This window comes from Paraburkholderia dipogonis (genome assembly GCF_046027395.1).
GTDB lineage: Bacteria > Pseudomonadota > Gammaproteobacteria > Burkholderiales > Burkholderiaceae > Paraburkholderia > Paraburkholderia dipogonis_A.
On record NZ_JAQQEG010000004.1, the window covers coordinates 115,343 to 230,685 of the forward strand.

Below are 115,343 nucleotides of genomic sequence, written 5' to 3' on the forward strand. Positions count from 1 at the left end.
AGGTCGGCGGCAAGCTCGCGCAGATCGGCTCGCGGCTCGTCGACGGCGCGGCGCGTAAAATCGCAGGCGAATTCTTCAAGCGCTTCGGCGCCCAGCTGGGCGGCGACGTCGAGAGCGCAGCCGCCCCGGACGGCGCGGAGAATGCAGCCGATGACGCGGTGCCGCACAATACAGCATCGAATGAGGCCGCGGACGGCGAGTCCGGCGGCGACGCAACGAAAAGGAAGAAATCATGGACAGCGTGGATCTCGAAGTCCTGAAGTCCAGCGCACGCTGGCTGGAAGAAGGACATCGCGCGCTACTGGTGACGGTGGTGAAGACATGGGGCTCGTCGCCGCGTCCCGAGGGCGCGATGCTCGCGGTGCGCGACGATGGACTCGTGGTGGGCTCGGTATCGGGCGGCTGCATCGAAGACGATCTGATCGACCGCGTGCGGCAACGCGGTATCGAGCAGACGCGGCCGGAAGCGGTCAAGTACGGCATTACGGCGGAGGAAGCGCATCGCTTCGGTCTGCCGTGCGGCGGCACGATCCAGTTGGTGCTCGAACCGCTGACGCCGCAAAGCGGGATTGCCGAACTGTGCGACGCGGTGGAGAACGGACGCCTCGTGGCTCGAGAGGTGAATATGACGACGGGCGCGACGCAGCTCGAAAACGCGCAGGCAACCGACGGCGTGCATTTCGACGGCGAACGTCTGCTGACGATTCACGGCCCGCGTTACCGCATGCTGGTGATTGGCGCGGGGCAGTTGTCGCGCTATCTGTGCCATATCGCGGTCGGGCTCGATTATCAGGTCACCGTGTGCGATCCGCGCGAGGAGTACACCGAGGAATGGAATATTCCCGGCACGAAGATCGTGCGGACCATGCCCGACGACACCGTGATCGAGATGAAACTCGACGAGCGCTGCGCGGTGATCGCGCTGACGCACGACCCGAAGCTCGACGATCTCGCGCTAATGGAAGCGTTGAAAACGCCGGCGTTTTATGTCGGCGCGTTGGGTTCGCGAAGGAATAATCAGGCGCGGCGCGAACGTCTCAAGGAGTTCGATCTGAACGATACCGAGTTGGCCCGCTTGCATGGACCGGTCGGGATTTATATCGGCAGCCGCACGCCACCTGAAATCGCGGTGTCGATTCTCGCCGAGGTGACGGCGGCCAAGAACGGCGTTTCGCTGCCGACCTTGCTTCAGGTCGAAGGCGCAAAGGCGGCACGTGAGATCGCGGCCTCGGGCGGAACCGCTTGCAGCGTTTGAAGATTTGTTCAATCGCAACGCGCGGCATCCGCTTGACATCTGGGCGGCGCAAACCGACTCTAGCTGGCGATCCCGTCAACGTTACGTTCGGATACCAGCCTGCCATGCGCCTCTCTTTTCTGATCTGTCTTGCCTCTTTCGGCTGGCTTGCCGGCATCCACGGCGCGGGCGCGAGCGTTCCCGCCAAACTGGACGATCCCTACACCAACGAAGGCGAGACACAGACCTTCACCGTCAACGCCGACGGCTCCTTCTCGAAGCTCGATTCGATGACGCTGCACGTGAATAACGAAGCCGGCGTCGCGCGAGTCGCGCAGCAATACGTCTGGTTCAACCGCAACATGGCGGACGTGCAGATCCTCGAGGCCTACACGACCACCGTGGACGGCGTGCGTCACGACGTGCAGCCCGAGCAGATCCGCGACGTCCAGGAAGCGCGCTCGTTCGATGCGCCGATGTTCCAGGACATCCAGGAAAAGGTGATTGTGTTCCCCGCCGTCGAGCCGGGCGCGCGCGTGCATCTCACCTATCGCAAGACGCAGAAGCAGCCGATCGTGCCGGGCGAATTCAGCGACTTCACGCCGCCCGATCTCGCGCCGACGCACAACTTCCGCCTGATCTACGATCTGCCCGCCGACAAGCCGCTTTATGCCGACGCGCGCGGTTTCACCGCTCTGCAACCCGTGACGCGCGACGGCCGCACGCGTTACGAATATCGCTACGACAAGGCTCATTTCAGCCGACTGGAGCGCGGCTCCGTTGCCTACGTGTCGTATGGCGACCGGCTGATGGTCTCGACCTTCCCCGACTACGCCGCGTTCGCCGCGACCTACCGCGACTCCGCGGCGGACCCGAGCGCGCACGACGCCGCCGTCACGCGTCTCGCGCAACAACTCACCGCGCACGACCGCACGCCGCGCGACAAGGCCAAGACGCTGTACGACTGGGTACGTCGCAATGTGCGCTACGTGGCGATCAATGTCGGACGCGGCGCGGTGGTGCCGCACAGCGCAAGCGCGGTGCTCGCGAACCGCTACGGCGATTGCAAGGATCACGTTGCGCTGTACGGCGCACTGCTCGACGCGGCCGGCGTGCGCAACGAGCCGGCCTTGATCAGCAGCGGCACGATCTACACCTTGCCGAGCGTGCCGGGCTATGGTGTCATCAATCACATCATCACGTGGCTGCCGGATTTGCAGCAATACGCGGATTCGACCGCCTCGAATGTCGAATTCGGTTTTCTGCCGTCGTCCGATATGAACCGGCCGACCGTGCTCGTCGGCGAGGGCGTGCTCTCGCGCACGCCGGCAAGCGCGTTCATGACGCGTAGCACCGATCTGTCGATCAAGGTCGAACCGGATGGCTCGGCGAGTTTCACATACCGGCTGGAAGCGGCCGGCGCTTCGGCTGAACAGGCGCGCGCGATGTTGCGCACGCAGACGCCAGCGCAACGCGAGGAGTCGATTCAGGCCGAATTGCGCAGCGCCAACCTGCGTGGCACCGCCACGCTCTCCACGAACGACCTCAACGTCGCCGACGGCCCGCTCGCCATCACCATGAAAGGCACACTGGAAAGTCTCGTGGTGCCGGGCGCGGCGGCCTCGATTCCGGCATTGACGAGTCTGGCCGGCGGCTTCGAGGCCGACACACGCTACTGGCTCGGCGAGCGCCAGCGCACGCAGCCGTTCGTCTGCCATAACCTGGCGCTGCACGAACGCGCGCGCATCGAGTTGCCGGCCAATTTCCGCGTGCTCAACATGCCGGAGGCGAAACGAACCCAGGATCGCTTCGTCGATTTCCAGTCGCAATACACGTTCGATCCGCTCAGCAACGTCGTCACGATGACGCGAGACGGCGCCACGCATTTCGATAGCGACGTCTGCTCGCCCGACGACTTCGCGCAGATGCGTCCCGCGATCGAAGCGATCGGGCGCGACGTGCGTGCGGAAGTAATCGTCAGATCGACGCTGGTGGAGTCGTCGAGTGTTGCTTCGCAGGCGCCGTGAGCGCCTGCTTCAGATGCGCTCAAACGGGCCAGAGCGGGCCTTCCTGCATCGCGCCGAGCTGCTCGCGCAACTCGAGGATGCGGTCTTCCCAGTAACGCTGCGTGTTGAACCACGGAAACGCCGCGGGGAATGCCGGATCGTCCCAGCGACGTGCAAGCCACGCCTGATAGTGAATCAGCCGCAGCGTACGCAGCGCTTCGACCAGATAGAGTTCGCGCGGCTCGAAGTCGCAGAAGTCTTCGTAACCCGCGAGCAGATCCGCCAGCGCGCGCGACGCTTCGACGCGCTCGCCCGGCAGCAGCAGCCACAAATCCTGCACCGCGGGTCCCATGCGACTGTCGTCGAAGTCGACGAAATGCGGCCCGGCGTCGGTCCACAACACATTGCTCGGATGGCAGTCGCCATGCATGCGCAACATGCGGACGTCGCCGGCGCGTTCGAACGCGCGCTCCACGCCTTGGAGCGCGAGGTTCACCACGGTTTCCCACGCGGTACGCACATCGTCCGGCACGAAACGGTGCGCGAGCAGAAAGTCGCGCGGTTCGTAGCCGAAGGTGTGGATGTCGAGCGTGGGACGTTCGGCGTAATTCTGTGTCTGGCCGACCGCATGGATTCGGCCGATGAATCGTCCGAGCCATTCGAGCGTGTCGCGCCGGTCGAGATCCGGCGCGCGGCCGCCGCGACGCTCGAAGATGGAGAAGCGAAAACCGTCGAAGGTATGCAGCGTGCGGCCTTCGAGCTCGCGCGCGGGGACCGCCGGAATCTCGCGCGCGGCGAGATCGGCAACGAACGCATGTTCTTCAAGGATGGCGGCGTCGCTCCAACGCTCAGGACGGTAGAACTTCGCAACCACGGGCGGCCCATCTTCCACGCCGACCTGGTACACGCGGTTCTCGTAGCTATTGAGCGGCAGCATGCGACCGTCGGTGCGCACGCCGACCGTGCCGAGCACGCTGTCGAGCGCGTCGAGCACGATTTCCGGCTTGAGCCGGGCGAAAGGCACAGCGCTGTTTGCGCTGTCCTGTGGATCGAGGATGTCGTCGTTCATGCCCGCATTGTGCGCCGCGCCGCCGTCAAAGACGAGGGCGACGGTTCACAACGCGGTGCAAACCGCGGCTTACAACTCGCACACGGCTTGTACTCAAACTGCCTTCAATGCATCTGCGCGCTTGACGGTCGCACTTGCTCGCCCGTATCGATCAGGTCTTCAAGGAAAAAGGGTTCAGTATTCAGGTGCGGCGAAGCGCCGGGCTCGCCGGCATACCACGCCACCATGGCCATGTCGCCGAGAATGCGCATGACGATCCCGCGCGCGCCTTGCGGCACGGCGATATGCACCGATCGGACAATGGAACCGATTTGCATGATGTTTCCCCGTTTCTCCCATAGCCGGCTTTATGATTTCCACGCCGGTCAAGGTGATGATAAAAGCGTCGCTCCGCCGATAACGTTGCGTACGCACCCAATCTGCTGCGCGTGATACGCGTGAGAGGTTCGAGTCATTGTTCCCGTTTTGCGGGGCCGAGGAAAGCGCGAACTCGAGGCTCTTTACCCCTTGTTTCGCCCTATTCCCATTACGGCGCGGTGGACCGATGATTCGGAGCGTAACGCATCGCAACGAGACCATCATAAACCCTGCTGGGGTGAGATATCAAAAACGTGCACCAACTAGACCATTTGCTCGACCTGCCCGCCACGCCGGCCTTTGCGCGCTGCTGCGGCGCGCGTCCCGCCGCTCACGTTCGCCGCGTCTGTGGCGCCGCCTTGCGCGGCCTTGAGCGGCTCGACTAGTCATGTGGATCGTTCGTCTCGCGCTGCGGCGCCCGTATACGTTCGTCGTCCTGGCCCTGCTATTGATGATCGTCGGACCATTGACGATCTTGCGCACGCCCACCGACATCTTCCCCAATATCGACATTCCGGTGCTCTCGGTCATCTGGTCATATAACGGCCTGCCCGCCGACGAGATGGAAAAACGCATCGTGCTCAACTACGAGCGCGGGCTGTCGACGGCGGTCAACGATATCGAGCACACCGAGTCGACCTCGCTGAACGGCATCGCGGTGGTCAAGATCTTTTTCCAGCCGCACGCGAATATCGATGAAGCGCTCGCCGAGGTCACCGCACTCTCACAAACGCAATTGCGCTCGCTGCCGCCGGGCATCACGCCGCCGAATATCCTGCGCTACAACGCCTCGACGGTGCCGATCCTGCGGCTCGCGCTGTCGTCCGCCTCGCTCACCGAGCAGGAGCTATTCGACTTCGGCAACAACTTCCTGAAGACGCAGCTCGCGACCGTGCCCGGCGCCTCCGCACCGCTGCCGTACGGCGGCAAGCAGCGCCAGATCATGGTCGATATCGATTCGCGCAAACTGCAGGAGCGCAATCTTTCGCCGATGGACGTCGTCAACGCCGTCACCGCGCAGAACCTGATCCTGCCCTCGGGCACCGCAAAAATCGGCTCGACCGAATACTCGGTGGAAATGAACGGCAGCCCGGATTCGCTGGCAGGCCTGAATAATATTCCGATCAAATCCACCGCCAACGGCACCGTTTATATCCGCGATGTCGCTCACGTCCGCGACGGCTTCCAGCCGCAAACCAATATCGTGCGCGTGAACGGCCAACGCGCGGCGCTGCTGACCATCAACAAGAGCGGCAACACGTCCACGCTCGAAATCGTCGACCGCATCAAGAAGATGATGCCGACGCTGCGCAATCTCGTGCCCGCCTCGCTGAATATCGACCCCGTCGCCGATCAGTCGCTGTTCGTGCGTGCTTCCGTGCAAGGCGTGCTACGCGAGGCGCTGATCGCGGCATGCCTCACCGGTCTGATGATTCTGCTGTTTCTCGGCAATTGGCGCGCCACGTTGATCATCGCCGTGTCGATTCCGCTGTCGATGATCACGTCGATCATCGCGCTCTCGCTGCTCGGCGAAACCATCAACATCATGACGCTCGGCGGCCTCGCGCTCGCTGTCGGCATTCTGGTGGACGACGCGACCGTGGCGATCGAAAACATCAGCCATCAACTCGAGCAGGGCAAGACGCTCGAGCAGGCGATTCTCGACGGCGCGCATCAGATTGCCATTCCGACGCTGGTGTCGACCTTGTCCATCTGCATCGTGTTCGTGCCGATGTTTCTGCTCACAGGCGTCGCGCACTATCTGTTCATTCCGCTTGCCGAGGCGGTGGTGTTCGCGATGCTGGCGTCCTACTTCTTCTCGCGGACGCTCGTGCCGACGCTCGCGAAATACCTGCTGCGTTATCACCATAAGCCGGCGGATCTGCATCACGCGCCAGCGCAAACGCGCAATCCGTTCATGCGTGTGCACTACGCATTCGAAGGCGGCTTCGCGCGTTTGCGCGACCGCTATCGCGTGTTTCTCGAAGCGCGCGTCGCGCGGCCGGGCCTGTTCGTGACGCTGTTTCTGGTCTGCTGTGGCGCGTCGATGTTGCTGATGCCGTTTCTCGGCCGCGACTTTTTTCCGGCCGTCGACGCCGGCACGATCGCGCTGCATCTGCGCGCGAAAACCGGCATGCGGGTGGAGGAAACGGCGGTCGTGACGGATCGTGTGGATACGCGCATCCGCCAATTGATACCGCCTGGCGAGTTGCATTCGATCATCGACAACATCGGCTTGCCTGTCTCGGGCATCAACCTCTCGTACAGCAACACCGGCACGATCGGCACCTCGGATGCAGACGTGCTGATCACGCTCAATCCCGATCATCATCCGAGCGCCGACTATGTGCGCACGCTGCGGCGCACGCTCACCGACGAATTCCCCGGCGTGCAGTTCGCCTTCCTGCCCGCGGATATCGTCAGTCAAACACTCAACTTCGGCATGCCGTCGCCGATCGATATCCAGATTGTCGGCCGTGACGTGGCCGGCAATCGCGTGTTCGCCGCGAAGTTGCTGAATCGTCTGCGCACGGTGCCCGGTCTCGTCGACGCACGCATCCAGCAGCCCGCGGATTTGCCGCGCATCTTTATCGATGTGGATCGCACGCGCGCGCAGCAAGCCGGCTTCTCGCAACGCGACATCGCGAGCAATCTGCTGATCACGCTGTCCGGCAGCCAGCAAACCACGCCAACGTTCTGGCTCAATCCGCGCAACGGCGTGAGCTACAACGTGATCACGGAAGCGCCGCAATACACGATCGATTCGCTGCAATCGCTCGCCAACATTCCGCTCAACGCGAACGGCCACAGCAATATTCTCGGCTCGCTCGCCAGCATGAGGCGTGAAGCGGGCAACGCGACGCTCACGCACTACAACGCGCAGACCACCATCGATATTTTCGGCACCGCCGACGGCCGCGATCTGGGCGGCGTGTCCGACGATATCCGCAAGATCATCGACGACGCCAAGGCCGATCTGCCCAAAACCTCGACCATCGAAGTACGCGGCCAGGTGCAGACCATGAACGACTCGTTCTCGGGGCTGTTCGCGGGCCTCGTGTTCGCGATTCTGCTGGTGTATCTGCTGATCGTGGTGAATTTCCAGTCTTGGCTCGATCCGTTCATCATCATCACCGCGCTGCCGGGCGCGCTCGCCGGCATCGTGTGGATGCTGTTTCTCACGCACACCACGCTGTCGATTCCCGCGCTCACCGGCGCGATCATGTGTATCGGCATCGCCACCGCCAACTCGATTCTCGTGATCAGCTTCGCGCGCGAGCAGTTGCTCGAACACGGCGATGCGACGCGCGCGGCGATCGAAGCGGGCTTCACGCGCTTTCGTCCGGTGCTGATGACGGCGCTCGCGATGGTGATCGGCATGGTGCCGATGGCGATCGGTCTCGGCGAAGGCGGCGAGCAGAATGCGCCGCTCGGGCGCGCGGTGATCGGCGGCCTGACGATCGGCACGCTGGCCACGTTGATTTTCGTGCCGGTGGTGTTTTCGATGATCTACCGGCGACTCGCGGCACGTCGCTTGCGCGCGGCTGAACACGTGGTGGGGAAGCCATGATGCGGAGCGCCGTCGCGATCGTGTCAGCAATAGCAGGCAACACAAGAGGCAGCTTCGACTGCCCATGCATCTTCACAGGGGAAGTTTGATGGAAGGACAACGTCCAGACGGTTCCAGCGCCGCGCGCGATCCTGCAAAGGCGAAACGCACACGCTGGATCGGGATCGCGGTTGCCGTGGCGGTCATCGCATTGGCGGCGCAAGGTATCTGGTCGCGCCACGATGCACACGCGGCGCTCGAACGCGATGCCGAGCATACGAGCCAGACGAGCGTCGAAGTCGTGCGGCCGCAGAAGTCGACGGCCGGACTCGATCTCGTGCTGCCCGGCAATGTGCAGGCTTTTCTCGACACGCCGATCTACGCGCGCACTAACGGCTATCTGAAGAAGTGGTATGCCGACATCGGCGCCCACGTGAAAAACGGCCAGTTGCTGGCGGAGATCGATACGCCGGAAGTCGACGATCAACTGCGCGCCGCCCGCGCCGATCTCGCGAACGCCAACGCCAACTATGCGCTCGCGAAAAGCACCGCCGACCGCTGGACCGACATGCTGAAAAGCAAATCGGTCTCGAAGCAGGAAACTGACGAGAAGGTCGGCGACATGCTCGCGAAGAAAGCCTCGCTCGACGCAGCGCGTTTCAACGTGGCGCGGCTCGAGAAGACGCAGTCGTTCCAGAAGGTGTACGCGCCGTTCGACGGCATCGTGACGGCGCGCAATGTCGATGTCGGCGCGCTGATCGACGCGGGTAGTTCGGGCGGTCCAGCCAAGGAGCTGTTTCATGTCGCGCAGGCGGATCGGCTGCGCGTTTATGTGAACGTGCCGCAGGCTTACGCGCAGCAGGTTCGCGCGCAGCAGAACGCGTTTCTGACGCTGACCGAGACGCCATCGAAACATTATCCGGGCACCGTGGCGCGCACTGCGGGCGCCGTCGATCCGCAACAGCGCACGATGCTGGTCGAAGTCGATGTCGATAACCGCAATGGCGATTTGCTGCCGGGCGCGTATGCGCAAGTGCACTTCGCGTTGGGCACGGGCGCCGCGCCGTTCACGTTGCCTGGCAACGCGCTGCTGTTTCGCCCTGACGGCGTGACAGTGGCGACCGTCGACGCGCAGCACAAGGTGAAGCTCGTGCCCGTGTCGTTGGGAACGGACTTCGGCACGCGTGTGGCGGTCGTGTCCGGCTTGCAAGGCGGTGAGCAGGTGATCCTGAATCCGCAGGACTCGATCGTCGATGGCGCACCGGTGCGGATCGTGGCAGCGAAAGCGGGTGCGGCGACGGGCGCGTCTGGTGCGGCGGCGGGTAGTGAAGGAGCTGCGGGCGCGTCAGGGGCGGCAGCGAGCAGCGGCGGAGCTGCGGGCGCGTCGGGAGCAGCAGCGAGCAGCGGCGGAGCTGCAGGCGCTTCGGGGGCAGCAGCGAGCAGCGGCGGAGCTGCGGGCGTGTCGGCGGCGGCAGCGAGCAGCGGCGGAACTGCGGGCGCATCCGGCGCAGCGGCACGCGGCGACGGAGTGGCGGTCGGCTCCGGCGCAGTTGCGAGCAGCGCCGCCCTAGACGTCGTGCCCGGGACAGCGGCACGCGGTCAACGGGCGACGCGCGCATCCGGCGCAATAGCGGAAAACTCGCCGACAGCTCATGTCACCACATTGCCGTTCGCGAGGGCGTCGTCATGAACGCGCCGGGATCCCGTCGCCGGTTCGTCGCGCCACCGCTGCGATACGTCTCGCTGCGCGCGTCCACTTTGGCACTGGCAAGCGCATGCGCACTCAGCGCGTGCACCGTCGGCCCAGACTATGTGAAGCCATCCGCCTCCACCGCCGCAACCTACAAGGAACTCGACGGAACCGGCTGGAAGCCCGCGCAACCCGCCGACACGCTCACACGCGGCGCGTGGTGGAGCGTCTACGCAGACCCGTCGCTCGACGCACTCGAACAACAGGTCGCGAGCGCGAACCAGAACGTGCAGGCCGCCGAAGCACGCTTTCGCGCCGCTCGCGCAACCGTGGCGCAATATCGTTCGAGCTTCTTCCCGGTCGTTACCGCGAACGGCGCCTATTCGCGCGCGCGTTCGTCGGAGAACGTGCTGCACAAATCGACCGCCGGCCTCACGCTGAACGACTATCTCGTGCAAGCCGACGCTTCGTGGGAGCCCGATCTGTGGGGCCGCGTGTCGCGCAGTGTCGAAGGCGCGAAAGCCGAAGCGCAGGCCAGCGCCGCCGATGCACAAGCCGTACTCCTGTCGATGCAGGCCGAACTCGCCACCGACTACTTCGAGCTGCGCGGGCTCGACCAGGAGCACCAACTGCTCGACGATACCATCGAGGCCTACAAGCAAGCCCTGGATCTGACGCAGCACCGCTACACCGGCGGCATCGCCACGGATGCCGATGTCGCGCAGGCGCAGACGCAACTGAAAACCACCCAGGCGCAGGCACTCGACCTCGGTGTGCAGCGCGCGCAACTCGAACACGCGATCGCGATTCTGATCGGCCAGCCGCCGTCCACTTTTTCGCTGCCGGTTGCGCCACTCAGTGCGGTGCCGGTGGTAGCGACGGCGGGCGTGCCGTCCGCGTTGCTCGAACGCCGACCGGACATTGCGGCGGCGGAACGGCACGTCGCCGATATGAATGCGCAGATCGGTGTGGCGACGGCGGCGTTTTTCCCGAACCTCATCTTGTCGGTGACGGGTGGCCTCGAAGCCACCAACTACAGTCAATGGTTGCTGGCGCCGAGCCGGCTGTGGTCGCTCGGGCCGACGTTGGCGGGCACGCTGCTCGACTTCGGCGGACGCGCTTCCGTGAAGGAACAGGCCCGCGCGCATTACGACGAGAGCGTCGCGCAATACCGGCAGACGGTGTTGAGCGCCTTCGGCCAGGTCGAGGACAATCTCGCCGCCTTGCGCGTGCTCGAACAGGAAGCGACCGCGCAGGACGATGCGGTGGCGGCCGCGCAGCGTGCGCTGGCAGTCGTATCGAATCGCTACATGAACGGCGCGATTACGTATCTCGACGTGGTGGTCGCGCAAACCACCGCGCTCACCAACGAGCGTGACGCCGTCTCGATCGCGCGTCGGCGGATGGCCGCGAGCGTGGCGTTGATCAAGGCACTGGGCGGTGGCTGGGACGCGTCCGCACTGCCGACGGACGAGCAGATCGTGCATCCTTCCGCACCGGCTAGCGATGCCGCAGCGCACGGGTAGTCATCGTTTTTCGATGCTGCGCAGAGGGCGCAGGGTGCGCCGGGAGGTCGCGTCGCAGTGGCGGCTAACTGCGCTCCGCACCGGCTCGCACGCTCTTTTCAGCGTATCCTTAACTCCTTTGTGTCCTTTGCATCCCTGAGGAGATTTTTTCGTGACCCCGCCGCCGGACTCCCACCGGACTGCTACTTTGGCTGCTCCTGCTTCAATCGCTTCTTCGACCGCTTCCGCCGTGCCCGACATCCCTTACCTCGAACGCGGCACACGCGCGTACTGGCGCGCCAGCATCGCGCTGCTGTTCGCCGGCTACGCGACGTTCTCGCTTCTCTATTGCGTGCAGCCCTTGCTGCCGTCGTTTTCAACGGCGTTCAACGTGACGCCGGCACAAAGCAGCCTGTCGCTCTCGCTGACCACGGCCGCGCTCGCGCTTGCCGTGTTCGTCGCAGGCTTCGTCTCGGAAGGCTGGAGCCGTCACAAGCTGATGACGCTGTCGCTCACCGTTTCCGCGCTGCTGACCATCGGTGTGTCGATCGCACCGCAGTGGGATCAACTGCTCGTGCTGCGCACCCTCGAAGGTCTCGCACTTGGCGGCGTGCCCGCCGTCGCGATGGCTTATCTTGCGGAAGAAGTGCATCCCGACGGCCTCGGCCTCGCGATGGGACTCTATGTCGGCGGCACGGCGATCGGCGGCATGGCCGGACGCGTGATCACCGGCGTCGTCGCGGATCTGTTTTCGTGGCGCATCGCGATCGGCACGATCGGCGTGCTCGGCATTCTGTCGATGCTCGCGTTTCGCGCGCTGCTGCCACCGTCTCGCCATTTCGTGCCGCGGCGCGGACTCGGCTTTACGCATCACCGCACTGCCCTGCTCAGGCAATTCACGCGACCCGGACTGTCTCTGCTGTTTCTGCTCGGCTTCGTGCTAATGGGCAGCTTCGTCACGCTGTACAACTACATCGGCTACCGGTTGCTCGCGCCGCCTTATCAGTTGAATCAGACGGAGATCGGCGCGATCTTCGTCGTGTATCTGACGGGCGTGGTCGCCTCGCCGTGGTCGGGACGCATGGCCGATAACTTCGGCCGCGCTCGCGTGCTCACCGCCAGCTTGCTGTTGATGGCGTTCGGTCTCGCGCTCACCATGCTGCAGCCGCTGGCGGCGATCGCGGCCGGCATCGCGTGCGTGACGTTCGGTTTCTTCGCCGGACATTCGGTGGCGAGCAGCTGGGTCGGCCGCCTCGCCAAGGATGCCAAAGGTCAGGCCGCCGCGCTATATCTGCTCGCGTATTACATCGGCTCGAGCGTGGTCGGCTCGTACGGCGGTCACGTGTGGGCCGGTTTCGGATGGAACGGTGTGGCGGGGCTGGTTGGCGTGCTGCTTGTCATCGGCCTGGCTGCAACGATGCGCTTGCGCGGATGTGAGCAACCTCGCATCTGATGCTCGCGTGAAGACCCAGCGCGCATTGAATGACGCTAAAACGTAAGGCCGACGTAAGCGAACGCTTCATTTTTCGCCTCGCATTTGCTGCGTCGCGACAATCGCGGCGGCCCTTGCCGCGTCGGGTTCAGCGGCTTGCGAATAGCCGCTGCAGCGCCGCAAAGCGTCGTTATATCGACCTGACTTGTCTCCTATACTCAAATCGAGCGTGGGTGGTGCATGACTCCATAAATCGAGCCGCCGCCTTCGCCCGAATACATAAGGAGACGAGAATGACGACCTACTTCACGATCGGCGATTTCATCCTGGTCATTCCGATGGCGTTGGCCGGGGCTTTGTTTGTCGGCGCGCTTCCCTGCAAGACTGAATTCCGGCACAACGCGTTGCGCGTGCTTGGCGCGCTGATCGGCGTAGTGTTCGCGGTCGTGCTGGTCGAAGGTTTGCCGGCGCTCGTCTAGAAGAAAAAAGCCGCCCCGTGGGCGGCTTTCTATTGTTATGGCGTGAAAGGCCAAGGCGCGGGGATCAGATCGCCTGATCCGTCGAGGGCTTTTCCCACAGGTTGATGCCACCTTCGGTCGCGTAGCGGTCGATCTCGGCCAGTTCGTCCTTCGAGAACGCGAGATTCTTCAGCGCGCCGACGTTCTCGCGCACCTGCTCCGCACGGCTTGCGCCGATGAGCACGGACGTCACGCGCGGATCGCGCAGCGCCCAGGCGAGCGCCATCTGCGCCAGGCTCTGGCCGCGACGTTGCGCGATGTCATTCAGCTTGCGCACATGCTCGATGTTCTGCGCGCTCAAATGCTCCTGCTTCAACGAACCGCCGCCCGGCTTGTTGACGCGTGCATCGTCCGGCACGCCGTTCAGGTATTTGCCGGTGAGCAGACCCTGAGCCAGCGGCGTGAATGCGATCGCGCCCGCGCCGACCTTCTCCAGCGTATCCAGCAGCTCCTGCTCGATCCAGCGATTGAGCATGTTGTACGCGGGCTGATGAATCAGCAGCGGCACCTTGTACTCGGCGAGCAGTTTCGCCATTTCGAGCGTTTTGGTTGCCGAGTACGACGAAATCCCGATGTACAGCGCCTTGCCCTGCTGCACGGCGCTCGCCAACGCACCCGCGGTTTCTTCGAGTGGCGTATCGGCGTCGAAACGATGCGAATAGAAAATATCGACGTAGTCGAGGCCCATGCGTTGCAGGCTCTGATCGAGACTCGCGAGCACGTATTTGCGCGAGCCGCCGCCTTGACCGTACGGCCCCGGCCACATGTCCCAACCGGCCTTCGACGAAATCAGCAGTTCATCGCGATACGGCTTGAAGTCGTCCTTGAAGAGTCGGCCGAAATTGGTTTCGGCGCTGCCATACGGCGGCCCGTAGTTGTTGGCGAGGTCGAAGTGCGTGATGCCCAGGTCGAAGGCCGTGCGCAGGATGTCGCGCTGCGTGGAGATCGGCGTGGTGTCGCCGAAGTTGTGCCACAGGCCGAGCGACAGCGCCGGCAGTTTGAGACCCGACTTGCCGCAGACGCGGTACTGCATGTCCGAATAGCGTTCTGAAGCTGCTTCGTAAGCCATTGCTAGTGTCCTTGATGGTGAAGGCGCCCGACCAGTGCGGGCATGGGCAATTGCATGCTGCGGGAGGCGTGCTGCTTTATTTTTGTAGGTAGGGAAGACGGCCAGACCGCTATGGTAGCGAATCGACGTGATGCATGCAGACACCCAGTATGCGGGATGGACGATCGCTTGCGGCTCCCCTACACTTTGCCCGACTCAAGATTATGGGAGAGGTCAATGACGAAGGCGATTTCCATCGCGTTGATTGTCGGCGGTATTGTGCTGCTGTATTTCGGCGGGCAGGCGTTCAATTCGGTGAGCAGCGACGTCTCGCGCGTCTTTACCGGTTCGCCGACCAACAAGGCGATCATGCTGATTGTGGGCGGCGTCGTGGCCACGATCGCAGGCCTGACTGGAATGGCTTTGTCGGGACGCAAGCGGTAACGGCGTGCGCGACGCGCGGCGCTCGGATTCTCAGCGTGTGAACCCGAAGCGCCGCCGCGAGAGATTGAAAAAACCTAGAACGCCACCTCGGGCTTCGCAGCCGAACGGGTTCCCGGCAATGGCACGTTGCTCGCGCCGTGATAGGTGTACACCAGCGAAAACTTCACCTGATCGCTGATGTTCTTGCCGGCCGAATGCAGCGTATTGCAGTGAAAGAACACCACGTCGCCGGCCTTCAGTTCAGGTGACACCGCAGTGCGAATCCATTCCTGATTCTCTTCCAGATCGGAGCGGAAGAATTTGGCCTGATCGAACCGGTCGGACGTGAACACGGCGCTGTGCGACTTCGGCACGAGCCACAGCGCGCCGTTATCCACCGTCTCCGCGCCGACCGCAAGCCACACCGAAACCAGATCGTCCCGCTCGAACGACCAATACCGCACGTCGCGATGCCAGCCGGTCAAGCTGCCGTACGCCGGATGCTTGGTCATCATGCAGTTATGATGCGCGCGTGACAGACGCGGCTCCTCACCGAAATACAGCTCCATCCAGCCGCGAATTTCCGGCGCGGTCGCCCATTGCGCGAAACTCGGATGACGTGCGTACGCATCCAGCAACCGCCGCACCGTGTGACCACCCGGCGCCTGTTTGGAAGTCGGCGCGCCGGGATATTGCAGATCCGCTTCGAACTCGATCGGCGCGGCCGCTTCCTGCAACTGCCGCTGCGCAACCTGCTTCAATTCATCGCAACGCTCGGGCGAGACCAATCCGGGCACCACGACAAAACCCTGCTCCCGCAACGTCTGGATCTGCTCTTTCTTGGAATGAAGTGACATGGTGTTCCGTTACTGTCGACAAGCTGATGCTCGATTGTAAAACGGGCGCGATCGCACAGTGTGCTGTTTCACGGGCGGGAAACCGGACTTTACGCACTGCTTCATGCGCCGTGCTCGATTTCATGGCACTTCAGATGGGCAAGCACGCACGAAAATCGACCGCAAAGGGCGCGACCCCGCGGCCGCAAATCGCGATCTACCCCGTAAAAACCCGTATTTGCAGGGTAAAAACGGACTTTATGACGTCACGAATCGCGTGTAACCTGCGCTGCATGTTGATCGCCACTCCCGCACTTTCGCGCCGCGCACAGGCCACCCAGGCCGACTCCGCTGTACTCCGTGCATTTTCCAGTCGAATTCCAGGCTTACGCGCCGTCCATCGCGACACCGCCATTGGCACATTTGGTGCTTTTCATGGCGTACATTCCGTCGCGCGACACGTTGCCTACTTGTGAAGCCATGCATACTCTCCTGAGCACCCGTCTTACCCGAGCCGCACTGAAAGCGGCGCGTCCTGCGCGCCGCCATGTCGTGCGCGCGCTGCGCCATCACGCCACCCGCACCCGCGCGCTCGGCGAGCAATGGCGCGATGCCAAAGCCGTCGACGGCATTCGCACCTGGTTCAACACGTTCTTCTCCGCCTTGCGTCTGCAAGGCAGCTCGCGCCGTTTTTCGCTGCGCACGCTGCTGCGCAAACCGACGCCGCTGCGCCTCACCGTGCAACGCGCGCCGGTCGCCGTGCCACAGAACACGAGCCGCCGCCCGCGTCGCATGTCGACGAATGGCAGCACCGGCTGGTTCGCGTTTGCGTTCGCGAGCCGTTAAGGCGATTACAGAAACACGCTGTCAGATCGGCTGCTGCGTCGCGCTAACCCGAAAAGCACATCGCGGCCGCTGAAGCCGCCAGTCCGCTGCGCAGCAAAGTGACCGACACAAATGAAAAACCCCGCCCGGCTCTCACGCCGGCGGGGTTTTTTGCTGAAACGGACAACTCGCGCTTATTCGGCCAGCGCGGCAACCGGTTCCGTACCGGCGGCTTCGGCGAGCGCCAATGCCTTGTCCGTGGATTCCCACGTGAATTCCGGCTCTTCGCGGCCGAAGTGACCGTAGGCCGCGCTCTTCTCGTAGATCGGGCGCAGCAGGTCGAGCATCTGGATGATGCCCTTCGGACGCAGGTCGAAATGCTCCTGCACCAGACGCGTGATGGTCGCATCCGACACGCGGCCCGTGCCGAACGTATTCACCATCACCGATGTCGGCTGGGCGACGCCGATAGCGTACGACACCTGAATCAGGCAACGCGAAGCGAGGCCCGCGGCCACGATGTTCTTCGCCACGTAACGGCCGGCGTAGGCAGCCGAACGGTCGACCTTCGACGGATCCTTACCCGAGAACGCGCCGCCGCCGTGCGGTGCGGCACCGCCGTACGTATCGACGATGATCTTGCGGCCGGTCAAACCGCAATCGCCTTGCGGACCGCCGATCACGAAACGACCCGTCGGGTTCACCAGGAACTTGATGTCGCCCTTGATGAGCTCGGCCGGCAGCGTCGGCTTGATGACTTCTTCGATCACGGCTTCGCGCAGCGTGTCCAGATCGATGTCCGGCGAATGCTGCGTGGACAGCACCACGGTGTCGATTGCATGCGGCTTGCCGTCGACATAACGCACGGTGACTTGCGACTTCGCATCCGGACGCAGCCAGGGCAGACGCCCATCACGGCGCAGATTCGCCTGACGCTCCACCAGACGGTGCGACAGGTGGATCGGCAGCGGCATCAGTTCCGGCGTTTCTTCGCACGCGTAACCGAACATCAGGCCCTGGTCGCCGGCGCCTTGATCGAGGTTGTTGTCGTGCGCGCGGTCCACGCCCTGGGCGATGTCCGGCGATTGCTTGTCGTACGCGACGAGCACCGCGCAGCCGCGGTAGTCGATGCCGTAGTCGGTGTTGTCGTAGCCGATGCGCTTGATCGTGTTGCGCGCGACCTGGATGTAATCGACGTTCGCGGTGGTGGTGATTTCACCGGCCAGCACGACGAGACCCGTGTTGCACAGCGTTTCCGCGGCGACACGCGAGTATTTGTCTTGAGCCAGAATGGCGTCGAGAATGGCGTCTGAAATCTGATCCGCGACTTTGTCGGGATGGCCTTCGGAGACGGATTCGGAAGTGAAGAGATAGTCGTTTGCCACGTTGCAGACTCCTGTTGTGTGGTTACGGTTGAGTTTCACGTAGCCAGCTTCGGGAGCCTTGAAGCGGCGACGCTTTAGCGGATTACCTTACCGGGAGGCGCAAATCACATGGTTTGCAGCCACCGGCTTCGCCCCGCAAGTTGTCTATTAACTCGGCGAAGCCCTTATTATAGCGACTTCTTATGATTGTCACAGAGTGTCCAAGAGTGCGGTATTACGTCAATTTTTCCGCTTTCCTGAATTCCGTCACGCACGGCGCCTTTTTTCAGGAGGCGGCATGCTGAGCCGCTATGGCGCAAAGCTCGCGATCGGGCTGCTGAAACTGTTTGCACTGTTGCCTTATGGTCTCGTCGCCCGTCTCGGCGACGGCCTTGGCTGGTTGCTTTATCAGATCCCGAGCCGGCGCAAACGCATCGTCCATATCAATCTCAAACTGTGCTTCCCCGAATGGAGCGACGAGCGCCGTGAAGACGTCGCGCAGAAGCATTTCCGCCATGCGATCCGCAGCTACCTCGAACGCAGCGTGCAGTGGTTCGGCTCGGCGAAAAAGCTCGAAAAGCTGATCCAGGTCGACAGCGAAATCGATCTGACCGACCCGAATATGCCGCCCACGCTGCTCCTCGGCCTTCATTTCGTCGGCATCGAAGCCGGTGCGATCTTCATCAACTACGCGCTCAAGCGCCAATGCGGCTCGCTGTATCAGCCAATGTCGAACCCGGAACTGGAAGAAGTCGCCAAAGCGGCGCGCGGACGTTTCGGCGCGGACATGGCGAGCCGCGCGGACAGCGCGCGCATCGTGCTGCGCTGGCTGCGCGATGGCAAGCCGGTGATGCTCGGCGCCGACATGGACTACGGCGCGCGCAACTCCACCTTCGTGCCGTTCTTCGGCGTGCCAACCTGCACGCTGACCGCGGTCGGACGTCTCGCCAAGGTCGGCCACGCGCAAGTGGTGCCGTTCATCGGGGAGGTGCTGCCGAACTACAAAGGCTACCGGCTCAAGGTGTTCAAGCCGTGGGAAAACTACCCGACCGGCGACGACGACGCGGACGCCCGTCGCATGAATGCCTTCCTGGAAGAGCAGATTCCGTTGATGCCCGAGCAGTACTACTGGGTCCACAAGCGCTTCAAGACCCGGCCGCCGGGTCAACCGAGCGTGTATTGAACGGCCGCCTTCGCGGTGCGCGAAGAAAACGCCCGAACACGGAAATAACGCGGCGTTCGGGTGCACCTGTGGGCGCGTCACTTACAATAGCGTGATGAAACTGAAATTCACCAAAATGCACGGCGCGGGCAACGACTTCGTCGTGCTCGACGGCTACACCCAACCGGTCAAGCTGACGCCGGCGCAGGTGCGCGCGCTCGCGGACCGGCATTTCGGCGTCGGCGCCGACCAGTTGCTGCTGGTCGAAAAGCCCACGGTGGCCGGCGTCGATTTCAGATATCGCATCTTCAATTGCGACGGCGGCGAAGTCGAGCATTGCGGCAACGGCGCGCGCTGCTTCGTCAAGTTCGTGCGCGATAGCGGCCTCACCGATCAACGCAGCGTGCGCGTGCAGGTACAAAAGGGCACCATCACGCTGACCATGCAGGAAAACGGCGAAGTGCTGGTCGACATGGGCACGCCCGTGTTCGATCCGGAACGCGTGCCGTTCGCCACCAAAGGCCTCGAAGGCCGCCGCGAGGGCGCGGACACGCTCTGGCCGCTCGACGTGAACGGCACAACACGCTGGATTTCGGTGGTGTCGATGGGCAATCCGCACGCCGTGCAAGTGGTCGACGACGTCGAAGCGTTCCCGGTGCTGGTCGAAGGTCCGGTGATCGAACGTCATGCGCGTTTTCCGCAACGGGTGAACGCGGGCTTCATGCAGATCGTCGGCCGCAGCGAAGTCAAACTCCGCGTGTACGAACGCGGCGCGGGCGAAACGCTGGCATGCGGTACGGGCGCCTGCGCGGCCGTCGCGGCCGGCATCCGGCGCGGGCTGCTGGACGCACCGGTGCTCGTGCACACGCATGGCGGCAAACTGACGATCACTTGGGACAGCACGCAAGCAGATGAGCCGCTGCTGATGGCCGGACCTGCCGCGACCGTCTTCGAAGGCGAAATCGAACTGCCCGACTCATTAGCCGATTCACAGGCCGCATAAACTCATTGACCGATGCGCCGCCCCAAGGCGTCGCCCCGTAGTCCTTTAGCCGAAACCATGAACGATCGCGAAGTCGCCGAATATCTGCTCGCCAATCCTGAATTTTTCGCCGAACACGCGGAAATGCTCGCGACGATCCGCCTCGCGAATCCACACGGCAAAGCCGCGGTGTCGCTGCAGGAACGGCAGATGGAAATGCTGCGCGACAAGAACAAGCATCTCGAACGCCGCCTCGCCGAACTCCTGCGCTACGGTCACGAGAACGACAGCATCGCGTCGAAATTCAACCGCTGGACCATTCGCGTGATGGCCGAGCGCGATCCCTATGCGCTCCCGCGCACGATCGCCACCGGCTTGCGCGATATTTTCGACGTGCCGCAAGCCGCGCTGCGCGTGTGGGATGTGGCCGAGTCGTATGCTCAGGCCGACTTCGCGCGCCACGTCGGCGAAGAAGTGCGCATCTTCGCCAACAGCCTGACCACGCCGTATTGCGGCGCGAATACCGGCTTCGAGGCGGCGCAGTGGCTGGCGCCGTCCGTGGCCGCCGTGAGCGACGAAGGCGCGGCCGGCCATACGGCGTCCGAGTCGGCGCACGCCACCGAATCGATCGCCCTGCTCGCGCTGCGCGATCCCGAAGGCAAGGAAGAAGCGCCGACCTTCGGCCTGCTGGTGATGGGCTCGGCCGACGCGCGCCGCTTTCACGACGGCATGGCCACCGACTTCCTGACGCAGATCGGCGCGCTGGCCAGCGCCGCGCTGAGCCGTCTGCTGCCGCGCTGAGCCGCGTTTAGCTCCGCGCCAGCCGCTCAAAAAGCCCACCGTGACCGCCGCCGACCCGATCGCCGCCTATCTGTTGAATCTCGAACACGAGCGGCGGCTGTCGGCACATACGCTGCGCGGCTACACCCACGAACTCGAAGAACTCAAGCAGTTGGCCAAAGGCCGGCCGCTCGAAAGCCTGACCGCCGTGGACATTCGCGGCGCCGTTTCGCGAGCGCACGCGGGTGGCCTGACGGCGCGCTCGATTAGTCACCGGCTATCGGCGTGGCGCGCGTTTTATCGCTGGCTCGCCGGCCGCGTCGATCTGTCGGCCAATCCGGTCGCGACCGTGCGCGCGCCGAAGCAGGCCAAGCCGCTGCCGAAAGCGCTTTCCGTCGACGACGCCACGCGTCTGATGGAAAGTCCGCCCGCCGCATCGCCCGAAGGTTTGCGCGACCACGCCATGCTCGAACTGTTCTACTCGTCCGGCCTGCGACTCGCGGAACTGGTCGGCCTGGACGCCCGTTTCGCCGATGCCGACGGCTACCGCTCGGCCGGCTGGCTCAAGCTCGATTCCGCCGAGGTCGAAGTGCTCGGCAAGGGCAACCGGCGCCGCGTCGTGCCGGTCGGCAGGAAGGCGCTGGAAGCCTTGAGCGCCTGGCTCGCCGTCCGTGACCAGATGGTGAAGCACGATCCGCATCCGCTGTTCCTGTCGGCGCGAGGCAACCGACTGTCGCCGAACGTCGTGCGCGAGCGCGTGAAGCGCGCGGCGCTGGTCGCCGGTATTCCCGCCAATGTGCATCCGCACGTGCTCCGCCATTCGTTCGCCACGCACGTATTGCAGTCGAGCGGCGATCTGCGCGCCGTGCAGGAGTTGCTCGGCCACGCCAGCATTACCGCGACGCAGGTCTACACAGCGCTCGATTTCCAGCATCTCGCGCACGTCTACGATCAGGCGCATCCGCGCGCCAAAAAACGCGACTGACTCCGCGACGCGCGGCGTGCAGTCTTCGCCTTCGCTTTACCTGCCGCGTGCGCCAAGCCGCGCGGCCCATTGCTCTCTCTGACACCCTGATGAATACCGTTACGCTCAAACCGTCGAAAGAAAAGTCGCTGCTGCGCCGCCATCCGTGGGTCTATGCCAACGCGATTGACCGGATCGACGGCAATCCTGCGCCCGGCGCCACCGTGCTGGTGCGCGCGCACGACGGCCGTTTCCTCGCGCGCGCGGCCTACAGCCCGCATTCGCAGATCCGCGCCCGCGTGTGGAGCTTCGACGAATCCGAGCCGATCGATCACGCGTTTTTCAAGCGCCGTGTGCAGCGCGCGCTCGCGCACCGTCAGACAATGGTCCACGACACCGGCGCGGTACGGCTGATTTTCGGCGAGGCGGACGGCCTGCCGGGCTTGATCGTCGATCACTATGTTGCCGAGGACGAAGGCCAGCGCAGCCAGTTGGTCTGCCAGTTCATGGCGGCGGGCGTGGAGGCGTGGAAGGAAGCGATCGTCGCCGCGCTGACGGGCGCGACCGGCTGCCCGAACGTCTATGAACGCTCGGATGTGTCGATTCGTCAGAAGGAAGGACTCGAGCAGATCACCGGCGTGCTGGCGGGCGAAGCGCCGTCGGAAGCGCTGATCGCGAGTGAAAACGGCGTGCGATATCACGTCGACGTGCGCAACGGCCACAAGACCGGCTTTTATGTCGACCAACGCGACAACCGCCTGCTGGTGCAACAGCTCGCGCAGGATCGCGAGGTGCTGAATTGCTTCTGCTACACCGGCGGCTTCTCGCTGGCGGCGTTGAAAGGCGGCGCCAAACGCGTGGTGTCGATCGATTCGTCGGGCGACGCGCTGGCGATCGCCCAACAGAACGTGGCGGCCAACGGTTTCGACGCCGAACGCGCCACCTGGCTCGACGCCGACGCTTTCAAAACGCTGCGCCGCCTTTATGACGACGGCGAGCGCTTCGACCTGGTCGTTCTCGATCCGCCGAAATTCGCGCCATCGCGTGAACATGTGGACCGCGCGTCGCGCGCTTACAAGGACATCAATCTGACCGGGCTAAAGTTGTTACGCCCGGGCGGCCTGCTTTTCACCTATTCGTGCTCCGGCGCGATCGACTCCGAGCTGTTCCAGAAGATCGTCTCCGGCGCGGCCGCCGATGCGCGCGTGGACGCCCGCATTCTCAAGCGGCTTGGCGCCGGGGTGGATCATCCGCTGCTCACCGCGTTCCCGGAGGGCGAATACCTGAAGGGCCTGCTGTTGCAAATCGCCTGATCGCCCATAGCTTCTGGGTTATTTTCCGGCGTCGCCGGCATGAGCCAGAGTCGGCTCTAACCGGAGTCGGCCAGCGTCGCTGTGGCAGATATGTTTCAATAACCGCCTGGACAGGGCTGCGCGCCGCCCGGCTGCGCGCCCGGCCTACGCATCCGCTTATTCACCCGATTACGCACCGTTTCACGACAATACAGGCGACCAACATGATTCCAGTCACCATCCTGACCGGCTTTCTCGGCAGCGGTAAAACCACCCTGCTCAAGCGCATCCTGAATGAAAAGCACGGTATGAAGATCGCCGTGATCGAGAACGAGTTCGGCGAAGAGAACATCGACAACGAAATCCTCGTGCAGGACACGGGCGAGCAGATCATCCAGATGAGCAACGGCTGCATCTGCTGCACGATTCGCGGCGACCTGTCGCGTGTGCTGGGCGATCTGGCGGCGCAGAAGCAGTCCGGCAAACTGGATTTCGACCGCGTCGTAATCGAAACCACTGGCTTGGCCAATCCGGGCCCGGTTGCGCAGACGTTCTTCATGGACGATCAGATCGCTAACGAATTCCTGCTCGACGCGATCATCACGCTGGTCGACGCCAAGCACGCAAACCACCAGTTGGACGAGCACGAAGTCGTGCAGCGCCAGGTCGGTTTCGCCGATCGCCTGTTCATCACCAAGTCCGACCTCGTCGATGAAAAGCACATGGCCGATCTGCGCCACCGTCTGCTGCACATGAACCCGAGGGCGGCGATCAAGGTCGTCAATTTCGGCGAAGCGGACATCAAGGAAATCTTCGACCTGCGCGGTTTTAACCTCAATTCGAAGCTCGAGATCGATCCGGACTTCCTCGTCGAAGACGAGCATGCGCACAACCACGCTCACGCCCATGACGAGCACGGCCACACCCACGACGATCACGCCGACTGCGATCACGACCACGGCCAGTGCGATCACGAAGGCCACGATCACGCGCATCACCACCATGCGCACCACGACGACAAGATCAAGTCGTTCGTCTACCGTAACGACCGGCCGTTCGATCCGAACAAGCTTGAAGACTTCCTCGGCGGCATTCTGCAGATTTACGGCGAGCGCCTGCTGCGCTATAAGGGCGTGCTGTATATGAAGGGCGTCGACCGCAAGGTGGTGTTCCAGGGCGTGCATCAGATGATGGGCAGCGATCTGGCCGCGAAATGGCAGCCGATCGAGAAAAAGACCAACAAGATGGTGTTTATCGGCATCGAACTGCCGCAAGACCTGATCACCGACGGCCTGGACGCCTGCCTCGCCTAAGCGTGGCGCCCCGGCGTATCCGTGGCCTGTCATTCAGTCGAAGCGACAGCGGCACGGTGCGACATGCGCCGTGCCGCATGCTGGCGTGCTGCCGTGCCCGAAATGGACATATGCGTAGAGCGCACACAGGCCAAATCATCTGCTGAATCCGCCCTAACGGCGGCCGAAAGCTGACTGAAAAGTCGCCCGTGTGAAAAGCACGTGAAAACCCTGCTGTATTAAAGCGTGCACGACCATCGCTTTTTGGTCGTGCGCGCGTTATATTTTCGGGATATCGGGTGCCGCACGGGGATTTTCACCACTTGCGGTGCTAGATTGTGATTCAGTTACAATACGTGCCCACTGGAGAATGACAACGAATTGCCCGGTCAGCGCGTATCCCGCGCCGGGCCTGAAACGGCGCCGGAAAATCTTATCCGGACAATACGCCGACAATGCCGGCTGACACCGCCTGATAACGGCGCGCTGCCGGCAAGCAATGCCTCAGGAGCATTTGAGAATCGGTTTCCAGAGGAGTTCGGCCCCGCATAGGCGTTGCGACGCCCGGCGTGTGGGCGCCAGGCGCTTCGGCGTCACGACAGTCCACCGTCCGTGCCCGCCCTGGCGCTCTGCGTCCTCAAGGCGCCTTTGCGGGCAACACGAAAGTGCGGGCACTATGTAAGAGTTTTGCCTCACATTGAAGAAGCAAGCCAGATGACGACGAAACGACTCTTGACCGAAGCCGAAATCCTGAAGATGAGCGACAAGGATTACATGAATGAGGATCAGCTCGCCTTCTTCAAGAACAAGCTCGAACAGCTGCAGGCGGACATTCTCCGCAATGCTGGCCAGACGACCGAGAACCTGCGCGAAACGGTGATCGTGCCGGATCCGGCCGACCGTGCAACGATCGAGGAAGAGCATGCGCTCGAACTGCGCACGCGCGACCGCGAGCGCAAGCTGCTGAAGAAGGTGCAGCAATCGATCGCGCGCATCGATTCGGGCGACTACGGCTGGTGCGAAGAAACCGGTGAGCCGATCGGCATCCCGCGTCTGCTCGCACGGCCCACGGCCACCCTGTCGCTCGAAGCGCAGGAGCGCCGCGAACTGCGCCAGAAGCTGTTCGGCGACTGAACGCTTGCGGCGCGGCTTCGGCTCCGCGCCCTGAAACGCTGCTTCGTCGAGAGGCGCACGGTGAGCCGTGCGCCTTTTTCTTTTGTGTGACGCTTTTTTGGGCGTTGCCATGAAGATGGCTTCGCGCGGCCGGCCGGCGAACATCCGCCACGGCTCTCTTCCCGTATGCGCGGCGCCCACTCGCGTGCGCCGCGCTCCCCGCACCAATTCGCGTGTTTTTTGTCTTATGCCATTTGCCGGCTCTTGATATGACCGCGCACGCCCTAAAATAAATCGGACATGCGCTGCACGAGCGCGCGCCGGCCGGTTCGTTTGTTAGCGTCGCGCGTCGTCCGCTTTCAGGATTCATGCGGTAGCGCAGTGCGCTGCCGCGTCCTACCCGTTTTGCAAAGAGGAACGCATATGGAGCAATTTCACGGCACGACGATCGTCTCCGTGCGCCGCGGCGACAAGGTCGCGCTCGGCGGCGACGGCCAGGTGACGCTAGGCAACATCGTCATGAAAGGCGGTGCGAAGAAAGTCCGGCGCATCTATAACGGCAAAGTGCTGGTCGGCTTCGCCGGCGGCACGGCCGACGCCTTCTCGCTGCTCGACCGCTTCGAAGCGAAGCTGGAAAAACATCAGGGCAACCTCACGCGCGCCGCCGTCGAACTCGCCAAAGATTGGCGCACCGACCGCATGCTGCGCCGTCTCGAGGCCATGCTGATCGCCGCGGACGCCACCACCACGCTGGTCATCACCGGCAATGGCGACGTGCTCGATCCGGAAGGCGGCATCTGCGCGATCGGTTCGGGCGGCGCCTATGCGCAAGCCGCCGCGACCGCGCTCGCTCACAACACTGAACTGTCGCCCCGTGAAATCGTGGAGAAGTCGCTGGAAATTGCCGGCGACATGTGCATCTACACGAACCATAACCGCGTTATCGAGACGATCGAGTAAGGACCCACGATGAGCACCATGACCCCTGCCGAGATCGTCTCGGAACTCGACAAACACATCATTGGCCAAGGCCGCGCGAAAAAAGCGGTGGCCGTGGCGCTACGCAATCGCTGGCGTCGCCAGCAGGTTGAAGATCCGCTGCGTCAGGAAATCACGCCGAAGAACATTCTGATGATCGGGCCGACCGGCGTCGGCAAGACCGAAATCGCGCGGCGTCTGGCGAAACTGGCCGACGCGCCGTTCATCAAGATCGAAGCGACCAAGTTCACCGAAGTCGGCTATGTGGGCCGTGACGTGGACAGCATCGTGCGCGACCTGATCGAAATTTCGGTCAAGCAGACGCGCGAAACCGAAATGCGCAAAGTGCGGACCAAGGCCGAAGATCAGGCCGAAGACCGCATCCTCGATATTCTGCTGCCGAGCGCGCGGCCGGTCGGCTTCGGCGCGAGTTCGAGCGCCGCCGATACCGTCGACGAAGGCAGCACCACGCGACAGACATTCCGCAAGCGTCTGCGCGAAGGTCTGCTCGACGACAAGGAAATCGAGCTCGACGTCGAACAGCCGCAAGTCGGCATGGACATCATGGGGCCGCCGGGCATGGAAGACATGACCGAGCAGATCCGTTCGATGTTCGCGAACATCGGCGGCGGCAAGAAAACGCGCCGCAAGTTGAAAGTGAAGGAAGCGCTGAAGGTCCTCACCGACGAAGAAGCCGGCAAAATGCTGAACGACGAAGAGGTGAAAGCCAAGGCGGTGCAGAATGTCGAACAGAACGGCATTGTGTTTCTCGACGAGATCGACAAGATCGCGTCGCGTAACGAAGCCGGCGGCGGCGAAGTTTCGCGGCAGGGCGTGCAGCGCGATCTGTTGCCGCTGGTCGAAGGCACCACGATCAACACCAAGTACGGCATGGTGAAGACCGATCACATTCTGTTCATTGCGAGCGGTGCATTCCATCTGGCCAGGCCGAGCGACCTGATTCCGGAACTGCAAGGCCGCTTTCCGATTCGCGTCGAACTGGACTCGCTCTCGGTGAACGACTTCGAATCGATCCTGGTGTCCACGGACGCGAGCCTCGTCAAGCAATACCAGGCACTGCTCGCCACCGAAGACGTGCACCTCGAATTCGCCGACGACGGCATTCGCCGCCTCGCGGAGATCGCGTACTCGGTGAACGAAAAGACCGAAAACATCGGCGCACGCCGTCTGTACACGGTGATCGAAAAGCTGCTCGAAGAAGTCTCGTTCGCGGCCGGCAATCACTCGGGCCGGACGGTGCAGATCGACGCGGCTTATGTCGATCGCGCGCTGAATGAAGTGGCGGAAGACGAGGACTTGTCGCGCTACGTGCTGTGATGTCGATGCTGAGATTGCCTCGTGCGCTGTGTTCACTGCTTGAGGCACACCAGATGCAAGGCGTATAAAAAACGGGCTGCCTTTTGATAAGGCAGCCCGTTTTCATGTGCTCACGGCAAGCGGAACCGAAACTCCGCGCTTACTGCTTGACTGGCCGCTTCGCCAGCTTGCGTTGCAGCGTGCGCCGATGCATGTTCAACGCGCGCGCGGTAGCGGAAATATTACCGCCGTGCTCGGCGAGCACGCGTTGAATATGCTCCCACTCCAGACGCGCCACCGACAACGGCGTGGGATGCTCGATCGCTTCTTCTGCTTGCAGTGCGCTCGCTTCACTTTGCAGCGCCGACAGAATCGTCTCGACGTTGGCGGGCTTGGCCAGGTAATTATCGGCACCGTCTTTCACCGCCTGAACCGCGGTGGCGATACTCGCATAGCCGGTCAGCACCAGCATGCGCGCGTCGGGCTGCAAATCGCGCAAGGGCGCGACGAGCGTGAGACCCGAGTCATTGCCGAGATGCAGATCCACCGTGATCTGGGTGAACTTCTGCTGATTCGCCAGCTTGATCGCCTCATCCGCGTTGTGCGCTTCGCTCACCGTGTAACCGCGCCGGGTGAGACCGCGGGCGAGGATGCCGGAGAACACCTCATCGTCGTCGATCACCAGAAAATTCATATCGCTCATGCCTGTTTCTCCGTGTTGGATGGCGCAGCGCCTTGACGGCCTTTGCCAGAAAATTTGCGCCCGGCGAGCGGCAGCTTCAGGACCGCACGCGTGCCACGCGGCTTGATCGTGCTGACATCGGTCAGTTCGATCGATCCCTTTAGACGTGCCGCCGCCGAAAAAGCCAGATAGAGGCCCACGCCGTGCCCACCTTGCGTACTCTCGACCGGCATCGCTCCGAGCGAGCCCCGCAACGTGGCCGGAATGCCCGGGCCTGCATCACATACTTCGAAGACGATCTGGTCGCCGCGTGACGCCAGCGTGCAGGACAGCGTCACGTGATCGCGGCTTGCACGCGCGGCGTTGTCGAGCAAAATCGTCAGAATCTGACTCACGGCCACCGTATCGTCAAGACTGACATCCGCCGGCGGCACGCCGACCCGCTCGAACTTCACATGCGGATGACGCAAGCGCCACTGCTCGGCGAACGATTCGAGCCACTCGCCGACCTGCTGCCGGCTGGTGGTCGTCGACGCCCGGCTGCGCAAGCGCGCAAGCGCCGACGTACACAATGTCATTTGCTGTTCGAGCAACTCGAGGTCAGCGCTATAAGGCGCAAGTCCCTTATCGGAACGCGCTGCATCTCGCAATTCTTCGGACAACATTGCAATTGTAGACAACGGCGTACCGATTTCGTGCGCGACGGTAGCGGCCTGCACGCCCAGAGCGACCGCGCGTTCGTCGTGAAGCAAGCGCTGCTGCGCGTCTCCGAGCGCTGCGTCACGTAGCCGCAATGCTCGCGACATGCGCGCGACGAACCATGCAATGAGGCCGACGCTGACCATGAAGTTCACCCACATGCCCGCGCGGTAGTAGTCGAACAGGTTCGCGGGATTGTCGAGATTCAGCGGCACGGAATCGAAACCGAGGACCGCGTAGCAGGCCACGGCGAACGCTGCGAGCCATGCCATCAGATGCCACGGCAGCACGGCCGCGGCAATCGCGAGCGATGGCAGGTAGAGCGAAACGAATGGATTGGTGGTGCCGCCGGAGAGAAACAGCAGCGCGGACAAGGCGCCCAGATCGACCCAGATCTGGCCGAACAATTCCATGTTGGATTCGGGGCGTTGCTGCGAAACGCGCCACCACGTGATTCCATTGAAGATCACTTCGAGCGCGATCACGAGCAGCATGGCAGGCAACGGCAGATGCACACCGATGAAGATCTGCACGAACGCGATCGTCATCAACTGGCCAATGATCGCGAGACTGCGCAGCCAGAACAGATGTCCGAGATTGACGCGGCCGGTGTTGGTTATTCGATGCATGACTTTAATTTACCTGTTCGGACTAGTCCGACTTACCTCGCGGTCTTACGCCGGTAACATGGATTTTTTGCGATAGCGCCTAACGGAGACGATCTTTTCTTCGGTTCCTCCATCGCGCAACCCATCCATGCTACCTACTTCCCACAGCGAGGCCGATGCCTCGTCAGCTTTCCTGACTGTTCTGCGACAAGCCGCCGCAGCCCGGCATAACGGCACGGCGCAGGCCGAAGCTGAATGTCTCGACGCCGCGGCGCGAATTCATCCACTTGACCACGCGTCGCTCGATTCGCTCACGGCCAAGCTGCTCGAACAACACCGTCCCGGCGACGCAGTCGAACTCGCCGCCATTATTGCCCAACTCGCTCCACGCAACGCTCTTGCACAGTTTCGTCTCGGCTACGCGCTGCAGATGGCGAATCGGCATGACGAGGCCATCGCCCCGTATCGTCATGCACTCGCAATCGATCCGCGATTGCCGCGCCTACGCAACAATCTCGCTGCTGCACTGACGTTCACCGGCGGCGACCTGAACGAACAGATCGCGCTTCTGGAAAGCGCGGTCCGCGATGAGCCTGACGATGGCAACGGCTGGACCAATCTCACGCAGGCTTACCGTACGCAGATGGATCTGCCGCGAGCGCTCGAAGCCGGCGCGAGAGCCGTGCAATGCGCGCCGCATAGCCCGCTGGCGCACAACAACTATGCGCTGACGCTGCGTGAGGCGCAACGCCGGGACGACGCGATGCAAGCCGCCCAAACCGCTTGCGCGCTGGCCCCCGACGACGCCTCCATGCGCTCCAATCTCTCCATGCTGCAACTCGTGCGCGCCGACTACGCGAACGGCTGGGCATCGCACGAGGCGCGCTGGGACGGCTCTTCTGAACTGGGCGGCAACCGTCCGGTGATGCCGGCGCCGCTCTGGCGCGGCGAACCGCTCGCCGGCAAGACGCTGCTCGTGTGGGGCGAGCAAGGCATGGGCGACCTATTGCAGTTCTGCCGCTATATCCCGATGCTGGCCGAGCGCGTCCATCGCGAAGGCGGCTGTCTCATCTGGAATTCGTTCCCGCAGATGGGCGCGCTGCTTATGCGCAGCCTGGGCGGTTATGCAGACGAGTTTTCGTCCGGCGGCGGCGTCGAATCGCTACCGGCGTTCGACTACGAGATTCCGTTGCTGAGCCTCCCGCTGATATTCGACACACACGAGGAAACGATTCCGGCGGCGCCCTATTTGCGAGCGGACTCGGCAGCCGCCAAGACGTGGCAAGAGCGGCTTGCTGGCGAATCGCGGCTCAAAGTCGGGCTGACCTGGACCGGCAGCCACGGCCATCAGCGCAATCCGTTCCGGCGTGTCGGCTGGGAAGGCTATGCGGCTCACTTCGGCGGCACGCAGGACGTGGCGTTCTATTCATTGCAGCCGGGCGCCGGTGCGGACGTGGCGGCGGCACGCGCCGCCGGGTTGCCGATGACCGACTACACCGCCGAATTCGCGACCTTCGACGACACCGCCGCGTTCGTGGGCGCGCTCGATCTTGTCATTACGGTTTGCACGTCGGCGGCACATTTGAGCGGTGCGCTCGGCCAGCGCACCTGGGTGCTGCTCGACGTCAACCCGCACTGGGTCTGGTTGCTCGACCGCCGCGACAGCCCGTGGTATCCGAGCGCCACGCTTTACCGGCAGCCGCAATTTGGTCAGTGGGAGCCGGCGCTGGAAGCCGTCGCGCGTGATCTGAGCGCGCTTGCGGCCCAGCACCGCCGGGCGGCTTGAGCCGGTGGCGCTTGCGTAGGCCGATCGCGCTACCGTACGCCGCTGGCGCACCGGTAAACCGGTGGCGCTGTCGTAAGTCGGTGGTGCCGTCGCAAGCCGGTGGTGCTGTCGTAAGCCGGTGGTGCCCTGCGTAAGCCGGTGGTGCCCTGCGTAAGTCGGTGGTGCTGTCGTAAGCCGGTGGTGCCGTCGCAAGCCGGTGGCACTCTCTGTAAGTCAGCGGTGCTATCGCAAGGCAGTGGCGCCGTCGCAAGCCGGTGGCGCTCTCCGTAAGCCGGCGGCGGTGCGCCCGTAGGCCAGTCGCGCTCTCGTCAGCCAGCGGCCCTCCCAAGGGCTGACGGCGCTTACCCCGAGCTACACCGCTTCCCGCGGCCTCCCCATCAATCACGCGCCGCCGGGCCTCGCCTGAGCCGCCTGCGCAATCTCCGCCGCAAGACATTCAGGACACAGACATCGCCCAGCCGGATCGAGCCGGTCCGCCGGCATCGGTGGCATTTCGCGGCACCAGCAGTCGAACGGCTGTCCATGCATGGCGCAATCGAACGCGTTGCCGCAGCGCGGGCAGCGCGCGCTGCTTTCAGAGCGGGAAACGGACGGTTTCATGACGGGCTGGATACCCTCGCTTCAGCCGGGATCAGGAAATAATGCCACGACTGGCGAACCGCCGTGAGTCGTCCGTTCGGCTAGTTCACGGGCGCCTCCAAAGCGCGGTACGCTTCGTCGTCCAACTGGCGTCCGTGGCATGTCATTGCGCGGCGCGCAAACCCGCTGACGCCCGCCGCCCGCGCAACTATCGAAAACCCTGTTGCAGCGCGCCAGTCCTGTACAATTCGCCCTGTTTTAACTGTTCCGTGCCTGAGCCTGCCGCCATGTCCGAGCTTCCCGACCTTTCGCAGATCGCGCCCACCCTGAAGGCCGAAATCCTGGCCGAGGCGCTTCCCTACATTCGTCAGTATCACGGTAAGACCGTGGTCATCAAATACGGCGGCAACGCCATGACCGAAGAGCGGCTCAAGCAAGGCTTCGCGCGCGACGTGATCCTGCTCAAGCTGGTCGGCATCAATCCGGTCATCGTGCACGGCGGCGGTCCGCAAATCGACCAGGCGCTGAAGAAGATCGGCAAACAGGGCACGTTCATCCAGGGCATGCGCGTCACCGACGAAGAGACGATGGAAGTCGTCGAATGGGTGCTCGGCGGTGAAGTGCAGCAGGACATCGTGACGCTGATCAACCACTTCGGCGGCCACGCGGTCGGCCTGACGGGCAAGGACGGCGGCCTGATCCACGCACGCAAGATGCTGATGCCGGATCGCGACAATCCAGGCCAGTACGTCGATATCGGCCAGGTCGGCGAAGTCGAGGCGATCAACCCGGCGGTCGTGAAGGCGCTGCAGGACGACGCGTTCATTCCGGTGATCTCGCCGATCGGTTTCGGCGAAGACGGACTGTCGTACAACATCAACGCGGATCTGGTCGCGGGCAAGCTGGCGGTCGTGCTGAACGCCGAAAAGCTCGTGATGATGACCAACATCCCCGGCGTGATGGATAAAGAAGGCAATCTGCTGACCGATCTGTCGGCGCGCGAAATCGACGGCCTGTTCGCCGACGGCACGATCTCCGGCGGCATGCTGCCGAAAATCTCGTCGGCGCTGGACGCGGCCAAGAGCGGCGTGCGTTCGGTACACATCATCGACGGCCGTATCGAGCACTCGGTGCTGCTGGAAATTCTCACCGAACAACCGTTCGGCACGATGATCCGCTCGCATTGATTCCTGCCTCAAACCCCGGCACACGCGGCGCGTCAGCTTGGCGCGCCCTGTGTGCCGTGCAGTTGCGCTGGACAGTCATACGGCGCGCGCTGCACCTTCGGCGGCTCGCAACGACGCGCCGCCACAAAGCACCAACCCGCTCCCTCTTCTTTTCTCGCCACCCGCACCGTGAACCGTTCGCGTTCACCGCGTGAGGCCACTCTTCGCGCCTGAACGGCGCTCTCCATCATGCGCACTCCCACTTCCCGACGCCGTCGTCCGCATATCGCAGGAGGCCGTCCGGTCTGGCTGTTCGATCTCGACAACACGCTGCACCACGCATCGCACGCGATCTTTCCGGCGATCAATCAAGGAATGACGCAGTACATCATCGACGCGCTGCAGTTGGACATCGACGAAGCCAACCGTCTGCGCACCGGCTACACGCAACGCTATGGCGCAACGCTGCTGGGCCTGACGCGCCACCATCCGCTCGATCCGAACGACTTCCTGAAGGTCGTACACACCTTCCCCGATCTAGGCTCGATGATCCGCCATGAACGCGGTGTCGCGCGCCTCGTCGCGGCGCTGCCGGGCCGCAAGATCGTGCTGACCAACGCGCCCGAAGCCTATGCGCGCGCGGTGCTCGCCGAACTGCGCATCGAGCGTCTGTTCGAACAGGTAATCGCCATCGAACACATGCGCGATCGCCGCCGCTGGCGCGCCAAGCCCGACCACGCGATGCTGCGCAAGGCCATGCGCGACGCGCACGTATCGCTGAAGGACGCGATCCTCGTCGAGGACACGCGCTCGCATCTGAAGAACTACCGGCGGCTCGGCATCCGCACGGTGTGGATCACCGGCCATCTGCCGCGCAAGCCGCACGCGGACGGCGTGCCGACGCGCCTGCCGGGCACCGGCCGGCCACACTATGTCGACAGAAGCATTCGTTCGTTAAAATCGCTACGACTGAGCACCCGCTCGGTTCGATTGAAGAGACAGCAGACGGGACGACAGCCATGCAGCCGATCGACAAGCCTGACGAAGTCTTAGCCGAACACGAACCGACCACCACGCTCGCCGCGCCGCGCGCGCAGCGCCTGAAGCCGGGCGAGCGCCGCGTGCACATCCTCCAGACGCTCGCCGTGATGCTGGAGGCGCCCAAGAGCGAAAAGATCACCACCGCGGCGCTCGCCGCCCGGCTCGGCGTTTCGGAAGCCGCGCTGTACCGTCATTTCGCCAGCAAGGCGCAAATGTTCGAAGGGCTCATCGAGTTCATCGAGCAAACCATCTTCGGGCTGATCAACCAGATCGCCGAGAAGGAGAGCAACGGCGTGCTGCAGGCGCGCTCGATCGCACTAATGCTCCTCAACTTCCCCGCGAAGAACCCCGGCATGACACGCGTGCTGACGTGCGAGGCGCTGGTCGGCGAGCATGAACGGCTGACCGAGCGCGTCAATCAGATGCTGGAGCGCGTCGAGGCGTCGTTGAAACAATGTCTGCGCCTCGCGCAGACGGAGGCGAACAGCAGCGCGAACTCGGGTGAAAGCGCCGTCCCACTGCCCGCCGGCTACGATCCCGCGATCCGGGCGAGTCTGCTGCTGAGCTACATCATCGGCCGCTGGCACCGTTATGTGCGCAGCGGCTTCGCGCGGCCACCTGCCGAACACGCCGACGCGCAACTGCTCCTGATTCTTCAGTAGTCCGCGTGGCATCCGCCGCGCCAAGCTCTGCGCCCACGACGTTGCCGCACGAAAATTTCCGCTATACTTTGCGCCTGACTGCGGCACCCGGATGCATCCTAGTACCGCTGTCTGCAACACGCTGAACACTTGTTACGCGCCGATTTGCTGACTCGATTGCGGGCGCGCGAACTGCCGGGAACGTTTCCCGCGGTTCACTATAAATGCGGCTAAAGAGGTCGTCAGCCGCGCACACAGTCGTTCCTCCGTGCTTTTGCCGACGCCGTTTAGCCGCCCTGTTTTGATAAATGGCGGAATGAATGGAATCGATCGGTATCGTCGCTCCCCAAAAAATGCATTTCACCGAGCCGCTGCAGTTGCAGAACGGCAGCTCGCTGGCCGGTTACGACCTGATGGTCGAGACCTACGGCACGCTCAACGCCGCGCGTAGCAACGCGGTGCTGGTGTGCCACGCGCTCAACGCGTCGCACCATGTGGCGGGCGTGTATGCCGACAACCCCAAGGACATCGGCTGGTGGGACAACATGGTCGGCCCGGGCAAACCGCTCGACACCGACAAGTTCTTCGTGATCGGCGTGAACAACCTGGGGTCGTGCTTCGGCTCGACCGGGCCGATGAGCATCGACCCGGCCACTGGCCATCCGTACGGCGCGACGTTCCCCGTCGTGACGGTGGAAGACTGGGTCAACGCCCAGGCGCGCGTCGCCGATCAGTTCGGGATCACGCGCTTCGCGGCGGTGATGGGCGGCAGCCTCGGCGGCATGCAGGCGCTTGCTTGGAGCATGATGTATCCGGAGCGCGTCGGTCATTGCATCGTGGTCGCGTCCACGCCCAAGCTGTCGGCACAGAACATCGCGTTCAACGAGGTCGCGCGCTCGGCGATCCTGTCGGACCCGGATTTTCACGGCGGCAACTACTACGCGCACAACGTGAAGCCGAAGCGCGGCTTGCGCGTCGCGCGCATGATCGGCCACATCACGTATCTGTCGGACGACGACATGGCCGAGAAATTCGGCCGCTCGCTGCGTCGCGCGGAAGGCGCGCTGGACGCGTATAACTTCAACTTCGACGTCGAGTTCGAAGTGGAGTCGTATCTGCGTTACCAAGGCGACAAGTTCGCCGACTACTTCGATGCGAACACGTACCTGCTGATCACCCGCGCGCTCGATTACTTCGATCCCGCCAAGGCCTTCGAAGGCGATCTGACGGCCGCGGTCGCGCACACGACGGCGAAATACCTGATCGCCAGCTTCTCGACCGACTGGCGTTTCGCGCCGGCCCGCTCGCGCGAACTGGTGAAGGCGCTGCTCGACCACAAGCGCACGGTCACGTACGCGGAAATCGACGCGCCGCACGGTCACGACGCCTTCCTGCTCGACGACGCGCGCTATCACAACCTGATGCGCGCCTACTACGAACGTATTGCGAACGAGGTGAACGCATGAACCAGCGAGCACTCGATTACCTGGCGCTGCGCCCGGACTTCCGCGCGATCGCCCGCTGGGTCGAACCGCGCGCCACCGTGCTGGATCTGGGATGCGGCGACGGCTCGCTGCTCTCGCTCCTGACCGAAGAGCTGGACGTGCAGGGCTACGGCATCGAAATCAACGACGCCGGCGTGCTGGCGTCGACGCAAAACGGCGTCAACGTGATCCAGCAGAATCTGGAAGACGGCCTGCGCCTGTTCGAAGACGCCAGCTTCGATTTCGCGATTCTGTCGCAGACGCTGCAAACCATTCATCAGACGGCGGCGATCCTGCGCGAGACCGTGCGGGTCGGCAAGGAATGCATCGTGTCGTTCCCGAACTTCGGCTACTGGGCGCATCGGCTCTCGGTGCTGCAAGGCCGCATGCCGGTGTCGAAGTCGCTGCCTTATCAGTGGCACAACACGCCGAACGTGCGGGTCCTGACGATCGAGGATTTCGAGGCGCTCGCGCCGGAAGTCGGCATCGAAATTCTCGACCGCGTGGTGCTGCACGACGGTCAGGTGGTGCGGTGGGGGGTGAACTGGCGTGGTAGTCTTGCGGTCTATCGCGTCAAGAAAAGCTAACGCAAGTTATCCACATGTCGAACCCGCCGCACGAGGCGCCTGCACTTACCGCTCACGAAGAACATCCCGGCTGGCGCGCGTTCCTGAATACGCGCATGCTGATCTGCGTCTTTCTCGGCTTTACGTCGGGATTGCCGCTGTTCACGCTCGTCTATCTGGTGCAGGCGTGGTTACGCTCCGAAGGCGTCAATCTGAAGGAAATCGGCCTCTTTGCGCTGATCCAGTTCCCGTACACCTGGAAATTCATCTGGGCGCCGCTGATGGACCGCTACGTCCCGCGTTTTCCGGGCTGGCGTCCGGGCAGACGGCGCGGCTGGATGCTGGTCACGCAGATTCTGGTGGCCGGCGCCATCGCCACCTTGGGGTTCGTGTCGCCTAAAGATTCGATCTGGACGGTGGCGGCTTTGACCGCGCTGGTCGCGTTTTTCGGCGCAAGTCAGGACATCGTGATCGACGCCTATCGGCGCGAGCTGCTGAGCGACACGCAGCAGGGGCTCGGCAACGCGGTGCATGTGAACGCGTACAAGATCGCGGCACTGGTGCCGGGTTCGCTCGCGCTGATTCTGTCCGACCATTTGCCGTGGACCACCGTTTTCATCGTGACGGCCGCGTTCATGCTGCCCGGCATGGTGATGACACTGGTGGTGCGCGAACCCGAAGTCCACGGCACGCCGCCCAAGAATCTGCGCGAAGCGATCGTGCAGCCGTTCAAGGAGTTCATTCAGCGCGACGGCTGGCGTGGCGCGCTGTTCGTGCTCGGTTTCATCTTCCTGTACAAGCTTGGCGACACGATGGCGACCACGCTATCCACCTCGTTCTTTCTCGACATCGGCTTTTCGCGCACGCAGATCGGCGTGATCGCGAAGACCACCGCATTCGGCGCGAGTCTGGCGGGCGGGATCGTCGGCGGGATATGGCTGATGAAAATCGGCATCGGCCGCGGGCTGTGGATCTTCGGCGTCCTGCAAATGGTGTCGACGCTCGGCTTCGCGTGGCTCGCACATCTCGGACCGGCTTCGCCTGGTCTCGTGGCGATCTACGACATCGCCGTCTGGCTGAGCGAGGGCACGACGAAACTGCTCGCGCTGGTGGGCGTCGATTGGGCTGTGCAGCTCGAGCCGCGTTCAGTTGCGCTGGCGCTCGTCTACGGGTTGGAAACCTTTGCCACCGGCCTGACGATGGCGGCGTTCACCGCCTATATCGCCAGTACCACCGATCCGCGCTACACGGCCACTCAGTTCGCGCTTTTCACGAGCCTCGCTTCGGTGCCGCGCACATTGGCTTCGGCGGCGAGCGGCTACGTGGTTGCGCAGATCGGCTGGTTCGACTACTTCATCGTTTGTACCGCGCTGGGGTTGCCCGGCATGTTGCTTCTGCTGCGCATCGCGCCGTGGAGGACGCGGTCGTGAAGACGCTTCTTTCGAAGGGCGCGTTGCGCTCGACTACGTCCCGGCGTCCTGCGCTCAAGGCCACCCTCGTAGTACCGCATGCAATGTGGGCGCTCGGCTGTGCGAGCCTGGCGTTCGCCACGCCATTGAGCACCTATGCAGCAGCCGTGCCCGCAACCGCTACCAGTGCGTCAACAGCGGCGCCGGCGGCCGCGCCGGCCACGACGGCCGCGCCAACGGCGAAGTCCGCGGCGACTGCCGCAAGCCCGGAAAGCGCGACATCGGCGGCGCAAGGCGCAAACAGCGCCACCAGCGCGCCGGGTGCCAGCAGTGCGCCCGCCGCTGTGACGCCGCCTTCGCCGCCTTCGCCGCCTGCTTCGCCCACGTCGCCTCAATCGACGCAGCCGCCGCCGGCCCCGGTCACGGCCAGAACGCCCGCAGCGACATCTTCGCCGCCCGCGGCCGCCAAAGCGCCCGCCGTCCCGACGATGCCCGCTCCTGCGTCCGCATCGTACAGCCCGAACACGCAATTGCGTTACGGCGGCTACCTGGTGTTTCGCAACCTGATCCCATCGCCGATGCTCGAGGCGCAAGCCGCCGAAGAGTTCAACCAGATCGCGTACGGCGCCGAGCACGCGAACCGTCTATACGGCGACACCGACGCGCACGTCACGCGCGTTCGCTCGATCGTCGACAAGATGATTCCGTACTCGCTGAAATGGAACGAGCGGGCCAAGAACTGGAAGTGGGATGTGGCAGTGGTGCGCTCGCCCGATATCCGCATGTACTGTCTGCCGGGCGGCAAGATCGTCGTGTACGGCGGACTGCTCGACCGCGCGCGGCTGAATGACAACGAGCTCGGCATGCTGATCGGTCATGAGATCGCCCACGCGCTGCGCGAACATGCACGCGAGCGGCTCGGCCAACTGCAGGCGAGCCAGCTCGACTCGTCCGGCACGATCCCGCAGCTGTTCGGGCTCGCCGATCTGGGCGCGGCGCCGCTCGGCATCGGCTCGCGTCTGCTGGAAATGAAGTACGAGAATACCGACGAGACCGAAGCCGACGTGATCGGCAGCGATATCGCGTCGCGCGCCGGCTTCGATCCGCGCGCGGCGGTCACGCTCTGGGACAAGCTGGCGCAGGCCACGCGCAGCAATCGCGATCAGGGCTTCATCTACGTGCATCCGTACACGCCGGCGCGCCGTCAGGACATCATCAAGCGCTTGCCCGACATGCTGCCGCTCTATGCCAAAGCGATCGGCAAAACAGTGGACGCGCTGCCGGACTACGCCGGCATGGGCCGTCCGCGCCGCAAACTGGTCCGCGATTGAATTGCGCGGGCCGAACGCGCCCGCTTCTTCCGTGACAATGCGTCTCCCAAGGCTAACTTCAAGCTCGCTTGCCGATGCGCGGGCCGACCGTGCCCGCGGCTCTCTCCTGGCAAGACGCCCCTCAAGGCTGGACTTCAGCCCCGTTTGCCACGCCGCGAGCTGTGCTTACTTCTTCACCTTGTGGTCGTAATCCACCGTCAGCGGCGCATGGTCGCTGAACTTGATATCGCGGAACACGTCGGTGCGTTTCGCCTTGCTCGCGATACCCGCCGTCGCGATCTGATAATCGATCCGCCACCCGACGTTCTTCGCATACGCCTGTCCGCGATTGCTCCACCACGTGTACTGTTCGGGCCGCTGGTCGAGCGTGCGGAACACGTCGACGTAACCCACTTCATCGAACAGCTTGGTGAGCCATGCGCGCTCTTCCGGCAGGCAACCCGAGTTCTTCTGGTTGCTCTTCCAGTTCTTGATGTCGATTTCCTTGTGGACGATATTGACGTCGCCGCACACGATCACTTCACGCTCCTGAGACAGTTCCGCGAGATGCGGCATGAACTCGTCCATGAAACGGTATTTGGCCTGCTGGCGTTCGTCGCCGCTCGAGCCCGACGGCACGTACACCGAGATCACCGACAGCTTGCCGAAACGCAGTTCGACATAGCGCCCTTCCGGGTCGAACTCCTCGCTGCCGAAACCGATCACCACTTCGTCCGGTTCGTGACGCGTGTACACGCCCGCGCCGCTATAGCCCTTCTTCACGGCATGTTGAAAATAGCCGGTGAAATTGTGCGGGGCCATGAATTCCGGCGTCATGTCGTCCTGCGAGCATTTGATTTCCTGCACGCACAGCACGTCGGCCTTCTGTTCTCCAAACCAGTCGAAAAAGCCTTTCTTCGCCGCTGAGCGGATGCCGTTCAGGTTCGCGGTAATCACACGCAACATGTCGTTCCTTTTTAATGTTCGATTCGTTTCTGAAGCAGAAGGGCGTGGTCACTCGACCTTGATGCCCTTCAGCGATTCTTTGGCAGGCGGATACTCGAGCTTCAGCGCTTCGAACATGCGCAACAGCAACTCCGCGACCATCACATTGCGATGCGTCTTCGAGTCGGCCGGAATCACGTACCACGGCGCGTATTCGGTCGATGTCGCGGCCAGCGCGTCCTGATACGCCGCCTGATATTTGTCCCACTGCTTGCGCGCTTCGAGATCGGCGACGTCGAATTTCCAGTGTTTGCTCGGATCGTCGATGCGCGCCTGCAGCCGCGCGCGTTGCTCGTCTTTCGAAATGTGCAGCATGCACTTGACGATGGCCGTGCCGCTATACGCCAGCAACTCTTCGAACTGGCGAATGTGGCAGCAGCGTTGTACGAACGCTTGCTCATCCAGCGTGCCGAGCACGGTGGGGACCAGCAGATCTTCGTAGTGACTGCGGTTGAAGATCGTCAGCTCACCGGCAGCCGGCGCTTGCGCATGCACGCGCCAGAGAAAATCGTGCGCGAGTTCGACGGGCGTCGGCGCCTTGAACGGCACGATGCGCAACCCGAGCGGGTCGACTTCGTGAAACACCGCGCGGATCGTGCCGTCCTTGCCGCTCGTGTCCATGCCCTGCAGCACCAGCAACACGCGGCGCGTCTGCTGCGCGTGCAAGCACTCCTGCAGGGTGTCGAGCTTCGCGCCGATCTCCGACAGACGCGCCTTGTCAGTATCTTTCGAGCCGGTCGAAAACGGTTTGGCGGACGGGTCGAAGTCGCTCAGCGAGAATTTGCTCTTCTTCTTGCCGTCGTCGAAATACGGCACGCGGAAATCGTCGAGTTCGGGTTGCTTGGCCATCCACACACTCCGTGATCTGCGTTTGTTTAAACGGACCGGCAAAATGAAACGGGCCGTTGCCCCACTTTCGTTTCCGGCAACAGCCCGTGCTGACCTAAGCTTTAATGCTTCAGTCGTTCGTGCTCAACTGAACTTCAACTCAGGACAGCTTCTTCTTTAGCAGTTCGTTCACCTGCGCCGGATTGGCCTTGCCCTTCGTCGCTTTCATTGCCTGACCGATCAGCGCGTTGAACGCCTTTTCCTTGCCGGCGCGGAATTCCTCGACCGACTTCTGGTTCGCGGCAAGCACTTCGTCGATGATCGCTTCGAGTGCGCCGGTATCCGAAATCTGCTTCAGCCCCTTCGCTTCGATGATGCGATCGGCGGCGGCTTCGTCGGTAGCCTTCTCTTCCCAGATCGCGAGGAAAATTTCCTTGGCGATCTTGTTGGAGATCGTGCCGTCCGCGATACGCTGCAGCAGCAACGCGAGTTGCGCGGACGACACCGGGCTCTCAGCAAAATCGAGACCCTCCCGATTCAGTTGCGACGACACTTCGCCCATCAGCCAGTTAGCCGCGGCCTTGGCGTTGGCCGGACCGACTTTGCTCACCACCGCTTCGTAGTACGCGGCCATGGCTTTGCTCGATGTCAGCACGTTGGCGTCGTACGGCGTCAAACCGTATTGCGACACGAAGCGTTGTTGAATCGCCACCGGCAGTTCCGGCAACTCGCTCTTCACGCGCTCGACCCACGCCGCGTCGATCACGAGCGGCATCAGATCGGGATCGGGGAAATAGCGGTAATCGTGCGCGTCTTCCTTGCTGCGCATGGAGCGCGTTTCGCGCTTGTCCGGATCGTACAGACGCGTTTCCTGCACCACCGTCCCACCGTCTTCGATCAGTTCGATCTGACGGCGCACTTCGTACTGGATCGCCTCTTCGAGGAAGCGGAACGAGTTCAGGTTCTTGATCTCGGCGCGCGTGCCGAATTCCGCCTGGCCGACCGGGCGCACCGACACGTTCGCGTCGCAACGGAATGAGCCTTCCTGCATGTTGCCGTCGCAGATACCGAGCCACGTCACGAGCGTGTGCAGCGTCTTGGCATAGGCCACTGCTTCCGCCGCGCTGCGCATTTCCGGCTCGGTGACGATTTCGAGCAACGGCGTGCCGGCGCGATTCAGGTCGATGCCGGTCATGCCCGCGAAGTCTTCGTGCAGCGACTTGCCCGCGTCTTCTTCGAGGTGAGCGCGCGTGAGGTTGACGACCTTCTCGTAGGCTTCCTTCCCCGCCTTTTCATTGGCCGGCACCTGAATCGTCACCTGACCGCCCTGCACCACGGGGATTTCGTACTGGCTGATCTGATAGCCCTTCGGCAGATCGGGGTAGAAATAATTCTTGCGCGCGAAGATGCTGCGCGGCGCCACCTTCGCACCGATCGCGAGGCCGAACTGGATCGCGCGCTCCACAGCGCCGCGGTTCATCACCGGCAACGTGCCCGGCAACGCCAGATCGACGGGGCAAGCCTGCGTGTTCGGCGCAGCGCCGAACTGCGTTGCGGCGCCGGAAAAAATCTTCGATTGAGTCGACAGTTGCGCGTGGGTCTCCAGACCGATCACGACTTCCCATTGCTTGGCCATGGTGCTCACACTCCTGCCGGTGCTTTGCGGTGCCAGTCGGTCGCGCGCTGGAACGCGTCGGCCACCTGCAGCATCCGGGCTTCGTTGAAATAGTTGCCGATGATCTGCAACCCCACCGGACGCTGCGCATTCGCGCCCGCGCCGAAACCGCACGGCACGCTCATGCCCGGCAAACCGGCGAGGCTGACCGACAGCGTGTAGATGTCGGCCAGATACATCTGCACCGGGTCGTCGCCCTTCGCGCCGAGGTCCCACGCAACCGTTGGCGCAACCGGTCCCATGATCACGTCGCACTGCTTGAACGCTTCCTGGAAGTCCTGCGCGATGATGCGGCGGATCTTCTGCGCCTGCAGGTAGTACGCGTCGTAGTAGCCGTGCGACAGCACGTACGCGCCGACCAGAATGCGGCGCTTCACTTCCGGACCGAAACCTTCGGCGCGCGACTTCTTGTACATGTCGAGCAGATCGCGATACTCGGCGGCACGATGACCGAAGCGCACGCCGTCGAAACGCGACAGGTTCGACGAAGCCTCAGCCGGCGCGATCACGTAGTACACCGGGATCGACAACTCGGTTTTCGGCAACGAGACTTCGACCAGCGTAGCGCCGAGCGCTTCGTATTGCTTCAGCGCGGCGTCGATCGACGCGCGCACGTCGTCGGCAAGGCCGGCGCCGAAATACTCTTTCGGCAAACCAATGCGCAAGCCGGCGAGCGGCTTGCTGGCGCCGTCTTCTTTCCACGGCTTGCCGAGGTAACGCGTGTAGTCTTCGTCGTCGCGCACGAGGCTGGTCGAATCGCGCTCGTCGAAACCGGCCATGGCGTTGAGCAGCGTGGCGCAATCCGCGGCGCTTTGAGCCATCGGACCACCCTGATCCAGCGACGAAGCGAATGCGATCATGCCGTAACGCGACACACGGCCGTACGTCGGCTTGATGCCGGTGATGCCGGAGAACGACGCCGGCTGACGGATCGAGCCGCCGGTATCCGTACCGGTTGCGGCAGGCGCCAAGCGCGCGGCGACGGCCGCAGCCGACCCGCCCGACGAACCGCCCGGCACAGCCTTAATGTCCCACGGATTCTGCACGGGACCAAAGTACGAATTCTCGTTGGACGAGCCCATCGCGAACTCGTCCATATTGGTCTTGCCCACGCACACCATGCCCGCAGTCTGCAGACGCGCGACCACGGTCGCGTCGAACGGGCTTTCGTAGTTCGACAGCATTTTCGAGCCGGCGGTGGAGCGCCAGCCCTTGGTGACGAACACGTCCTTATGCGCGATCGGCAGGCCGACCAGCGGGCCGGCGTGGCCGGTATGGAGCAGCGCGTCCGCGGCTTTCGCCTGCGCGAGCGTCAGCTCGGGATCGACCTGGATGAATGCGTTCAGGCTGTTGGCCGCGTCGATCCGCTTCAGATAGAGCTGCGCCAGTTCGACGGCGGAGCATTCCTTGGCCGTCAGTGCGGCGCGCAGTTCGGTCAAACTTTTTTCATGCATTGCGTTTTATCCTGAAGAGCGCGGCAGCGTAGTCACGCTGCCGTGGAGGCGTTCGGCTGCCCGCCGGCAAGCCGAGCCGAGGAAGCCGGAGACGACGGTCATGCAGGTGCCGGGGCCACGAGGCGATATGCCACGGGGTGGCACATCGCCGGAAGGCTGGCTCGCGCGCCGCGCCGGGCTCGATGCGCGGGGTTTTACTCGATCACCTTCGGCACGAGGTACAGGCCTTCCTGCACGGCCGGCGCCGGGCGCTGGAAGGCTTCGCGTTCGACCGTTTCGGTCACCGCGTCGTTACGCAGACGCAGCGCGACGTCTTCGATCTGCTCGATCGGATGGGCAAGCGGCGCGATGCCGGTGGTATCGACCGCCTGCATCTGCTCGACAAGGCCGAAAAAATCGTTGAGCTGGACAAGCGTGTGCTCAGCGTCGGCGTCGGCCAGTTCGAGCCGCGCAAGATGCGCGATGCGTTTTACATCGGTCAGGGTCAGAGCCATGCAGTCACCGGAAAATGTGGTGGACCGCCGCAGCACGAAAAAAACGATGCTGCGACAGCGGGTTACGACGCTGGAGGAAGACCTCGAAAAAGGGGCCAGCGGAGGCAAAAAGTGCCGTCCGTTTCCTTCAAAACATCCAAAATTATAAGGTATCATTACGCGTTCGACCCAAACCCGGACCGTCTTACCAAGGCCTTTCTGAACAATTCCCAAAGATAGTTCGGATTTTTCTGACCTGGCTTTGCATCGGCCTCCGGTAGACTCCCTCGCAGCTTCAAGTTCCTGTGGCGCCGCTTCCGCCCGGTTGAAGCTGTTATTTTTTCCGCTGCCGCCCTGCGCAACCATTGCGAGGCCCGGCCCCCAGCGAGACAGGATTTTGAATGTTCGGTTTTTTGCGCAGCTACTTTTCCAACGATCTGGCCATTGACCTCGGTACGGCCAACACGCTCATCTACATGCGTGGCAAGGGCATCGTTCTTGATGAACCGTCGGTGGTCTCGATCCGCCAGGAAGGCGGTCCCAACGGCAAGAAAACCATCCAGGCAGTCGGCAAGGAAGCCAAGCAGATGCTCGGCAAGGTGCCGGGCAACATCGAGGCAATCCGCCCCATGAAAGACGGCGTGATCGCCGACTTCACCGTCACCGAGCAGATGATCAAGCAGTTCATCAAAACTGCTCACGAATCGCGCATGTTCTCGCCGTCGCCGCGCATCATCATTTGCGTGCCGTGCGGTTCGACGCAGGTCGAGCGCCGCGCCATTAAAGAAGCTGCGCACGGTGCGGGCGCTTCGCAGGTGTACCTCATTGAAGAACCCATGGCTGCGGCTATCGGTGCCGGCCTGCCGGTGTCGGAAGCCACCGGCTCGATGGTCGTCGACATCGGCGGCGGCACGACCGAAGTCGGCGTGATCTCGCTCGGCGGCATCGTGTACAAGGGCTCCGTGCGCGTGGGCGGCGACAAGTTCGACGAAGCGATCGTCAACTACATCCGCCGCAACTACGGCATGCTGATCGGCGAGCAAACCGCCGAAGCCATCAAGAAGGAAATCGGTTCCGCCTTCCCGGGTTCCGAAGTCAAGGAAATGGAAGTGAAGGGCCGCAATCTGTCGGAAGGCATTCCGCGCAGCTTCACCATCTCCAGCAACGAAATTCTCGAAGCCCTCACCGATCCGCTGAACCAGATCGTGTCGTCGGTGAAGATCGCGCTTGAACAAACGCCGCCGGAACTCGGTGCGGACATCGCCGAGCGCGGCATGATGCTCACCGGCGGTGGCGCACTGCTGCGCGATCTGGACCGCCTGCTCGCCGAAGAAACCGGCCTGCCGGTGCTCGTCGCCGAAGACCCGCTGACCTGCGTTGTGCGCGGTTCGGGCATGGCGCTCGAACGCATGGACAAGCTGGGCAGCATCTTCTCGTACGAGTAAGCGAGCCCGTCTCCATGTCAGTAGCGCGGATCAGGCAAACGGCCCCTTGCGGGCCGGTTTGCCGTTGGCTGGGCCTGCCAGCCTCCACGCGCTGAACGCGCGTCCCTCGCGCGCCGCCGTCTCACCCAACCGCTCACGCCCCCGGCGCCGACCATGGAATACAGTCCGCCGCCCCTGTTCAAGCAAGGACCGTCCGCCCTCGCACGACTCGTGTTTTTCGTCGTGCTGGCGCTCGCCCTGCTGATCTCCGATGCACGCTTCAGAACGCTCGAAATCGTGCGTGGCGTGCTCGGCGCGGGTCTTTATCCGTTGCAGCGCGCGGCTCTCGTGCCACGCGACATGTTCGTGGGCGCCGCCGACCTGGCCGTGACCAGCGCCACGCTGCGCGGCGAAAACGACAAACTGCGCACCAAAGATCTGCAGCTTTCGCAGCAAGCCAATACGGCAGCCGAACTGGCTGCCGAAAACGCGCATTTGCGCGCGCTGCTGCAACTGTCCCAGCGCTCCACCACGGAATCGCTGCCCGCCGAGATCCAGTACGACACGCGCGATCCGTTCACGCAGAAGGTCGTGATCGGCCGCGGTGCGCAGCAAGGCATCCAGAACGGTTCACCGGTCGTCAATGAAGATGGCGTGATCGGCCAGGTAACGCGCGTATTCCCGCTGCAAGCCGAAGTGACATTGCTCACGGACAAGGATCAGGCGGTGCCTGTGCAGATCGTGCGCACCGGCTTGCGCAGCGTGATTTACGGCACGCCAAAGGGCGACACGCTCGATCTGCGCTTCGTGCCGATCAGCGCCGACATTGAAACCGGCGACGAACTCGTCACCAGCGGCCTGGACGGCGTGTATCCGCCGGGCCTGCCAGTCGCCAAGGTGGTGCGGGTCGACAAGCAGGCGGATACGGCGTTCGCCCGTGTGATCTGCCTGCCGATCGCGCCGGTGCGCGGCGCGCGTCAGTTGCTGGTGCTGCATTACGTGAACAACGTGCCGCCGCGTCCCGCCGAAGAGCCCGACGCGGCCACGGCCGCCAAAGAGGCGAAAGCGAAGAAGGGCGGAAAACCGGCGGACGGTAAGGCTGCCGCGGACAAAGCTCCGGCGAAAGCGGGCGAGAAAGCTGGCGAAAAGGCTGCCGCTGAGAAACCCGCAGCGCCCAAAGCCTCCGAGAAAGCTCCCGCCAGATCAGCCGCCGCGGAGAAAAAGTCCGCCGCTGAAAGAAAACCGGCTGCAGAAAAGAACGCGAAGCCGCCAGCCAAGCCAGGGGCCCAGCCATGAACCGTCCGCAATACATCCTGCAGCCGGTCAATCCCTACTTCATCTCGTTCAGCCTCGCCGCGGCGTTCCTGCTGAACCTGATGCCGTGGGGGCGTCTGGTCGGCGTGCCAGACTTCGTGGCGCTCGTGCTGCTGTTCTGGAACGTGCATCAGCCGCGCAAGGTCGGCATGGGTATCGCGTTTTCGCTCGGTTTGCTGATGGATGTGCACAACGCCAGCCTGCTCGGCGAGCACGCGCTGGCGTACACGTTGTTGTCCTATGGCGCGATCACCATCCACCGCCGCGTGCTGTGGATGTCGCTCGGCGTCCAGACTTTCGCGGTCATGCCGCTGCTGGTCGTCGCGCAATTGGTGCCGTTCGTGATCCGTCTGCTGACGGGCGCGGCGTTTCCGGGTTGGGGTTATCTGATCGACGGCTTCGTCGAAGCCGCGCTGTGGCCGGTCACCAGTGTGCTGCTGCTGATGCCGCAGCGCCGCCCGGCCGATCCGGACGATACCCGGCCAATTTGATCCGCTTCGGGCCCGCCTGCCGTTCTGATGGAACCCACTTTGCCGGCCCGCTCGACGCGCTTCGCTGTTCATGCCTTCCGGTTCCGGCCGGAAAAGGCGCACACTCATGATGGCCGTCACCCGGCCTTTTGCAGAATCGCATGACCGAATTCAAGGACACTCAGCAACAGCTCTCGAAGTTCCGCCTGCGCGTCGCGGCGGCGGGCCTGTTCGTGTTCGTCTGCTTCGGGCTGATCGGCTTCCGCTTCCTGTTCCTGCAGGTCTGGCACTACAGCAAATACTCGCTGCAGGCCGATGAAAACCGCATTTCCGTCGCGCCGATCGTGCCGAACCGCGGCATCATCACCGATCGTAACGGCGTCGTGCTGGCCAAGAACTACTCGGCCTACACGCTCGAACTCACGCCCTCGAAGCTGAACGACTCGCTCGAAAACGTGATCGACAATCTGGCCACGGTGGTCTCGATCGACGCGCGCGACCGCCGCCGCTTCAAGAAACTGCAAGAAGACTCGAAGAACTTCGAGAGCCTGCCGATCCGCACCCGCCTGACCGACGACGAAGTCGCGCGCTTCACCGCGCAGCGCTTCCGTTTTCCCGGCGTGGAAGTGCGCGCGCGCCTGTTCCGTCAATATCCGCTCGGGCCGACCGCGGCGCACGTGATCGGCTACATCGGCCGGATTTCGCAGCGCGATCAGGACCGTATCGACGACGCCAGCGACCAGAACGACAGTGATCCGGACCACTACGATCCGCGTCTGGATGCGAACAACTACAAAGGCACCGACTACATCGGCAAGATCGGCGTCGAGCAAAGTTACGAGACCGAGTTGCACGGCCAGACCGGTTTCGAGGAAGTGGAAGTGACCGCCGGCGGCCGTCCCGTGCGCACGCTGTCGCGCACCCAGGCAACGCCCGGCAACAACCTCGTGCTGTCCTTGGATATCGGACTGCAGCAGGTCGCCGAGCAGGCGTTCGCGGGGCGTCGCGGCGCGCTGGTCGCGATCGAACCGTCGACCGGCGACGTGCTCGCGTTCGTGTCCGCGCCGAGCTTCGATCCGAATTCGTTCGTCGACGGGATCGACCAGCAGACCTGGGACGATCTCAACAACTCGCCCGACCACCCGCTGCTCAACCGGCCGCTGCACGGCACCTACCCGCCGGGCTCGACTTACAAGCCATTCATGGCGCTCGCCGCGCTGACGCTGCATAAGCGCACGCCGGGCTGGGGCTTCCAGGATCCGGGTTCGTACACCTTCGGCGGCCACACGTTCCGCAACGACGTTCGCTCGGGCCAAGGCTGGGTCGACATGAACCGCGCGATCGTGGTGTCGAACGACACGTATTTCTACATGCTGGCGCACGATCTCGGCGTCAACAACATCGCCAACTTCATGAAGCCGTGGGGCTTCGGCCAGATCACCGGCATCGACATTTCGGGCGAGGCGCGCGGCATCCTGCCGTCCACGGAATGGAAGCGCAAGGCGTACCGCAAGCCCGAACAGCAACGGTGGTATGAAGGCGAAACGATCAGTCTCGGCATCGGTCAGGGCTATAACTCGTTCACCATTCTCCAACTCGCTCACGCTACGGCCACGCTTGCGAACAACGGCGTCGTGATGAAGCCGCACCTCGTGCGTGACATCGAAAATCCGATCACGAAAGACACGCGGCCGGTCGTGCGCGATCCGAGCGACAAGATCGCGGTGAAGCAATCGGACATCGACATCATCAAGCGCGCGATGGAAGGCGTCGTGACCAACGGCACGGCGTCGAAACTGTTTATCGGCGCGCCGTACCAGGCGGCCGGCAAGACGGGGACGGCGCAGGTCTACTCGCTGCAGGGCGCGAACTACAAAGGCCACGCGATCGCCGAGCATCTGCGCGACCACGCGCTCTTCATCGCGTTCGCACCGGCCGAGCAACCGAAAATCGCGCTCGCGCTGATCGTCGAAAACGGCGGCTGGGGTGCGGAATCGGCAGGCCCGATTGCGCGCAAGGTGCTCGATTACTACCTCGTCGGCAAGAACAAGCCGGGCGCTCAGGCGGCCGCCATCGAGGCAGCGGCGTCGGCGACCGAAGACGCGTCCGCGCCGGAAGTCGGCGGCGCACCGTTGCCGCAGGATGCGGCGCAGCCGGTCAAGGTCGCGGCGGGCTTCACGGCTCTGCCGATTCCCGGTGCGGCTTCGGCGGCAGCGGCCGCCTCCGCTGCGGCGGCTGCGAGGGCTGCATCCGCGGCGGCGGTTGCCTCCGCGCCTGCTGCTGCGTCGGCGCCCATGGCCGCCTCGACGTCCGCGTCCGCCGCCGCAAAGAACCCGGCGTCGCATAAATCCGGCGTCCCGCACAAACCCCGTCCGGCCAGCCAGCCGGCGCCGACTGCCGCCGCTCCGTCGCGCGACGACGGCATTCAGGCCACGTCGCCACGCCAGCCGGTTTCCGGCGGCATCGACGAGTAAGGAGAAAGGCATGCAATTCGACAAGCGCGCCTGGCTCGACCGCATCAAGCGGATGTTCGCGGGCTTCGACCGCCCGCTCGCACTGATCGTGTTCCTGCTGTTGTGCGTTGGCATCGTCACGCTGTACAGCGCGAGTCTCGATGTTCCCGGCCGCGTGGAAGACCAGTTGCGCAACATCATGCTGACGTTCGTGCTGATGTGGGCGCTCGCCAATGTGCCACCCACCACGCTGATGCGCTTCGCGGTTCCGCTCTACACATTCGGGATCGCGCTACTGGTCGCGGTGGCGCTATTCGGCCTCACGCGCAAGGGCGCGAAGCGTTGGATCAATGTCGGCGTGGTGATCCAGCCGTCGGAGATTCTGAAGATCGCTACTCCGCTGATGCTCGCCTGGTACTACCAACGACGCGAAGGCGTGATGCGCTGGTACGACTTTCTGGTTGGTCTGCTGATCCTCGCGGTGCCGGTCGGCCTGATCGCCAAGCAGCCCGACCTCGGTACGGCTGTGCTGGTGTTCGCGGCCGGTCTCTTCGTGATTTACTTCGCGGGCCTGAGTTTCAAGCTGATCGTGCCAGTGCTGATTGCTGGCGTGATTGCGGTCGCGTCGATCGCGGCCTTTCAGGACAAGATCTGTCAGCCCGAAGTGCAATGGCCGCTGATGCACGACTACCAGAAGCATCGCATCTGCACGCTGCTCGATCCGACTTCCGATCCGCTCGGCAAAGGCTTCCACACGATCCAGGCGGTCATTGCGATCGGTTCCGGTGGTCCGCTTGGCAAAGGCTGGCTGAAGGGCACGCAGGCGCATCTGGAGTTCATCCCCGAGAAGCACACCGACTTCATTTTCGCGGTGTTCTCCGAGGAGTTCGGGCTGGCGGGCGGCATTGTGCTGCTCACGCTATACATGCTGCTGATCGCGCGCGGGCTGTATATCGCGGCCAATGGCGCGACGCTATTTGGACGCTTGCTGGCCGGCTCGTTGACGATGGCGTTCTTCACCTACGCGTTCGTGAATATCGGCATGGTGAGCGGCATCTTGCCGGTGGTCGGCGTGCCGTTGCCATTCATGAGTTACGGTGGCACTGCGCTGACGACGCTGGGCGTCGCCATCGGCCTGATCATGAGCGTCGCGCGACAGAAGCGGTTGATGCAGAGTTAGCGCGGCGAGGGTCGCTCGCACGGCTCCGGCAACATCACAACGAAGCAGGGGCGCTCTTCACGGAGCGCCCCTGTTTTGTATCCAGCGGAATTATCCAACGCGACAGTTTTACTGCGGCTTCACTTCCTTCTGATCCCGCAACTGCGCGCTGAGTTGCTGATACTTAAGCCGCGCCGCCGGATCGCCCTGCGCCGCGGCCGCCGCGTAGTAGGCGCGCGCCACGTTCAGATTCTTCTCCACGCCGTCGCCGCCTCGTTCATAGAACGAGCCGGCCACGTATTGCGCGGTCATGTCGCCGCCCTGCGCCGCCTTCTTGTACCAGACGAACGCCTGCTTGTTGTCGCGCTCCGTGCCGCGTCCATCGAGGAACTGATTGGCCAGCGCCAACTCCGCCTGCACATGCCCTTGCTGCGCCGCCTTCAGGAACCAGCGATGCGCCTCGACCGGATCACGTCCGACGAACTCCCCGTCGTCGTACATCTTGCCGTACACGTATTGCGCGTGCGACATGTTGGCGTCGGCGGCCTTGCGCAGCCATTTCTTGCCTTCATCGACATTGGCCGGGGCGCCTTCCCCGTTGAGCAGCATCATCGCGTAGTTGAACTCGGCGAGCCGGCTGCCGCGCTCGGCGGCCTTGCGGAACTCGGTCAGCGCCGCGGCCAGATTGCCGGCGTTGTAGTCGGCGACCGCGGTTTGCGTCTCCGGATCGTTCGACTTCGCAACGCGGCTGTCTTGCGCATGGGCCGCCACATTCGCCATCAATGCCGCTGTGACTGCCAGACGCACCACGACGCACTGCACCATCCCCTTCATGACCTCACCTCCTGCAACGCCTGGCGGGTCGCGCGCAACATCCACATGACGTCGGCGGCCAGAGCGATGAAACGAAAACCGGCATCGCGATGCTGCTTGGCGCTCGCGACGTCCATGGCAAAAATGCCCGCGGCAATGCCCGCCTTGTCCGCGGCGCTGACGATGCGCGCCATTGCGGCCTGTACATCGGCATGCTTCGAATCGCCGAGATGACCGAGGCTCGCGGCGAGATCGGCCGGTCCGACGAACAGGCAATCGACGCCCGGCGTCGCCGCAATCTTTTCCACTTTCTGCAAGCCGCGCGCCGACTCGATCTGCACGATGGTCGCGATCTGCGCGTTGGCTGTCTGTACGTAGTCGCGCCGCATGCCGTAGCCCGCTGCCCGCACCGCGCCGGCGACGCCGCGCTCACCATCGAGCGCTCCGGCGGTCGGATATTGCGTGAGACGCACGGCACGGGCCGCCTCGTCCGCGGATTCGATATTCGGAAACATCAGCGTGCGCGCGCCGGCATCCAGCACGCGCTTGACGAGCCACGCCTCGCTGGACGGCACGCGCACCACCGGCTCGCTCGGCAGATGCGCGGCGGCGATCGCGCGCAATTGCGAGGCGACGTCGCCGCTATCGTTGGGCGAGTGCTCCATGTCGATCAGCAGCCAGTCGTAACCGGCGTGCGCGAGCGCTTCGGCGGCGGCGTCGCTACCGAGCGAGAGCCATAGTCCGAACAGCGGATCGGTTTCTTTAAGGCGTGACTTGAGGGGATTGGTGAAGGTGCTCATCGCCGCGCTCCGTGGCAATGAAGCGGCGCTTCGCCTGAACTGCGGGAAAGCGTGCTGGCCTCGTGGGCCAGATGAGCGCGCGGGCCGTGGCGGCCCGGCTGCCTGCTGCGACGCAATGCGGTGACCGGCATGTCTCGCTCCGTGTGGTTGTCGGAGCGATCATACCGTGACAATAACGCGAGGGTTGGACCGCGCGAGCGGCCCGCGAGCGGCAGGTTACAGGCTTTAGTCGCGGACCACGTCGGCCCAGCAATTCGGCGTCTCGTACAGGCGCAGCTTGTGCAGACGCAGATTCACACCGTAGTGCGCGTCGTAGACATTCGCGAGAATGTCGAACGCGACAGCGGCAAGATTTTCGACGGTGGGGATGCGATCGAGCACGACCGTCTTGTGGCCGGCCATCGTTTCCAGGAAACCGCGCACCTGCGTGTCGCCTTCATAGACGAGAAACGCATGGTCCCACTTGTCGACGAGATGCTCGACGGCGAGCGACTTCACATCGGCGAAGTCCATCACCATGCCGCGATCGGGCGCGCCTTCGGTGTCGACCAGATCGCCTTGCAGCGTGATTTCGAGCACATAGCGATGACCGTGCAGATTACGGCACTGGCTGCGGTGATCAGGAATGCGGTGACCCGCGTCGAATTCGAGTTTTCGTGTAATCGTCAGCACGGCGGTCAGGGAATGTTCAGATACTTGTGGGTCTGCATTGACAGGCGCCATTGCGGATGGCGTTTGCACCAGTCGATCGCGAGCCTGGTGTTGATGTCGCGCGACGGACCGTCCATGGGCTGGACGAGGAAATACTCGAAGTCGAGCTTCGCATACTCGGACAAACGCTGGTTGTCCTGCGGAATCACGACCTTCAATTCGTTGCCCTTGGTGACGACGAGCGGCGCGTCGGCCTTTGGGCTCACGCAGATCCAGTCGATCGTTTCGAGCACCGGCAGCGAGCCGTTGGTTTCGATGGCGATTTCGAAGCCGGCGGCATGCAGCGCGTCGACCAACGGTTGATCGATCTGCAGCATCGGCTCGCCGCCCGTGCACACCACGAAACGCTCGCCCTCGCCTTCCGGCCATTGCGATGCGATCATCTTCACGAGGTCGTCAGCCGTGCGGTACTTGCCGCCGTTCTCGCCGTCGGTGCCGACGAAGTCGGTATCGCAGAAACGGCACACCGCCTCGGCACGATCTTCTTCGCGGCCCGACCACAGGTTGCAGCCGGCGAACCGGCAGAAGACAGCCGGACGCCCGGCATTCGCGCCCTCGCCCTGCAACGTGTAGAAGATTTCCTTGACCGCGTAAGTCATGCTGCTTTCTGCCCTGTGTTCCTGAAAATAGTTGCCTGTACTGCGCCGGAACGCGAAACGTCAGACCGGCTCGGTGACCTTCTCACCCGACAGATACGCTTCGTAGCCGCGCTTGCGCAAGCGGCACGCCGGGCACTCGCCGCAACCGAAGCCCCATGCATGCAATTCAGCGCGTTCGCCGACGTAGCACGTATGTGTCTCGACGCGCACCAGTTCGACGAGTTCGTCGCCTCCGAGCTCGTGTGCGAGGCGCCACGTGTCGGCCTTGTCGAGCCACATCAACGGTGTCTCGAGCAGGATGCGCGTGTCCATGCCAAGGTTCAGCGCGACCTGCAACGCCTTCATCGTGTCGTCGCGACAATCGGGATAGCCCGAGAAATCCGTCTCGCACATGCCGCCAACCAGCACCTGCAAACCACGCCGATAAGCGATCGCCGCGGCGATGGTCATGAACATCAGATTGCGGCCCGGCACGAACGTGTTCGGCAAACCGTTGGCCGTGGCTTCGATCTCGATCTCGCGCGTCATAGCGGTATCGCTGATCGCGCCGAGCACCGACAGATCGATCATATGGTCGTCGCCGAGGCGCTCGGCCCATGCCGGAAATGCGCGCGCAACAGCATTGCGAAAACCCTCGCGGCATTCCAGTTCGACGCGGTGCCGCTGACCGTAATCGAAGCCCAGCGTCTCAACCGTTTCATAACGTTCGAGCGCCCAGGCGAGGCACGTGGCGGAATCCTGGCCGCCGGAAAACAGCACCAGAGCGCTACGTTTAGCGTCTTTGCGGATCACCGTGAAACTCCGTGAATGAAGAGTGCCACGTCGCGCTGCGCGAGGTGCGCCATGCAAGCAACGCGGCGCGACGCGTGCCGGCACTGCTGCCGGCCCAAAGCAGTATAGGCCGCGCCTTCCGCATGCAGAGTCGCTGGGCGCTTATACCGTTAATCGTCGGGCGAAGGGTTCGGTGCTGGTGGCGGCGTTGCCGCGCGGCACTCAGGCGACGCACTCACGTGCAAGTCCTTGAACTGGCGCGATTTTATCACGCGACGCCGAATACCGCCGAGCGCGCCCTGCCGCGTGGTGCGCCCAAACCGAAGCAACGGATGCCCGCCACGCCCGTCACAATAGGGGCACAAAAAGGAAAAGCCCCAGGAATCTTGCGATTTCCTGGGGCTGAATCCTGGTGGCCTGGGACGGAATCGAACCATCGACACGCGGATTTTCAATCCGCTGCTCTACCAACTGAGCTACCGGGCCAACGAAGAACGAAATAATATCAAAGGGTCAGCAGTCCGACAAGCCCCTTCTCGAAAAAATCTCTGGAAGCGAAACCCGCTGATAGAACGCCGGGCTCACTTCCGCGTTTCACTCACCTTTGTTTTTGCCGAGATCGACGCCGAGCTGCTTGAGCTTGCGATACAAGTGCGTGCGCTCCAACCCGGTCTTCTCCGCCACGCGCGTCATGCTGCCGTTCTCACGCGCGAGGTGGTATTCGAAGTACGCGCGCTCGAACGCATCGCGTGCGTCGCGCAACGGAATATCGAACGAGATCGATGCGGTTTGCGCAGCCAGCGCGCCGCTGCCCATGCCATCGGTCGAAAGCATCGGCAAGGCCGCTGCTGACGCCACCGCCGAAGCACTCACCGGCAACACCGGCTTGGCTGCCGCGCCGCCAGGCGCACCACCAGCCGCAGTGCCACGCGCGAGACCCTGCTCGACGGCCTTCAGCAGCTTCTGCAGCGCAATCGGCTTCTCGAGGAAATTGAGTGCGCCGATCTTGGTTGCTTCAACCGCCGTGTCGATGGTTGCGTGGCCGGACATCATGATCACCGGCATAGTCAGTTGACCTTGCGCGGCCCATTCCTTGAGCAAGGTCACGCCGTCGGTATCGGGCATCCAGATGTCGAGCAGCACCAGATCAGGCGCCTGGCGCAAACGGAACTCGCGCGCTTCCTGCGCGTTTTCCGCGGCCTCCACGACATGCCCTTCGTCGCTCAGGATCTCCGAGAGCAATTCCCGGATGCCCATTTCATCATCTACCACCAGGATGGTTGCCATTTACGCTGCCTTTGTCTGCACTGTTGCTTTTGTCTTTCCCTGCGACGCACCGCCGTGCGCCGGACGCGGCCCTGTTCCGGGTGCCGCGGCATCGTCTGCCAGTTGAAGGAAGAGAATCGATATCTGCGCGCCCTCGATGACATCGCCCGCTTTCATACGATTGCGGATGTCGATGCGCGCGCCGTGTTCATCGACGATCTTCTTGACCATCGCAAGACCCAGGCCAGTACCTTTGGCCTTGGTCGTTACGTAAGGTTCGAATGCACGGGTGAGGATACGCGCGGGAAAGCCCGCTCCGTTATCCGACACCGTCAGACGCACCGCGACGTGGACTTTGCCTTCCGCGTCGGGGTCTCCGTATTCTACTGTCCTCGTCTCGAGCAACACATGCGGATGCTCGAGGTCCGCAACCGCATCCTGCGCGTTCTGCAGCAGGTTGTGAATCACCTGACGCAATTGCGTCGCGTCGCCGCGAATCGCCGGCAACGCGGCGAGCTCCACCTGAATGGCGCCCTTGCCCTCTTCGATACCGTACAGCGTGAGCACTTCGCTGACCAGATCGTTCAACTGCAAATGCGCGAGCACCGCCGGCGGCGTGCGCGCGTAGTCGCGGAAGTTGTCGACCATCTGCTTCATCGCGGCGACCTGGTTCACGATCGTGGTCGCGCCGCGCTTCAACACATCGGCATCGGATGGCGACAGCTTGTCGGCGAGTTTCATCTGCAGACGTTCGGCGGAGAGCTGGATCGGCGTGAGCGGATTTTTGATCTCGTGCGCGAGCCGCCGCGCGACTTCACCCCACGCGATCGAACGCTGCGCGGAGATCACGTCCGAGATATCGTCGAACACGACGACGTAGCCGGAGGTCTGCATATCTTCTGCGTCACGGTCCGTCGCGGAGACGAGCCGCGCGCCGCGCACGAGCAAGGTGAGCGGCTCGGTTTCGCCCGGCACCTGCACCGAGAATTGCTGCTGCCAGTGGCCGCGATCGTCGTGACCATCGCCGCTCGCGGCTTCGCGATCGGCAAACGCCTTGCGGACCATGCCGCCGAATTCGCTCAGCACGCCGATCTGATCCAACGCCGAACCCATCACCGCCTGGAACGGCTGACGGAAAATCCGCTCGGCGCCGCGATTCGCGGTGGTCAGCCTGAACTGCCGGTCGAACACGAACACGCCCGCGGTCAGGTTCGCGAGAATGCTTTCCAGATACGCCTTCGAATGTTCGAGCGCAATGCGGTTGTTCTCGACCGCCGCGCGCGCTTCGGACAACTGCCGCGTCATCGCGTTGAACGACTGCGTGAGAAAGCCCAGTTCGTCGCGCGATTTGATTTCCCGTTTCGGCGTGTAATCGCCTTCCGTGATTTCTTTCGTGCCTTGCGCCAACAGGAACAACGGCCGCGCAAGTTGATTGCCGAGCGCTAGCGCCAGCATCATCGCGATGAAGGTCGCGAGGAACAGCGCGAGCGTCAGCGTGCCGATGTACATCTTGCGCAGACCCGTGCGGCCGAGCGCCTTCTCCTGGTACTCGCGATAGGCGCGCTGCACCGCGTCGGCATTGCGCGCGAGCGTGGGCGACACCGGCTGCGTGAGTTGCAGGAAGCGTTCGGTGGGCTGCAGCAGCGAGGCGTTCGAATCAGGGATGCGTTGCACGACGCGCAGCCGCAACACGCCCTTGCTGCCGTGCGCGTGAGGATCGCCGTCCACTTCGCCTTCGATCGCCGCATAGCCGCGGCCGCGCGCCTGATCGATCATCAGCGGCGTGGGCAAATCGTTCGGCACGAGCGTCGCGTAGTTACCCGATGCCTGCGCGACCACGTGCATATCGGGCGTCGCGCCCGACATGCTGCGGGTGGGTTCGACGATCGTCGCATCCTGGACGCCGAACTGATCGCGCAGACGCAGCAGCGTGAGCGTGGTGCCGGCGGCGTCCGCGCTCGCCAACTGTTCCGACATCAACCGGCCCTTGGTCTGCAGATCGGACAGCGACGCGTCGAGCATGCCGCGCCCGAGATTCAAGCCGGACGTGAGCGCTGTTTCGACGTTCACATCGAACCATGACTCGATACTGCGCGACACGAACTGATACGACACGACGTAGATGATCCCGCCCGGCACCACGCCGACCAACGCCATGAAGAACGCAAGTTTCGCCAATAGCCGTGTACCGAACTTACCTTTTCTCAGCCGCGCGATGATGATGATGACGAGCGTCGCCACCACCAGCAAAAAGATCATCGCGACCACGAGGTTGGCTGCGTAGAGCCACTGGTAATAGCGGTCGAAGAATTCGGTGTTTGCACTGGCCGCGGCCAGCAGCACGAGCAGCAATACGGCCGTGACGGCGACCGTCGACACCAGCACGCGCACGACGATGCTGCTGACACTGGTAGCGGAGCGCACTCTATTTAGCACGTTCGGTCACCGTGAAGGTAAAGCGCTTCCATTCGGACGCGAGGTTCCAGTCGCGGTTGTTCACCGCGTCGATCTGGAACGGCTTAGGCATCAGCGCGATGTCGAGTTGCATGCGCACCGACGCGTTATAAGTCTCGCCGACACGCACTTCATTCCGGTCGATCACGTGCCACGACGTGATGTGCTTGATCACTGCGAGCGCATCCTTGAGCGTGGTGAAGCCCAGTTGCAAACCGCCGGACGACACACTCGACACGCGATATTCGCGCGTGAGCGGCTGGAACGACAGGCGAATGCTTTGTGACACACTCACCGGCTGCTCGTCGAACCAGTACCAGCGCGGCCGGCTCAGTTCGAAGTCGGTCGTGAAATAAAGCGGGATGCCCTTATTCACCGCGTCTTCGAGGTTGCTGTTCAGATCGAAGTCGAAACGCGCGTCGAGATTCCAGCCGGTGTTATCGGCTTGCAGCGACGCACGCTGCACCGCGATCGAGTCAGCGTGCGCCACGCCCGGCGCCGCCAGCCATACGGCCAGCGCGATCCAGAGCACGGCAGCGAGCCGAAGCGGGAAGAAGCGTTTGATGGTCACCGTTTCTGAAAGCGCGCGTAGAAAAATCCGTCGTGGTCTGAGTTCGCGCCGGCGCTGTCTTCAGCGGGTTGTCCGGCATGAGAACCGGCCGATGTGTCGGCGGGCGCGCGAGCGACTGAAGGCAACAGTTGCCCCGGCGCGTCCAATCGTACCGCATCCTGATACTTGTTTCCAAACCACTGCGCCTGCAACTCGCCTTCTTCGGGAAAGATCGAACACGTAACGTAGAGCAACTCGCCGCCTGGTTTTACGAGCGGCCACAGCGCGTCGAGAATGCGGCGCTGCTCGGCGACCAGCGCGGGAATGTCGGACGCGCGGCGCAGCCAGCGGATATCCGGATGGCGCCGCACGATGCCCGACGCCGAACACGGCACGTCGGCCAGAATACGGTCGAACGGCTGGTCGATGTCGTCGTGCCATTTTGCCGGCGCGCCCGCGTCGCCGATCCGCACTTCCGCTTCGAGCTTGAGGCGTTGCAGGTTTTCGCCGATGCGGCGCGCCCGCGACGCATCGCTTTCGAGCGCGACGAGCTGAAGTTTGGCGAGTTCGAGCAGATGACCAGTCTTGCCGCCGGGGGCCGCGCAGGCATCGAGCACGCGCATGCCGTCGCGCACGTCGAGTAGTGGCGCGGCGAGTTGCGCGCCGGCGTCCTGCACCGAGACGACGCCGTCGTTGAAGCCCGGAATGCGGTCGACCGGCATCGGCGTGGCGAGCTTGACGGCGTAGTCGCCGGCCTTGCTCGCGGCAATGTGATGGTTTTGCAGTACTTGCAGATAGGCGTCGACCGTCGAGCGACGCGCGTTCACACGCAGCGTCAGCGGGCCTTGCGTGTTGCCGACGGCGAGCACCGACTGCCATGCGTCGGGCCATGCGCGTTTCACCGCGTCGATCCACCATGCCGGGTAGTTCCAGCGCGCCACTTCATCGGCCTGTGCGGCGTTCAACAGCGTTTCGCGCTCGCGCAGAAAATTGCGCAGCACGGCGTTGACGAGACCCTTCGCAAAGGCGAACTCACGACGCGCGCCGATCGCGCTCACCGCCTGATCGACCACCGTGAACGGCGCGTAGGCCGCGTTCGCTTCGTCGTCGACGAGCAGGGCCAGCGAACACGCGAGCACATGGCCGACGTGCGGCGGCGGCGCTTTTTTCACCAGCCTCGCGATCAGCCACTCGGCGGTCGCGAGACGCCGCATGGTGCGGTACGCGATGTCCTGCACCGCGCCGCGCGCGGCGGCGGCGCTGCCCTCGGGCGCGGACACGAACACGGATTGCAGCGCGGCCGGCAACGCTGCACCGAGACGCACGGCGCCGACCGCCTGGCCTGCGCAGTCGAGCGCGAAACCGAGCGACTCGGGCGCGAGATGCAGCATGGACAAACGGGATTCGCGCGGACGCGCCGATGAGGAAGCAGTACGCGAAGAAGGCTTTGTGGTCATGAAGAAGGCTAAGGCGGGCCGCGCGGGAGCGCGCGACACAATCAACACGCATTGTAGCGTGGCGCGGCGCGCGGGCCGGCGGGCGGTCTGTGAGCGAGCCGATTGCGGATCTGCGACGAGCGGGAAGGGTTGGGACTGAAGGGCGGGCTGAGCAAATCGGTGCGGACCTGGCGTAGCGCGGCGCACGGGTCCGCGGGCAGTCTATAAGCGTAGCGATTGCAAATCCACGGCGGGCGAGAAGGCCGGCATTTGAAGCGCAGGGTCAAAGAGCCGGTGCGGACCTTCAGACGCCGGTGAAGAGACTGGTTTTCTCGTGATCACGCAGCGCCATCGCTCGCTCACGCTCCATTGCGCCGGAATAAAAAAGGCGAGTCAGCAGACTCGCCTTTCTTCACACCGCGCAAGTGCGGCGCGGCGTTATTCGAAGCGCCCCGTGCGCGCCATTTCCATCAAACGCGCGACGCGTTCTTCGGTGGCCGGGTGCGTGGAGAACAGATTCGCGATGCCGCCGCCCGACAGAGGATTCATGATCATCATTTGCGCGGTGGCCGGATGCTGCTCGGCCGTGGGGAACGGAATCCCGCTCGCGTAACGATGGATCTTGTCGAGCGCCGAAGCGAGCGCTTGCGGGTCGCCGGAAATCTGCGCGCCGCCGCGGTCCGCTTCGAATTCACGTGCGCGCGAAATCGCCATCTGGATCAGCGCGCCGGCGATCGGCGCCAGCAGCGCGACGGCGATGCCCGCGATCGGGTTCGTGGAACGGCCGTTCTCGTCGCGGCTGCCGAAGAACATCGCGAAGTTCGCCAGCGCGGAAATGGCGCCGGCCATGGTGGCCGAAATGGTCGAGATCAGAATGTCGCGATGCTTCACGTGCGAGAGTTCGTGCGCCATCACCCCGCGCATTTCGCGCTCGGACAGCACGCGCAGAATGCCGGTGGTGGCAGCAACCGCCGCATGCTCCGGGTTGCGGCCGGTGGCGAACGCATTCGGCGCGTCTTCATTGATCAGGTACACGCGCGGCATGGGCAGGCCGGCGCGTGTGGAGAGTTCGCGCACCATGCGGTAGAACTGCGGCGCACTGGTTTCGTCGACTTCCTGCGCGTTGTACATGCGCAGGACCATCTTGTCCGAGAACCAGTACGAAAAGAAATTCATCCCAAGGGCGATCACGAGCGCGATCGTCATGCCGCGCGACCCGCCGATCATCCCGCCGATCACGATGAAAAGGGCCGTGATCGCGGCCATTAACATCGCGGTTTTGACCCAATTGAACATGTCTGCAACTCCTTGCCCTAACGCGGGGTTCATATCCGCGCCGCATGATCGCGGCGCCTGATTGTAAGCGAAATGTTAGATATGGGCGCGCAAGGAAAATTCAATCATCTTGATGCGGTAGCGAGCTTGATGCCCAAGCCGACAAAAGCGCTGCCGACACCGCGATCCAGCCACTTCTTCACCGACGGCTGGCCCGAGAAGCGACGCGTCACACTGCCCGCGATCCACGCGACAAAACTATTCCAGAACATGCTCATCACGACGAACACCGCGCCCAGCGTGAGGAACGCGAGCGCTTTGCGGTCGCTGCCGGTCGTCACGAATTGCGGGAAGAACGACACGAAAAACAGTACCACCTTGGGGTTCAGCACGTTGGTCCAGAAGCCTTGCAGGAAAAGCTGGCGCAGCGATTTGGGCGCGCCGGCCCCGCGCGCTTCGCCCGCGGCCTGATCAGCGGCCGGCTTGGCGAAGAGCAGGCGCACGCCGAGATACATCAGATAAATAGCGCCGACGAATTTGATAACCGTGAATGCGGTTGCCGACGCGGCCAGCAGCGCGGTCAAGCCGAACGCGCAGGCGAGCGAGTGAACGCAGCAGCCGGCGGAGATGCCGAGCGCCGACATTAGGCCCGCGCCGCGGCCCTGAGCGACGCTGCGCCCGACGATATAAGCGGTATCGGGACCGGGCGTCACGTTCAGAAGAAAGACGGCAACGACGAAAAACTCGAAATGGGTAATGCCGAACATGTGAATCCTCTAATCCGGGGCTGTTGCATGGAGGATTCTAACGCGCGGCAGGCCTGTCCAGCGGGGTCTTGAACATCGGCCGAATGGACGATGTTCAAGCCACAAACAGCGGTGTTACTTTGCTTCAGGAAGTTGAAAGCGCTGCCCCACGGCTAGCGTCGAGCCGGCCAGGAATTCGCGCACCGGCAAGCGTTTGCCGCCGGGCTTCTGCAATTGCGTGAGACGCAGCGCGCCTTCGCCACAGGCTACGACTACGCCTTCGGGAGAGACGTCGGTGATCGTGCCGGGTGCGTGGTTGGCTTGCGCATCGGCGGGAACCGCTGCCCAGAGCTTGATCGACGTGCCGTCTTCAAGTGTGCCGACGCCACCAGGGAACGGGTCGAACGCGCGCACCTGGCGCGCGAGCACCGCCGCCGGGCGGCGCCAGTCGAGCGCGGCTTCATGCTTGCCGATCTTTTCCGCGTAGGTCACGCCGTCCGCGGGCTGGGGCGTTGCCGCCAGTTTGCCGGCGCGCTCGAGTTCGACCAGCGCCTCGACGATGAGCTTCGCGCCGTCTTGCGCGAGGCGGTCGTGCAACGTGGCTGTCGTGTCGTCGACGGAAATCGCGGTGCGCGCTTCGGAAATCATCGCGCCGGTATCGAGGCCGACATCCATCTGCATCAGCGTGATGCCGGTTTCGGCGTCGCCCGCTTCAATCGCGCGATGGATCGGCGCCGCGCCCCGCCAGCGCGGCAGCAGCGATGCATGAATGTTGATACAGCCGAGCGGCGGAATATCGAGCACCTCCTGCGGCAGGATCAGGCCGTAAGCGGCTACGACCATGACGTCATGCAGCGTGGCGCGCAGTTGATCGATCGCGGCGGCGGCTTCGGCCGGATATTTACCGGCGCGGCGCAGCGAAGGCGGCTGGGCGACGGCCAGACCATGCTCCTGCGCATAGCGCTTGACCGGGCTCGCCTGCAATTTCATACCGCGCCCGGCGGGCCGGTCCGGCTGGGTCAGCACGAGCGGCACCGGGAAACCGGCGCTGTGGATCGCGGCCAGCGCGGCCGCGGCGAACTCCGGCGTACCGGCAAAGATGACGCGCAACGAATGACTCATGAACGGGGGCGGTAGGCGAGGTGAACGCGCATTACATTGCGTGGGCGAGCTTCTTCATCTTGCTCTTGATGCGCGTCTGCTTCAGCGACGACAGATACTCGACGAACACGCGGCCCATCAGGTGATCCATTTCGTGCTGGATGCACACCGCGAGCAGGCCTTCACAGTCCATCTCGAAGGTTTCGCCCTTCTCGTTGAGCGCCCGCACGCGCACTTTCTCCGCGCGCTCGACATTGTCGTAAATGCCCGGCACCGAGAGACAGCCTTCTTCCGACAGCTTCCTTTCGTCGCTCGACCAGATGATTTCGGGGTTGATGAAGGCGAGCAGTTCGTTGTGGTCGTCCGACACGTCGATCACGATCACGCGCTCGTGCACGTCCACCTGGGTTGCAGCCAGGCCGACGCCGGGCGCACCGTACATGGTTTCGGCCATGTCCTTGACGAGGCGGCGGATGCGGTCGTTGACCTCCGCGACCGGCTTGGCGATCTTGTGCAGCCGTTTGTCCGGGTAATTGAGGATATTCAGTAAAGCCATGATCTCGAGTGTGATTTTCGGGCGCCGCTGACCGGTGGAAGGCTCGCGTTGGCCTTTCGGCCAGGTTGTGAGCCCGTCGCGTTACGCAGAGGATAGATGGTGTCGAACCGGTTCGATTCAACGCGCTCCGTGCGCTAAACGACGAGCCCGCGCGGGTGGGCGCGGCGCTGCAGTTATTTCGGATGATGAAAATTTTAGCATGGCGCCCGCCTGCCCGCTGGCCCTGCACGAGGATCGACACGCAATGCACACCTTGCCCGCAACCGATATTGAACTCGCCGCATGGCTGAGGCTTGCGCTCGCGCCGGGGCTGAAACCCGCCGCGCTGCGCTTGCTGCTGGGCGCTTTTGGATTGCCGAAAGCGATTTTCGATCACACGCCCGAGGCGCTCGCCGAGATTGCTGGTGAAGCCGCGGCACGCGCGGCGCTGGCGCCGACGGGCCCCGAATTCGACGCCCAACTGGACGCGGTGATCGCGTGGCGCGAGCAACCCGGCAACCAGGTCGTGACACTCGACGACCCCGCCTACCCGCCGGCGCTGCTGACCATGCCCGATCCGCCGCCCCTGCTATATATAAAGGGCCGGTTGAACCTGCTGCACACACGAGCGGTGGCCCTCGTGGGGAGCCGCAGCGCGACGCCGCAAGGCGTCGAAGATGCGGAGCGATTCGCGCGGGAGCTATCGGTGGCCGGCGTCACAGTCGTCTCGGGGCTCGCGCTCGGCATCGACGGCGCCGCGCATCGGGGCGGGCTGGAGGGCGTCGGCGGCACCGTCGCCGTGATCGGTACCGGCGCGGACCTCGTGTATCCGGCCGCACATCACGCGCTGGCGCGGCAGATCGCGGTGCAGGGCGCGATTCTGTCGGAATGGCCGCTCGGCACGCCCGCGCGCGCCGCCAACTTCCCGCAGCGGAACCGTCTGATCGCCGGGCTCGTCAGCGGCGTGGTGATCGTCGAAGCGGCGATGCGCTCCGGTTCGCTGATCACGGCGCGGCTCGCCAATGAAATGGGACGCGATATCTTCGCGTTGCCCGGCTCGATTCACGCGCCGCTGTCGCGCGGGTGTCATCGGATCATCAAGCAGGGCGCGAAGCTGGTGGAAACGCCCGATGAGGTGCTGGAAGATTTGGGCTTTGCGCGGCGGGCAACGCCGCGAGCGGCGTCGAGTTCGGTACATGCGGTTCTTTGGGGCGGTGCCGGTTCAAGGAATACGACGGCAGCCAGCGGTGCAAAGGATCGGCCGGAATTGGCAGCGACGCAGACGGCAGAAGCTTCTCCGGCAGACTCAGCAGCAGCATCGGCGGGAGACCTGCCGTCCCAGCCGCCGGTCAATCCGGAAGCACAGCGCCTCCTCGCGGCGCTCGGACATTCGCCCACCACGCTTGAAATTCTCGCCACCCGCACCGAGATGGAGGACGCGGCTCTGCAAACCACCCTGCTGCAACTCGAACTCGCCGGCCAGGTGAGCGTGCTGCCCGGCGGCCGCTTCATGCGGACGAGCCACGGTTGACCCGGCATTGATCAGAGTTGACCACCATTCGGGATCGGCCATGCTACATTCGCGCCAAAGCACCTGACAAAAGTACGCAAGGAACCACCATGCCCGCGCTAAACCTCGACACCGACCAAGACCGGATCGCCGAGCGCGTCAACGAACCCGACACGCTGTTCGTTGCCTGCCTGTGCGCGGAATGGTGCGGAACCTGCCGTGAGTATCGGGACGCTTTTGACAAGCTGGCCGACCGGCACCCGGAAATCTGTTTCGCATGGATCGATATCGAGACCCATGCGGACCGGTTCGAGGACCTGGATGTTGAGAATTTTCCGACCATCCTGATCGAAGACTCGGTAACGACACGTTTTTTCGGCACCGTTTTGCCGCAGGCGGCGATTGTGGAACGGATGTTGTCTGATCTGACGGCCGTGCCGGGCGTCAGCGGCGCGCCGAAACTGCGGCCCGCGCTGGCGGTCGCCTGATTCAGGCTCGCCGGCCTGCGAGCCCGGCGGCCCGGGCGTTGCGAGCGGTGCACAAGGCGTTTGCCGCTGCTTGCCCAACGCCTGAGCACGCAATTATGGTTTCGCGCTTTTATGGCACTTGACACGCCGGTCTCGCGCCGTGTGCTATAAAGCGGTCGTTAATGGGTCGCAAAGGTCGCAAACGAGGGTCGCGCTAACAGAAGCGCACTCACGGCCATCAACCCGGATCTACCAACCTCACATCGAGTCATGTCCAAAGCACTGATCATCGCCGAAAAGCCTTCCGTCGCGAACGACATCGCGCGCGCTTTGGGCGGCTTTACCAAGCATGACGAATACTACGAGAGCGACGACTACGTCCTTTCCTCGGCAGTCGGCCATCTGCTGGAAATTGCCGCGCCCGAAGACTATGAAGTCAAACGCGGCAAGTGGAGTTTCGCCAATCTGCCCGTCATTCCGCCGCACTTCGATCTCAACCCGATCGCCAAGAGCGAGTCGCGTCTGAAGGTGCTGACCAAGCTGCTCAAGCGCAAAGACGTCGACCGCCTGATCAACGCATGTGACGCGGGGCGCGAGGGCGAGCTGATTTTCCGCCTGATCGCGCAGCACGCGAAAGCCAAGCAGCCGGTGCAGCGCCTGTGGCTGCAATCCATGACGGCGGGCGCGATCCGCGACGGCTTCGCCCGTCTGCGCAGCGACGAAGAAATGCAGCCGCTCGCCGATGCGGCGCGCTGCCGCTCGGAAGCGGACTGGCTGGTCGGCATCAACGGGACGCGGGCTATGACCGCGTTCAACAGCAAGGGTGGCGGCTTTTTCCTGACTACGGTCGGGCGGGTGCAAACGCCGACGCTGTCGATCGTGGTCGAGCGCGAAGAGAAGATTCGGCGCTTCGTGCCGCGCGACTATTGGGAAGTGAAAGCGGAGTTCGTCTGCTCGGCCGGCTTCTACGAAGGCCGCTGGTTCGACCCGAAGTTCAAGCGCGACGAGTTCGACCCGGAAAAACGCGATTCGCGTCTGTGGGCGCTGCCCGCGGCCGAAACGATCGTCGCCGCCTGCCGCGGCCAGATCGGCACGGTGACCGAAGAATCGAAGCCGTCCACGCAACTCTCGCCGGCGCTGTTCGACCTGACCAGCTTGCAGCGCGAAGCCAACGGCCGCTTCGGCTTCTCGGCGAAGAACACCTTGGGCCTCGCCCAGGCGCTGTACGAAAAGCACAAGGTGCTGACCTATCCCCGGACCGACGCGCGCGCGCTGCCGGAAGACTATATGGATACGGTCAAAGAGACGCTCGGCATGCTCAAGGAGAGCAACAACTATCTGCCGTTCGCCAAGCAGGTGCTCGACAAGGGCTGGGTGAAACCGAACAAGCGCATCTTCGATAACTCGAAGATCAGCGACCACTTCGCAATCATCCCGACAATGCAGGCACCGAAGAATCTGTCCGAACCGGAACAGAAGCTGTACGACCTCGTCGTGAAGCGTTTCCTGGCGGTGTTCTTCCCGGCCGCCGAATTCAAGGTGACGACGCGGATCACGGAAGTTGTCGGCCATCACTTCAAGACCGAAGGCAAGGTGCTGGTCGAACCGGGCTGGTTGCAGGTTTATGGCCGCGAAATCAGCGGCGAAGACGCGAACCTCGTGCCGGTGCAGAAGGACGAGAAGGTCAAGACCGACAAGATCGCCGCGCAGCAGCTGGTGACGAAACCGCCCGCACGCTACAACGAAGCCACCTTGCTGTCGGCGATGGAAGGCGCGGGCAAGCTCGTCGAAGACGACGAATTGCGCGAAGCCATGGCGGCCAAGGGGCTCGGCACGCCGGCAACGCGTGCGGCGATCATCGAAGGTCTGCTGGGTGAAAAGTATCTGATTCGCGAAGGCCGCGATCTGATTCCGACCGCCAAGGCTTTCCAGCTCATGACGCTGTTGCGCGGTCTCGGCGTGAAGGAACTGACAGCGCCCGAATTGACCGGCGAGTGGGAGTACAAGCTGTCGCAAATGGAACGCGGCAACCTGCCGCGCGACGCGTTCATGCAGGAAATCGCGCGCATGACGCAGACCATCGTCAAGCGCGCGAAAGAGTACGATTCCGACACGATCCCGGGCGATTACGCGACGTTGCAGACACCGTGTCCGAATTGCGGCGGTCAGGTAAAGGAAAACTACCGGCGCTTTGCCTGCTCCAAATGCGAGTTCTCGATTTCGAAGATTCCGGGCGGTCGTCAGTTCGAAATTCCGGAAGTCGAAGAACTGCTGCAGAACAAGACGATCGGGCCGCTGTCGGGTTTCCGCAGCAAGATGGGCCGGCCGTTCTCAGCGATCCTGAAGCTCTCGCTCGATGACGAGATCAAGAACTACAAGCTCGAATTCGACTTCGGCCAGGATGCGGGCGGCGAAGACGGCGAACCGCCTGACTTCTCCGATCAGCAACCGGTGGGCGCGTGCCCGAAGTGCAAGGGCCGCGTGTTCGAGCACGGCATGAGCTACGTCTGCGAGAACTCGGTCGCCAATCCGAAGACTTGCGATTTCCGCTCGGGCAAGGTGATCCTGCAACAGGAAATTGCCCGCGAGCAGATGGCCAAGCTCCTCGAAGAAGGCCGCACGGATCTGCTGACGAACTTCAAGTCTTCGCGTACCGGCCGTAACTTCAAGGCGTTCCTGGTCAAGCAGAACGACGGCAAGATCGGCTTCGAGTTCGAGAAGAAGGAACCGTCGGCGAAGACTGCCGCGAAGACCGCGGCGGCCAAGTCGGCTGCCAAGGCTGCGCCGGAATCGGAGTCCGAGGACGGTGAAACGCCGGTGGCCGTGAAGGCCGCGCCGGCAGCCAAGAAGGCGGCGGCGAAAAAAGCACCGGCGGCCAAGACCGCGGCGGCCAAGAAAGCACCCGCCAAAAAAGCGGTGGCACGCAAGACCGGCTCGTAACTCGAACCGGCCGCCGAAAAGTAGCTTTGCTTTCGGCCAGCTTCATCCGGCGCTTGGCACAAAAAAAGGCGCGGTCACATAAAGTGACCGCGCCTTTTGTTTGTCCACCGGAAAACGCCTATCGACGACGTTGCCGGCTTGATGAGTCCACCGCTTACAGCGGTGACAAAGCCGTGGGCCGGGTGCGAGGCGTCGTCTTGGCCAGCGTCTTCGGCAGCGGCGATAACTCGCTGTCCAGCAGGCGTGAGAGCGGCTCAGCGCCGTCGAACGCTTCGGGCGGCATGGGATCCGCGGAATCGAGCGCCGTCGTCGTGGCGGTCCGGCCAAGGCCGTCCTCCTTGATCCACTGTTCACCCAGCAGGCTGTTCGGCGTCTGGCTGAAATGCTCAACCAGATGGTCGATGAACGTACGCACCTTTGCCGGCAAGTGACGGCGGCTCGGATACGCAATGTTGATCTCGACCTGCGGCAACCGATAGTCGCCGAGCAGACGCACAAGCCTGCCACGCGTCATGTCGCGGCCGATCAGGTAGCTCGGCAGGATCGCGATGCCCATGCCGAGCAACGCAAACTGACGCAGCATTTCCGTGTTGTTCGCGACGATCACGTTCGACGGACGCACGCGCACTTCGCCTTCCGGACCGGTGAACACGCGCTCGTCACCCCAATATTCGGAAGGCAGGCTCAGGCACGGATGCTCGAGCAGATGCTCCGGACGCGTGGGCATGCCGTGTTTCTCCAGATACGCCGGCGTGGCGCACACGGTCATGCAGCCCGTGGTCAGACGCCGCGTGACGATGCTAGCGCTGCGCATTTGCCGCGCGATCACCACGCCCACGTCGAAGCCTTCTTCGACCAGATCGACCTGGCGGTCGACCAGCGTGACATCGGGAATGACTTTCGGATAGCGCTCCGCGTACGTCTGGAGCACGGGCGCGAGATTGTGCAGCCCGAACACGACCGGCGCGACGATTCGCAACGTGCCGACGGGCTCGTGATTACGCGCGACCACCATCTGCTCGACGTCTTCCAGTTCGTCGAGAATCTGACGCGCGCGCTCGAGATAAACCTGACCCGATTCGGTCAGAGACAAGCTGCGGGTGGTGCGATTGAGCAGCCGCGTACCTAGACGGCCTTCGAGGTCGGCAACGTGGCGGGTGGCAACTGCGTTGGAAATATCCATCGCGCTCGCAGCGCGGGCAAAACTGCCGAGATCCGCCACTCTGACGAAAACTCGCATCGACTGCAAATGATCCATAGGACAACTCCTGCCGTGTTACTGCTTCCTGACAATTAGTGAAAACCAGTGAAGCGAACTTGGAATTCTCCTACGACTCGCGAAATCGTGCAGAAGTTGCCCGCGAAAGCGGAAATATTGTCGATATTTGTGCGACTGTGTTCCCCAATGTGGGGCGTGACCATCGATTGTTCCTTAAAGGGAAACAATCTGCTGCAGTGCAGCTTGAACTGTCTTTTTTGTTCGAACAGACGGAACGGTCGCTCCGGCATTGCGGAATCAGAAAAAATCGCCATTCGGCATCGGACCGCAAAGAAAAAAACCGCCCGAAGGCGGTTTTCGTGCGAAGTGAATACTCACCTGATCAGGCGGCGAGTTTCCCTTCGAGTGCGCGTTTAGCCTCGGTCAGCGCCGGAGGCAGGCCTTGCTGCAACGTGTCAAACAGCTCGGCGTGCAACGCGAGTTCCGCGCGCCAGGCTGCGTCGTCGACGGAAATGACCTGCTCGAACTGCTCACGGCTGAAATTCAGCCCGCTCCAGTCGATGTCCTCGTAGTGCGGCGACATGCCGAACGCATGTTCCTCACCTTGAGCCGAGCCTTCGATCCGGCCGACCATCCAGCTCAACACCCGCATGTTCTCGCCGAAGCCCGGCCACACGAATTTGCCGTCCGCGCCCTTGCGGAACCAGTTGACGCAGAAGATTTTCGGCAGCTTCGCGTTCAATTGCTCCAGACGCTCGCCGGTCTTCAGCCAGTGACCGAAATAGTCGCTCATGTTGTAGCCGCAGAACGGCAGCATCGCGAATGGGTCGCGGCGCACGACACCCTGCTGGCCGGCCGCGGCGGCGGTCGTTTCGGAACCCATGGTCGCCGCCATGTAGACGCCTTCCACCCAGTTGCGCGCCTCGGTCACGAGCGGCACAGTGGTGGAGCGGCGGCCGCCGAAGATGAATGCGTCGATCGCGACGCCCGCCGGATTCTCCCAGTCGGGGTCGATGGAAGGGCATTGCGAGGCCGGTGCCGTAAAGCGCGCGTTCGGGTGCGCCGCCTTGCGGCCGCTTTCCTTCGCGCTGGCCGGCGTCCAGTCCTTGCCTTGCCAGTCGATCAGGTGCGCGGGCGCGTCGTCCGTCATGCCTTCCCACCAGACGTCGCCGTCGTCGGTGAGGGCGACGTTCGTGAAGATCACGTTTTCCTTCAACGTGGCCATCGCGTTGAAGTTGGTCTTTTCGCTCGTACCCGGCGCCACGCCGAAGTAGCCGGCTTCCGGGTTGATCGCGTAGAGGCGGCCGTCCTTGCCCGGTTTGATCCAGGCAATATCGTCGCCGATCGTGGAGATTTTCCAGCCGTTCAGGCCTTCAGGCGGGATCAGCATCGCGAAGTTGGTCTTGCCGCACGCCGACGGAAACGCCGCCGCGACATGATGCTTGCGCCCTTCCGGCGAGGTCACGCCGAGAATCAGCATGTGCTCGGCAAGCCAGCCTTCGTCGCGGCCCATGGTCGAGGCGATGCGCAACGCGAAGCACTTCTTGCCCAGCAGCGCGTTGCCGCCGTAGCCCGAACCATAGCTCCAGATTTCACGCGACTCAGGGAAGTGGACGATGTATTTGGTGTCGTTGCACGGCCACGGCACGTCTTGTTCGCCGGCCGCGAGCGGCGCGCCGACCGAATGGACGCACGGCACGAACTCGCCGTCTTCGCCGAGCACGTCGTACACCTTGCGCCCCATGCGCGTCATGATGCGCATGTTGGTGACCACGTACGGGCTGTCGCTCAATTCGACGCCGATATGCGCGATCGGCGAACCGAGCGGGCCCATCGAAAACGGCACCACGTACATGGTGCGGCCACGCATGGCGCCTTCGAACAGGCCGTCGAGCGTCGAGCGCATTTCGGCCGGCGCGATCCAGTTATTGGTGGGACCCGCGTCTTCGCGACGCTGCGAGCAGATGAAGGTGCGGTCTTCGACGCGCGCCACGTCGGACGGGTCGGACCATGCGAGATAAGAATTGGGACGTTTCGCGGGATCGAGTTTCTTGAGCGTGCCTGCTTCGACCATCTGCGCGCAAAGCCGGTCGTATTCCTCCTGCGAACCGTCGCACCAGACGATCCGATCCGGCTTGGTCTTCGCGGCAACGCGCTGGACCCAGTCGAGCAGCTTTCGGTGTTTGACCCACGCGGGCGCCTCGATAGTGGGCTGTCCTTCGAATGAGGGGTGGTTCATCGACTTGTCTCCGTTTTGAAAAGCAATAGAAAAAACGGTACAAGCCCAGAGACGCTGCATGCGAGAGGCATTCAATTCTTCACGCCGGGTTCCTGCCACCCGACGCACAATTGTGCAGGTCGTTCCGGGCTACACAGCCTGTTGAGCGGAGACGCCGCCGACGGTTGTCTGCAACCGTCTGTAAAGCGGCTTGCCTCAACACGCAACAAACTGTTAAAAACGATGTCAATCGGCCTTTCCGTGGCGCTGCCATTCTGTGCGGTAGCTACTACGGTAAGGCATTCAGCCAGACCGGCATGTGACCTAGGTCACATGGTGGGACAGTCAGCATAACACTCCGTTCCGCACCACCAAGGTGCGTCGCAAGACACATACCATGAAGATTGCCATCCTCGACGATTACCAGGACGCCGTTCGTAAGCTCGACTGCTTTCAATTGCTGGCCGACCATGAGGTCAAGGTTTTCAACAACACCGTCCGCGGTCTCGGCCAGTTGGCAAGCCGTCTCTCCGAAGTCGACGCCCTCGTCCTGATTCGCGAACGCACCCGCATCAGCTCCCAACTGCTCGATAAATTGCCGCATTTGCGCATGATCAGCCAGACCGGCAAAGTCTCGACCCACATCGATCTGAACGCTTGTACGGAGCGCGGCATTGCCGTGCTGGAAGGCACCGGCTCACCGTTCGCGCCTGCCGAGTTGACGTGGGCTCTCATCATGGCGGCCCAACGGCGGATTCCGCAATACGTAGCAAACCTTAAGCAAGGAGCCTGGCAGCAGTCCGGCCTGAAGACGTCGGCGCTGCCGCCGAACTTTGGTTTGGGCCAGGTATTGCGTGGCCAGACGCTGGGCATCTGGGGTTACGGCAAGATCGGCCGGCTGGTGGCCGGTTATGGCAAGGCGTTCGGCATGAACGTGCTCATCTGGGGACGCGAGCATTCGCGCGAAGCGGCTCGCGCCGACGGTTATGGCGTGGCGGAGAGCCGCGAGGCACTGTTCGAGCAAAGCGACGTGTTGTCGCTGCACTTGCGCATGCACGACGACACGCGCGGCATCGTCAAGCAGGAAGACCTGATGCGGATGAAGCCGACCGCGCTGCTCGTGAACACGAGCCGGGCCGAACTGCTCGACGAAAACGCGCTGGTGAATGCGCTATCGCACAACCGTCCGGGCATGGTCGCGATCGACGTCTACGAAAGCGAGCCGATTCTGCAGGGGTACAGCCTGTTGCGCATGGAGAACGTGATCTGCACGCCGCACATCGGCTATGTGGAACGCGAAAGCTACGAGCAGTATTTCACCGCGGCATTCAAAAACATTCTGGCTTTCGACGCTGGCGATACAAGCAGCGTGGCGAATCCTGAAGCTTTGCAGGGCGGCCGGCGGCGTTAAAAACGCCGCGCTTCTTTGCGGCAAGCGCCAAGCGGATTCGTGCGGCGCGGTTGTCGCCGTTTGGGTCCGCGCCGTCGCCAGTCAATTCATCGCGCCGCTTCGTGCGCACCGGCTTCCAGCAGATCGGGCACGCGTTCCAGGAAGATCTCGCCATCGGCGCGGCCGAGGTTGTACGCGTGCACCATCTGCGAGGGGCTCGTGTAATCCCAACTGGAAATCGGCACCTTGCGCGACGGCTGCACGTAAAGCCGTTGCTGCACGCCGTGCGGCACGACGAACATCTGCGGCCGCGGATAAAGGCGTGTGACCATCACCAGCACGTTGCCCGGCGCCTCGGCGTCGAGCGCGCCGACCGGCACGTTATCGACCATCCCGCCGTCCAGCACCGGCCGGCCGTTGCGCCGCAAAACCGGTGTGAAAGGCGGCGTACTCGACGATTGCAGGATCAGATCCGCCAGATCCTCGACGCTCGCGCAATCCTGCGCGCGCACGAATTCCGGATGAAAGCCAAGCGTCTGACCGAGCGTCGGATGCAGCGTCTTGCGCACGTATTTTTCGATGTTGTATGCGATCAGGCCCGCGGCAACCGCGCTGCGCGCGCCGAGCCAGCGCGGCAGATGCGATACGCCGATGCGGATTTCCGGCGCATCGGCGAGCGTCGAAAACTTCTCACCGTAGATGTCGAGCAGCGCCTGACGGTAGATGCGGTAATGCGGAAACACCGACTCGCCGCGCAGCAAATTGCCCCAATAGGCGTTGCGGGTGTTGTGACGCAGCGCGTCTTCGTAATAGCGCATGACCCAGTCGGAATCGCGTGTGTAAAGCATGCACGCGGTGGCGGCGCCGGCCGAAATGCCGGTGATGACGCGCGGCCGGATTCGCAACTCCGGCTGGATCACGTCCCAGAAACCCGCCTGCCACCAGCAGCGATTGCCGCCGCCGGCGAATACGACCTGATCGAACATCCTGGTTTTTTCCTCTAATGCGGCTCTCTGGCCCGTTTTAGTCGAGCAGTGCGTAGGTGGTGGTGGCGTGAACGGCCATGTTGCCGGCTTCGTCGAATAATTCGACTTCGCCGAACACCAGATTGCGGCCCATGCGCAGCACGCGGGCGGTGATCAGCACGTCGCCCTTACGCACCGCGCGCATGAAATTGATGTTGAGCGAGACGGTGCTCATCGGCTTGAAACCGCCGAGTGCCGCTGAAATGGCGACGATCATCGCCGTGTCCGCCGCGGCCATGAAGACCTGGCCGCAGATCACGCCGCCCGCGTGACGCAGCCCGCCCGAAAACGGCAGGCGAAGCGTGGCGCCTTCCTCATCGACCTTGACCGGCGTCAGCGTGAGCGCACGGACCCACGGCGCGAGGATGCGGTCGAGCAACTCGATAATCTCTTTGTCATCCATGGCAGTCCCCGGTCGAAAGCCGCGCGAGGCTTCGTGCGGCAAGGTGTCCGCGACATGATACCGGGACGATGCAGGCAGCGCCTTTTTCACGACAGCGCGCCCATCGAGGAATGCCTCTGGGCCGCGGATGCAAATATTTTTAAGAAATCTGCTAAAGGGACTTGGCAAGTTCAAAAAATTTCTGCATAATTTCGCTTCTGTTGGGGGCGTTAGCTCAGTTGGTAGAGCAGCGGACTCTTAATCCGTAGGTCGAGTGTTCGAGTCACTCACGCCCCACCAAAGATTCAAAGCAGAAAGCCCGGTCCTTGCGACCGGGCTTTTTGCGTTCTGGGCGCCGTGTAGGCATTGTTTAGGCCGCCCCTTGCGCAGCCGGCTTCCGATATCGTGTCGGCTGGCCTCGCCATCAACTCGATCGGCGCAAAGCCTTGGCTTCTCAAGCAACGATAAAAACATGAACACAACCAACCGCCCTGTCCGCTCCCGCTCCTTCTGGCGACGAGCCTTGTCCTGGGATCTCAACGACCCTCGCCTGACAACCGCCGCGCGCATGTGGGTGCCGATCCTATTCGGCCTGTGGTCGCTTTTCCTCGGCCAGGACCGTAACTGGGACGGCTTCAACTACCACCAGTACAACGGCTTCGCGTTCCTGAACGACAAGCTGCACACCGACTTCGCGCCCGCCGGTATGCAGACCTACTTCAATCCGATGCTCGATGTCTTCTACTACGCGTTGAATCGGGCTTTTCCCGCGCCGCTGGTGGGCTTCATCATGGGCGCGCTGCACGGCCTCAATTTCGTGCTGCTGCTGTCGATCATCCGGCGAACGTTGCCCGAGCTCGCACCCGAAGACGCGAACCGCACGCCTTTGCTGCTCGCCGCAGCGGGCATCCTGACAGCGAATTTTCTTTCCGGTTTCGGCAATTCCATGGGCGACGACACGACCACGCTGTTCGTGCTCGCCTCGCTGCTGCTCGTCCTGAATCTATGGGACAGGTTGACGACGTGGTCGGCCGCCGCTGCTGCGGCTCTGGTCGGCGCGGGCCTCCTCGTCGGCCTCGGCATGGGCCTCAAGCTGACCAATGCGCCGTTTGCTGTCGCCCTGTGCGCAGGGCTGCTGCTGTTGCCGGCAAGTCCGTTCGCACGGATGCGCGCCGCGTTCCTGTTCGGCGTGGGCGCGCTCGCCGGCTTGCTTGCTGCGAGCGGTTACTGGATGGCCGTGATGTGGCACACGTTCGGCAACCCATTCTTTCCGCAGTTCAGCTCGATATTCCCCAATCCGCTCACCCCGCCGAGCGGCGTCGCGGATCAATCGTGGCTGCCGAAAACCGCGCTCGAATACGTTCTCTGGCCGTTCATCTTTGCGCTCGATTCGAAGCGCGTCGGACAAGCGCGCCTGCATCAGATCATCTGGCCGGTGGTGTACGTGCTGTTCTGGATGCTGGCCGCTACCCGGTTCGCAGAGATGGTGCGCAGACGGGTTCCGTCGCGCCGACTGAACTGGCGAGCGGTCTACGTCGTCACCTTCGTGGCGTTGGGCTATTTCCTGTGGATGATCGTTTTCAGCATCTACCGCTACGTCGTTCCGATCGAAACGCTGACTCCGCTCGTCGCGTATCTGCTGCTCGATCGACTCTTACCGTATCTGACGGCACGGCGGGTCGCCGCATGGTTGCTTGGCGTCACAACCTTGGTCGTCGTGGCCGGCGGTGTCGAGACATGGGGGCATGAGCACTGGGCAAGCGCGGCCTACCGTGCCGACGTGCCCGCGCTCGAAAGTCCGCAGAGCACGACGGCGGTTATCGTCGGCGGGGATCCGCCCTGGGGTTGGATCGTGCAGTTCTTTCCCGCGTCGGTCGCGTTCACACAGATCGACGGCAGCTTTCCGTTCTCGCCTCAGTTCGATCAGCACATCGCGGACATTGTGCGTTCTCGCGGCGGTCCTACGTACGCGATCGTCGAGGGCAGATATAACTGGCGCATCGAGAACGTGGCCAAGATGGATCGGATCGCAAACGCAGTTGGCCTGACGCAAAGCGTAAAGGGCTGCAACGCGATGCAAACCGCGATCGATCGCCTGCACCTGCACGCGAGCCTGCAATGGACGCCCAACGCCGCCGACAAACGCATGTGCCGACTCGACCTTCGGAAGGATGATGTGCGCGACATACGCGCGGAAAATGCCCAACTGATCGAACAATCGCGCCCCGCGTTAGAGCGGCATGGCTTCACCATCGACGTCAGCTCCTGCATCACTTACCGAGCCTATGTCGGCCAAGGCGTCTTCCCTTACCAGTGGTGCCGCATCACCCATCGCTAAGATTGCGAGGCCCGGAATCGCAACGATCCGGGCCGTCATAGCACTTTCCTTCAATACACGCCGCCCCTCCTCCCGATACCGTTGACCGTCGCAAATCCTGCGCGCATCCGTATCGAGGCATCCGATGACCGCTTTACTTTCCATGGCCGCCTTCGCGCTGGCCAGTTCCATTTCCCCAGGCCCGGTGAATGTCGTCGCGCTCAGCGCCGGCGCCCAGCAAGGGTTTGCCGCGCGTGTGAGCTGGCGGCTCGCGTCGTGATCCGGCAAGACCGCTGGATTCAGCCTGTTTTGTACTTCGGAGAAAAAGGTGATGGCCGCGCTTTGCTTGCGCAGCATATCGGCGTCACGGTCGACGAGAACCGCATGCAGCCGGTTCAAGCCGTCGAACAGTTCCGCATCCTTGGTCATGGTCTGCGAGAACGCGCGAAACGCGTGGTTCTCGCCGAAACCCAGCTCGTGTTGCAAGCCCGTGAGCCATGCCACATCGACATGCATCATGCGATACGACCAGCGCTCGTCGGCTACCGGATTGCACGCATGCACGTCGTCGGGGTTCATCATGACGACTACGCCCGCGCCGATCCATTCACGTGCGTGGCGATTCAGATACTCGCTGCGCCCACCCGTGACGGCACCGATCGAAAACGTTTCGTGCGAGTGTTTGGCGTAGCAGACGTCACGACCATCTTCAATGGAACGCACCTCGATGAACGGCAACGCATCATCGCGCCAGAACCGCGGCGCAGAAGCGCTTTTCGCCTGAATTGCCGCCTCCGTGACTTCGCTCATCCGCGCGTTCTCCGATGTTTGCGTAGACCTCGCCGCAGCGAGGCCTACGTATCGTAGCCGTCAAACGCACCATCAACAAGCAAACTCACGAACAACCTGAACAACGCGGAGGGTGCAGACACGCGCGAAAGACTACTTCGCCGTCACGTCGATGTTGCCGAGATATTTCGCAGCCAGCGTCTTCACCGTGCCATCGGCTTGCACCTTCGCGATCGCCGCATTCAAGCGGTCACGCAGCGCCGTATCGCCCTTGCGAATCCCGTATGCAATACCGCTGCCGAGGATCTTGTCGTCGCGCACCGGTTCACCTACGAAGGCGTAACCATTGCCGCTCGGCTTCGACAGAAAACCTGTCTGGCCGGCCGGCGCCAGCACGAGCGTTGCGTCGAGGCGGCCCGCCACGAGATCCGTATAAACCTGGTTCTGGTCCTGATATGGCACGACGGTCACGCCCGCCGATTCCCAATGCGTCTTCGCGAAGGTTTCCTGAATCGACGCCTGCAATACGCCCACGCGCTTGCCCTTCAGTGAAGCCGGCGTCGGCAGCAGACCGCTGTCGCGTTTGGCGATCAACTGCGTCGGCACGCGATACACGACGGTGGTGAAATCGATCGCCTGACGGCGTTGTTCGGTCGCGTTCATTGCCGAATTGATCGCGTCGAACTTGCGGCCCTGCAGCGCGGGAATCAGGCCGTCGAACGAGGTCTCGACCCATTTGCACGTCATTTTCGCGGCGACGCAAACCGCATTGCCGACGTCGATATCCAACCCCTGCAACTCACCGTTCGGGCCTTTCGATTCGAACGGCGGATACTGCGCTTCGAGGCCGAAACGCAGCGTCGAGGGTTCGGCAGCGCTCGCGGCAGACGACGCCGCGAGCGACGCGAATGCACAGGCCAGCGCCAAAAGAGGCTTGAGCAATTTCATAGCAGATCCCTTTCCCTTCGATTCTGTTGTCGCGCCGCCCCGCGGCGCGCTGATGCGTGACCGCGCGACGATCATACTGCGTTCAAAAATGCAGCCGCCGCGTGCAGACTTCGCCTTCCCGATCAGATTTCACACAGACGACGCGCGCCTTCGATCAAGGTCGCATCATCCTTCGAGAAACTCAGGCGGATCAAGCCGGAGTCCGTACCATCGGTATAGAACGCCGACAATGGAATGGTCGCAACACGTGCATCGCGAATCAGGCGCAGCACGAAATCGCTGTCGCTTTCCTCGGAGAAACCACGAAAACGCGCGAGCATGAAGAAGCTGCCTTCGCTCGGCAACAACTCGAAGCGCGAATCGCGCAGTGCTTCCGCGAGCAGATCGCGCTTCTTCTGATAGAACGCGGATAAGCCGAGGTAGCTTTCGCGATTGGCCAATGCATCGACAAACGCGTACTGCATCGGTGTATCGGCAGAAAACACCATGAACTGATGGACTTTGCGAATCTCGTCCATCAACGCGGCGGGCGCGAGGCAGTAACCGACGCGCCAGCCGGTCACGTGATACGACTTGCCGAACGACGACACGATCACGCTGCGCTCCGCGAGTTCGGAATGGCAAGCCATGCTCTGATGTTTCGCGCCGTCGAACACCACGTGTTCGTACACCTCGTCGGCGAGAATCACGATATCGGTGTTGCGCGTAATGGCCTTCAGGCGCTCGACGTCGGCTTCGCTGAACACGGTCGCCGTCGGATTGTGCGGCGTGTTGATGATGATCATGCGGGTCTTCGGCGTGATCGCGGCGGCGACCTCGTCCCAGTCCACGCGGAAATCGGTCAAGGACAGCTTGATCGCAACGGGCGTGGCGCCTTGCAGCCGCACGATCGGGCCGTAGCTGTCGAACGACGGCTCGAAGTAGATCACCTCATCGCCCGGATGCACCAATGCGCTGATCGTCGAATACAGACCTTCGCTTGCGCTGGCGAGCACGGTGACTTCGCTGGCCGGATCGTAGCGCACGCCGTACAGCGTGGCGACCTTGTCGGCGAGTGCCTCGCGCAAGGCAGCGATGCCGGCCATCGGCGCGTACTGGTTATGACCGGCGCGCATGGCCTGGGCGACGCCATCGATCAGTTTGGCGTCCGGCGCGAAATTCGGCGCGCCTTGCGACAGATTCAGCGCATCGTGCTGAGCGGCCAGTTGGCCGATCACGGTAAAAATCGTCGTGCCTACGTCAGGCAACTTCGAGCGGGCTTGCGTGGCGCTCTGCATAAGGCTCTCTCCCTTTCTCCATCCGGCAGCGGATTCACGGAACGGCCAACTGCGCGGCGGTCCCTTCCGGTTTGGTGATTAGGCATCAGCCAAAGAACCGTCACAATCGAAACTTTGTCATGCGCGGCATGCGTATACGTCATGGCTCACGCGAAGGCGCGCCGCCACGGGCAAAGCCGGCCGGATCGGTACTTTCGGGGAAGAAACGCGGCTGTGCGAGGAGCGTGGAAAACTGCAGAGGTATGACGTTATGTGATGCGGCCGGCCGCAAGTGGAGCGCTCGCGACCGGCCTCGCCGTTTATCAGGCGTCGTCCATCAGGCGGACTTTGACCTTCTTGCCCTTCACCTTGCCGGCGCTGAGCTTGCGCAACGCTTCACGCGCGACACTGCGCTCCACCGCCACATAGGTGGACATTTCCGTCACGTTGATCTTGCCGATCTGCGAGCCGGCGAAACCCGCCTCGCCGGTCAGCGCGCCGAGTACGTCGCCGGGACGGATCTTTTCCTTGCGGCCGCCGAGAATCTGCAGCGTTTCCATGGGAGGCAACAGTCGCTCATTGCTCGCCGCCGTGAGTTCCGACAGCTTGTGCCACTCGACCTCGCGTTTTTGCGCCTGTTCGAGACTGCCGACGCGGCCCATCTCGTTCATGCTCGCCAGACTCAGCGCCCAGCCGTCCTGATCGGCGCGGCCCGTGCGGCCGATGCGGTGCACGTGCACCTCAGGGTCCGGCGTCACGTCGACGTTGATCACGGCTTCGAGTTGTGCGATGTCGAGACCGCGCGCGGCGACGTCGGTGGCCACCAGCACCGAGCAGCTGCGGTTGGCGAACTGGATCAGCACCTGATCGCGTTCACGCTGGTCGAGTTCGCCATGCAGCGCGAGCGCATGAAAACCTTGCGCGCGCAGCACGTCGAGCAGATCGCGACACTGCTGCTTGGTGTTGCAGAACGCCAGCGTGCTCACCGGACGATAGTGATTCAGCAACAGACCAACGGCATGCAGCCGTCCGTCTTCGGTGACTTCATAGAAGCGCTGACGAATTTTGGTGTTGTCGTGCCGCTCGGCGAGCTTCACTTCCTTCGGATTGCGCAGGAACTGCTGGCTCAGTTTGACGATGCCTTCGGGATACGTCGCCGAAAACAGAAGCGTTTGCCGTTCTTTCGGGCATTGCTTGACGACGGTGGCGATATCGTCGAAGAAACCCATGTCGAGCATGCGGTCCGCTTCGTCGAGCACCAGCGTGTTGAGCGACTGCAGCGGCAGGCTGCCGCGCTCGAGGTGGTCCATGATACGGCCCGGCGTGCCGACCACGATGTGCGCGCCGTGTTCGAGACTCGCCGTTTGCGGACGCATCGGCGTGCCGCCGCACAGCGTCAGCACCTTGATGTTTTCTTCGGCGCGCGCAAGGCGCCGGATTTCCTGCGTGACCTGATCGGCGAGTTCGCGCGTGGGGCACAGCACCATCGCCTGCACGGCGAAGTTGCGCGTGTCGAGGCGCGCCAGCAGCGCCAGCGAAAACGCCGCGGTCTTGCCGCTGCCGGTTTTCGCCTGGGCGATCAGATCGTGGCCGGCGAGCGCGATTGGCAGACTCGCGGCCTGAATCGGCGTCATCTCGACGTAACCGAGTTGCGTCAGGTTGGCGAGCGTCGCGGGCGGCAGCGGTAGCTCGCTAAACGGCGCGCCGGCGGTGATGGGACTGTTCATAGGGTGATGGCTCGCTATCGGCTAAAGGCGGCAAAGGGCAAAAGACTTATTCGGCCATAGGACCGGTGGCGGGACGGCCTTCGATCTGCTCGTACAGCACCGAGCCATCGTCCCCGTCGAAACGCTCGACGTAATTGCGCGCGCCGCACATCGGGCAACGGAACAGGAGGCCCTGTCCTTCGTTCTTGATGACGACGTCCGATTGCTCCCACTGCGCTTCGCAGGACTGGTTTCTACAGGTAAACACGTTGATTCTCCAACTGGATTCGATTGTTTATCCGGCGAGCCGTACGAACGGCCCGGCCGTGAATGGGGCGGTTGCCGCCAGGGTGGCGGCGGCTAAAGCACGTCAACCCAGATGCGTATGCCGCGCACGCGGCGCGCTCACATCCATGTCGGTGAGACCCTGCACGATGCCGCAGTCTTCCACGGCCTGTTCGCCGTGGCATTGCTCACGCAGCGTGGTCAATTGCGCTTTCAGTTGCTTCAGTTCGTCGATGCGCGTGTCGACGTGTGCGATGTGCTCGTCGATCAACGCATTGATGCCGCCGCAGCCGTCCGCCGGTGCGTCCGTCAGACGCAGCAGCGCACGGATTTCGTCGTGGGTCATGTCGAGCGCGCGGCAATTGCGGATGAAACGCAACCGTTCGACGTGCTTCGCCGTGTAACTGCGGTAATTGGCCTCAGTGCGCTCCGCTTCGGGCAACAAGCCCTCTTTCTCGTAGAAACGGATGGTTTCGGTCGTGCAATGGGCGATTTTTGCCAATTCGCCGATTTTCATGGACCCTCCGGATGGCGGCCTTGACCTTGTAGTGGCTTCAAGGTGTTTACTAGACCACAAATCGAACCAGGAAGCCACCATGCCTCAAGCCGACCACGCCGAAGCCAACCGCCTCGAACGGGCGAGAACCCGTGCGGACGGGCACGAAGGGCACCTTCACGCTCATGACGACGCGAACTGCGGACATGGCCACGATGCGCATGCTCACGACCATGCCCATGACGGCCACCGCCACGCGCACGCCCACAGTGATGCAGACTCGGCGTGCTGCGGAACAGGAACAGCCGCTGCCGTAGCCGCGCCGATCCCATTGCCGCCATCCGAAGCCATCGGCAGCAACATGCGCACCGCCATCCGCATCATGCAGATGGATTGCCCGACCGAAGAAGCGCTGATCCGCAAGAAATTCAGCCGCATGCCGCACGTGCGCAGCATGGAATTCAACCTGATGCAGCGCGTCTTGACGGTCGTCCATGCGCCGGAGGCGCTCGACTCGATTCTCGCCGCGCTGCGTTCGCTCGACTTCACGCCCGAACTGGCGGGCGCCGGTCCGGACGCCGCGCCCACGGCAGCGCCGCACGCACCGTCCAAGCCGTGGTGGCCGCTGGCGCTCGCCGGTGTGGCTGCGGCGGGCTCAGAGGCCGCTGGCTGGCTCGGCGCGCCGGCCTGGTTGCCGGCGGGTCTGGCGATCCTCGCCATCGTCTCCTGCGGCCTTACGACCTACAAGAAGGGCTGGCTCGCGATCCGCAACGGCAACCTGAACATCAATGCGCTGATGAGCATCGCGGTGACCGGCGCGCTGATCCTGCGGCAATGGCCGGAAGCCGCGATGGTGATGGTGCTCTTCACCATCGCCGAACTGATCGAGGCGAAGTCGCTCGACCGCGCCCGCAATGCGATCCAGGGCTTGATGCAACTCACGCCCGAACAGGCGAGCGTGCAGCAACCCGACGGCAGTTGGCGGTCAATGGATCTCAAGGCCGTCGCGATCGGCGCGGTGGTCCGCGTGAAGCCTGGCGAGCGGATCGCGCTCGACGGTGAAATCGTGACCGGCCGCTCGAGTGTGGATCAAGCGCCGATCACCGGTGAAAGCCTGCCGGTCGACAAGGCAGTCGGCGACGCGGTGTTCGCCGGCACGATCAACCAGACCGGCTCGTTCGACTATCGCGTCACCGCCGCGGCGAGCAACACGACGCTCGCGCGCATCATCCACGCCGTCGAAGAAGCACAAGGCACCAAAGCGCCGACGCAGCGCTTCGTCGATCAGTTCGCCCGCGTGTATACGCCGATCGTGTTCGTCATCGCGCTCGCCGTGGCTATCGTGCCGCCGCTGTTGTTCGACGGGTCGTGGCAGGCGTGGATCTACAAGGCGCTGGTGATGCTGGTGATCGCGTGCCCGTGCGCGCTCGTCATATCGACGCCGGTGACCATCGTCAGCGGTCTTGCCGCGGCGGCCCGCAAAGGCATCCTGATCAAGGGCGGCGCTTATCTCGAGCAGGGCCGCAAGCTGACCCGTCTCGCGCTCGACAAAACCGGCACGATCACGCACGGCAAGCCCGTGCAAACCGAGTTCGACATACTCGCCGAGATCGACGCCGTCCGTTGCCGCACGCTGGCGGCGAGCCTGGCGGGGCGCTCCGATCACCCCGTATCGATGGCGCTTGCGGCGGCAGCGAAGGCGGACGGCATCACCAACGTCACCGTCGACGCCTTCGAGGCGCTCGCGGGACGCGGCGTACGCGGTGAGATCGACGGCTTGTCGTATTGGCTCGGCAATCATCGGCTGGTCGAAGAACTCGGACGCTGTTCCGCGTCGCTCGAAGCGCGGCTGGACGCGCTCGAAACCCAGGGCAAGACCGTCGTGATGCTAGTGGACGCCGAACGCGCGCTCGCGCTGTTCGCGGTCGCCGATACCGTGAAGGAGACGAGCCGCGCCGCCATCGCCGAATTGCAGCGGCTCGGGGTGAGCACGGCCATGCTCACCGGCGACAACCCGCACACCGCCGCCGCGATCGCGCAGCAGGTCGGTATCGACGAAGCGCGCGGCAATCAGTTGCCTGAAGACAAGCTGAACGCAGTCGCCCAGTGGTCGAACGACGGCGCGACGGTCGGCATGGTCGGCGACGGCATCAACGACGCGCCCGCGCTGGCGCGGGCGGACATCGGCTTCGCGATGGGCGCGATGGGCACCGACACGGCAATCGAAACCGCCGACGTCGCGTTGATGGACGACGACCTGCGCAAGATTCCGTCGTTCATTCGCCTGTCGAAGGCGACGCATTCGGTGCTGGTGCAGAACATCACGCTCGCGCTCGGCATCAAGAGCGTCTTCCTCGTGCTGGCCGTGACCGGTCTGGGCACGATGTGGATGGCCGTGTTCGCCGATGTGGGCGCGAGTCTGCTGGTGGTGGCGAATGGGTTGCGCTTGTTGCGCAAGTGAGTGCACGCTCGCAGGCAGAGACGGCTCGACGCCTGCCTTGAAGTCAATGAGCGAACGAGCGCTCATCCGCGATCTGATCGTGATGTGCGCCGAGCGCCGCCTTCAACGTATCCGAAGGCCGCATACCGAAGAGCTTCCGGTAGTCGGTTGCGAACTGGCTCAGATGCCAGAAGCCCCACGCCGCCGCGACGTCCTGCACCGAGCGCGATTCACGCGACGCATTCGACAGATCGCGCCGCGCCCCATTCAGGCGAATCGCGCGCAGATACGTGGCGGGCGCCATGCCCAGCACGTCCTGAAAGCAGTATTGCAGTGTGCGCCGGCTCACATGCAGTCGCTCGCACAACTCCGGCACACTCACTGCCCGCTCGCGATTGACCAGCACATAGTCGCGCGCTTCCGACACGATCGCCTGACGGCGCGGACGGGTCGGCATCGCAACCGGCTCCGACGCAGGCAACGCGCCGACGTCGAAGAGCAATGCCAGCACCGACGCCTGCAGATTGTTGCGCGCGACTGAAGACAGCGGCGTGCCGCGCGCCGCGCCATCATCGAGTAACTGACGCAGCGTGGCACACAACTGCTGCTTGCGAGCCACGCCGATCGGCACGACCTGCGTGTTCGGCACATGATCGGCCAGCCCGACGCGCTCGACTTCCGCCGCGTAACGGCGCAGCACTTCGCCTTTGACCACTACGCCGAAAATCTCATAACCCGCCGAAGTCAGCAGTTCGAATTCGATGCCGCCCGGACGAAACGCGAGTGCGTCGCCGGCGATCACCTGCGCGTCGATACGGCCCGAACCCGCGGGGCAAGTCGGAATGCCGAACCAATACGCGTCCTTTTGTACTTCGCAGGTTTGCCGCAACGTGTGGCTGGTCGTTTCGACGAACACCTGCATGTGATCGAGGCACAACTCCGTCAGGCCGCCGACAAAACACCCTGCGGTCAACTGGTCGTAGGTCTGGCTCCAGCCATGGAGATTGCGTGCCTGCTCGTCGGCATCGTGCGCGACGCAGGTCTGCACGCGGAAGCTCGGCTGCGGCGTGAGCGTCGGACTGGACAAGGTGTCGCTGAGAGTTTCAATCGTCATACCGGTTTTTCGCAGCGGGGTTCGAGATGACAAGAAAGGCAATTCCCATGCCGAACGGATCCGATCCGTGCCCACGCCTTTGTATCGGCAGACATCAAATCCGGTGTTCAATTGATGAACAGCACTGCACACACTGCTCAGAAACGAAACGCTCACCTTGCGTCCGTTGAACAGCGTGACGCCCCAAGCCGTGCGCGAGTGCCTGCTACGCGTGCAAGGGTCACCAGCGCGGTGCATTGGCACACTTCTGGCTCTAGCCTCTCACGGCCAAGCGATATATCGAGCCGAATATAGCCCATTCAAACATGTGAGGAGCACACAGATGAATCACGCAGAGATGCAATTTCTGACCACCGAATTCCCGTACAAGAAGCAGTATGCGAATTTTATCGGCGGCGAATGGGTGAAGCCCACGGGCGGCGAGTACTTCGACAACGTGTCGCCGATCACCGGCGAGGCGTTTACGTCGATCCCGCGTTCGCGTGAAGCCGATATCGAACTCGCGCTCGACGCCGCGCATCGTGCGAAAACGGCGTGGGGAAAGACGTCTGCCGGCGATCGCTCGAACATCCTGATCCGCATCGCCGACCGGATGGAAGCGAACCTGCAACGTCTCGCCGTGGCTGAGACGATCGACAACGGCAAGCCGTTGCGCGAAACCATGGCCGCCGACATTCCGCTCGCGATCGATCACTTCCGCTATTTCGCCGGCGCCGTGCGCGCGCAGGAAGGGTCGATCTCCGAGATCGATCACGACACCGTTGCGTATCACTTTCATGAGCCGCTCGGCGTCGTCGGCCAGATCATTCCGTGGAATTTCCCGATCCTGATGGCCGTGTGGAAGCTCGCGCCCGCACTCGCCGCCGGCAACTGCGTCGTGCTCAAGCCGGCCGAGCAAACGCCCGCCTCGATTCTCGTGCTCGTCGAACTGATTCAGGACCTGCTGCCCGCAGGCGTGCTGAACGTGGTGAACGGCTTCGGTCTGGAAGCCGGCAAGCCGCTCGCTTCCAGCAAGCGCATCGCCAAGATCGCGTTTACCGGCGAGACCACGACTGGCCGTCTGATCATGCAGTACGCGAGCCAGAACATCATTCCTGTCACGCTCGAACTCGGTGGCAAGAGCCCGAACATTTTCTTCGACGACGTGATGAACGCCGACGACAGCTATTTCGACAAGGCGCTCGAAGGCTTCACGATGTTCGCGCTGAATCAGGGCGAGGTGTGCACATGCCCATCGCGTGTATTGATCGATGAAAAGATCTATGACCGCTTCATGGAACGTGCGCTCAAGCGCGTCGCGGCGATTACGCAAGGGCATCCGCTCGACACCAAGACGATGATCGGCGCGCAGGCCTCGCAGGAACAGCTGGAAAAGATCCTCTCGTATGTCGACCTCGGCAAGCAGGAAGGCGCCGAATGCCTGATCGGCGGCGAACGCAATGCGCTCGACGGTGAGTTGAGCAAAGGCTATTACGTGAAGCCGACCGTCTTCCGTGGCCACAACAAGATGCGCATCTTCCAGGAAGAGATCTTCGGACCGGTGGTATCGGTCACGACGTTCAAGACCGAAGAAGAAGCGCTCGAAATCGCCAATGACACGCTCTATGGTCTGGGCGCCGGCGTGTGGACGCGCGACGGCACGCGCGCCTATCGCTTCGGCCGGCAGATTCAGGCAGGCCGCGTGTGGACCAACTGCTATCACGCCTATCCGGCGCATGCGGCATTCGGCGGCTACAAGCAGTCGGGCATCGGACGTGAAAATCACAAGATGATGCTCGACCACTATCAGCAGACCAAGAACCTGCTGGTCAGCTATAGCGACAAGCCGCTCGGTTTCTTCTAAGCGTCGCGTTCCTGTTCGAGCGGGCCGCATTGCGCGGCTCGCTCTTTTTTCTGCGAGGGCATGTGATGGCTGATGAGAAGGAAGTCGCTCGCGTAATCGCAACGCCGGCCGCGGTCGACTTGATCGACAAGTTGCGCGCGGAGCATGGCGAGGTGCTGTTCCATCAATCCGGTGGATGCTGCGACGGCAGCGCGCCGATGATGTTTCCTCAGGGTGAGTTCATGGTCGGCTCGTCCGATGTCAAACTCGGCACGATTGCGGGCGTGCCGTTCTACATGAGCGAATCGCAATTCGAATACTGGCAGCACACGCAGTTGATCATCGACGCGGTGCCGGGAAATGGTGGAATGTTTTCTTTGGAGCGGCCAACCGGTTTGCGGTTCCTGACACGCTCCCGTCTGTTCGAGGACGAAGAGAATGCGTGGCTGGAAACGCATCCGGTCGAGCGTGTCGATGCCTGAACGCTTACGTTCCGCTCGAGTTTGAATCGTCGCTAACGGCGGGTGCCGCTGGTGTATCTGCCAGCAGCGCATCGCTGTCGTCTTTCAGGCCGACGCCGGTCAGACCCAAACGCCTTGCATGCGTCAGCAGATAGTGCAGTTTGTGTGCGGCTAACGGATAGTCGAGTCCTTCGGGACGCACATTTGAAATACAGTTGCGCTGCGCGTCGCTACAGCCGACTTTCGGCGCGTACGTCAGATAAATTCCGAGGCTATCGGGCGAACTCAAACCCGGCCGCTCACCGATCAGCATTACCACCAGTTTCGCATTCAGCAACTCGCCGATCTCGTCACCCAGCGCGACGCGCGCCTGGCGCGCGACCACGACCGGTCCGATCTTCCAATCCGCGAGGCGCGGAACGACAGCTTGCAGCAACGGGATCGATTGCTTCGACGCGGCGAACGCCGACAGACCATCGCCGATCACGAAGACCACTTCGGGCGAATCGTTCGGCACCGCTGCCAGCGCCACGCGACTCTCGTCCGATAAACGTCGGCCAAGATCGGGACGCCGCAAATAATGCTCGCGATCCGGCGCGGCGCTATGCACGTCGAGCGTCTTGAAGTTTTGCGCGCGCAATTTCTCGTGCAACACGTCCGTATCGAGTGGATGATGCACAGCGTCGCGCGCCTGCGCGTGCGACAGGTTGAACGCGAGCAGCGGCGCGGTCGGCAAACTATTGCCCGCGCGGCCCAACGCGATGCGCGCGTTGGTGAACTGCCGCAGCGCGTTCCATGGATTCTTTTCGAGGAAGTCGCTCATGCAATGCCCATCCAGTCGCGCGCGCCTTCCAGCAAAGGTTGTTGTGTCGATGCGCTCAGCAACGCGCCGCGCGCATCGGTGATCTGCATCGACTCCAGCCATTCTTCGAATTCCGGCGCGCGACGCAAACCGAGTACGTCCCGCACGTAAAGTGCGTCGTGGAAGGACGTGCTCTGATAGTTCAGCATGACGTCATCCGCGCCTGGAATGCCCATGATGAAGTTGATGCCCGCTACGCCGAGTAGCGTGAGCAGATTGTCCATGTCGTCCTGATCGGCTTCCGCATGGTTCGTATAGCAGATGTCGCAACCCATCGGCACGCCGAGCAGTTTGCCGCAGAAGTGATCTTCAAGACCGGCGCGCGTGATCTGCTTACCGTCGTATAGATACTCCGGGCCGATGAAGCCGACCACCGTGTTCACCAGGAACGGATTGAACTTGCGCGCGACCGCATAGGCGCGCACTTCGCAAGTCTGCTGGTCCACGCCGAAATGCGCATCAGCCGACAAAGCGCTGCCCTGCCCGGTTTCGAAGTACATCAGATTATTGCCGACCGTACCTCGTTTCAGCGAGAGTCCCGCTTCATACGCTTCCTGCAGCAGCGCGAGTGAAATGCCGAAGCCCGCGTTCGCTTTCTCCGTGCCCGCGATCGACTGAAACACGAGATCGACCGGCGCGCCTTTCTCAATTGCGGCAATCGTGTTGGTGACGTGAGTCAGCACGCACGATTGCGTCGGCACCTGATAGCGTTGGCGGAAGTCGTCGATCATCAGCAACAGCTTGGTGATCGCGGCGAGATTGTCGCTGGCCGGGTTGATGCCGATCATCGCGTCGCCGCAGCCGTACATCAGGCCATCGAGCATCGAGGCGGCAATGCCTTTGACGTCGTCGGTCGGATGGTTCGGTTGCAAACGCACCGACATGTGCCCCGGTAAACCAACCGTGTTGCGAAAACGCGTAATCACCGGACGTTTACGCGCCGCCGCGATCAGATCCTGATTGCGCATCAGTTTGGACACCGCCGCGACCATCTCCGGCGTGAGGCCCGCGGTGATACGCGTGAGCGCGTCGGCATCGGTCGTGGTGCTCAGCAGCCAGTTGCGAAAGTCACCGACCGTGAGGTGAGAGATCTCGGCGAACGCCTGCGGCGAATGATCGTCGATCACGAGACGCGTGACCTCGTCGCTTTCGTAGGGGATCAGCGCTTCGTTGAGGAAGGTGCGCAGCGGCACCTGCGCGAGCGCCATCTTGGCCGCGACGCGTTCTTCCTCGCTCGCTGCCGCCACGCCCGCGAGCTGGTCGCCGGAACGTTGCGGGCTGGCCTTCGCCATCAGGGTTTTCAGATCGGCAAAGCGATACGTGCGGCTGCCGATCGTCTCGGTGTAGCTCATCTTTACGACTCCATCGCCGCTGCTCGCGCAGCGGCTCGATCCGTCATTCCTCGAGCAAGGCGTCCGCCGGCGCGGCTTCGCGTTGATGGCGCGTCATCAGGAAGTAGACGTAGCCCAGCGCGAGAAAGATTGCGAACACGATCGCCACCAGAAAATTGAAGTACACCATCGTCGCCAGACAGATGACCGCGGCCACCAGTGCGAACGCCGGAAAGACCGGAAACAGCGGCGCGCGGAACGGGCGCTCCATATTCGGTTCGGTGCGGCGCAGCTTGAACAGCGACAACATGCTGATGATATACATCACGATAGCGCCAAATACCGACATCGTCACGATGTTCGCCGTCAGCGTCTGGCCGCCGAACTGGATCAGTTCGTCGCTGTAGATCGCCGCGATGCCGACCACGCCGCCCGCAATGATCGCGCGATGCGGCGTCTTGAAGCGCGGATGCACCTTCGAGAGCCACTCCGGCAGATAGCCGGCGCGAGCCAGCGCGAAGATTTGCCGCGAATAGCCGAGGATGATGCCGTGGAACGACGCGACGAGTCCGAACAGGCCGAGCCACACCAGCATATGCATCCAGCCGCTATGTTCGCCGACGATGAATTTCATCGCCTGCGGCAGCGGATCGTTGATGTTCGACAGCTTGGTCCAGTCGCCTGCGGCGCCGGCAAACACCATCACGCCGATGGCGAGCACCACCAGCGTCAGAATGCCGGCGACGTAGGCGATCGGAATCGAGCGCTTCGGGTTCTTGGCTTCTTCGGCGGCCATTGCCACGCCTTCGATCGCGAGGAAAAACCAGATGGCGAACGGAATCGCCGCGAACATGCCGTGAAACGAACCCATGCTGAAGGTGTCGGCGCCGGACCAGCCACCCTTCGTGAAATTCGACCACTGAAAACCGGGCGACACGACGCCCATGAAAACCAACAGTTCGAAGATCGCGAGCAACGTCACGCACAACTCGAACGCCGCGGCAATCTGCACACCGACAATATTCAGCGCCATAAAGATGAGATACGCGCCCATCGCCGCGTGTTTCGGTTCGAGACCCGGAAACTGCACGTGCAGGTACGCACCGATCGCGAGCGCGATGGCCGGCGGCGCAAACACGAATTCGACAAGTGTCGCCGCGCCGGCCAGATAACCGCCGGTTGGACCAAAAGCGTGGCGGGCGTAGGCGAACGGGCCGCCCGCGTGTGGAATCGATGTGGTGAGCTCGGTGAAACTGAAAATGAACGTCGTATACATCGCGGCAATGAAAATCGCCGTGATGACGAAGCCGAGCGTGCCGGCGCTCGCCCAGCCATAGCTCCAGCCAAAATACTCGCCGGAAATGACGAGGCCGACCGCGATGCCCCACAGTTGCCACGTGCCGAGCGTCTGCTTCAACTCGTGATGCGTGACTTTGCCGACGTGCTGATTTTTGGACTCTGATTTCATCGGGTGCTCCCTGATGGTGCCGCCGGCTCGACGCCGCAAGGCTTTGCGGTGCATTGGGCGGACAGGCTTCAGCCGATAGTAGTGAGCCATTATTCGAGGTGTTATCGAAATTCGGCAAAGTTCTGGGCAGTGCAGTGTCAGCGGGCGCTTAACTCCGCATCGAGTTAACCGTGAAGTTCGCAGGATTTGGTAAATGGGGACGTGGTACTTTCGTGCGCATCCGCTCGACAATTTTTGTGTTCATTTTGTGTTCACCCAGACATGACTGAATCAGGTAATCGGGCTCGCTATGAAACCCGGCTCGGCCGCGTGCTCGACCATATTTACGATCATCTCGACGAGCCGCTCGACATCGATCGTCTGGCGGAAATCGCCTGTCTGTCGCCGTACCACTGGCACCGGATTTATCAGGCGATGTATGGCGAGACGGTGGCCACCACGGTGCGGCGTTTACGGCTGCACCGCGCGGCCGGCTATCTGGCGAATGGCTCCATGCCGATTGCGGAAATTGCCGAGCGCTCCGGCTACAGCAGTCTGCAATCTTTTTCCCGCACTTTTCGCGCGGCGTTCGGCATGCTGCCGGCGCAGTATCGCAAGCAAGGCACCCATAGCCGGTTTCGGCCGGCGCTATCAGGAGACGATCAAATGACGATGCGTGAAGTGGTGATTCGTCACGTGGAGCCGATGGAGGTTTTGTCGGTGGATCACGTTGGACCGTATATGCAGATCGGCAAAGCGTTCGACGCACTGTTTGGCTGGCTCGCAAAACACAATTTACTCGCGGCTGAGATGCGCATGATCGGCGTTTACTACGACGATCCGGGCGTGGTTGCGGAGAGTGAGTTGCGGTCGAAGGCTGGGGTGTTGTTGCCGCATCCCGTTCAGGCATCTGTGACGGTGAGTCCGCCGGTTTCGGTGGCGCATGTGAAGGGGGGCGAGTATGCGGTGTTGCGGCATCAAGGACCCTATAGCGATATGCGTGCCGCGTATGAGTGGCTGTACGGAACGTGGCTCGTGCAGTCCGGGCGAGAAGCGGCCGATGCGCCGGTGTTCGAAGAGTATTTGAATAGCCCGAAGGATACGGCGCCGGCGGATCTCACTACGGAGATCTGTTTACCGTTGGCTTGAGCGTATACCTGCCCGGCTCTGCTCGCTTGTGCAGCGAACCGCGCGGTTGCCTCTCTGGTTTTTATAGTCTTTGTATATGTATACGTAGTAATAGTTAACAAGCCTCGCATCCTGCTGTGGATAACCTGAAACTTCGTATACGGATCAAGGCACTGCGGAATCGATAACCCTGCGGAGCGTGCGCGGACAGGAACACGGAGCCAGGGACAACTTTTGTGTGACCCGACGACGCGGCGTTTTTATCAAGGTTTCACCCACAACGTGTCAGGTGGCTTGTACAAGAGTTGTCCAGAGGGGGCTGTGGATAACCAGGAGGGCTTGACGTCGCCCCACCGCATCCCGTTGGTTCTGCACGAACATGCGCTGCGTCAGCTCCCTGCGACGACGCAACCGTCAGATTGTCGCCGTCCATCATGGCGAAAAATCGCTTCGTACGGCCAACGCGTTGACAAGCTCCGGGCGGGTCGCTTATCGTCCCCACGCGGGACGGCTGGTCAAGCACGCCTGGATGCAGGCCATATTGGTTCCGGGCACTACGGGGCTACCCCGTGGATCGACACTACTCCGCAGTTCGTCGCATGAGCCTCAGTTGCGCGTTGCGCAAATCCGCTCACGCAGCACAAGACGCGTTGACTGGCCGCCCCGCCCTCCTTTGCTATGTCTTTATCTTCGCTGCAACACGTCACCTACGCGATTGCCGATGCCATGCTGGCCGGCCCGGCTGAGCCTGTGGGAATGGTCGAGCGGATGACGCTCGCACTAGGCGAGGCCGGCGGCTGGATGAACGGATTGGCGCGCCACGTGGCGAAGAGATTTGCTGCGGGGTGGGATAGCGTCGGCCGCAAGGAGTTGTCGACGGTCGTGGCCGGGATGCCCGGCTTCGTATCAGCGTGGCGCAGCGAGCAGCCGCCGACAGTGGTTCGCGTGTTGATGCGGCCGCCTATTCAACGACCGCCTCCGCCATGGTTGCGCGGCGTAACGCTGCCGCAGGCAGGTGGCCCCATCCGGCGGTACAGTACCCTTCACTGTCGGGATAGTAAAAGGGTCGAAAAATCCTCGAAGCCGTGCACCTTACCCTGTGAGGAAAGACTGCAATTGAATCGCTATGCGCGACGACTGTCCAACTACTACAGGCCCCCCATTAGCAGTGGTGGTGCTGGTGACAATTGGCCCGCTCACGCGTTGTCCTGTTCGGCAGGTAAGTGCCCCGTATGGATCTCAATCCTTTTTGGTCCATCTGTTTCGTACAGTTCGGTCATGCCTTCGTCATCGGTTATGCCATGCCGCAGTTCGTTATCCGGCAATTTTGCCGTGTAGTGCGTAGCAGGCATCGAGGATCCATTCGCGTCTTTAAGCTGAAACTGCCGGGAGTGGTGCACATACTCACCACGTCCTTCAAATCTGATCGTCAACCTGCGGCAGCCAGTCGTAGCCCGCTGCGGATACCATGGTCGGATTGACTTCACACTTGCAGCGGACGCGGTCTCCCTCGAGGGCGATCTCTTGCCCATTGTTCCGCTTTCGGTATGGACCACCAGCCTTGAAGATGACGCCGGTGGTCTGACAGGCACTGCATGAGACCTTCCCGCCAATGAGCGCGGCGGGCCTGCCGTCAACGCCAGTGATGTAGGTTCCGTCATGAGGCAGAGCAGCGCCCCCGGTGCTCGGTGGGTCGCCGACAAGAATGATTTTTCGTAGCATCTTCGTGAAGCCCCTTTCTGACCGATTCGTTTGGTCCGACTGTCTTCGATTAGCGACCACATCCATCGCCAGCCCGTCCTGCCGAATCGTCGCGCGACGAGTGCGCCTCGCGAGAACTCGAAAAGCCGCTGGTGGTGCAAGTGAATAGTCAATTGCGCGTCAACAGCACTCTGCACCGTTAGCCGCCCGCCAAGTTCTTCGGCGGCTGATCAAGAGCCCACTGATTAGCGTTTTCGACGCCGTCCTTTACGCCAGACCATCCCTCTGTTTTGCGTTGCGGTGCGTCGGGATATTCTTTGCGCTGTTGCGCCAGAACGGTCTCTGCCCAACCGACCGGAGTACCGCTTCTCGGCTCAGCATACGCATCGTTTGGATCGATCTGACTGATCTCCTCGATCGATTCTGGCCAGACAGGCGCCCGGGACGTGGCGATGGCAAGCATCCGCAATGGTGTAAAGATCAGCACCAGCGGCATGGTGATAAGTCGCCAGAAAAGCGAGCCGGTGAGCCCGAAACCATAGAGTGAATACAGGAACGACTCCCGCGGTGTTTCGCGCTCTGTATGGAACAACATCGGCTTGGGCAACGCTTGCGGTCCTTCATTCATGAAGGTACACCAGTAGTTCCATTGTGCTAGCAGAATCTCGATCTCTGGCTTTCCGGTCCACTCGCGTCCAATAGAGAACACGCGGGCGACTTTGCCTTCGGCGTCGAGCGCGTAGTGCCGGATGTGATAGACAGTGCCGAACTGGGTTACTTCCTTGTGCAAGCAAAATAATTCTTCTTCGTCCCAAGGAATCTCCCAAACGTGATCGCCTTGGTTCTTCGCGCCAAAGTAACGTCGCCCACGTACGGTGAACAGCTTGCGTGCTTTTCTATGGAAGCGAATGGGCATGCGAGTCAGCGAAAACATAACGCCGCGCCCGAAGCGGATTAAAAGGAATCCGAAACCGCCGACGAAGACCGCTGGAATTACGTATAGGAATAGCGGCGCATGAGGATTGCTCATAAACAACGCGAGAAAAAACAGGCCGCACCCAATCGCTATCGATGCAATAAGCGCAGCGCCCATCATCCATTGTTTTTCCATGAATGACTGGTCAGTCACGTCCATGTAAGCGGAATTAAAGCGAAAAATTGTTCCGCTATCCCACATGTCAGGTCCAACAAGACGATTGATCGGGAGGCGGTGCGCCATGTCCCATTCCGGCACGGAAAGACCGATGCACTTTTTCATCAAACGTTCATCCATACCTTAGCCTCCTGCCGCAGAGTTGAATGCGCTCAACTCTTCCTCAAGCGTCGGATATTTCTCCTCGCCCGTACCAAAATAAGACCGACTGATCCAGTCTTTCATTGCAGATGCTTTGTAATGCGCAATGGCAAGCGCGATTAAGATTGAAGCGGCCAGGACGATCCAGAAGCCGGGAATTGCGCCAGTGATGGCGAAAGCCGCGACATAGAAACCGAGAATCGAGCTTCCTGCGTACAGTGCAGTGAGGCCAAATTCTTCTTTCTTGAAGGACTCTACCGCGTTCATTACGTCGAAAACAGCTAATGCAGCGCCGGTGATCGCGCCGAGGGCCCTACCGCCTAGCTTAAGCCCTGCCAGTTCCCTTTCACCCAACGACCACTGTTTCAGAATAAACGCCGATAGAGGATGGGTGGGCCCCTTTTCCACAGTCTCCGAGACGGTTTCCATCATGGCTCCGACAATGTTGATGACTGCCGCTGCAGCCTTTGTGTCAGTTTCCACACGATTGAACCGGTCGTTGCCAGCAACGTCCTCGACTGCGGCCTGGAGCGTGAAGAGCTGGAAGATGAATGTGGCCACGCCAAGATGGAATGCCTCAGGAGCCGAAGAACCGAGCCAGGCCTTCACTTTATCCGCGCCGGGCAGCTTAACGGCCTTGATAGATCCAGCTTCGATCTTGCCCGCCTTTTCGAGCGCGTCGACATCGAGCTCGTAGATGACCACACTGACGTCGGACTTCGGACCTGCCTTGACCGCAGACTTTGCGGCCTTGAGTGCGTCGGCGCGTGTTTGCGTCCGATCCGTCTCCAGTTTGATGCCGGCCTTTTTCGCCTCGTCGATCGCCCATGCACGCAACTCGGCTTTCGATTGGGAGCTTGCCCGGATGACCGTCCCGGAATGAAGCGACAGCCGGATCATGATAGGCACGAAGGCAACGCTGCGCGCGCCTTTGGTCAAGGCCTTGACGATCACGCTTCCGGTTGTCAGGACAAGCTTATCGAGAAGCCGCGCTGCTTCGCCGGGTTTTACACGCGCGAGCGCTTGCTTGTAGAGGTTAAGAAAATTTTCGTATTGGATATCAGACTTGTGGATCTGCGCCTGAGCCGCATCGATCAACTGCTTCTGGTTGAAAAGGAGTGCGCGCGCATACAGATTGCGATTGTTTGTAAGCTGTCCGGTCTCGAGCCAGTCGTTCAGGACCTTGCCGCACGCATCTGTGGCTGCCGCACTGCCGATGCTTTGAGAGCACGACTCGCTGTACGCGTACCCACTGCGAATATCTGCATCATCATGAACGCCGCTCATCCAGTCTGACAGAAGTTTGCAGTTGAGCCATCCGGCATGCGCCTTCACCAGCTCGTCCCATTGGGGCTTGAACTTGTCGAGCGCGTCTTTGTATTCCTTCGGGAAATTATCCAGATGCTTGCGATCGATCGAAGACTTGCGTGCACTACCCTCTCCGGTGTGGCTCGCCTCGTCCCACGCTTCGTCTGCAGCAGCTTTCTGATGTCCTGCCTCGTCGGCGCCATACTCTTTGTCCTGGGCGGCCTGCTGTGCGTTGTAATTCGAAATGCCGCCGGCCTTGATCGACCCGGTCACGAATTTCCACGCGCCGATGATATCGACGGGAGGACCTCCCGTGGAATACGACATGGGATTCTGGTTCGCCTGGTTGACCATTTCCGACGTGCGATATTCGAATCCCGCTTCTTCGCTGGCCTGCGCACGAATTCCCTGCTCCGCGCGGGCAAGCAACTGTTTGGCGATTGATCCGCGATAAACGTCTGCGTTGAATCCGCTGTCGATGCTGGGCACAACGAGTTCGCCGAGATCGTTGGTCAGTCCGACTGGGTCGTTCACTGCAACGACGAATCCTTTTTTCATCGGAGAACGTGCCATGGCGGCTGCAATGCGAGGCGCCTCCGTATGTTGACGGGTTTCCATCCTGGGATCTGTATTGCTGAACTTGAAGGCTGTCTTCATCGCCTTTTCGTCCATTGCAAAATGGGCGACTTTTGGATGGCTCGCCTGAAATTCGCCCGTATCAGTGGCACCTCCTGAAAGCATGGAAGGCACGTTGATGCATTGCATATGAAGCATCCGCCACCCTGCGTCGTCGGCCTGGCCGACGAGCCGTTTGGTCCAGAGGACGTTGGACCATCCGATCCAGATATTGGTCGCAGGATCGGAGTCGCTGTGTTCAACATCGATGCAGTAGCCGAGCGAAAGTTGCTGTCGATCCATACAGGTCGTCGGAACGGCCGCTGGATTGGGAGGCATCATTCCCGGAATGAAACTCCACATCATGCCGCTCGGCAGGACCATGTACGCTTTGAGGCGTTTGCGCTTTTCCTCGTAGACGTAGAGGTAGCCAGCCCGCATGGCCCGAAGGGTGTATTTGGCGGTTCCGACCGTAGCCGGAGCCTTCGTGGAGTCGATCTTGAAGTTACCTTCCAGGGCCGGCGCCTTCGCGGCACCGTGAGGACAGGCTACGGCATATCGCACCGGGTAAAGTAGTAGCGATTTGCGGTCACACAGGTTGCAGGATACGGGCATGGTCGGTCCTTCAGGCGATGACGGCGTGTTGATCTTTTAGTGATTCGAAATCGGCGGACGTAAGTAGCGCAAGGGCCCCCGGCCATGTAAGTTCGCCGCGCCGGATTGCCGGCCACGCCTGCTCAAGCTTCTTGTGTTCGGTGAAAGCGCGGCCATAACGCATGTCATGGACCGCATAGTCAATAAGCGCGTCGGGGTCCGAAATCCCGGCCTTCTGTTTCGCAACATCGAAACTCTTGCACAGCGCGCCCATCAGCCTGGATAGATCTCTGAAATCGTACTTTTGGTCACTGAGTCGAGCGAGCGCGCGGGCCGCGAGGTCGCTGTACTCAATCCGTTCCCATTGCGCGGGTGTTGGCCAGGCCGGCGTTATTCCTTCAAGGGGGGGCGCCTCGCGCCCGTCACCGCTAATCGTCCACCACCGTCCGACGGCCGGTAGCGTCCATGTGTCCACTGGACCGAGCAATGCGGACAACTTGGCCGGCTCAAGCACGCTCGTCGCAAGCGAAATCACACGCGGATCGTAATATCGCCATAGCACCGGGCTGCCGTTGGCGCCAGGGCCGACGAGGTAACGGGCCACGTGTTCGGCGAGTTGATCCACAGGCCAGGAACTTTGTAGCCATGCACAGATGACTGGCGGGCGATCGCCGTCAAGCTCGTCACGCATGACCTCCTCGATTGCAGTCTGCTGCTCGGGGCTCAGCGCACTCATATTGACGAGGCGCGGCATCAATTCAATGCGATGCGAAAGGGCTGCCGGCGCGCAAGGCACGCTGGACAATGTCTCAAGTCCTGTGGCGTAACCTATCGTGGCCGTTTCGATGAGAACATAGCCTCGGCTAAAAGGCGCCTGCGGTGCTGGCGCCGCGCGCAATAGGGCATCCATAATTGTTTTTTCTCCCCTCTCCCTAAGCAAGCGGCACAGAGGCGCTCCCCGCTTCGGCCGCGCTGTTCGTCATGGTCTGGCACAGGTCGGCGCCAGGGAACTGGGCTGGAATACTTTGAGGCCCCAGCGTCCCGTGGTTTGCAGCGTGAATTGTATTTCCGCCAGGTGTAAAGCCGTTAATGCCTTCAGCACTGACGACAAACTGGCTATTGCCAGCGGTCAGGCGGATTCCCTGCTTCGCCGTGATATTGACCCAGTCGGTGGTGCTGATAATGCCGACGACTTTCTTCGCGAGTAGTTCGAGTTCGTCGTTCTGCGCCTGGATCTGTACCTTCCCGCTCGCGGCAATCAGCTTCATGCCCATGCGGTGAACGAAGATCGACAGTTTCTCGGACGCCGATGCAAAAATCGATTTGCCCGCACCAAGCGAGATGTTCGAGCCTGCCGTCAGGGCCGTATGCTCGCCACTCGCGACGTGCGTCGACCCCGTGCTCGACACCGCGGTGCCGGCCGCACTTGCTACAAGAAGTTGCGGCTCGTTCAGTTCAGGAAATGAGCCATTACCGCCGGTGGAGGAGCCTTTCAGCCCATCATTCTGGGATTGAAGCGCGTCGGCCACATCCGACTGGTCGCCGCCGCTTTCCTGCGCGCTATGCTGCTGAGCGAGCTTTCCGAGTTGCGCCTGCAGCGTCTGGGACTTACCCAGTCTTGTAGTCGCCTCATTGATATCGGAAATATGGGACTTCGCGAGCGGGCGGGCATCCGTGCTGATCAGCAGGCCCTTGCCTGACCGGATCGCGCCAACGCTGTCGGTGCGCAGTTCGAAGCCCTCACCGCGACCGTCCTGTCGACCCGTGTTGTCCTCGACGCGGGTAATGTGTCCGAGCGAAAGCTGACTCGCCTCGTGGTCACTTCGCAACTGCGTCTGGATCTGGTCCTTCGTGTCGTCGAAGAGCAGATGGTTACTCCGGCCACTGGCCATGTTGCCGTTGGCGCCGGAGAGTTCCCGGCTCCGGAACCCCATGAGGGCGCTCTGGTCGGGCAATTGCCAAGACGGCAAATTCGATTCGTTGTGGACGCGGCCAGTAATGATGGGCCTGTCGGGACTACCCTCCAGCCATTGCACGATCACTTCCGAACCCACGCGTGGTAGCGCAACAAATCCCTGGTCGCCGCCTGCCCACGCGGTCGCCACACGAACCCACGCAGAACTGCTTTCGTCGCCCCTGGCGGATTGATCCCAGTGAAACTGGACGCGGCAACGGCCGTATTTGTCGGTGTGAACGCTCTGTCCCGACGGTCCCACAACAGTTGCAGTCTGGGGCGCGTTGATGCGCGTATCTACACTGTTGTATCCACGCCCGGGACGCCACGGAATTTTCTTGCGGATTGCGATGACGTCGTTGTGATAGTCGGACGGCGCATCGACACCCTGAAGATAGTTGTTACTGGCGACGTGGTCGACCTCGACAACAAGGAACTGGTTGTCGTCTTGAGAGCCCTCGGCATGCCCGAAGTGATCGGTCAACTCGAACCAGCGCCCAGGCATCACGTAGCGGTTGTTGCCTTCGCCCTCAAACCGCTTTGCGACGGCCTCGATCTCTTCCATACGACGCTTCGACAACCCATCACCGTCCTGGCTGCCCCCGAAGCCGTAGGCGCCGACGTATTCATATTGTTCGAGATTCGGTACGCCACCTTGCTGGTTTATGGTGGGCACCCCGGCAGTCGCCGGCCGCGGGCTCTTGAAATCGAAGCGCGCGACCGTGTACTGCCCCGGCATGACTGACCGCACCGGGCTCCAGAGCGCCAAACCGTCTTCAACCTTGGAGCCCGAATCCCGCTGGAATGGCACGGACGCGGAATTTCCATCGATCTGCTTTGCGTTAATCGACGCATCGGAGACGATGAGCTTGTGCGATTTTTCCGTGTGCTCGTACCAATAATAGAAACCAGCCGCTTCCCACCTGCGGTGCAGGTAGTTGTGATCGCTCTCGCCGTATTGGACCGCCATTGTCATAACGGAGTCCGTGCCGGCCACCTTCCAGTCCCAGTCGGGAAGTACGCCGTAGTCCTGCAGCAGCGTCGTTGTCTGCGTATGCAGATCCTGGTCCTGGAACAGGCGGTTGTTCGTGCGAAGGCTCAGAAAACGCAACCATGGGCCGATCGTAGCTTCATAGAAGGCAACGGAACCGTCGGTTTTGACGTGTCGGAACGCAAATATATAGCCGTTAAAATAGCGCGACGTTCCGTCCGCTCGCGCAAGTTCTACGGTAATCATCTTCCCCTGGAATTCTTTAAGGGAGAGTGACGCGTTATCTGAAAGGATTTCGACCTTGAATTCGAAATCACGCGACAGACTTTCTGTGCCTGTCAGTCGATTTGCAAGCAATGTGGAGTATGGCGCGTCGCCATGCGGAAAAGTTAAGCGTAGCAGTCTGCTTTGCTGGCGGTCCGCAAAGACTTTTTGAAAGTCTTGAGCAAGATTGGTCACCACGATTCCCTCTTATTGCTGCCCCGATCGGTGACGGAATTTTACAGAATCTCCAGACGAAAAGTGTCAAATGTAATAGATGCATTTCTCGCGCAACTTGATCGGAAATTATTTCCTATAAATAATGCAATACGCAAAATGGGTAACTATTGCTTGACACCACGATGATTGGTGGATCGGAAATGTCAGCCGTAAACGGATTAGCGAATTCCGCCAACAGTGTTTCGACAGCGAAGCTTCGCAAAATTCTTGAGGAAATTGCAGAGATGCGGCAAGACGGACCGCTGTAACGAATTTTGATTGAGGGGGTGCATCTGTCGGAATGTTGATGCGCCCCAATATGCGCTTAACCTTCCAAGCGGACGCGGAAAGAATGAAAAAATTTGTGATTGTTTTGTTGATGGCGCTGTCTGTTGGTCAGTGTCTGGCGACTGAGGCGGTGTCGTTGCACTATCCTGGTATGCCGCACCTCAAGAAGAACGAAAGTTACGTCAGCGTGCGTCAGAAAATGCTCAAAGCTGGGTGGACTCCATACCACGCACAGGATGCGCTCGAATGCGCTCCAACTGACGATCGCTGCGCGGGACGACCGGAGATGGAAGCCTGCTCAGATGTAGGCGAAGGGCAGTGCGCATGGTTATGGCAGAAGAACGAAGTCGTCGTGGTAGTCGATACGATCTACGGCGCAGACAATGACGTCTTTGTTGGCGTGTCGCGTTATCAAAAACATTGATGAATTGTTGAGACTACGCGCGAACGACGGACGTCTCTGTTTAGTTCACCTAGGACGTCAGAAAGGCCCGATGGACGATAGCTGCAGTTCGGGGAGAGATGCAGATCACGGCCCTGCAGTTTTGGCATCGCTGGCGGTGGAGGACAAAGCGAGCAATGAAAAAATATATTTTGATTGGATTTCTTTTGAGCGTTGCTTCGCTCATCTGCAATGCGCAAAGTGCTGCTGTCACGAGCAATCATCAGTTTTCAAAAGTGGAGATCGCGTATCGCAGTCAGGACTGTTCATTTCAATTTAGTCCAGTCAACTTTTGTGACGATAAACATGTCGCCGCGATAAATTCGGCCCTCTCCCAGCAGGCGCCAAATTTTAATGGTCACTATATTTTGCTGACAATTTCGGAGTACCCGAGGTATCACCAGCGCTCTGTCGTCGCCGTCGACACGAACTCAGGCGTTGTTTATCCGCTTCCAATTGATGCGTATTCCGGACCTACGGACAAAAGCGGAAACGCCAGCGATCATGGCAAAGTAACCTTTGACTCTAAAAGCAACAAGGTTTGCATCGTCGGGGTCATCCTTGTCTATAGAGCATTCGAACACGGAAAGTTTTGCTTTACGTTCGAAGGCGATAAGTTCGTGGGCCACCATACGACATACATGGACTAAGGGTCATCTTGTCCGACCGATTTCTATAAGCTTCCATGTGGAGCAAACGAGATGATGAATCTGATTCGCCTCGGCGACGATACCGACGACGGGGGAAAGGTCATCACTGCCTCGTCGACGATGCAGTTTGATGGCCGGTTCGTCGCCCGGAAAGGCGACGAGGTGTCGTGTCCAAAGCACGACGTCAAACCCAACGTAATTACCGAGGCTGATGAATCGATGAAGGACGACGGCGTGCCGATCGCACGCCATGGGCATCAGGCGACTTGTGGCTGCCGATTGATTTCGAGCTTGAGCTAGAGACGCGCGATAAGGTTGCCTCACTTGCTGCGGACGGACGCCGTCGACAGCGTGTTATTCCCTGCGCATCTTCAATTGGCTCATAACGTCTTGGGCAGACTATTCTCCCCATCGATGATGCAGCGTCGTGACGACAAACTGCCGCTCCTCCTGCGGATGCGTATTCACCTCCCGATGCCCGCTCAACTCGAACCATCGCCCGACGGCCAGATCGCGCACCCCACTCACGCCATCGACATTGGCCGAGCGTAACTCACGGGCGAGCATGCGCGACTTGCTGACGCGCTCAAAGTCCGACCACGAATCACCCGCGTGCGGCACGTCGATGACCGCATCGCGCAGCAGCTGCGCGATGTCGTTGCCGGCTTCGCCCTGATCGACGATGCATCGTCTCCGATACCTGCGCCACCGACGCGCTCTTGTGGTCCCAGCTCGTGCGCTGCACATTGCCCGCCACGAGCTGACGCTAGGCCGACCACAGTTTTAAGGCCAGCGCGTTTATCGGCGCAATGCGCGACGCGAACATCTCAGTGCGGATCAATGCCCCGCTTCGACCCATCCAGCGCTCATACCTGATGTTCCATGCCTTTGAAATTGCCAAAGGGCGCGAGCGTCCGGACCGGGTGCCGCCATACGCGGGTGTTAACATAGATTGGGTGCACCGCAATGCCGACGGCTATGGGGTGACTTATTATCCCCACGAAAACATGCATTGGTCTGACACGGGTCATTAATAGGAAAAATTATGCGAAGGATCGCAGTATCAGTTTTTGTCGCTTTGATTTGCAATTTTGCGAATGCCCAACAAGCCCCGATCGTTGCCGTGTGGGAGCAACTTCCTGTTGCCGATGCTAACGGCGGAGCCAATGCGGCGCGCCACAATATTGTTTTCGTCGATCAAAAAATTGCCGACGATATCGCATCCTATAGCGATGACAGTTCACATGCACTAGCTTCGCTTTTTTAATTTTATAGGGATATGTCCCTGAACTGCTAAAGTACCGCCGATTTGGTGAGCTTTGCGAAAACCTCGAAGCCTCTTTGGTGGCCGCTGACGCTATGCGGTGAGCCGCTAGATGCAGCTCACCGGCGGAGACGCCCCTATGGTGTAGCGAGACGCAAATACTGAGAAAGGCCGCCTTGTTGGGCAAGGACTTACGGCCGACGCGAACGCATCGCGTGAGAAAGTGGATGCATCGGTTGAGAACTTCCCTCCTCGGCCATCTCGGCTCCGTTCGGGACACGTGATAGAGCGGGTCCTATCCCATCATGAGTCGTCACTCAGGTTTGTACCAAGAGCCGCAAAAAATTGCGCTTCGGATAAAGCAATTTTAGCAATTTGCGCTCGCGGGCAACCCATCTCGCTGCACTTCAGCGGTCATGAAATGTCCAAGTTTCGAGGGGCTGGCCTACAAACTTGCCAAGCAAATAGCTTTGGCCATTAACGAAGCAATTACCTGGTAGGCCCCTCTTAATTCTGTTTCAGGCCAGTCGTGCCGGTGGCTGGTCGAGGCGTCGGCGACCGCCCGTCGCAACCCGGCCAGGAGGGCACTCATGAAATCGACCCGCCTTTGTCTCGCCTGTGGCAACGCGTTCGCGCCACTGCCGCATGTTCCCCAACAGCGATATTGCTCCTCGAAGACGTGCCAGCGCGCCCGTCGCCGAGATTGGCAGAACAACCGGCTCCGCATCGACAGCGACTATCGCGACAACCAGGCCCGGGCGCAAGCGAGATGGCGCACAGGCCACTCGAGCTACTGGCGTGAATATCGAGTTGCGCATCCGGCGTATCGAGAGCGCAACCGCAACATGCAGCGCGTGCGCAATACACGACGAAGTTTCAAGCCGATTGCAAAGATGGATGTCATCCGGCTCCCCGGGCCGCTGAGCTCTGGCTTCTACGTGCTGTCTCACGCGGATGACGCCAGCGTTGCAAAAATGAACGCGTGGACCGTCCACATAGCCGTGCTGTCTGCGCCGGCAGCACCACCCATATGATTGCAAAGAGATGACGTGATACACATTGGCGTCGAGCCTGCTACCTTTGCCTTGTCACCGTTCGCTTTCGAACGCGACCACCTGATGTGAAGCCGCGACGCTCAATTTGACGCTCCCTTGCGCCCAATGCCTGCCGCGTGTCCGTGTCTGAGTTGCGGGGTGGAGCATGTCATTCAAGTACGCGGATGCACCGGTCGGAACCAATTCGTCTACCAGGCGGGCAGCGGAGTATGTCCGCATGTCGACTGAACACCAGCAGTATTCGACCGAGAATCAGCGCGACCGGATTCGAGACTACGCAGCGCGCCGCGGATTGGAAATTGTTCGCACATATGCAGATGAAGGTAAAAGCGGTCTCCGAATCGACGGTCGGCAGGCACTTCAAAATCTGATTTCGGATGTCGTCAATGGCGACGCTGACTTCGGCGCGATTCTGGTGTACGACGTGAGCCGATGGGGACGATTCCAGGATGCCGACGAGAGTGCGTATTACGAATACATCTGCCGCCGCGCCGGTATCCAGGTTGCGTACTGCGCCGAGCAGTTTGAAAACGACGGGTCACCTGTCTCGACCATTGTGAAAGGAGTAAAGCGCGCGATGGCAGGCGAATACAGCAGGGAGCTGTCCGCAAAGGTGTTCGCCGGCCAGTGCCGATTGATTGAGATGGGCTTCCGTCAAGGAGGACCCGCTGGCTATGGACTGCGCCGCGTATTGGTCGATGACCACGGTCTCATGAAGGCAGAATTGCGTCGCGGCGAACATAAAAGTCTGCAGACGGACCGGGTAATACTCATGCCGGGACCGGATAGCGAAGTGCGCACCGTCAATCTAATCTACGACTGGTTTATCGATGAGTCACTCGACGAATACGGCATCGCTGCGCGTCTGAATGGCATGCGCGTGCGAACTGACCTTGACCGGGAATGGTCACGAGCAACGATACGGGAGGTATTGACGAACGAGAAATACATCGGCAACAACGTTTATAACCGTGTGTCTTTCAAGTTGAAGAAGATGCGGGTGGCCAATACGCCCGATATGTGGATTCGAAAAGAAGGAGCATTTGAAGCCATTGTGCCGAGTGAAACGTTCTACACCGCTCAGGGCATCATGAGAGCACGAGCGCGTCGGTATTCAAATGAGGAGCTAATCGAGCGACTGCGCGGCCTGTACCGAACGCGAGGGTATCTTTCCGGCGTGGTGATTGACGAAACAGATGGCATGCCATCCACGTCAGTCTACGTGTATCGATTCGGCAGCCTGATTCGCGCGTACCAGACAGTCGGCTTTACGCCGGGCCGAGACTATCGGTACATTGAGACCAACCGCTTTCTGCGGCAACTTCATCCAGAAATCGTCGCTCAGACAGAGAAGAAAATTGCGGATTTGGGCGGCACGGTGATGCGCGACCCGGCAACCGACCTGCTGACTGTCAATGACGAGTTCACGACGTGCATCGTGCTTGCGCGCTGCCAATCGCATGACGATGGTCGCAATCACTGGAAGGTGCGTTTCGATGCGAGCCTCCTGCCGGACGTCACTGTTGCGGTACGGCTCAACCAGACGAATGCTTCGGCGCTGGACTACTACCTGTTGCCACGCCTAGATTTTGGGCAACCTCGTATTCATCTGGCCGACCAGAATCCCATCGAGTTCGAGAGCTATCGGTTTGATACGCTGGACTACCTCTATGGCATGGCTGAGCGGGCCCGTCTCAGGAGAGTAGCGTGAACTCGCGGCAGCAGCCTGGAGAAATCCGGATGGTCCCGGTCGCTCAGATTGAAGTCATCAATCCGAGGGAGCGCGATGGTCGAGTGTTCGATGAAATCGTCGACAACATCAAAACGATAGGTCTCAAAAAACCTATTGTGGTCACGCCACGGGCGACAGCCGGCGGCATTGAAAAATACCTGCTCGTGTGTGGCGAAGGACGATTGAAGGCGTTCCGCTCATTAGGGGAGTCAACTATCCCTGCACTTGTTGTGAGCGTGAGCGACGAAGACGCGTTTGTCATGAGTCTGACTGAGAACATCGCACGTAGACAGTGTCGCCCACTAGAACGGCTCGCTGGCATTCGGCAATTGCAGGAACAAGGGTATGCGCCGAAGGTCATCGCCGAAAAGACTGGCCTTACCCCAACTTATGTTCACGGCATCCTCACGCTGTTGTGCCAGGGAGAAGAGAGACTTGTCGTTGCAGTGGAGAAAGGCCTCGTCCCTCTGAATGCAGCCCTCATGATTGTCGGCGCCGGCGACGACGACGCTGAAATACAGGCAGCACTACAGGAGGCATATGAGTCGGGCAAATTGCGGGGCAAGCAACTGATGAGCGCCCGCCGTGTCATCGAGCGCAGAAAAGCACTCGGAAGAAGCACGGCGCACAACATGACCAGCAAGTCCGTCACCGTCACAACATCGAGTCTCGTGCGGACTTACGAGCGCGAAGTTGAACGTCAGAAATCCATGGTCAGAAAGGCCGAATTTGCACAACAGCGATTGCTGTTTGTCGTCGGCGCGTTGAGGCAACTGTTTGCGGATGAGAATTTCATCAACCTTTTGCGTGCAGAAGGACTCGCCAGTTTGCCGAAGTATCTCGCAGAACGCGTCTGGCCAAGCGGGAGTGCTACATGACTGGCGTAACTCTTGGATTCATTCCCGAACCGCTGTCGGTGCCGGTCCGCAGTATCTTGCCATCGCGCAGAATACCGGCGCCCGTGGTCGAGTCGCGCAAATACAAACAGATAAGGACGTCCATTGAGGAAGTAGGCCTCATCGAACCGCTCTCGGTAACGGCTGCGGACCAGGCTTCAGGGCAACATGTTCTGCTGGATGGTCACCTGCGCCTACTCGCTATCCAGGACCTGGGGCATGAGAGTGCAGCATGTCTTGTCGCGACCGACGATGAAAGCTACACCTATAACAACCGGGTCAATCGCCTATCGACAATCCAGGAGCACTACATGATTCGGCGCGTGGTTGACAGAGGGGTATCACCGGAACGATTAGCGAAAGCTCTGTCCGTGGATGTATCCCAGATTATAAAAAAGATGTCGCTGCTCGACGGCGTGTGTCCGGAAGCGGCTGAACTTCTTGGAGACCGGCAGTTCTCACCGGAGCTTGTTCGCGCCATTCGCAAAATGAAGCCCACGCGGCAGGTCGAATGCGTCGAACTGATGGTGGCCGCAAACAACGTGTCAGTCTCTTACGCCGAAGCATTGTTGGTGGCTACGCCCGCAGCGCGGCTCGTTAAGGGGAAGAAGCCGCAAAAACTGACTGGCGTTAGCCCCGAGCAGATGGCGAAAATGGAACGAGAAATGAGCAATCTGCAGGGGCAGTACAAACTCGTGGAGCAAACCTACGGTCAGGATGTGCTGAATTTGGTGCTTGCGAAAGGGTACCTCGCAAAGCTCCTGGAAAACGAATCGGCACGGCAATACATCGCCCAACGCCATCCGGATTTGATGACGGAATTTGAGTCCATCATTGCAACCATTTCTCTCGACCAGCAGCAGTTTAGCGCGGCTCTTTAGCCAAACTCGTACTTCGTGGCCGTGACGTGCCGCACGAAAAGCACGCAAGGCGGACGCCATCGTTTTGACGTCTGCGTCACGTGATGGAGACACTGCATTAATCCGCGCAAGCCAAAACACACAGCCCAGGTACGAGACACGAAATATTTTCGCCTCATGATTTCAGATGGAACTTGCGGTCGGCTGCAGTTACCGGAAAGTATCCACCCAACAGCCGGTCGCGAGCGTCGAACGTCGGACTCGTACCGATGGGAGAAACGAGCACGCGCGTCCTGAATTGTTCTCTTGTTATTGACCTCACCATTCCGAACAAGACCTGCTTTGCAGGCGTGTCACGATGGTAGTGGATAAGCCGACTCGTGCTGCTCAGGCAGAACCATGGGTCATATGGAAATTCCACTATCACATCTCTTGTCTGCGCTTTCGCGATAATCGCTACTTCTTCTTTTTCCTCGAGTCCTTCGCCTCGGGTGTAGAAGAAGTCTAGCCTGACAGAAATATAATCTCCATTGGTAACTAACTCCATTAGGAGCTCCGGCTCGCCCAGATAAGGCGTTATATCCAGGACGGCCCTATTTCTTGCGAGCAACTCAATCAACTGAGTGATATAGGCGGCAAGGTAGATTTGCTTGTCACCACTTACAAAGTATCCTCCATCCGTGCGGCGCGCCTGCCAGCTCTCGTCGACGAAATGTCCCTGGTCATTCAACACGCCCAGTTCGGTCAATTTCTCCCGCGCCACCCCTGCCGGGAAATCAGGTAGCTCAAGCGTGCTTTGCAGAACACGGCGGAAATTTACCCAGTCCCAGCGTAACTCAGGCATCCGTTTGACCGTGGACTCGAGAATCCAGCGTTCAATAGATATGCAAGCTTCCTCCCATCGTTTTTTGCAAGTTATGATGCGCTCGGATGTCAAATTCTGTTCCAACTCGAAACTGGCGTGAGCTTTTGAGTGGTGTTCCGTGCACAATACGGCGAGATTGGAAATATCATGATTTTTCGAGATACTGTATTTTTCGATATGGTGAACCACAACTCCGAGTCCCCGCTTTCTGCAAACGCAGCATAGCTCGAGATTGCCCGCAAGGACCTGCCGTAGTGTTTTCTCGGGTACGGGTCGGCGTCGTTTCTTCAATGACATGATGACAGATTCGGGCAAACCAAACTGCCTGAGCTTCACCGGTGCCAGATTTCGTAATTCTTCTTTTGTATATTTAACAGACAGATTCGCCGCAACCCGGGTATCGCAGAGCCTATGCCAACAAGGTGATTAAATGTCGCGTCTTGAGTCTGCGTGGCGGAAGTTATTTTCATATCGTTAAATATAATTATTCGAGCGATACTAGTCGTTGATTAGATTAGTTGATGTCGTTTTAAAATCTTATTTTTTACAAATTCCAACGGTATGCGCATCATGCTGAAAACAGTGGTTTTCGCTATCTCGATGAATCAATTGACACTTTAGCATCACGCATAGGCGTGCCGACATTCCATTTTATGAAAAATTCGCTAACAGCCTGACCTTCAGGTTCCGAACTCCGACGAAACCCGATGATGAGCCTCGCGATGGGATTTCACTGTGATATGGTGTTTAGGCACGCCGTTGACTCACCTTGTCCGCATAGGGAAGCGAGTAGGTCATCGTCCGTTAGACTTAGATTTAAATTATTCCAATCGAACCTATGAGCCTGAACGTTCATTCACACATTATTGCGGAACCACATATTGCTGGCCTATCTGGTGCGAAGGGTTTAGGCATCCGTACACTGAAGTTCAGCGTGATATTTCCCCTGGTCAATCGCACGCTTAACGACGACGCAGAGATGCACATCGATACGCTCAGCGCGCTGGTGAGTGTTGCTGCCTCGTCGGGCAGTGCCCACTATCTTGCTAGCGGGAGATTCGAAGCGCCGATTATCCTGCGTCGCTTCCCGCGTGCCGGAAAGACGGCCGCCCTGCTTCTGGTCGACCTCAACGACAGCCAGCTCGCTGCACTCGATGAACTTCGAGGAGCTGGTGGAGTAACGTTTCAGGTTGCGCTCAAGGGGATGGCGCATTCGTCGGTAGACGCGCACCCCGTCGAGGAGGTGCTTCAGCACCATGTCAACCTCAGTCAATGGGTTGAGCTTATAGGGGAGCTTGGATTCACGGACGCGTTCGTCATCAGTGTCGATATTCCCGTCGACGCGAGTGACGCGTTTCCGGCAGTTACGCACTTGTTGCGTGCGGCTCGGCGCCAACTCGTGACGGGTGAATACGACACGGTCGTTAGCACCTGCCGTCAGGTGCTCGATAGCCTGTCGACCCACATCGATTCACGCGAGTCAGTCATTGTGGCTCGCGACAGGAAACCGACTCGTATTCGCGACCAGTCAAAACTTCAAAGAGCACTGGCCGTCTTCGATTCGGTCCGGAACTACAGCCATCTCGCGCATCACGTGGACTCCAACGGACAGCCCGAAGTCTACAGTCGACGTGAAGCCTCCATGATTCTCACGACGACCTGTGCACTCGCGGCTACCGCGATGGGGTGGTAGAACACACATCGTCTTTCCATCAAGAAACGCCACATAACCTAGCGCAAATCTGCGCAGACCAACGCTTCGATGAAGGGGGAGCATGAAAAAATCACGAAAGCGGCGCTCGAGCGCTAGCCGCCGTCCTAATGGATACGCGTCATCGCAACAGATGCCTACACCAAACACAGCCTCATCGACTGGCATGGACCGCGTGACCGCCGCGATAAGATTTCTCTACAAGCGGGCCAAAGCAGTTATCAGCATGAGTGCATTGGCTGCAGCAGCCTTGGCAACGGTCCACTTTCTTCAAGGTCAGGTAATCGTCTCCTTCTCGAAATCACTTGCGTCTGGCTACGAATTTACGGTATTGAACGACAGCCAAGTTTCTCAAACAATTGAGAGCCTGCGCATAATGCCGAAACTCGGCTCGAAAGTGGTCTTCGTCACGACGTCGCAGACGTATGTTCGCGAAACAAGCGACGGTGCTGAGCTGCCGTACGGCAACACGTCGATGGTCCCAGCAGCGGACTTTCGCGATATGGACGGGCAGATTTTACGTCCCCAACAGCGTATTACGTTTCGCGTACCGCCCCTTGTGGATTGGGACAAGCTCAAACCCGAAGCTAGCCTCGTCGACGTCACATATCAAACTGAGCCAACAAACTTTTTGCTCAGCTTGACCGCAAAACTGGCGGAAGGGCTAACGCTCATGAAGCTTCGCTTCACGAACACATATCTCGTTATCAACGATTATTGGACTCCCACGAATTCAAACGATGCCAAAGCAGCGCTGGCACATGCTTGTTCGGAAGATGTGTCGCTACGCCAAGGCACACTATGCGACTGAGTAGTGCTCGAGGAGGTATGCGCCTCTCGAATCCCGCTCGGGCAACGGCTTCGGTAGGAGCGCGAAGTAGAACGTGCTGACGGTGGCCGCGAACAACGTATCGGTCTCTTACACCGAGGCATTGTTGGTGGCTACGCCCGCGGCGCGGCTGCTACAAGGCAAGAAGCCACGCAAACTAACCGGCATTAGCCCGGAGCAGATGGCGAAAATGGAACGGGAAATGAGCAATCTGCAGGGGCAGTACAAACTCGGGGAGCAAACCTACGGTCAGGATGTGCTGAATCTGGTGCTTGCGAAAGGGTATCTCGCAAAGCTCCTGGAAAACGAATCGGCGCGGCAATACATCGACCAACGCCATCCGGATTTGATGGCGGAATTTGAGTCAATCATTGCAACCATTTCTCTCGACCAGCAGCAGTTTAGCGCGGCTCTCTAGCCGAACGCTGCCATCGTGGCCGATGGTTCAAAATGTGTGCGATGCGTCGCGAGAGCCAGCGCTGCGTCGCCGAAGTGCAACCAAAAGCGTTTTTCGGGTGTTTTTGAGCCGCGGCATTGGCTATGCCTCCCTCTCGCCGGCAGCTAATCGCTAAATTTCACCGTATCCAGCTGGAGCATTGTCCATGTCCTCCCATCGGCATTCGACAGTTGGGTCTAACCAGTCTGCGGCGCGTTGTAGCCACGCGGCGTCGATGACATCGTCGGACGACTTCAACTTCTTGACTTCGAATTCAGTCGCCAGCGCTCGCAGGCGATTCGCTCGTTCGAGCTTCAACGCCCAGTCTTCGACGCGCTTGAGTCGCTCAACTGCGGAACGGCGGACCTCAGCCAGCCTTGCACGCTCGGCTTCCTGCACAGCAGCTACTGCTCGTTGCTCGGACCGCATCTCGGCTTGTACGGAATCGCGGATAAGCAGATGCCGCAGCTTGCCAACGAACCCGTGAATTTTCGTTTCGATTGCGGCACTCCGACTGTCTGCAATGGTTGCTGTCGCGTAGGTACTTCCAACTTTGAACGCGGATATTTCCAGTTCGTTCGTCGGATGGTAGAGGTAGGTCTGGCTATTCAGGTTAAATCCGACGCGCTTGTTTTCGGCCAGTTGCTCGCGCGTCAAAGGGACACTTTCCTGGCGGCCGCGCTCCCTCACGCGGAAGGTTAGCTTGCCATCAAGCAACGTCACGTATGCGGGGCCATTCTCTTTGCCTCCTGGTAAAAGCGAGTATCCCGCGCCCGTCAGTGTCTCAAGAAGCATGTTGAGCACG

99 protein-coding genes, 2 tRNA genes and 4 pseudogenes (2 of these 105 running past the window's edge) are annotated in these 115,343 nt (G+C 61.7%); 54 read left to right on the forward strand and 51 right to left on the reverse strand.

What is annotated here, in order from left to right:
* The 3 genes from PQR32_RS06095 to PQR32_RS06105 form a co-directional block, all read left to right on the forward strand.
* A protein-coding gene (locus PQR32_RS06095) for an SRPBCC family protein (protein ID WP_408223250.1) crosses the window boundary here: on the forward strand, positions 1-260 show its 3' portion. The gene continues 337 nt to the left of window position 1, outside the view; only the last 260 of its 597 coding nucleotides appear in the window; its start codon lies off the left edge, out of view; the stop codon is at positions 258-260.
* Positions 233-1,255 carry an XdhC family protein gene (locus PQR32_RS06100; protein ID WP_408223252.1) on the forward strand — a complete coding sequence of 341 codons (1,023 nt, stop codon included), beginning with the start codon at positions 233-235 and terminating at the stop codon, positions 1,253-1,255. Before PQR32_RS06095 ends, PQR32_RS06100 begins: the two co-directional genes overlap by 28 nt.
* Positions 1,256-1,359: 104 nt before the next feature.
* Entirely contained in the window at positions 1,360-3,261 is a 1,902-nt protein-coding gene (locus tag PQR32_RS06105) for a DUF3857 domain-containing transglutaminase family protein (protein ID WP_408223254.1), read from the forward strand.
* Between the two features lie 19 nt (positions 3,262-3,280).
* Here PQR32_RS06105 and PQR32_RS06110 read toward each other — a convergent pair whose 3' ends face one another.
* Together PQR32_RS06110 and PQR32_RS06115 are read right to left on the reverse strand one after the other, a co-directional pair.
* On the reverse strand, positions 3,281-4,309 hold the full coding sequence (locus tag PQR32_RS06110; protein ID WP_408223256.1) for a serine/threonine protein kinase: 1,029 nt from the start codon (positions 4,307-4,309) through the stop codon (positions 3,281-3,283).
* A 104-nt stretch (positions 4,310-4,413) separates the two neighbouring features.
* The gene (locus tag PQR32_RS06115; protein ID WP_042327325.1) at positions 4,414-4,626 is read right to left on the reverse strand and encodes a hypothetical protein; all 213 of its coding nucleotides are present in this window, start codon (positions 4,624-4,626) and stop codon (positions 4,414-4,416) included.
* Between the two features lie 428 nt (positions 4,627-5,054).
* Here PQR32_RS06115 and PQR32_RS06120 point away from each other — a divergent pair, with 428 nt between their 5' ends.
* The 5 genes and pseudogenes from PQR32_RS06120 to PQR32_RS06140 all read left to right on the forward strand — a co-directional run bounded on the left by PQR32_RS06120 (position 5,055) and on the right by PQR32_RS06140 (position 13,322).
* Positions 5,055-8,237 (forward strand): efflux RND transporter permease subunit, encoded by a 3,183-nt coding sequence (locus PQR32_RS06120; protein WP_408223258.1) that lies wholly within the window; start codon positions 5,055-5,057, stop codon positions 8,235-8,237.
* Positions 8,238-8,325: 88 nt separating this feature from the next.
* Positions 8,326-9,591: pseudogene (locus tag PQR32_RS06125) on the forward strand (efflux RND transporter periplasmic adaptor subunit); the annotation flags it as partial.
* Between the two features lie 311 nt (positions 9,592-9,902).
* Positions 9,903-11,432: an efflux transporter outer membrane subunit gene (locus PQR32_RS06130; RefSeq protein ID WP_408223260.1), complete on the forward strand. Its 1,530-nt coding sequence runs from the start codon at positions 9,903-9,905 to the stop codon at positions 11,430-11,432.
* A gap of 151 nt (positions 11,433-11,583) precedes the next feature.
* Positions 11,584-12,864: an MFS transporter gene (locus tag PQR32_RS06135; protein WP_408223262.1), complete on the forward strand. Its 1,281-nt coding sequence runs from the start codon at positions 11,584-11,586 to the stop codon at positions 12,862-12,864.
* A gap of 272 nt (positions 12,865-13,136) precedes the next feature.
* The gene (locus PQR32_RS06140) at positions 13,137-13,322 is read left to right on the forward strand and encodes a hypothetical protein (protein WP_007179669.1); all 186 of its coding nucleotides are present in this window, start codon (positions 13,137-13,139) and stop codon (positions 13,320-13,322) included.
* Between the two features lie 64 nt (positions 13,323-13,386).
* Here the strand turns inward: PQR32_RS06140 and mgrA are convergent, their stop codons facing one another.
* Positions 13,387-14,430: an L-glyceraldehyde 3-phosphate reductase gene (gene mgrA, locus PQR32_RS06145; RefSeq protein ID WP_408223264.1), complete on the reverse strand. Its 1,044-nt coding sequence runs from the start codon at positions 14,428-14,430 to the stop codon at positions 13,387-13,389.
* A 216-nt stretch (positions 14,431-14,646) separates the two neighbouring features.
* Here mgrA and PQR32_RS06150 point away from each other — a divergent pair, with 216 nt between their 5' ends.
* Positions 14,647-14,853, forward strand: coding sequence for a DUF3185 family protein (locus PQR32_RS06150; protein WP_408223266.1), 207 nt, complete (start codon positions 14,647-14,649; stop codon positions 14,851-14,853).
* Between the two features lie 74 nt (positions 14,854-14,927).
* On the opposite strand, the gene PQR32_RS06155 is transcribed toward PQR32_RS06150, so the two are convergent.
* Positions 14,928-15,689, reverse strand: coding sequence for a phytanoyl-CoA dioxygenase family protein (locus PQR32_RS06155; RefSeq protein ID WP_408223268.1), 762 nt, complete (start codon positions 15,687-15,689; stop codon positions 14,928-14,930).
* Positions 15,690-16,148: 459 nt separating this feature from the next.
* On the opposite strand from PQR32_RS06155, the gene PQR32_RS06160 reads away from it, so the two are divergent.
* Positions 16,149-16,514: a hypothetical protein gene (locus PQR32_RS06160; RefSeq protein ID WP_408223270.1), complete on the forward strand. Its 366-nt coding sequence runs from the start codon at positions 16,149-16,151 to the stop codon at positions 16,512-16,514.
* Between the two features lie 173 nt (positions 16,515-16,687).
* On the opposite strand, the gene metK is transcribed toward PQR32_RS06160, so the two are convergent.
* Entirely contained in the window at positions 16,688-17,878 is a 1,191-nt protein-coding gene (gene metK / locus PQR32_RS06165; RefSeq protein ID WP_408223272.1) for a methionine adenosyltransferase, read from the reverse strand.
* 277 nt (positions 17,879-18,155) lie between these two features.
* Between metK and PQR32_RS06170 the strand changes: the two genes are divergently transcribed.
* From PQR32_RS06170 to hslU, 9 genes are all read left to right on the forward strand, one after another.
* A complete protein-coding gene (locus PQR32_RS06170; RefSeq protein WP_408223274.1) occupies positions 18,156-19,040 on the forward strand; it encodes a lipid A biosynthesis lauroyl acyltransferase in 885 nt (294 codons plus the stop codon).
* A 94-nt stretch (positions 19,041-19,134) separates the two neighbouring features.
* Positions 19,135-20,022, forward strand: a complete 888-nt coding sequence (gene dapF / locus PQR32_RS06175; protein WP_408223276.1) for a diaminopimelate epimerase — start codon at positions 19,135-19,137, stop codon at positions 20,020-20,022.
* 57 nt (positions 20,023-20,079) lie between these two features.
* Entirely contained in the window at positions 20,080-20,802 is a 723-nt protein-coding gene (locus PQR32_RS06180) for a DUF484 family protein (RefSeq protein ID WP_408223278.1), read from the forward strand.
* Between the two features lie 40 nt (positions 20,803-20,842).
* Positions 20,843-21,766 carry a tyrosine recombinase XerC gene (xerC, locus tag PQR32_RS06185; RefSeq protein WP_408223280.1) on the forward strand — a complete coding sequence of 308 codons (924 nt, stop codon included), beginning with the start codon at positions 20,843-20,845 and terminating at the stop codon, positions 21,764-21,766.
* Positions 21,767-21,855: 89 nt separating this feature from the next.
* Positions 21,856-23,058, forward strand: a complete 1,203-nt coding sequence (locus PQR32_RS06190) for a class I SAM-dependent rRNA methyltransferase (protein WP_408223281.1) — start codon at positions 21,856-21,858, stop codon at positions 23,056-23,058.
* A gap of 203 nt (positions 23,059-23,261) precedes the next feature.
* Positions 23,262-24,350, forward strand: coding sequence for a CobW family GTP-binding protein (locus PQR32_RS06195; protein ID WP_408223283.1), 1,089 nt, complete (start codon positions 23,262-23,264; stop codon positions 24,348-24,350).
* Between the two features lie 693 nt (positions 24,351-25,043).
* Positions 25,044-25,463, forward strand: a complete 420-nt coding sequence (gene dksA / locus PQR32_RS06200) for an RNA polymerase-binding protein DksA (RefSeq protein ID WP_012431412.1) — start codon at positions 25,044-25,046, stop codon at positions 25,461-25,463.
* 402 nt (positions 25,464-25,865) lie between these two features.
* Positions 25,866-26,402: an ATP-dependent protease subunit HslV gene (gene hslV, locus PQR32_RS06205; protein WP_168792243.1), complete on the forward strand. Its 537-nt coding sequence runs from the start codon at positions 25,866-25,868 to the stop codon at positions 26,400-26,402.
* Positions 26,403-26,411: 9 nt separating this feature from the next.
* On the forward strand, positions 26,412-27,758 hold the full coding sequence (hslU, locus tag PQR32_RS06210; RefSeq protein ID WP_408223285.1) for an ATP-dependent protease ATPase subunit HslU: 1,347 nt from the start codon (positions 26,412-26,414) through the stop codon (positions 27,756-27,758).
* Positions 27,759-27,897: 139 nt separating this feature from the next.
* Here the strand turns inward: hslU and PQR32_RS06215 are convergent, their stop codons facing one another.
* Both PQR32_RS06215 and PQR32_RS06220 read right to left on the reverse strand, forming a co-directional pair.
* Positions 27,898-28,440: a response regulator transcription factor gene (locus PQR32_RS06215; protein WP_408223287.1), complete on the reverse strand. Its 543-nt coding sequence runs from the start codon at positions 28,438-28,440 to the stop codon at positions 27,898-27,900.
* Positions 28,437-29,747, reverse strand: coding sequence for an ATP-binding protein (locus PQR32_RS06220; RefSeq protein ID WP_408223289.1), 1,311 nt, complete (start codon positions 29,745-29,747; stop codon positions 28,437-28,439). The genes PQR32_RS06215 and PQR32_RS06220 overlap by 4 nt, the downstream gene beginning before the upstream one ends.
* A gap of 127 nt (positions 29,748-29,874) precedes the next feature.
* Between PQR32_RS06220 and PQR32_RS06225 the strand changes: the two genes are divergently transcribed.
* Positions 29,875-31,512 carry a tetratricopeptide repeat protein gene (locus PQR32_RS06225; RefSeq protein WP_408223291.1) on the forward strand — a complete coding sequence of 546 codons (1,638 nt, stop codon included), beginning with the start codon at positions 29,875-29,877 and terminating at the stop codon, positions 31,510-31,512.
* A gap of 381 nt (positions 31,513-31,893) precedes the next feature.
* Here the strand turns inward: PQR32_RS06225 and PQR32_RS06230 are convergent, their stop codons facing one another.
* On the reverse strand, positions 31,894-32,112 hold the full coding sequence (locus PQR32_RS06230; protein WP_408223293.1) for a cysteine-rich CWC family protein: 219 nt from the start codon (positions 32,110-32,112) through the stop codon (positions 31,894-31,896).
* A gap of 266 nt (positions 32,113-32,378) precedes the next feature.
* On the opposite strand from PQR32_RS06230, the gene argB reads away from it, so the two are divergent.
* The 7 genes from argB to PQR32_RS06265 all read left to right on the forward strand — a co-directional run bounded on the left by argB (position 32,379) and on the right by PQR32_RS06265 (position 39,729).
* Positions 32,379-33,278: an acetylglutamate kinase gene (argB, locus tag PQR32_RS06235; RefSeq protein WP_007179687.1), complete on the forward strand. Its 900-nt coding sequence runs from the start codon at positions 32,379-32,381 to the stop codon at positions 33,276-33,278.
* A 228-nt stretch (positions 33,279-33,506) separates the two neighbouring features.
* Positions 33,507-34,310: a pyrimidine 5'-nucleotidase gene (locus PQR32_RS06240; RefSeq protein WP_408223295.1), complete on the forward strand. Its 804-nt coding sequence runs from the start codon at positions 33,507-33,509 to the stop codon at positions 34,308-34,310.
* Positions 34,277-34,960, forward strand: a complete 684-nt coding sequence (gene slmA, locus PQR32_RS06245; protein WP_408223297.1) for a nucleoid occlusion factor SlmA — start codon at positions 34,277-34,279, stop codon at positions 34,958-34,960. The genes PQR32_RS06240 and slmA overlap by 34 nt, the downstream gene beginning before the upstream one ends.
* Before the next feature lie 299 nt (positions 34,961-35,259).
* Positions 35,260-36,405, forward strand: a complete 1,146-nt coding sequence (metX, locus tag PQR32_RS06250; protein ID WP_132376400.1) for a homoserine O-succinyltransferase MetX — start codon at positions 35,260-35,262, stop codon at positions 36,403-36,405.
* Entirely contained in the window at positions 36,402-37,010 is a 609-nt protein-coding gene (gene metW / locus PQR32_RS06255) for a methionine biosynthesis protein MetW (protein ID WP_132376401.1), read from the forward strand. The genes metX and metW overlap by 4 nt, the downstream gene beginning before the upstream one ends.
* A 14-nt stretch (positions 37,011-37,024) precedes the next feature.
* Positions 37,025-38,419, forward strand: a complete 1,395-nt coding sequence (locus PQR32_RS06260) for an AmpG family muropeptide MFS transporter (RefSeq protein ID WP_408223300.1) — start codon at positions 37,025-37,027, stop codon at positions 38,417-38,419.
* A complete protein-coding gene (locus PQR32_RS06265) occupies positions 38,416-39,729 on the forward strand; it encodes a M48 family metallopeptidase (protein ID WP_408223302.1) in 1,314 nt (437 codons plus the stop codon). Before PQR32_RS06260 ends, PQR32_RS06265 begins: the two co-directional genes overlap by 4 nt.
* A gap of 165 nt (positions 39,730-39,894) precedes the next feature.
* Here the strand turns inward: PQR32_RS06265 and PQR32_RS06270 are convergent, their stop codons facing one another.
* The 5 genes from PQR32_RS06270 to gatC all read right to left on the reverse strand — a co-directional run bounded on the left by PQR32_RS06270 (position 39,895) and on the right by gatC (position 45,164).
* Positions 39,895-40,674, reverse strand: a complete 780-nt coding sequence (locus tag PQR32_RS06270; protein ID WP_134457382.1) for an exodeoxyribonuclease III — start codon at positions 40,672-40,674, stop codon at positions 39,895-39,897.
* A gap of 48 nt (positions 40,675-40,722) precedes the next feature.
* Entirely contained in the window at positions 40,723-41,562 is an 840-nt protein-coding gene (locus PQR32_RS06275) for a PPK2 family polyphosphate kinase (RefSeq protein WP_408223304.1), read from the reverse strand.
* A gap of 139 nt (positions 41,563-41,701) precedes the next feature.
* A complete protein-coding gene (gene gatB / locus PQR32_RS06280; RefSeq protein ID WP_408223306.1) occupies positions 41,702-43,177 on the reverse strand; it encodes an Asp-tRNA(Asn)/Glu-tRNA(Gln) amidotransferase subunit GatB in 1,476 nt (491 codons plus the stop codon).
* A gap of 5 nt (positions 43,178-43,182) precedes the next feature.
* Positions 43,183-44,670, reverse strand: a complete 1,488-nt coding sequence (gene gatA / locus PQR32_RS06285) for an Asp-tRNA(Asn)/Glu-tRNA(Gln) amidotransferase subunit GatA (RefSeq protein ID WP_408223308.1) — start codon at positions 44,668-44,670, stop codon at positions 43,183-43,185.
* A 194-nt stretch (positions 44,671-44,864) separates the two neighbouring features.
* On the reverse strand, positions 44,865-45,164 hold the full coding sequence (gene gatC, locus PQR32_RS06290) for an Asp-tRNA(Asn)/Glu-tRNA(Gln) amidotransferase subunit GatC (protein ID WP_408223310.1): 300 nt from the start codon (positions 45,162-45,164) through the stop codon (positions 44,865-44,867).
* A gap of 380 nt (positions 45,165-45,544) precedes the next feature.
* Here gatC and PQR32_RS06295 point away from each other — a divergent pair, with 380 nt between their 5' ends.
* The 5 genes from PQR32_RS06295 (at position 45,545) to rodA (ending at position 51,984) form a co-directional block, all read left to right on the forward strand.
* On the forward strand, positions 45,545-46,588 hold the full coding sequence (locus PQR32_RS06295; protein ID WP_004189550.1) for a rod shape-determining protein: 1,044 nt from the start codon (positions 45,545-45,547) through the stop codon (positions 46,586-46,588).
* A gap of 153 nt (positions 46,589-46,741) precedes the next feature.
* Positions 46,742-47,863 (forward strand): rod shape-determining protein MreC, encoded by a 1,122-nt coding sequence (gene mreC / locus PQR32_RS06300; RefSeq protein WP_408223312.1) that lies wholly within the window; start codon positions 46,742-46,744, stop codon positions 47,861-47,863.
* A complete protein-coding gene (gene mreD / locus PQR32_RS06305; protein WP_408183993.1) occupies positions 47,860-48,372 on the forward strand; it encodes a rod shape-determining protein MreD in 513 nt (170 codons plus the stop codon). The genes mreC and mreD overlap by 4 nt, the downstream gene beginning before the upstream one ends.
* A gap of 140 nt (positions 48,373-48,512) precedes the next feature.
* The gene (gene mrdA / locus PQR32_RS06310; protein WP_408223314.1) at positions 48,513-50,825 is read left to right on the forward strand and encodes a penicillin-binding protein 2; all 2,313 of its coding nucleotides are present in this window, start codon (positions 48,513-48,515) and stop codon (positions 50,823-50,825) included.
* Between the two features lie 10 nt (positions 50,826-50,835).
* Positions 50,836-51,984: a rod shape-determining protein RodA gene (gene rodA, locus PQR32_RS06315; protein WP_310813389.1), complete on the forward strand. Its 1,149-nt coding sequence runs from the start codon at positions 50,836-50,838 to the stop codon at positions 51,982-51,984.
* Between the two features lie 108 nt (positions 51,985-52,092).
* On the opposite strand, the gene PQR32_RS06320 is transcribed toward rodA, so the two are convergent.
* The 14 genes from PQR32_RS06320 to def all read right to left on the reverse strand — a co-directional run bounded on the left by PQR32_RS06320 (position 52,093) and on the right by def (position 65,041).
* Positions 52,093-52,797: a tetratricopeptide repeat protein gene (locus PQR32_RS06320; protein WP_408223316.1), complete on the reverse strand. Its 705-nt coding sequence runs from the start codon at positions 52,795-52,797 to the stop codon at positions 52,093-52,095.
* Positions 52,794-53,576 carry an HpcH/HpaI aldolase family protein gene (locus PQR32_RS06325; protein ID WP_408223318.1) on the reverse strand — a complete coding sequence of 261 codons (783 nt, stop codon included), beginning with the start codon at positions 53,574-53,576 and terminating at the stop codon, positions 52,794-52,796. The genes PQR32_RS06320 and PQR32_RS06325 overlap by 4 nt, the downstream gene beginning before the upstream one ends.
* 225 nt (positions 53,577-53,801) lie before the next feature.
* Entirely contained in the window at positions 53,802-54,245 is a 444-nt protein-coding gene (gene queD, locus PQR32_RS06330; RefSeq protein WP_090518804.1) for a 6-carboxytetrahydropterin synthase QueD, read from the reverse strand.
* An 8-nt stretch (positions 54,246-54,253) separates the two neighbouring features.
* A complete protein-coding gene (gene queE, locus PQR32_RS06335) occupies positions 54,254-54,886 on the reverse strand; it encodes a 7-carboxy-7-deazaguanine synthase (RefSeq protein ID WP_408223320.1) in 633 nt (210 codons plus the stop codon).
* 60 nt (positions 54,887-54,946) lie between these two features.
* Positions 54,947-55,678: a 7-cyano-7-deazaguanine synthase QueC gene (queC, locus tag PQR32_RS06340; RefSeq protein ID WP_408223322.1), complete on the reverse strand. Its 732-nt coding sequence runs from the start codon at positions 55,676-55,678 to the stop codon at positions 54,947-54,949.
* A gap of 389 nt (positions 55,679-56,067) precedes the next feature.
* Positions 56,068-56,143 (reverse strand) — tRNA-Phe (locus PQR32_RS06345).
* A gap of 108 nt (positions 56,144-56,251) precedes the next feature.
* Positions 56,252-56,944 carry a response regulator transcription factor EsaR gene (gene esaR / locus PQR32_RS06350; protein WP_408223324.1) on the reverse strand — a complete coding sequence of 231 codons (693 nt, stop codon included), beginning with the start codon at positions 56,942-56,944 and terminating at the stop codon, positions 56,252-56,254.
* Positions 56,945-59,359, reverse strand: coding sequence for a sensor histidine kinase (locus PQR32_RS06355; RefSeq protein WP_408223326.1), 2,415 nt, complete (start codon positions 59,357-59,359; stop codon positions 56,945-56,947).
* The gene (locus tag PQR32_RS06360; RefSeq protein ID WP_012431384.1) at positions 59,349-59,948 is read right to left on the reverse strand and encodes a DUF4390 domain-containing protein; all 600 of its coding nucleotides are present in this window, start codon (positions 59,946-59,948) and stop codon (positions 59,349-59,351) included. Before PQR32_RS06360 ends, PQR32_RS06355 begins: the two co-directional genes overlap by 11 nt.
* Entirely contained in the window at positions 59,945-61,384 is a 1,440-nt protein-coding gene (rsmB, locus tag PQR32_RS06365) for a 16S rRNA (cytosine(967)-C(5))-methyltransferase RsmB (protein WP_408223328.1), read from the reverse strand. The genes PQR32_RS06360 and rsmB overlap by 4 nt, the downstream gene beginning before the upstream one ends.
* Positions 61,385-61,801: 417 nt before the next feature.
* A complete protein-coding gene (htpX, locus tag PQR32_RS06370; protein WP_408223330.1) occupies positions 61,802-62,659 on the reverse strand; it encodes a zinc metalloprotease HtpX in 858 nt (285 codons plus the stop codon).
* Between the two features lie 104 nt (positions 62,660-62,763).
* Positions 62,764-63,405, reverse strand: a complete 642-nt coding sequence (locus tag PQR32_RS06375) for a LysE family translocator (RefSeq protein WP_408223332.1) — start codon at positions 63,403-63,405, stop codon at positions 62,764-62,766.
* A gap of 114 nt (positions 63,406-63,519) precedes the next feature.
* On the reverse strand, positions 63,520-64,506 hold the full coding sequence (fmt, locus tag PQR32_RS06380) for a methionyl-tRNA formyltransferase (protein ID WP_408223334.1): 987 nt from the start codon (positions 64,504-64,506) through the stop codon (positions 63,520-63,522).
* Between the two features lie 31 nt (positions 64,507-64,537).
* Positions 64,538-65,041, reverse strand: a complete 504-nt coding sequence (def, locus tag PQR32_RS06385) for a peptide deformylase (protein ID WP_132376423.1) — start codon at positions 65,039-65,041, stop codon at positions 64,538-64,540.
* A 244-nt stretch (positions 65,042-65,285) separates the two neighbouring features.
* Between def and dprA the strand changes: the two genes are divergently transcribed.
* The 3 genes from dprA to PQR32_RS06400 all read left to right on the forward strand — a co-directional run bounded on the left by dprA (position 65,286) and on the right by PQR32_RS06400 (position 69,937).
* Positions 65,286-66,551 carry a DNA-processing protein DprA gene (dprA, locus tag PQR32_RS06390; RefSeq protein ID WP_408223336.1) on the forward strand — a complete coding sequence of 422 codons (1,266 nt, stop codon included), beginning with the start codon at positions 65,286-65,288 and terminating at the stop codon, positions 66,549-66,551.
* A gap of 89 nt (positions 66,552-66,640) precedes the next feature.
* Entirely contained in the window at positions 66,641-67,018 is a 378-nt protein-coding gene (locus PQR32_RS06395; protein WP_012431377.1) for a thioredoxin family protein, read from the forward strand.
* Positions 67,019-67,267: 249 nt separating this feature from the next.
* Positions 67,268-69,937, forward strand: a complete 2,670-nt coding sequence (locus tag PQR32_RS06400) for a DNA topoisomerase III (RefSeq protein WP_408223338.1) — start codon at positions 67,268-67,270, stop codon at positions 69,935-69,937.
* A gap of 154 nt (positions 69,938-70,091) precedes the next feature.
* Here the strand turns inward: PQR32_RS06400 and gvmR are convergent, their stop codons facing one another.
* A complete protein-coding gene (gvmR, locus tag PQR32_RS06405) occupies positions 70,092-71,195 on the reverse strand; it encodes a transcriptional regulator GvmR (protein ID WP_408223340.1) in 1,104 nt (367 codons plus the stop codon).
* Between the two features lie 343 nt (positions 71,196-71,538).
* Positions 71,539-73,395, reverse strand: a complete 1,857-nt coding sequence (locus PQR32_RS06410; protein WP_408223342.1) for a phosphoenolpyruvate carboxykinase (GTP) — start codon at positions 73,393-73,395, stop codon at positions 71,539-71,541.
* A 376-nt stretch (positions 73,396-73,771) separates the two neighbouring features.
* On the opposite strand from PQR32_RS06410, the gene PQR32_RS06415 reads away from it, so the two are divergent.
* Entirely contained in the window at positions 73,772-74,785 is a 1,014-nt protein-coding gene (locus PQR32_RS06415; RefSeq protein ID WP_408223344.1) for a D-2-hydroxyacid dehydrogenase family protein, read from the forward strand.
* Positions 74,786-74,871: 86 nt separating this feature from the next.
* Here PQR32_RS06415 and PQR32_RS06420 read toward each other — a convergent pair whose 3' ends face one another.
* Both PQR32_RS06420 and PQR32_RS06425 read right to left on the reverse strand, forming a co-directional pair.
* A complete protein-coding gene (locus PQR32_RS06420) occupies positions 74,872-75,750 on the reverse strand; it encodes a patatin-like phospholipase family protein (RefSeq protein WP_408223346.1) in 879 nt (292 codons plus the stop codon).
* A gap of 37 nt (positions 75,751-75,787) precedes the next feature.
* Complete coding sequence (locus tag PQR32_RS06425; protein WP_408223348.1) at positions 75,788-76,192, reverse strand: PaaI family thioesterase; 405 nt, start codon at positions 76,190-76,192, stop codon at positions 75,788-75,790.
* 203 nt (positions 76,193-76,395) lie between these two features.
* Here PQR32_RS06425 and PQR32_RS06430 point away from each other — a divergent pair.
* From PQR32_RS06430 to PQR32_RS42310, 3 genes and pseudogenes are all read left to right on the forward strand, one after another.
* A tRNA-Lys gene (locus PQR32_RS06430) sits at positions 76,396-76,471 on the forward strand.
* 223 nt (positions 76,472-76,694) lie between these two features.
* The gene (locus PQR32_RS06435) at positions 76,695-78,509 is read left to right on the forward strand and encodes a hypothetical protein (protein ID WP_408223350.1); all 1,815 of its coding nucleotides are present in this window, start codon (positions 76,695-76,697) and stop codon (positions 78,507-78,509) included.
* A 124-nt stretch (positions 78,510-78,633) separates the two neighbouring features.
* Positions 78,634-78,741: pseudogene (locus tag PQR32_RS42310) on the forward strand (LysE family translocator); the annotation flags it as partial.
* Here the strand turns inward: PQR32_RS42310 and PQR32_RS42315 are convergent.
* From PQR32_RS42315 to PQR32_RS06470, 7 genes and pseudogenes are all read right to left on the reverse strand, one after another.
* Positions 78,735-79,298 (reverse strand): annotated as a pseudogene (locus tag PQR32_RS42315) (AraC family ligand binding domain-containing protein); the annotation flags it as partial. The pseudogenes PQR32_RS42310 and PQR32_RS42315 sit on opposite strands and share 7 nt — an antisense overlap.
* Positions 79,299-79,430: 132 nt before the next feature.
* Positions 79,431-80,225: an ABC transporter substrate-binding protein gene (locus PQR32_RS06445; RefSeq protein WP_408223354.1), complete on the reverse strand. Its 795-nt coding sequence runs from the start codon at positions 80,223-80,225 to the stop codon at positions 79,431-79,433.
* Positions 80,226-80,347: 122 nt separating this feature from the next.
* Positions 80,348-81,502, reverse strand: coding sequence for a pyridoxal phosphate-dependent aminotransferase (locus tag PQR32_RS06450; protein WP_408223356.1), 1,155 nt, complete (start codon positions 81,500-81,502; stop codon positions 80,348-80,350).
* A gap of 302 nt (positions 81,503-81,804) precedes the next feature.
* Entirely contained in the window at positions 81,805-83,208 is a 1,404-nt protein-coding gene (gene dbpA / locus PQR32_RS06455; RefSeq protein ID WP_408223358.1) for an ATP-dependent RNA helicase DbpA, read from the reverse strand.
* A 46-nt stretch (positions 83,209-83,254) separates the two neighbouring features.
* Entirely contained in the window at positions 83,255-83,455 is a 201-nt protein-coding gene (locus PQR32_RS06460) for a hypothetical protein (protein ID WP_310813412.1), read from the reverse strand.
* Between the two features lie 102 nt (positions 83,456-83,557).
* A complete protein-coding gene (gene cadR / locus PQR32_RS06465; protein WP_132376438.1) occupies positions 83,558-83,989 on the reverse strand; it encodes a Cd(II)/Pb(II)-responsive transcriptional regulator in 432 nt (143 codons plus the stop codon).
* Positions 83,990-84,038: 49 nt separating this feature from the next.
* Entirely contained in the window at positions 84,039-84,464 is a 426-nt protein-coding gene (locus PQR32_RS06470; protein ID WP_408223481.1) for a hypothetical protein, read from the reverse strand.
* Here PQR32_RS06470 and PQR32_RS06475 point away from each other — a divergent pair.
* Positions 84,351-86,429 (forward strand): heavy metal translocating P-type ATPase, encoded by a 2,079-nt coding sequence (locus PQR32_RS06475; RefSeq protein ID WP_408223475.1) that lies wholly within the window; start codon positions 84,351-84,353, stop codon positions 86,427-86,429. The two genes, PQR32_RS06470 and PQR32_RS06475, sit on opposite strands and share 114 nt — an antisense overlap.
* Positions 86,430-86,472: 43 nt before the next feature.
* Here the strand turns inward: PQR32_RS06475 and PQR32_RS06480 are convergent, their stop codons facing one another.
* Positions 86,473-87,522 carry a helix-turn-helix domain-containing protein gene (locus PQR32_RS06480; protein ID WP_408223360.1) on the reverse strand — a complete coding sequence of 350 codons (1,050 nt, stop codon included), beginning with the start codon at positions 87,520-87,522 and terminating at the stop codon, positions 86,473-86,475.
* Positions 87,523-87,844: 322 nt separating this feature from the next.
* Here PQR32_RS06480 and adh point away from each other — a divergent pair, with 322 nt between their 5' ends.
* Positions 87,845-89,365, forward strand: coding sequence for an aldehyde dehydrogenase (gene adh / locus PQR32_RS06485; RefSeq protein WP_408223362.1), 1,521 nt, complete (start codon positions 87,845-87,847; stop codon positions 89,363-89,365).
* 65 nt (positions 89,366-89,430) lie between these two features.
* Entirely contained in the window at positions 89,431-89,826 is a 396-nt protein-coding gene (locus PQR32_RS06490) for a DUF779 domain-containing protein (RefSeq protein ID WP_408223364.1), read from the forward strand.
* Positions 89,827-89,830: 4 nt separating this feature from the next.
* Here the strand turns inward: PQR32_RS06490 and eutC are convergent, their stop codons facing one another.
* The 3 genes from eutC to eat are packed head-to-tail and all read right to left on the reverse strand — an operon-like array spanning position 89,831 to position 93,466.
* Positions 89,831-90,628: an ethanolamine ammonia-lyase subunit EutC gene (gene eutC, locus PQR32_RS06495; RefSeq protein WP_408223366.1), complete on the reverse strand. Its 798-nt coding sequence runs from the start codon at positions 90,626-90,628 to the stop codon at positions 89,831-89,833.
* On the reverse strand, positions 90,625-92,019 hold the full coding sequence (locus PQR32_RS06500) for an ethanolamine ammonia-lyase subunit EutB (RefSeq protein WP_408223368.1): 1,395 nt from the start codon (positions 92,017-92,019) through the stop codon (positions 90,625-90,627). The genes eutC and PQR32_RS06500 overlap by 4 nt, the downstream gene beginning before the upstream one ends.
* A gap of 43 nt (positions 92,020-92,062) precedes the next feature.
* Positions 92,063-93,466, reverse strand: a complete 1,404-nt coding sequence (eat, locus tag PQR32_RS06505; protein ID WP_132376443.1) for an ethanolamine permease — start codon at positions 93,464-93,466, stop codon at positions 92,063-92,065.
* A gap of 261 nt (positions 93,467-93,727) precedes the next feature.
* Here eat and PQR32_RS06510 point away from each other — a divergent pair, with 261 nt between their 5' ends.
* Positions 93,728-94,594, forward strand: a complete 867-nt coding sequence (locus PQR32_RS06510; protein WP_408223477.1) for an AraC family transcriptional regulator — start codon at positions 93,728-93,730, stop codon at positions 94,592-94,594.
* Positions 94,595-95,769: 1,175 nt separating this feature from the next.
* Here PQR32_RS06510 and PQR32_RS06515 read toward each other — a convergent pair.
* From PQR32_RS06515 to PQR32_RS06540, 6 genes are all read right to left on the reverse strand, one after another.
* Complete coding sequence (locus tag PQR32_RS06515; RefSeq protein WP_408223370.1) at positions 95,770-95,925, reverse strand: hypothetical protein; 156 nt, start codon at positions 95,923-95,925, stop codon at positions 95,770-95,772.
* A gap of 64 nt (positions 95,926-95,989) precedes the next feature.
* Positions 95,990-96,361: a PAAR domain-containing protein gene (locus PQR32_RS06520; RefSeq protein ID WP_408223372.1), complete on the reverse strand. Its 372-nt coding sequence runs from the start codon at positions 96,359-96,361 to the stop codon at positions 95,990-95,992.
* Between the two features lie 112 nt (positions 96,362-96,473).
* Complete coding sequence (locus tag PQR32_RS06525; protein WP_408223374.1) at positions 96,474-97,547, reverse strand: DUF6708 domain-containing protein; 1,074 nt, start codon at positions 97,545-97,547, stop codon at positions 96,474-96,476.
* Positions 97,548-97,550: 3 nt separating this feature from the next.
* The gene (locus PQR32_RS06530) at positions 97,551-100,106 is read right to left on the reverse strand and encodes a T6SS effector BTH_I2691 family protein (protein ID WP_408223376.1); all 2,556 of its coding nucleotides are present in this window, start codon (positions 100,104-100,106) and stop codon (positions 97,551-97,553) included.
* A gap of 10 nt (positions 100,107-100,116) precedes the next feature.
* Positions 100,117-100,995, reverse strand: a complete 879-nt coding sequence (locus PQR32_RS06535; protein ID WP_408223378.1) for a DUF4123 domain-containing protein — start codon at positions 100,993-100,995, stop codon at positions 100,117-100,119.
* Positions 100,996-101,017: 22 nt separating this feature from the next.
* Entirely contained in the window at positions 101,018-103,492 is a 2,475-nt protein-coding gene (locus PQR32_RS06540; protein WP_408223380.1) for a type VI secretion system Vgr family protein, read from the reverse strand.
* A 325-nt stretch (positions 103,493-103,817) separates the two neighbouring features.
* Here PQR32_RS06540 and PQR32_RS06545 point away from each other — a divergent pair, with 325 nt between their 5' ends.
* The 3 genes from PQR32_RS06545 (at position 103,818) to PQR32_RS06555 (ending at position 105,190) form a co-directional block, all read left to right on the forward strand.
* Positions 103,818-104,222, forward strand: coding sequence for a hypothetical protein (locus PQR32_RS06545; RefSeq protein WP_408223382.1), 405 nt, complete (start codon positions 103,818-103,820; stop codon positions 104,220-104,222).
* A 155-nt stretch (positions 104,223-104,377) separates the two neighbouring features.
* The gene (locus tag PQR32_RS06550) at positions 104,378-104,890 is read left to right on the forward strand and encodes a hypothetical protein (RefSeq protein WP_408223384.1); all 513 of its coding nucleotides are present in this window, start codon (positions 104,378-104,380) and stop codon (positions 104,888-104,890) included.
* A gap of 51 nt (positions 104,891-104,941) precedes the next feature.
* Entirely contained in the window at positions 104,942-105,190 is a 249-nt protein-coding gene (locus tag PQR32_RS06555; RefSeq protein WP_408223386.1) for a PAAR domain-containing protein, read from the forward strand.
* Between the two features lie 99 nt (positions 105,191-105,289).
* Here PQR32_RS06555 and PQR32_RS06560 read toward each other — a convergent pair whose 3' ends face one another.
* On the reverse strand, positions 105,290-105,637 hold the full coding sequence (locus tag PQR32_RS06560) for a contractile injection system protein, VgrG/Pvc8 family (RefSeq protein WP_408223388.1): 348 nt from the start codon (positions 105,635-105,637) through the stop codon (positions 105,290-105,292).
* 298 nt (positions 105,638-105,935) lie between these two features.
* On the opposite strand from PQR32_RS06560, the gene PQR32_RS06565 reads away from it, so the two are divergent.
* The 5 genes from PQR32_RS06565 to PQR32_RS06585 all read left to right on the forward strand — a co-directional run bounded on the left by PQR32_RS06565 (position 105,936) and on the right by PQR32_RS06585 (position 110,718).
* Entirely contained in the window at positions 105,936-106,157 is a 222-nt protein-coding gene (locus PQR32_RS06565) for a hypothetical protein (RefSeq protein ID WP_408223390.1), read from the forward strand.
* A gap of 587 nt (positions 106,158-106,744) precedes the next feature.
* On the forward strand, positions 106,745-107,188 hold the full coding sequence (locus PQR32_RS06570) for a hypothetical protein (protein ID WP_408223392.1): 444 nt from the start codon (positions 106,745-106,747) through the stop codon (positions 107,186-107,188).
* A gap of 166 nt (positions 107,189-107,354) precedes the next feature.
* The gene (locus tag PQR32_RS06575) at positions 107,355-108,920 is read left to right on the forward strand and encodes a recombinase family protein (protein WP_408223394.1); all 1,566 of its coding nucleotides are present in this window, start codon (positions 107,355-107,357) and stop codon (positions 108,918-108,920) included.
* Positions 108,917-109,819, forward strand: a complete 903-nt coding sequence (locus PQR32_RS06580; protein ID WP_408223396.1) for a plasmid partitioning protein RepB C-terminal domain-containing protein — start codon at positions 108,917-108,919, stop codon at positions 109,817-109,819. The genes PQR32_RS06575 and PQR32_RS06580 overlap by 4 nt, the downstream gene beginning before the upstream one ends.
* Positions 109,816-110,718 carry a plasmid partitioning protein RepB C-terminal domain-containing protein gene (locus tag PQR32_RS06585; protein ID WP_408223398.1) on the forward strand — a complete coding sequence of 301 codons (903 nt, stop codon included), beginning with the start codon at positions 109,816-109,818 and terminating at the stop codon, positions 110,716-110,718. Before PQR32_RS06580 ends, PQR32_RS06585 begins: the two co-directional genes overlap by 4 nt.
* A gap of 154 nt (positions 110,719-110,872) precedes the next feature.
* On the opposite strand, the gene PQR32_RS06590 is transcribed toward PQR32_RS06585, so the two are convergent.
* Entirely contained in the window at positions 110,873-111,751 is an 879-nt protein-coding gene (locus PQR32_RS06590; protein WP_408223400.1) for an HNH endonuclease signature motif containing protein, read from the reverse strand.
* Between the two features lie 649 nt (positions 111,752-112,400).
* On the opposite strand from PQR32_RS06590, the gene PQR32_RS06595 reads away from it, so the two are divergent.
* The 3 genes and pseudogenes from PQR32_RS06595 to PQR32_RS06605 form a co-directional block, all read left to right on the forward strand.
* On the forward strand, positions 112,401-113,255 hold the full coding sequence (locus PQR32_RS06595; protein WP_408223402.1) for a hypothetical protein: 855 nt from the start codon (positions 112,401-112,403) through the stop codon (positions 113,253-113,255).
* A gap of 184 nt (positions 113,256-113,439) precedes the next feature.
* Positions 113,440-114,084: a hypothetical protein gene (locus PQR32_RS06600; RefSeq protein WP_408223404.1), complete on the forward strand. Its 645-nt coding sequence runs from the start codon at positions 113,440-113,442 to the stop codon at positions 114,082-114,084.
* A gap of 76 nt (positions 114,085-114,160) precedes the next feature.
* Positions 114,161-114,520: pseudogene (locus tag PQR32_RS06605) on the forward strand (plasmid partitioning protein RepB C-terminal domain-containing protein); the annotation flags it as partial.
* Between the two features lie 150 nt (positions 114,521-114,670).
* Here PQR32_RS06605 and PQR32_RS06610 read toward each other — a convergent pair.
* Positions 114,671-115,343: the 3' portion of a hypothetical protein gene (locus PQR32_RS06610; protein ID WP_408223406.1), read on the reverse strand. The gene runs 488 nt beyond the window's last position; the window shows 673 of its 1,161 coding nt (coding positions 489-1,161); its start codon lies beyond the right edge, outside the window; it ends in the stop codon at positions 114,671-114,673.

Coding starts and splice junctions, on each gene's coding strand:
- PQR32_RS06480 (WP_408223360.1), bottom strand. CDS start 87,522: ATGACGATTGAAACTCTCAGCGACACCTTGTCCAGTCCGACGCTCACG.
- PQR32_RS06105 (WP_408223254.1), top strand. CDS start 1,360: ATGCGCCTCTCTTTTCTGATCTGTCTTGCCTCTTTCGGCTGGCTTGCC.
- mrdA (WP_408223314.1), top strand. CDS start 48,513: ATGACCGAATTCAAGGACACTCAGCAACAGCTCTCGAAGTTCCGCCTG.
- dbpA (WP_408223358.1), bottom strand. CDS start 83,208: ATGAACAGTCCCATCACCGCCGGCGCGCCGTTTAGCGAGCTACCGCTG.
- PQR32_RS06220 (WP_408223289.1), bottom strand. CDS start 29,747: ATGCATCGAATAACCAACACCGGCCGCGTCAATCTCGGACATCTGTTC.
- PQR32_RS06120 (WP_408223258.1), top strand. CDS start 5,055: ATGTGGATCGTTCGTCTCGCGCTGCGGCGCCCGTATACGTTCGTCGTC.
- PQR32_RS06240 (WP_408223295.1), top strand. CDS start 33,507: ATGCGCACTCCCACTTCCCGACGCCGTCGTCCGCATATCGCAGGAGGC.
- PQR32_RS06560 (WP_408223388.1), bottom strand. CDS start 105,637: ATGTGCAGCGCACGAGCTGGGACCACAAGAGCGCGTCGGTGGCGCAGG.
- PQR32_RS06575 (WP_408223394.1), top strand. CDS start 107,355: ATGTCATTCAAGTACGCGGATGCACCGGTCGGAACCAATTCGTCTACC.
- PQR32_RS06530 (WP_408223376.1), bottom strand. CDS start 100,106: ATGCCCGTATCCTGCAACCTGTGTGACCGCAAATCGCTACTACTTTAC.
- rodA (WP_310813389.1), top strand. CDS start 50,836: ATGCAATTCGACAAGCGCGCCTGGCTCGACCGCATCAAGCGGATGTTC.
- PQR32_RS06600 (WP_408223404.1), top strand. CDS start 113,440: ATGGACCGCGTGACCGCCGCGATAAGATTTCTCTACAAGCGGGCCAAA.
- PQR32_RS06140 (WP_007179669.1), top strand. CDS start 13,137: ATGACGACCTACTTCACGATCGGCGATTTCATCCTGGTCATTCCGATG.
- gatA (WP_408223308.1), bottom strand. CDS start 44,670: ATGCATGAAAAAAGTTTGACCGAACTGCGCGCCGCACTGACGGCCAAG.
- slmA (WP_408223297.1), top strand. CDS start 34,277: ATGCAGCCGATCGACAAGCCTGACGAAGTCTTAGCCGAACACGAACCG.
- mreC (WP_408223312.1), top strand. CDS start 46,742: ATGGAATACAGTCCGCCGCCCCTGTTCAAGCAAGGACCGTCCGCCCTC.
- eutC (WP_408223366.1), bottom strand. CDS start 90,628: ATGAGCGACTTCCTCGAAAAGAATCCATGGAACGCGCTGCGGCAGTTC.
- PQR32_RS06555 (WP_408223386.1), top strand. CDS start 104,942: ATGATGAATCTGATTCGCCTCGGCGACGATACCGACGACGGGGGAAAG.
- PQR32_RS06570 (WP_408223392.1), top strand. CDS start 106,745: ATGAAATCGACCCGCCTTTGTCTCGCCTGTGGCAACGCGTTCGCGCCA.
- def (WP_132376423.1), bottom strand. CDS start 65,041: ATGGCTTTACTGAATATCCTCAATTACCCGGACAAACGGCTGCACAAG.
- PQR32_RS06410 (WP_408223342.1), bottom strand. CDS start 73,395: ATGAACCACCCCTCATTCGAAGGACAGCCCACTATCGAGGCGCCCGCG.
- PQR32_RS06545 (WP_408223382.1), top strand. CDS start 103,818: ATGCGCCCCAATATGCGCTTAACCTTCCAAGCGGACGCGGAAAGAATG.
- metX (WP_132376400.1), top strand. CDS start 35,260: ATGGAATCGATCGGTATCGTCGCTCCCCAAAAAATGCATTTCACCGAG.
- PQR32_RS06500 (WP_408223368.1), bottom strand. CDS start 92,019: ATGAGCTACACCGAGACGATCGGCAGCCGCACGTATCGCTTTGCCGAT.
- dksA (WP_012431412.1), top strand. CDS start 25,044: ATGACGACGAAACGACTCTTGACCGAAGCCGAAATCCTGAAGATGAGC.
- PQR32_RS06520 (WP_408223372.1), bottom strand. CDS start 96,361: ATGGATGTGGTCGCTAATCGAAGACAGTCGGACCAAACGAATCGGTCA.
- PQR32_RS06490 (WP_408223364.1), top strand. CDS start 89,431: ATGGCTGATGAGAAGGAAGTCGCTCGCGTAATCGCAACGCCGGCCGCG.
- PQR32_RS06585 (WP_408223398.1), top strand. CDS start 109,816: ATGACTGGCGTAACTCTTGGATTCATTCCCGAACCGCTGTCGGTGCCG.
- PQR32_RS06425 (WP_408223348.1), bottom strand. CDS start 76,192: ATGGATGACAAAGAGATTATCGAGTTGCTCGACCGCATCCTCGCGCCG.
- PQR32_RS06130 (WP_408223260.1), top strand. CDS start 9,903: ATGAACGCGCCGGGATCCCGTCGCCGGTTCGTCGCGCCACCGCTGCGA.
- PQR32_RS06420 (WP_408223346.1), bottom strand. CDS start 75,750: ATGTTCGATCAGGTCGTATTCGCCGGCGGCGGCAATCGCTGCTGGTGG.
- dprA (WP_408223336.1), top strand. CDS start 65,286: ATGCACACCTTGCCCGCAACCGATATTGAACTCGCCGCATGGCTGAGG.
- PQR32_RS06515 (WP_408223370.1), bottom strand. CDS start 95,925: ATGCCTGCTACGCACTACACGGCAAAATTGCCGGATAACGAACTGCGG.
- adh (WP_408223362.1), top strand. CDS start 87,845: ATGAATCACGCAGAGATGCAATTTCTGACCACCGAATTCCCGTACAAG.
- PQR32_RS06395 (WP_012431377.1), top strand. CDS start 66,641: ATGCCCGCGCTAAACCTCGACACCGACCAAGACCGGATCGCCGAGCGC.
- htpX (WP_408223330.1), bottom strand. CDS start 62,659: ATGTTCAATTGGGTCAAAACCGCGATGTTAATGGCCGCGATCACGGCC.
- PQR32_RS06325 (WP_408223318.1), bottom strand. CDS start 53,576: ATGAGCACCTTCACCAATCCCCTCAAGTCACGCCTTAAAGAAACCGAT.
- PQR32_RS06225 (WP_408223291.1), top strand. CDS start 29,875: ATGCTACCTACTTCCCACAGCGAGGCCGATGCCTCGTCAGCTTTCCTG.
- PQR32_RS06400 (WP_408223338.1), top strand. CDS start 67,268: ATGTCCAAAGCACTGATCATCGCCGAAAAGCCTTCCGTCGCGAACGAC.
- gatC (WP_408223310.1), bottom strand. CDS start 45,164: ATGGCTCTGACCCTGACCGATGTAAAACGCATCGCGCATCTTGCGCGG.
- fmt (WP_408223334.1), bottom strand. CDS start 64,506: ATGAGTCATTCGTTGCGCGTCATCTTTGCCGGTACGCCGGAGTTCGCC.
- PQR32_RS06270 (WP_134457382.1), bottom strand. CDS start 40,674: ATGTTGCGTGTGATTACCGCGAACCTGAACGGCATCCGCTCAGCGGCG.
- PQR32_RS06215 (WP_408223287.1), bottom strand. CDS start 28,440: ATGAGCGATATGAATTTTCTGGTGATCGACGACGATGAGGTGTTCTCC.
- PQR32_RS06230 (WP_408223293.1), bottom strand. CDS start 32,112: ATGAAACCGTCCGTTTCCCGCTCTGAAAGCAGCGCGCGCTGCCCGCGC.
- PQR32_RS06195 (WP_408223283.1), top strand. CDS start 23,262: ATGATTCCAGTCACCATCCTGACCGGCTTTCTCGGCAGCGGTAAAACC.
- dapF (WP_408223276.1), top strand. CDS start 19,135: ATGAAACTGAAATTCACCAAAATGCACGGCGCGGGCAACGACTTCGTC.
- eat (WP_132376443.1), bottom strand. CDS start 93,466: ATGAAATCAGAGTCCAAAAATCAGCACGTCGGCAAAGTCACGCATCAC.
- cadR (WP_132376438.1), bottom strand. CDS start 83,989: ATGAAAATCGGCGAATTGGCAAAAATCGCCCATTGCACGACCGAAACC.
- PQR32_RS06155 (WP_408223268.1), bottom strand. CDS start 15,689: ATGTCACTTCATTCCAAGAAAGAGCAGATCCAGACGTTGCGGGAGCAG.
- PQR32_RS06275 (WP_408223304.1), bottom strand. CDS start 41,562: ATGGCCAAGCAACCCGAACTCGACGATTTCCGCGTGCCGTATTTCGAC.
- PQR32_RS06190 (WP_408223281.1), top strand. CDS start 21,856: ATGAATACCGTTACGCTCAAACCGTCGAAAGAAAAGTCGCTGCTGCGC.
- PQR32_RS06320 (WP_408223316.1), bottom strand. CDS start 52,797: ATGAAGGGGATGGTGCAGTGCGTCGTGGTGCGTCTGGCAGTCACAGCG.
- PQR32_RS06415 (WP_408223344.1), top strand. CDS start 73,772: ATGAAGATTGCCATCCTCGACGATTACCAGGACGCCGTTCGTAAGCTC.
- PQR32_RS06170 (WP_408223274.1), top strand. CDS start 18,156: ATGCTGAGCCGCTATGGCGCAAAGCTCGCGATCGGGCTGCTGAAACTG.
- PQR32_RS06150 (WP_408223266.1), top strand. CDS start 14,647: ATGACGAAGGCGATTTCCATCGCGTTGATTGTCGGCGGTATTGTGCTG.
- PQR32_RS06470 (WP_408223481.1), bottom strand. CDS start 84,464: ATGGACGACCGTCAAGACGCGCTGCATCAGGTTGAATTCCATGCTGCG.
- PQR32_RS06450 (WP_408223356.1), bottom strand. CDS start 81,502: ATGCAGAGCGCCACGCAAGCCCGCTCGAAGTTGCCTGACGTAGGCACG.
- PQR32_RS06510 (WP_408223477.1), top strand. CDS start 93,728: ATGACTGAATCAGGTAATCGGGCTCGCTATGAAACCCGGCTCGGCCGC.
- PQR32_RS06260 (WP_408223300.1), top strand. CDS start 37,025: ATGTCGAACCCGCCGCACGAGGCGCCTGCACTTACCGCTCACGAAGAA.
- PQR32_RS06110 (WP_408223256.1), bottom strand. CDS start 4,309: ATGAACGACGACATCCTCGATCCACAGGACAGCGCAAACAGCGCTGTG.
- mgrA (WP_408223264.1), bottom strand. CDS start 14,430: ATGGCTTACGAAGCAGCTTCAGAACGCTATTCGGACATGCAGTACCGC.
- PQR32_RS06295 (WP_004189550.1), top strand. CDS start 45,545: ATGTTCGGTTTTTTGCGCAGCTACTTTTCCAACGATCTGGCCATTGAC.
- PQR32_RS06115 (WP_042327325.1), bottom strand. CDS start 4,626: ATGCAAATCGGTTCCATTGTCCGATCGGTGCATATCGCCGTGCCGCAA.
- gvmR (WP_408223340.1), bottom strand. CDS start 71,195: ATGGATCATTTGCAGTCGATGCGAGTTTTCGTCAGAGTGGCGGATCTC.
- PQR32_RS06525 (WP_408223374.1), bottom strand. CDS start 97,547: ATGGATGAACGTTTGATGAAAAAGTGCATCGGTCTTTCCGTGCCGGAA.
- PQR32_RS06595 (WP_408223402.1), top strand. CDS start 112,401: ATGAGCCTGAACGTTCATTCACACATTATTGCGGAACCACATATTGCT.
- argB (WP_007179687.1), top strand. CDS start 32,379: ATGTCCGAGCTTCCCGACCTTTCGCAGATCGCGCCCACCCTGAAGGCC.
- hslU (WP_408223285.1), top strand. CDS start 26,412: ATGAGCACCATGACCCCTGCCGAGATCGTCTCGGAACTCGACAAACAC.
- metW (WP_132376401.1), top strand. CDS start 36,402: ATGAACCAGCGAGCACTCGATTACCTGGCGCTGCGCCCGGACTTCCGC.
- rsmB (WP_408223328.1), bottom strand. CDS start 61,384: ATGACCACAAAGCCTTCTTCGCGTACTGCTTCCTCATCGGCGCGTCCG.
- gatB (WP_408223306.1), bottom strand. CDS start 43,177: ATGGCCAAGCAATGGGAAGTCGTGATCGGTCTGGAGACCCACGCGCAA.
- queE (WP_408223320.1), bottom strand. CDS start 54,886: ATGACTTACGCGGTCAAGGAAATCTTCTACACGTTGCAGGGCGAGGGC.
- PQR32_RS06445 (WP_408223354.1), bottom strand. CDS start 80,225: ATGAAATTGCTCAAGCCTCTTTTGGCGCTGGCCTGTGCATTCGCGTCG.
- PQR32_RS06535 (WP_408223378.1), bottom strand. CDS start 100,995: ATGGATGCCCTATTGCGCGCGGCGCCAGCACCGCAGGCGCCTTTTAGC.
- PQR32_RS06550 (WP_408223384.1), top strand. CDS start 104,378: ATGAAAAAATATATTTTGATTGGATTTCTTTTGAGCGTTGCTTCGCTC.
- PQR32_RS06475 (WP_408223475.1), top strand. CDS start 84,351: ATGCAGATGGATTGCCCGACCGAAGAAGCGCTGATCCGCAAGAAATTC.
- hslV (WP_168792243.1), top strand. CDS start 25,866: ATGGAGCAATTTCACGGCACGACGATCGTCTCCGTGCGCCGCGGCGAC.
- esaR (WP_408223324.1), bottom strand. CDS start 56,944: ATGGCAACCATCCTGGTGGTAGATGATGAAATGGGCATCCGGGAATTG.
- PQR32_RS06180 (WP_408223278.1), top strand. CDS start 20,080: ATGAACGATCGCGAAGTCGCCGAATATCTGCTCGCCAATCCTGAATTT.
- mreD (WP_408183993.1), top strand. CDS start 47,860: ATGAACCGTCCGCAATACATCCTGCAGCCGGTCAATCCCTACTTCATC.
- PQR32_RS06160 (WP_408223270.1), top strand. CDS start 16,149: ATGCATACTCTCCTGAGCACCCGTCTTACCCGAGCCGCACTGAAAGCG.
- PQR32_RS06100 (WP_408223252.1), top strand. CDS start 233: ATGGACAGCGTGGATCTCGAAGTCCTGAAGTCCAGCGCACGCTGGCTG.
- PQR32_RS06565 (WP_408223390.1), top strand. CDS start 105,936: ATGCGAAGGATCGCAGTATCAGTTTTTGTCGCTTTGATTTGCAATTTT.
- PQR32_RS06375 (WP_408223332.1), bottom strand. CDS start 63,405: ATGTTCGGCATTACCCATTTCGAGTTTTTCGTCGTTGCCGTCTTTCTT.